This window comes from Alphaproteobacteria bacterium (assembly GCA_002869105.1).
GTDB lineage: Bacteria > Pseudomonadota > Alphaproteobacteria > UBA7879 > UBA7879 > UBA7879.
Genome location: PKTP01000004.1, coordinates 1 through 96538 on the forward strand (window position 1 = coordinate 1; position 96538 = coordinate 96538).

Annotated in this window: 96 protein-coding genes; 77 read left to right on the top strand and 19 right to left on the bottom strand. The window is 43.4% G+C overall.

Going from position 1 to position 96538, the window contains the following annotated elements; genetic code table 11:
• From C0582_01880 to C0582_01895, 4 genes are all read left to right on the top strand, one after another.
• Positions 1-299: hypothetical protein (locus C0582_01880; protein ID PLX29964.1), on the top strand; the 299-nt coding region annotated here is incomplete at its 5' end.
• A gap of 162 nt (positions 300-461) precedes the next feature.
• Complete coding sequence (locus tag C0582_01885; protein ID PLX29965.1) at positions 462-1694, top strand: MFS transporter; 1233 nt, start codon at positions 462-464, stop codon at positions 1692-1694.
• On the top strand, positions 1691-2791 hold the full coding sequence (locus C0582_01890) for a hypothetical protein (GenBank protein PLX29966.1): 1101 nt from the start codon (positions 1691-1693) through the stop codon (positions 2789-2791). The genes C0582_01885 and C0582_01890 overlap by 4 nt, the downstream gene beginning before the upstream one ends.
• A gap of 107 nt (positions 2792-2898) precedes the next feature.
• Positions 2899-3429 (top strand): hypothetical protein, encoded by a 531-nt coding sequence (locus tag C0582_01895; protein PLX29967.1) that lies wholly within the window; start codon positions 2899-2901, stop codon positions 3427-3429.
• A 20-nt stretch (positions 3430-3449) separates the two neighbouring features.
• Here the strand turns inward: C0582_01895 and C0582_01900 are convergent, their stop codons facing one another.
• Positions 3450-5216 (bottom strand): arginine--tRNA ligase, encoded by a 1767-nt coding sequence (locus tag C0582_01900; protein PLX29968.1) that lies wholly within the window; start codon positions 5214-5216, stop codon positions 3450-3452.
• Between the two features lie 236 nt (positions 5217-5452).
• Here C0582_01900 and C0582_01905 point away from each other — a divergent pair, with 236 nt between their 5' ends.
• From C0582_01905 to lpxB, 15 genes are all read left to right on the top strand, one after another.
• The gene (locus tag C0582_01905; GenBank protein PLX29969.1) at positions 5453-6379 is read left to right on the top strand and encodes a hypothetical protein; all 927 of its coding nucleotides are present in this window, start codon (positions 5453-5455) and stop codon (positions 6377-6379) included.
• 192 nt (positions 6380-6571) lie between these two features.
• Positions 6572-7420 (top strand): 30S ribosomal protein S2, encoded by an 849-nt coding sequence (rpsB, locus tag C0582_01910; protein PLX29970.1) that lies wholly within the window; start codon positions 6572-6574, stop codon positions 7418-7420.
• A gap of 40 nt (positions 7421-7460) precedes the next feature.
• Positions 7461-8375 (top strand): elongation factor Ts, encoded by a 915-nt coding sequence (locus C0582_01915; protein ID PLX29971.1) that lies wholly within the window; start codon positions 7461-7463, stop codon positions 8373-8375.
• A gap of 18 nt (positions 8376-8393) precedes the next feature.
• Positions 8394-9125, top strand: a complete 732-nt coding sequence (locus C0582_01920) for a UMP kinase (protein ID PLX29972.1) — start codon at positions 8394-8396, stop codon at positions 9123-9125.
• 9 nt (positions 9126-9134) lie between these two features.
• The gene (locus C0582_01925; GenBank protein ID PLX29973.1) at positions 9135-9689 is read left to right on the top strand and encodes a ribosome recycling factor; all 555 of its coding nucleotides are present in this window, start codon (positions 9135-9137) and stop codon (positions 9687-9689) included.
• A 7-nt stretch (positions 9690-9696) separates the two neighbouring features.
• Positions 9697-10431: a di-trans,poly-cis-decaprenylcistransferase gene (uppS, locus tag C0582_01930; GenBank protein PLX29974.1), complete on the top strand. Its 735-nt coding sequence runs from the start codon at positions 9697-9699 to the stop codon at positions 10429-10431.
• On the top strand, positions 10358-11296 hold the full coding sequence (locus tag C0582_01935) for a hypothetical protein (protein ID PLX29975.1): 939 nt from the start codon (positions 10358-10360) through the stop codon (positions 11294-11296). The genes uppS and C0582_01935 overlap by 74 nt, the downstream gene beginning before the upstream one ends.
• Positions 11297-11325: 29 nt before the next feature.
• Positions 11326-12474 (top strand): RIP metalloprotease RseP, encoded by a 1149-nt coding sequence (gene rseP / locus C0582_01940; GenBank protein PLX29976.1) that lies wholly within the window; start codon positions 11326-11328, stop codon positions 12472-12474.
• A gap of 10 nt (positions 12475-12484) precedes the next feature.
• On the top strand, positions 12485-14830 hold the full coding sequence (gene bamA / locus C0582_01945) for an outer membrane protein assembly factor BamA (GenBank protein PLX29977.1): 2346 nt from the start codon (positions 12485-12487) through the stop codon (positions 14828-14830).
• Between the two features lie 11 nt (positions 14831-14841).
• Entirely contained in the window at positions 14842-15414 is a 573-nt protein-coding gene (locus tag C0582_01950; GenBank protein ID PLX29978.1) for a hypothetical protein, read from the top strand.
• Positions 15407-16423 (top strand): UDP-3-O-(3-hydroxymyristoyl)glucosamine N-acyltransferase, encoded by a 1017-nt coding sequence (gene lpxD, locus C0582_01955; protein PLX29979.1) that lies wholly within the window; start codon positions 15407-15409, stop codon positions 16421-16423. The genes C0582_01950 and lpxD overlap by 8 nt, the downstream gene beginning before the upstream one ends.
• Entirely contained in the window at positions 16416-16886 is a 471-nt protein-coding gene (gene fabZ, locus C0582_01960; protein PLX29980.1) for a 3-hydroxyacyl-[acyl-carrier-protein] dehydratase FabZ, read from the top strand. Before lpxD ends, fabZ begins: the two co-directional genes overlap by 8 nt.
• Entirely contained in the window at positions 16887-17684 is a 798-nt protein-coding gene (locus C0582_01965) for an acyl-[acyl-carrier-protein]--UDP-N-acetylglucosamine O-acyltransferase (GenBank protein PLX29981.1), read from the top strand.
• Positions 17663-18490, top strand: coding sequence for a DUF1009 domain-containing protein (locus C0582_01970; GenBank protein ID PLX29982.1), 828 nt, complete (start codon positions 17663-17665; stop codon positions 18488-18490). The genes C0582_01965 and C0582_01970 overlap by 22 nt, the downstream gene beginning before the upstream one ends.
• A complete protein-coding gene (lpxB, locus tag C0582_01975) occupies positions 18450-19652 on the top strand; it encodes a lipid-A-disaccharide synthase (GenBank protein ID PLX29983.1) in 1203 nt (400 codons plus the stop codon). Before C0582_01970 ends, lpxB begins: the two co-directional genes overlap by 41 nt.
• 32 nt (positions 19653-19684) lie before the next feature.
• Here lpxB and C0582_01980 read toward each other — a convergent pair whose 3' ends face one another.
• Entirely contained in the window at positions 19685-20566 is an 882-nt protein-coding gene (locus C0582_01980) for a hypothetical protein (protein ID PLX29984.1), read from the bottom strand.
• A gap of 220 nt (positions 20567-20786) precedes the next feature.
• Between C0582_01980 and C0582_01985 the strand changes: the two genes are divergently transcribed.
• The 17 genes from C0582_01985 to accC all read left to right on the top strand — a co-directional run bounded on the left by C0582_01985 (position 20787) and on the right by accC (position 37750).
• The gene (locus tag C0582_01985) at positions 20787-21779 is read left to right on the top strand and encodes a tRNA dihydrouridine synthase DusB (GenBank protein PLX29985.1); all 993 of its coding nucleotides are present in this window, start codon (positions 20787-20789) and stop codon (positions 21777-21779) included.
• 80 nt (positions 21780-21859) lie between these two features.
• On the top strand, positions 21860-22072 hold the full coding sequence (locus C0582_01990; GenBank protein ID PLX30053.1) for a Fis family transcriptional regulator: 213 nt from the start codon (positions 21860-21862) through the stop codon (positions 22070-22072).
• Between the two features lie 11 nt (positions 22073-22083).
• Positions 22084-24249 carry a hypothetical protein gene (locus C0582_01995; GenBank protein ID PLX29986.1) on the top strand — a complete coding sequence of 722 codons (2166 nt, stop codon included), beginning with the start codon at positions 22084-22086 and terminating at the stop codon, positions 24247-24249.
• Between the two features lie 11 nt (positions 24250-24260).
• Positions 24261-25652, top strand: coding sequence for a sigma-54-dependent Fis family transcriptional regulator (locus C0582_02000; protein PLX29987.1), 1392 nt, complete (start codon positions 24261-24263; stop codon positions 25650-25652).
• 32 nt (positions 25653-25684) lie between these two features.
• Positions 25685-27040: a hypothetical protein gene (locus tag C0582_02005; GenBank protein ID PLX29988.1), complete on the top strand. Its 1356-nt coding sequence runs from the start codon at positions 25685-25687 to the stop codon at positions 27038-27040.
• A gap of 6 nt (positions 27041-27046) precedes the next feature.
• Entirely contained in the window at positions 27047-27886 is an 840-nt protein-coding gene (locus tag C0582_02010; protein PLX29989.1) for a hypothetical protein, read from the top strand.
• 64 nt (positions 27887-27950) lie between these two features.
• Entirely contained in the window at positions 27951-28352 is a 402-nt protein-coding gene (gene sdhC, locus C0582_02015; protein ID PLX29990.1) for a succinate dehydrogenase, cytochrome b556 subunit, read from the top strand.
• Positions 28334-28738, top strand: a complete 405-nt coding sequence (gene sdhD / locus C0582_02020; GenBank protein PLX29991.1) for a succinate dehydrogenase, hydrophobic membrane anchor protein — start codon at positions 28334-28336, stop codon at positions 28736-28738. Before sdhC ends, sdhD begins: the two co-directional genes overlap by 19 nt.
• A gap of 4 nt (positions 28739-28742) precedes the next feature.
• Positions 28743-30542: a succinate dehydrogenase flavoprotein subunit gene (locus tag C0582_02025; GenBank protein ID PLX29992.1), complete on the top strand. Its 1800-nt coding sequence runs from the start codon at positions 28743-28745 to the stop codon at positions 30540-30542.
• Positions 30543-30552: 10 nt separating this feature from the next.
• Complete coding sequence (locus tag C0582_02030; protein PLX29993.1) at positions 30553-31338, top strand: succinate dehydrogenase iron-sulfur subunit; 786 nt, start codon at positions 30553-30555, stop codon at positions 31336-31338.
• A 57-nt stretch (positions 31339-31395) separates the two neighbouring features.
• Complete coding sequence (locus C0582_02035) at positions 31396-32085, top strand: DNA-binding response regulator (protein ID PLX30054.1); 690 nt, start codon at positions 31396-31398, stop codon at positions 32083-32085.
• Positions 32076-33404: a hypothetical protein gene (locus tag C0582_02040; GenBank protein ID PLX29994.1), complete on the top strand. Its 1329-nt coding sequence runs from the start codon at positions 32076-32078 to the stop codon at positions 33402-33404. The genes C0582_02035 and C0582_02040 overlap by 10 nt, the downstream gene beginning before the upstream one ends.
• A 62-nt stretch (positions 33405-33466) precedes the next feature.
• On the top strand, positions 33467-34186 hold the full coding sequence (locus C0582_02045) for a cell division ATP-binding protein FtsE (GenBank protein ID PLX29995.1): 720 nt from the start codon (positions 33467-33469) through the stop codon (positions 34184-34186).
• On the top strand, positions 34143-35093 hold the full coding sequence (locus C0582_02050) for a hypothetical protein (protein ID PLX29996.1): 951 nt from the start codon (positions 34143-34145) through the stop codon (positions 35091-35093). The genes C0582_02045 and C0582_02050 overlap by 44 nt, the downstream gene beginning before the upstream one ends.
• Entirely contained in the window at positions 35093-35794 is a 702-nt protein-coding gene (locus C0582_02055) for a hypothetical protein (GenBank protein PLX29997.1), read from the top strand. Before C0582_02050 ends, C0582_02055 begins: the two co-directional genes overlap by 1 nt.
• Positions 35795-35930: 136 nt before the next feature.
• Entirely contained in the window at positions 35931-36392 is a 462-nt protein-coding gene (locus tag C0582_02060) for an acetyl-CoA carboxylase, biotin carboxyl carrier protein (GenBank protein ID PLX30055.1), read from the top strand.
• A gap of 17 nt (positions 36393-36409) precedes the next feature.
• Entirely contained in the window at positions 36410-37750 is a 1341-nt protein-coding gene (gene accC / locus C0582_02065; protein ID PLX29998.1) for an acetyl-CoA carboxylase biotin carboxylase subunit, read from the top strand.
• Between the two features lie 2 nt (positions 37751-37752).
• Here accC and C0582_02070 read toward each other — a convergent pair whose 3' ends face one another.
• Together C0582_02070 and C0582_02075 are read right to left on the bottom strand one after the other, a co-directional pair.
• Entirely contained in the window at positions 37753-38142 is a 390-nt protein-coding gene (locus C0582_02070; GenBank protein ID PLX29999.1) for a hypothetical protein, read from the bottom strand.
• A gap of 51 nt (positions 38143-38193) precedes the next feature.
• Positions 38194-38604: a hypothetical protein gene (locus tag C0582_02075; GenBank protein ID PLX30000.1), complete on the bottom strand. Its 411-nt coding sequence runs from the start codon at positions 38602-38604 to the stop codon at positions 38194-38196.
• Positions 38605-38731: 127 nt separating this feature from the next.
• On the opposite strand from C0582_02075, the gene C0582_02080 reads away from it, so the two are divergent.
• The 24 genes from C0582_02080 to C0582_02195 all read left to right on the top strand — a co-directional run bounded on the left by C0582_02080 (position 38732) and on the right by C0582_02195 (position 63195).
• On the top strand, positions 38732-39337 hold the full coding sequence (locus tag C0582_02080; protein ID PLX30001.1) for a hypothetical protein: 606 nt from the start codon (positions 38732-38734) through the stop codon (positions 39335-39337).
• A gap of 1 nt (position 39338) precedes the next feature.
• Positions 39339-39608 carry a hypothetical protein gene (locus C0582_02085; GenBank protein ID PLX30002.1) on the top strand — a complete coding sequence of 90 codons (270 nt, stop codon included), beginning with the start codon at positions 39339-39341 and terminating at the stop codon, positions 39606-39608.
• A gap of 122 nt (positions 39609-39730) precedes the next feature.
• Positions 39731-40501: a hypothetical protein gene (locus C0582_02090; GenBank protein PLX30003.1), complete on the top strand. Its 771-nt coding sequence runs from the start codon at positions 39731-39733 to the stop codon at positions 40499-40501.
• Between the two features lie 69 nt (positions 40502-40570).
• Positions 40571-41209, top strand: a complete 639-nt coding sequence (locus C0582_02095) for a hypothetical protein (protein PLX30004.1) — start codon at positions 40571-40573, stop codon at positions 41207-41209.
• 93 nt (positions 41210-41302) lie between these two features.
• Entirely contained in the window at positions 41303-42400 is a 1098-nt protein-coding gene (locus tag C0582_02100; GenBank protein ID PLX30005.1) for a hypothetical protein, read from the top strand.
• A gap of 91 nt (positions 42401-42491) precedes the next feature.
• Entirely contained in the window at positions 42492-42938 is a 447-nt protein-coding gene (locus C0582_02105; protein ID PLX30006.1) for a hypothetical protein, read from the top strand.
• 681 nt (positions 42939-43619) lie between these two features.
• A complete protein-coding gene (locus C0582_02110) occupies positions 43620-44078 on the top strand; it encodes a transcriptional regulator MraZ (protein ID PLX30056.1) in 459 nt (152 codons plus the stop codon).
• Positions 44079-44125: 47 nt separating this feature from the next.
• A complete protein-coding gene (locus C0582_02115; GenBank protein ID PLX30057.1) occupies positions 44126-45079 on the top strand; it encodes a 16S rRNA (cytosine(1402)-N(4))-methyltransferase in 954 nt (317 codons plus the stop codon).
• On the top strand, positions 45076-45426 hold the full coding sequence (locus tag C0582_02120) for a hypothetical protein (protein ID PLX30007.1): 351 nt from the start codon (positions 45076-45078) through the stop codon (positions 45424-45426). Before C0582_02115 ends, C0582_02120 begins: the two co-directional genes overlap by 4 nt.
• The gene (locus C0582_02125) at positions 45427-47121 is read left to right on the top strand and encodes a penicillin-binding protein (GenBank protein PLX30008.1); all 1695 of its coding nucleotides are present in this window, start codon (positions 45427-45429) and stop codon (positions 47119-47121) included.
• Positions 47093-48604, top strand: a complete 1512-nt coding sequence (locus C0582_02130) for a UDP-N-acetylmuramoyl-L-alanyl-D-glutamate--2,6-diaminopimelate ligase (protein ID PLX30009.1) — start codon at positions 47093-47095, stop codon at positions 48602-48604. Before C0582_02125 ends, C0582_02130 begins: the two co-directional genes overlap by 29 nt.
• Positions 48601-49980 (top strand): hypothetical protein, encoded by a 1380-nt coding sequence (locus tag C0582_02135; protein PLX30010.1) that lies wholly within the window; start codon positions 48601-48603, stop codon positions 49978-49980. Before C0582_02130 ends, C0582_02135 begins: the two co-directional genes overlap by 4 nt.
• A gap of 3 nt (positions 49981-49983) precedes the next feature.
• Positions 49984-51078, top strand: coding sequence for a phospho-N-acetylmuramoyl-pentapeptide-transferase (locus tag C0582_02140; protein PLX30011.1), 1095 nt, complete (start codon positions 49984-49986; stop codon positions 51076-51078).
• The gene (gene murD / locus C0582_02145; GenBank protein PLX30012.1) at positions 51075-52397 is read left to right on the top strand and encodes a UDP-N-acetylmuramoyl-L-alanine--D-glutamate ligase; all 1323 of its coding nucleotides are present in this window, start codon (positions 51075-51077) and stop codon (positions 52395-52397) included. Before C0582_02140 ends, murD begins: the two co-directional genes overlap by 4 nt.
• Complete coding sequence (locus tag C0582_02150; GenBank protein ID PLX30013.1) at positions 52394-53515, top strand: cell division protein FtsW; 1122 nt, start codon at positions 52394-52396, stop codon at positions 53513-53515. Before murD ends, C0582_02150 begins: the two co-directional genes overlap by 4 nt.
• Entirely contained in the window at positions 53512-54648 is a 1137-nt protein-coding gene (locus C0582_02155; GenBank protein PLX30014.1) for a UDP-N-acetylglucosamine--N-acetylmuramyl-(pentapeptide) pyrophosphoryl-undecaprenol N-acetylglucosamine transferase, read from the top strand. The genes C0582_02150 and C0582_02155 overlap by 4 nt, the downstream gene beginning before the upstream one ends.
• Positions 54641-56047 carry a UDP-N-acetylmuramate--L-alanine ligase gene (locus C0582_02160; protein ID PLX30015.1) on the top strand — a complete coding sequence of 469 codons (1407 nt, stop codon included), beginning with the start codon at positions 54641-54643 and terminating at the stop codon, positions 56045-56047. Before C0582_02155 ends, C0582_02160 begins: the two co-directional genes overlap by 8 nt.
• Complete coding sequence (locus tag C0582_02165; GenBank protein ID PLX30016.1) at positions 56044-56964, top strand: UDP-N-acetylenolpyruvoylglucosamine reductase; 921 nt, start codon at positions 56044-56046, stop codon at positions 56962-56964. The genes C0582_02160 and C0582_02165 overlap by 4 nt, the downstream gene beginning before the upstream one ends.
• A complete protein-coding gene (locus C0582_02170) occupies positions 56951-57745 on the top strand; it encodes a hypothetical protein (protein ID PLX30017.1) in 795 nt (264 codons plus the stop codon). The genes C0582_02165 and C0582_02170 overlap by 14 nt, the downstream gene beginning before the upstream one ends.
• A gap of 1 nt (position 57746) precedes the next feature.
• Positions 57747-58970: a cell division protein FtsA gene (gene ftsA / locus C0582_02175; protein PLX30018.1), complete on the top strand. Its 1224-nt coding sequence runs from the start codon at positions 57747-57749 to the stop codon at positions 58968-58970.
• A 28-nt stretch (positions 58971-58998) separates the two neighbouring features.
• Positions 58999-60477, top strand: coding sequence for a cell division protein FtsZ (locus tag C0582_02180; protein PLX30019.1), 1479 nt, complete (start codon positions 58999-59001; stop codon positions 60475-60477).
• A gap of 124 nt (positions 60478-60601) precedes the next feature.
• Entirely contained in the window at positions 60602-61378 is a 777-nt protein-coding gene (locus tag C0582_02185; GenBank protein PLX30020.1) for a hypothetical protein, read from the top strand.
• Between the two features lie 147 nt (positions 61379-61525).
• Entirely contained in the window at positions 61526-62476 is a 951-nt protein-coding gene (locus tag C0582_02190; GenBank protein PLX30021.1) for a hypothetical protein, read from the top strand.
• A gap of 89 nt (positions 62477-62565) precedes the next feature.
• Entirely contained in the window at positions 62566-63195 is a 630-nt protein-coding gene (locus C0582_02195; protein PLX30022.1) for a hypothetical protein, read from the top strand.
• A gap of 38 nt (positions 63196-63233) precedes the next feature.
• Here the strand turns inward: C0582_02195 and priA are convergent, their stop codons facing one another.
• Positions 63234-65210, bottom strand: coding sequence for a primosomal protein N' (gene priA / locus C0582_02200; protein ID PLX30023.1), 1977 nt, complete (start codon positions 65208-65210; stop codon positions 63234-63236).
• Positions 65211-65277: 67 nt separating this feature from the next.
• Between priA and fsa the strand changes: the two genes are divergently transcribed.
• The 13 genes from fsa (at position 65278) to C0582_02265 (ending at position 80621) form a co-directional block, all read left to right on the top strand.
• Positions 65278-65931, top strand: a complete 654-nt coding sequence (gene fsa / locus C0582_02205; protein ID PLX30024.1) for a fructose-6-phosphate aldolase — start codon at positions 65278-65280, stop codon at positions 65929-65931.
• 3 nt (positions 65932-65934) lie between these two features.
• A complete protein-coding gene (locus tag C0582_02210) occupies positions 65935-66876 on the top strand; it encodes a recombinase XerC (GenBank protein PLX30025.1) in 942 nt (313 codons plus the stop codon).
• 83 nt (positions 66877-66959) lie between these two features.
• Positions 66960-67364: a hypothetical protein gene (locus C0582_02215; GenBank protein PLX30026.1), complete on the top strand. Its 405-nt coding sequence runs from the start codon at positions 66960-66962 to the stop codon at positions 67362-67364.
• A 155-nt stretch (positions 67365-67519) separates the two neighbouring features.
• Complete coding sequence (locus C0582_02220; GenBank protein PLX30027.1) at positions 67520-67972, top strand: hypothetical protein; 453 nt, start codon at positions 67520-67522, stop codon at positions 67970-67972.
• A gap of 15 nt (positions 67973-67987) precedes the next feature.
• The gene (locus C0582_02225) at positions 67988-70780 is read left to right on the top strand and encodes an isoleucine--tRNA ligase (GenBank protein ID PLX30028.1); all 2793 of its coding nucleotides are present in this window, start codon (positions 67988-67990) and stop codon (positions 70778-70780) included.
• Entirely contained in the window at positions 70764-71234 is a 471-nt protein-coding gene (gene lspA, locus C0582_02230) for a signal peptidase II (GenBank protein PLX30029.1), read from the top strand. Before C0582_02225 ends, lspA begins: the two co-directional genes overlap by 17 nt.
• A 3-nt stretch (positions 71235-71237) precedes the next feature.
• Positions 71238-71717, top strand: a complete 480-nt coding sequence (locus C0582_02235; GenBank protein ID PLX30030.1) for a hypothetical protein — start codon at positions 71238-71240, stop codon at positions 71715-71717.
• Between the two features lie 9 nt (positions 71718-71726).
• Positions 71727-73010, top strand: a complete 1284-nt coding sequence (locus C0582_02240; protein ID PLX30031.1) for a glucose-6-phosphate isomerase — start codon at positions 71727-71729, stop codon at positions 73008-73010.
• Positions 73007-74845, top strand: a complete 1839-nt coding sequence (locus tag C0582_02245) for a DNA mismatch repair endonuclease MutL (GenBank protein ID PLX30032.1) — start codon at positions 73007-73009, stop codon at positions 74843-74845. The genes C0582_02240 and C0582_02245 overlap by 4 nt, the downstream gene beginning before the upstream one ends.
• A gap of 78 nt (positions 74846-74923) precedes the next feature.
• On the top strand, positions 74924-75403 hold the full coding sequence (locus tag C0582_02250) for a single-stranded DNA-binding protein (GenBank protein ID PLX30033.1): 480 nt from the start codon (positions 74924-74926) through the stop codon (positions 75401-75403).
• Positions 75404-75460: 57 nt separating this feature from the next.
• Positions 75461-78202, top strand: coding sequence for a DNA gyrase subunit A (locus C0582_02255; GenBank protein ID PLX30034.1), 2742 nt, complete (start codon positions 75461-75463; stop codon positions 78200-78202).
• A gap of 9 nt (positions 78203-78211) precedes the next feature.
• Positions 78212-78727, top strand: a complete 516-nt coding sequence (locus C0582_02260) for a pantetheine-phosphate adenylyltransferase (GenBank protein PLX30035.1) — start codon at positions 78212-78214, stop codon at positions 78725-78727.
• Positions 78728-78800: 73 nt separating this feature from the next.
• On the top strand, positions 78801-80621 hold the full coding sequence (locus C0582_02265) for a hypothetical protein (GenBank protein PLX30036.1): 1821 nt from the start codon (positions 78801-78803) through the stop codon (positions 80619-80621).
• 661 nt (positions 80622-81282) lie between these two features.
• Here the strand turns inward: C0582_02265 and C0582_02270 are convergent.
• The 9 genes from C0582_02270 to C0582_02310 form a co-directional block, all read right to left on the bottom strand.
• Complete coding sequence (locus tag C0582_02270; GenBank protein ID PLX30037.1) at positions 81283-81450, bottom strand: hypothetical protein; 168 nt, start codon at positions 81448-81450, stop codon at positions 81283-81285.
• Positions 81396-82064, bottom strand: coding sequence for a hypothetical protein (locus tag C0582_02275; GenBank protein PLX30038.1), 669 nt, complete (start codon positions 82062-82064; stop codon positions 81396-81398). The genes C0582_02270 and C0582_02275 overlap by 55 nt, the downstream gene beginning before the upstream one ends.
• 93 nt (positions 82065-82157) lie before the next feature.
• Positions 82158-83258: a rod shape-determining protein RodA gene (locus tag C0582_02280; GenBank protein ID PLX30039.1), complete on the bottom strand. Its 1101-nt coding sequence runs from the start codon at positions 83256-83258 to the stop codon at positions 82158-82160.
• Positions 83245-85059 carry a penicillin-binding protein 2 gene (mrdA, locus tag C0582_02285; protein PLX30040.1) on the bottom strand — a complete coding sequence of 605 codons (1815 nt, stop codon included), beginning with the start codon at positions 85057-85059 and terminating at the stop codon, positions 83245-83247. The genes C0582_02280 and mrdA overlap by 14 nt, the downstream gene beginning before the upstream one ends.
• On the bottom strand, positions 85052-85543 hold the full coding sequence (locus C0582_02290; GenBank protein ID PLX30041.1) for a hypothetical protein: 492 nt from the start codon (positions 85541-85543) through the stop codon (positions 85052-85054). The genes mrdA and C0582_02290 overlap by 8 nt, the downstream gene beginning before the upstream one ends.
• A complete protein-coding gene (locus tag C0582_02295; GenBank protein PLX30042.1) occupies positions 85527-86447 on the bottom strand; it encodes a hypothetical protein in 921 nt (306 codons plus the stop codon). The genes C0582_02290 and C0582_02295 overlap by 17 nt, the downstream gene beginning before the upstream one ends.
• Positions 86448-86469: 22 nt before the next feature.
• A complete protein-coding gene (locus C0582_02300) occupies positions 86470-87510 on the bottom strand; it encodes a rod shape-determining protein (protein ID PLX30043.1) in 1041 nt (346 codons plus the stop codon).
• A gap of 79 nt (positions 87511-87589) precedes the next feature.
• Entirely contained in the window at positions 87590-88435 is an 846-nt protein-coding gene (locus C0582_02305) for a hypothetical protein (protein ID PLX30044.1), read from the bottom strand.
• Positions 88416-89369: a glycerol-3-phosphate dehydrogenase gene (locus C0582_02310; protein PLX30045.1), complete on the bottom strand. Its 954-nt coding sequence runs from the start codon at positions 89367-89369 to the stop codon at positions 88416-88418. The genes C0582_02305 and C0582_02310 overlap by 20 nt, the downstream gene beginning before the upstream one ends.
• Before the next feature lie 293 nt (positions 89370-89662).
• On the opposite strand from C0582_02310, the gene C0582_02315 reads away from it, so the two are divergent.
• Complete coding sequence (locus C0582_02315; protein ID PLX30046.1) at positions 89663-90493, top strand: hypothetical protein; 831 nt, start codon at positions 89663-89665, stop codon at positions 90491-90493.
• Between the two features lie 220 nt (positions 90494-90713).
• On the opposite strand, the gene C0582_02320 is transcribed toward C0582_02315, so the two are convergent.
• The gene (locus tag C0582_02320; GenBank protein ID PLX30047.1) at positions 90714-90983 is read right to left on the bottom strand and encodes a hypothetical protein; all 270 of its coding nucleotides are present in this window, start codon (positions 90981-90983) and stop codon (positions 90714-90716) included.
• A gap of 132 nt (positions 90984-91115) precedes the next feature.
• Here C0582_02320 and C0582_02325 point away from each other — a divergent pair, with 132 nt between their 5' ends.
• The 3 genes from C0582_02325 to C0582_02335 are packed head-to-tail and all read left to right on the top strand — an operon-like array spanning position 91116 to position 93156.
• Complete coding sequence (locus C0582_02325) at positions 91116-91481, top strand: hypothetical protein (GenBank protein ID PLX30048.1); 366 nt, start codon at positions 91116-91118, stop codon at positions 91479-91481.
• Positions 91482-91514: 33 nt separating this feature from the next.
• Entirely contained in the window at positions 91515-91817 is a 303-nt protein-coding gene (locus C0582_02330) for a hypothetical protein (GenBank protein ID PLX30049.1), read from the top strand.
• Positions 91818-91833: 16 nt separating this feature from the next.
• Complete coding sequence (locus C0582_02335) at positions 91834-93156, top strand: hypothetical protein (protein ID PLX30050.1); 1323 nt, start codon at positions 91834-91836, stop codon at positions 93154-93156.
• Between the two features lie 496 nt (positions 93157-93652).
• Here C0582_02335 and C0582_02340 read toward each other — a convergent pair whose 3' ends face one another.
• From C0582_02340 to C0582_02355, 4 genes are all read right to left on the bottom strand, one after another.
• Positions 93653-94714 carry a tRNA 2-thiouridine(34) synthase MnmA gene (locus C0582_02340; protein ID PLX30058.1) on the bottom strand — a complete coding sequence of 354 codons (1062 nt, stop codon included), beginning with the start codon at positions 94712-94714 and terminating at the stop codon, positions 93653-93655.
• 254 nt (positions 94715-94968) lie between these two features.
• Entirely contained in the window at positions 94969-95169 is a 201-nt protein-coding gene (iscX, locus tag C0582_02345; GenBank protein PLX30059.1) for a Fe-S assembly protein IscX, read from the bottom strand.
• Between the two features lie 12 nt (positions 95170-95181).
• Positions 95182-95514, bottom strand: coding sequence for a 2Fe-2S ferredoxin (locus C0582_02350; protein ID PLX30051.1), 333 nt, complete (start codon positions 95512-95514; stop codon positions 95182-95184).
• Between the two features lie 22 nt (positions 95515-95536).
• Positions 95537-96151, bottom strand: coding sequence for a ribonuclease D (locus tag C0582_02355; GenBank protein ID PLX30052.1), 615 nt, complete (start codon positions 96149-96151; stop codon positions 95537-95539).
• Between the last annotated feature and the right edge of the window lie 387 nt (positions 96152-96538).

The following is a 96538-nucleotide window of genomic DNA, read 5'->3' on the forward strand; positions in this document are numbered from 1 at the left end:
GCCTGCCCCAGCTTAAGAAGATTGAAAAGGGTTTCTTATATAAAAATCAAAGTTTAAAGACCCTGACGCTGAGCCTGCCCCAGCTTAATCAGGTTGGAGGTGGTTTTTTATTTAAGTGTCATCAATTAAAATCCGTTGACTTGAGACCTTTATTAAAGTTGGAAAACGTAGAGGTTGATCGCTTCATGGAAGGTATGCCCAACTTAGAAAACGTTTTGATCGACCTGCGTCAGGAAGAACTCTTTAACAAATTACTTAAGGACAAGCCTAATTTGAGGTCCGAGTTCATGATTGCTTAGTTTTTCTTATAGAAGTGAGATTGCCACGTCGGCCTAAAGGCCTCCTCGCAATGACGGAGAAGTTGGGTCAAACATCGTTCTGATGGGAGGATCTCATCCGATAAAAGGCATGATTGATATACAGCCTTGTGGAGTTGAACAATATTACGTATTCTAGCCGCCATGATAAAAGAAAATAAAACTCAGATAACGATGCCATGGCTGGCGTGGAGTAGTGTGGCGCTGTTTTATGCCTATCAATATATCTTAAGGGTTTTCCCTAGTATTGTGATGCCAGAAATCATGGCTTCCTATCAAATGAATGCCTCTCTATTTGGCCAATACTCAGGTATTTACTATATTGGATATGGGTTGGCTCATCTGCCTCTAGGCTTCTGGATTGACCGCATAGGTCCAAGAAAAATTATGCCTCTTTGTTGTCTGTTGTGCATCGTTGGCCTTGCTCCCCTGATGGTTGAAAGCATCGCCCTCTATCCTATTTTAGGGCGGCTATTAATGGGAATTGGGTCATCGGGGGCCATTTTGGGTGTTTTTAAGATCATCCGGATGGCTTTTTCCTCTTCAAAATTCAGTCGTATTCTGGGAGTGACAGTAACCATTGGATTGGTGGGAGCGCTTTATGGAAGTCAGCCCTTTTATCATTTAATTCAACAGTATAATTGGCAGTTATGTGTTTTTATTTTGATGATTGCAGGATTCATTTTGGCAATCGGCATGTACTGGACCCTTCCAGACATCCCCCAACCACAACAAGAAAAAACCCCCCTTCGATTGCAAATCCGCGAAATTCTTGGCAATAGAAATGTCATCCTCATCTGTATTTTTGCGGGTCTCATGGTAGCGCCGTTAGAGGGATTTGCTGATATCTGGGGTACCGAATTTTTAATGCGTCTTTATGATCAGAGTAAAGCACAGATGGCTTTTTATCCAAGTCTCATTTTTATTGGAATGGGAATAGGGGCGCCTTTGATTGGGGCATTGAGTGATCAAACGGGGCGTTACTTTACGGTTATTATTTTTTCTGGGCTTGTCATGACGATTTCTTTCCTGATTTTGCTTTATGCGCCGCCATCCTTATTCTGGTTGCCGATGATACTGGTGCTCATTGGTATTTTTTGTGCCTATCAAATTCCAGCGATCACCAAAGCAACATTTTTTGTCTCGGAGAGATTGGTTGGATTTACAACAGCTTTTGTCAATATGGTGATTATGATGTTTGGGTATTTTTACCATGGAGCTATTGGGGCTATGCTGAACCTAGGCCCCGATTCCGTCAAAACGATGTACACATTGGCTGATTTCAAGATGGGTCTGTCGGTTGTTCCCTTGGGCCTTTTGATAGGGTCTCTTGGATTTATCTGGTTGCACTTTTCAGCACAGCAGCGGTCGGGATGAGTTTTCAATACCTCACCCGTCATTATCATTCTTTAAATACCTTTCCTGTCGAACAGTTTGAGTTAGAAAGCGCTGTGGCTGTCGATACTGAATTCATCAGACGGTCAACTTATTATACGCGTTTAGGGCTGGTCCAATTGGCGACACGAGAAAACAGTGTCACGCTAGACCCCATCCATTCAGATGTTGAGTGCCTACGCTCTTTTTTGACGAATCTACATGTTTCAAAAATTATGCATGCCAGCCGTCAAGATGTTGATATTTTTTTACACCGATTGGGCGTTGTGCCCAAGCCGCTGATTGATACCCAAATTTTAGCCGAATTTTGTGGGTTTGAGGCCAATATTAGTTTGAGGGCTCTGTGCCACCATTTTTTTAATGTGACTTTGGATAAGAGTTGTCAGCGGTTGGATTGGTTGAAACGCCCCTTACCATCCAAAGCTCTGCGCTATGCTCATGACGATGTGCAATATACTTATCATTGTTATGAAAAATTAAGAGAGCTTTCGGGCAATAAGTATGCGTGGTTTTTAGAGGATATGGCCGCTGTTCAAGAGGGCGCTTTTTATCAGGAAACACCTGAAACGCTGTTGAAAAAGTTTAAAAAACCTGTGCGGTACTTATCTAAAGATCAGGTTGTTATTTTAATGAAAATTTTAATGGCACGCGATCAAGCAGCTTCCTGGTTTAATATGGCTGTGCGTCACGTTTTGTCGGATGAGCTGTGTTTGGAAATGAGTATGGATGGGGCTCCCCAGAAAAGACTCTGCAAGGAAATTTTAGAAAAGTATTATAAAGAGAATAAGCCAATGGGATGGCCATCACCAGATCCAACAATAGATATCAAAGCGCATCTTTTAGAGATCATTTCAAAGGCCTTGAATCAAGATGTTCAGCTTCCGGAAAATGTGCAAGAGGGCGTTAAAAAATCTGAGGTTCTCAACCTACAAGAGAAGATTATTAAAATTGCGGAAGCACATCAAATGAATCCATCGTTGTTGGCGCGCAAACGTGATATTCATGCTGCACTTAAAGATCCATCTTCAAGTAGTTTGGGTAAGGGATGGCGTACGTCTCTGGTTAGCCATTTGTTTTAACGGATATTTTTGACAAAATATTATATCGGAGAATTTGAACTTTGATCAAGAGTTGCTCTCAGACTAATTTTGTGCCAGGATGTAAAAGTGATTTAAAGGTTGTAAACATGAAAACGTTAAACTCAAAAGAAGAAGCGCAAAAATACGCCCGCTTACTCAAAAACTTTTATGGTGAGCTTTACAGCTACATTATGGCCAACGCCGCCATTATCTTTTTGTGGGTCTTGTTCGATGGCGGACATTTCTGGCCCATTTGGATCATCTTAATTTGGGGAGCAACGCTTGTGGTAAAAGCTTCTAAGTTACATGTTCTTGATCATCGAGTTTATGCTGAGTGTGATAAGCTCCGCGATAAATTTTTGTTTATGAAAAAAGATTGGGAAGCGCGCAAGGTTGAGCAATTGGTCAAACGCGCTGAGAAAAAGGGGCTTTTTGATGAAAAGAAAGCCGCAGAAGCCTCTTCAGCTACTAAAAATGTTGTTGATAAGGTTAAATCGGCTGCGACGGCGGCTACCAAAAAGCCGGCTACAACAAAATCAACGGCGACAAAACCAGCTGCAAAAAAAACGCCTGCCAAGAAGCCTGCAGTGAAAAACCCCGCGACAAAAAAAACAGTTACAAAGCCCAAAAATCCCTAGAGATTAAACCTTTTTAGAATCTACATTCTTTGAGGTATTTCGATGCCAAGTATGTCGAGATATCTTTGCAGGGTAGCAAAGGTCTGTTGGCAAAGATTTATTTTCAATATCCGAACACTCTGATTGGACTCCGTCAAGATGGGGGCGGCGTTGTAAAATCGGCTAAAGCTCTGTGCGAGTTGAAAAGCAGCTTCACATAGAATGTTGGGTGATTTATGTGCCAGGGATTCTTGAATGATTTCTGGGAAGCGGGTTAGATGGATGCAGACATCTCTCGCAGATTCTGGGAGATCGGCCGGCGATTGAATGGCGCTTTTCCCGGATGAGTCAAGGTTGGCTTTTTCAAGCAGGCTTTGAATCCGGACAGCAGCATATTGCAGATAAGGACCTGTTTTGCCTTCAAAGCGCATGAACTTATCGATGTCAAACTGGTAGTTTTGTTTCGGATCATGTTGCAAATCAGCAAATTTCAAAGCAGCCAGTCCAATTTGATGGGCTGTTTTATCAAGAGCTTCAGGTGTAAACTGATGCTCCCTATTGGAAGAAAGAAGACGTTCTTTTGCTTGTTCCGTGAGAGTATCAATAAGATCTTTTAACCTCATGACGCCCCCTTTTCTTGTTTTAAAGGGTTTGCCATCTGGGCCATTCATGGTGCCAAAACCGACGAATGACCAATCAACATGCCATCCGTAAAGGGCTGCCGCGCGAAAAACCTGCTCAAAATGTAACGCTTGACGATTATCAACAACGTAAATGATTTGATCGGCCTGGAAGTGGTGAATACGTTCGTCAATGGTTGCCAGGTCAGTGGTGGCATAGAGAAATCCCCCGTCTTTTTTTTGCAAGATTACTGGCGGCATCGGCTTTTTATCATCGGGTTTTTCAATGGCCACAATAACTGCGCCCTCACAGACTTCCGCAACACCTTTGTCTTGAAAGGACTGAACCAAAGGTTGCAGGTGCGCCTGGTAGCGGCTTTCGCCAAACCAATGCTCAAAAGATACACCCAGGCGATGGAATTCCTGTTTCATGGCGCTGAGTGAGACGTCAACGAAATGCTGCCATAACGCTACATAGCCTGAGCGACCTTGTTGGAGTTCGTGGGTGGCTTGTCGGCAAGCTTCGGCCAGGTCGGTATTCTCTTTGCAAGCGGCTGAGATTTTGGGATAAATCTCTTCCAGATTCTCAAGGGTTATCGGGCTTTCTTCAGGATAGGGCCCGGTGTGATTTTTATGGAAGTAAACCCAGTCGGGATGCCTTTGTTTGAGACCAACAATCAGCATCCCCATTTGAGTGCCCCAATCCCCTAAATGAATGTCAGAAATGACCTGGGCGCCAGCAAATCGATAAAGCCTTTTGAGGCATTCACCAATAATGCTTGAACGTAAGTGACCGACATGCATGGGTTTGGCAACGTTAGGCCCGCCATAATCCATAACAATTTTCTTTTGGTGGAGGGACGGATCATGACATTTTGTCAGAGATGTTTCGTTCAAAGAATCAACAAGCTGTTGATCAGTCAGTCTAAAGTTGATGAACCCGGGGCCAGCAATGCTTACTTGCGTTGGATCCGCTTTCGGCCAGTTTTGAACAATGGTTTCTGCAATAGAGCGCGGTGATTTCTTAAGTTGTTTGGTCAGCATCAGGGCAATATTGCTTTGATAATCTGCAAGATCTGGCCGGTCAGATGCTTGAACCAATGAGGGGCGCAAAGGGATATTAAAGTGTGATGATAACACCTGATTAAGAATATCAGAAAGGGCAGTGCGGATGGTTTTCATAATCATTAATTTTTTCGATAAGGTAGCATATCATGCTTAGAAGGAGAACAGACTTTCCTTAAGAGATCTCTTAGGAGAGTTTAAGAGTGCGGTATAAAGGTGCCTCTCTTAATTTTTAGATGACGCTTTCTAAATTTAGGTGGTGCAGGTTAAGGGAGCATTAATGGATTGTATTGATTGTGAAATCCCCCTAAAGTTCTTTTGATTATTGCTATTCAAACATTAAACGAAAAGGGGTAGAGATGGCCAACAAACAAGACTGTCATTCAGAAGAAACAAAAACAGATTTCAGCGTTCATTTGTCTGCCGACATTCGCAACTTTTGGTGGTCGGATGGGTACAAGAAATTTTTTGCTGAAAATTTCGATCTCAAATCCAAGAAAATGGCGCTAGATGTTGGTTGTGGTGCTGGCCATTCAACCCAATTTTTGGCGGGCTTGTGTGGTTCAGAGACAGAAATTTTGGGTGTTGACGCCAATCTTAAAATTCTTGAAACAGCCAAAGAGCGAAGCCAGTCTTATCCGAACATCTCCTATCAACCAGGAGAGGTGTGTGAGCTTCCATTCGATAGCAATACTTTTGATCTTGTTTTTTGCCAAACGCTTTTAATTCATGTCCATGATGTGACAAAGGCTCTTGATGAAATTAAAAGAGTTTTGAAGCCCGGAGGCCTGGCTATTTTGGCGGAGACAAATAATACAAGTATTCTTGCCAACGCAAACTCTGCTCTGCGGTCGCTTAGTCACGAGGAAGGCATAACATTGATCGATTTTTTTAATCATGTTGTAGCGGGTAAAAAATATCAGGAGGGGGGTGATATTACAATTGCCTACATGCTTGAATCTATGGCGCGTGATGTCGGGTTTTGTAAAGTGACGGTATGTCGGAATGATAAAGTTCTGAGCCTCTATCCCCCTTACTCAACGCCCGAGGAGCAAGCCAATTTAAATTTTATCAAAGCAATGGCCTCTCAAAACTATCTTTTGTTTTCACCCGAAGACTGTCAAAAGTTCTACCCAATTTCAAATCCAAATACAGATCAATACAAGCAAGGGATGGAAATTGTGAAAAAATTGAATCAGATATATCTAGAGCAGATTTCCAATCAAACGTTCGTGGGTAGCTTTGGAGCAGAAATGATTATTACCATTGGCCAAAAGGCGTCGTAAATATAGAAGCCCTCATAATTGCACGACTGTTTTTAATTGAGCAGCTCATTACCAGAGGTGACAATTAACTTGAAAATTTAGGAATAACCCTGTAAGTAACAGTTTAATAAAACACGCTGAGATTGGTCTTAAACTGACCCCCGGTCCAGAAATGGTTGGCTCAGCGGATGGATAACCGGAAAGGAAATAATTATGGCAATCCCTCAATTTACGATTAAGCAACTGCTTGAAGCAGGTATCCACTTTGGCCACACAACGCGCCGCTGGAATCCAAAAATGCACACTTACATTTTTGGTGAAAAAAACAAAATTCACATTATTGATTTGCAGAAAACCGCACCTTTGTTGCGCGTGGCTTTGCAAGCAGTACATGATGTGGCGGCCACAGGTGGTAAGATTTTGTTCGTGTCGACCAAGCGCCAAGGAGCTCAGTTGGTGAAAGAAGCTGCTGAAAAAGCGGGGCAATATTATGTCAACCACCGTTGGTTGGGTGGCATGATGACCAACTGGAAAACCGTTTCTAACTCTATCAGTCGCTTAAAACAGTTCGAACAAGACCTGGGTGATGAAAACAGTAACCTGGTTAAAAAAGAGAAATTGAAACTTGAGCGTGAAGTTGAAAAGCTCAGAAGCGTTCTCGGCGGAATTATTGACATGAATGGCGTGCCAGACATGGCTGTTGTTTTGGATGTGAACCGTGACCATATCGCTGTTGCGGAGTGTAATAAGCTTAATATCCCCGTTGTTGGTATCTTGGACACCAACTCTAATCCAGCTGGTGTGGCATTCCCTGTGCCGGGGAACGATGACGCGATTCGCTCGATTGAGATGTACTGTGCGCTCTTTTCAGCGGCGGCTTCTGCTGGACGTCAAAGCCGTTCTACAACAAAGGGCCGAGACATTGGTGAAAGTACAACCCTTGTAGAAGCGAATCTTGCAGGTGTGACAACAGAAGAAACATCTGTTGAGCAAGCCGAAGAGGTTGTTGCTGCTAAAGTTGAACAAGAGGTTGAACAAGCTATTGAAGAGCCTAAAGCGTAAGCGCTGGTTTTTTTTGAGAACTATTTAAGGAGTAAGAAATATGTCAAGTGCTGCACAAATTAAGGACCTGCGCGAAAGAACGGGCGCAGGAATGATGGACTGTAAGAAAGCGTTGCTTGAATCAGCGGGCGACATGGAAAAAGCCATCGAATGGCTTCGTGTAAAAGGGTTGTCAAAAGCCGCTAAAAAATCAAGCCGCGCAGCTGCGGAAGGTTTGGTCGCATGTAAAAGCGATGGAAAATCTGGTGTGATGCTTGAAGTGAACGCAGAAACAGATTTTGTTGCCAAAAATGAAAGCTTTCAAGCTTTTGTTAAAAAAGCGCTATCCCTGGTTCCAGCGGGCACAACCGATATTGAAGCGCTTAAAAACAGTGCCTACAGCTCTGAGCGCTCCGTTGCTGAAGAGTTGACAAACCTAATCAGCGTGATTGGCGAAAACATGGTTTTGCGCCGGGTTGCTGCGTTGTCTGTTGAGCAAGGTGTTGTTGCGTCCTATGTTCATGGTGCTGTTTCTCCTGAAATGGGGCGGATTGGTGTTTTGGTGGCATTGGAATCAGAAGCTGATTCAGAGAAATTGCGCGAACTGGGGGAGATGATTGCTATGCATATTGCGGCCGCCCGCCCGATTGCGTTGATGCGTGAAGATGTTAGCCAAGTTTTGCTTGATAAGGAAAGAACAGTTTATCGTCAAAATGCTCTTGAATCAGGAAAAAAAGAGGAATTTGTTGATAAAATGGTGGATGGCCGGATCAATAAATACCTTCAGGAAATTGTACTGCTCGATCAAACATACATGATCGATGGGAAAACCATTGTGCGTGATGTGATTGCTCAGGCTGAAAAAGATTTGGGTGCCAGCATTAAACTTGTAGCTTTTGACCGCTTTGAATTGGGAGAAGGCATCGAAGTTGAAACAGGTGATTTTGCTGCAGAAGTTTCAAGTATCGTTTCCTAAAAAGATGCACCAGAATTGATGATGTCCAGCCAAGGAAAGAAGCCTTTCAAACGAATATTACTTAAGATATCAGGAGAGGCTCTTTGCGGCCAAGGTAGCCATGGATTTGATAAACAGGGTTTATCTGATCTGGCGTACAGCTTGAAAAGACTCCATGACTTGAACCTTGAGATTTGTCTGGTTGTGGGCGGTGGCAACTTTTTTCGCGGCGCGCAAAATTGCGATGAACTAATTTCTCGGGTTGGGGCTGATACCATTGGCATGATGGCAACGGTGATGAATGGTGTTGCGTTGCAGGATGCTCTTAAATCCATTGGTTTGCCATCAGTTTTAGTTTCTAACAAAAGCTATGGGGATGCTGTCCAGGGATTTAATGCCCATCAGCACGAGGAAGATGTTAGCTCTGGGAAAATTGTTATTTTTGTCGGCGGACTTGGCATTCCGTTTCTGACAACAGATACGTGCGGTGTGATTCGCGCGCTTGAAATGACCTGTGACTGTCTTTTTAAGGCAACAAAATATCCTGGTATTTATGATGCAGATCCCGCACAAAACCCAGAGGCCAAGCACTTTGCTGCGTTAAGTTATGATGATGCCATCAAATACCAATTAAAAGCCATGGATCAAACAGCTTTTGTTTTGGCAAAAGAAAACAACCTTGAGTTAATTGTGTTTTCTTTATTTCCCATTGAGAATATTGTTAAAATTATTCAGGATGATCCAACCGTACAATACACCCACATGAATTAGGAGACCCACATGTCATACGACTACAGTGATTTAATCGCCCGCATGGATAAAACAATTGAAACCTTTCGTAAAGAACTGGGTTCTTTGAGGACAGGGCGGGCCTCTGCCGGTTTGCTGGATCAAATTCGCATAGATTTTTATGGGACGCTGTCACCCATTAATCAAGTGGCGACCATTTCTATTCCGGAATCTCGGACGTTGTCTGTGCAAGTTTGGGATAAATCGATGGTGAAAAAGGTTGAGAAAGCGATTCTTGATTCTGATCTTGGTTTAAACCCAACCGTTGATGGCGACAGCATGCGGATCCATTTGCCAGAGCTTAACGAAGAGCGTCGACGGGAGCTTACCAAGATTGCAGCCAAGTATGCCGAGGCAGCGCGAATCGCTATTCGTAATGTTAGACGGGATGAGATTGATGAAATCAAGAAGCTTGAAAAAGACAGTGAAATTTCTAAAGACGAAGTGCATACCTTCACCCAAGGCGTTCAGAAACACACGGATGAGCACATTAAAAAAATTGATGAGCTTTTAAGCGCTAAAGAAAAAGACATCATGACGCTCTAGGATTTTGATGAATAAACCGAAAGCTTCATTTTCGCGGCTCCCTCGCCACCTTGGACTCATTATGGATGGCAATGGCCGATGGGCAAAAGGCTTTGGCCTCTCTCGTTTGCAAGGGCATAAACGTGGACGCAAAACCCTACAGCTGATTGGTGAAGAGGCTCAACGTCTTGGCATTGACTATTTAACCGTGTATGCGTTTTCGTCTGAAAACTGGCTGCGGCCCAAAGATGAAGTATCTGGGCTGATGGCGTTGCTTGAGCAAAGCCTCAGGCGTGAGATTGATAAATTTGCCGAGCGCCAAGTTCGGGTGCGCTTCATTGGTGATTTCTCCAAAGTACCGGATCAAACCCGCACCATCATGGAAGAGGCTGAGGCGAAAACAAAGATGTATGATCGATTTAATTTGACGTTAGCCATTGGTTATGGCGGCCGACAGGAAATTACCCGAGCGGTTCAGCAGCTTGCTGAAAAGGTAAAGACGGGGGATTTTCAACCAAAAGACATTACCATGGAAGATGTCCAGGCACATCTGTACACCCATGATCTGCCAGACATGGATCTGATTATTCGGACAAGTGGTGAGCAGCGTTTAAGCAATTTCATGCCTTGGCAAAGTGTGTATAGTGAAATTGCTTTTGTGTCTAAAACATGGCCAGAATTTCGGGCTGATGATTTACACAAAGTTTTGCAAGATTTTCAGCAAACAGAGAGAAGGTATGGCAAAGTATCCGAGCAACTATAACCAACTTCTCACTAAGATGACTCAGCGTCTCATTTCAGGTCTTGTGTTGATTTTTATCATCATGGCTGCTTTTTTGACGGGCGCTGTTGGCACGCAAATTTTACTGGGGCTTATTGCCGTTCTGGCCTGCAGTGAGTGGTGCGCACTGACACGTATCACCCAAAAAAAACGAGCGCGCCGATTTATGCTGGTTATGCTGTTCTTTGGGTTTTTGCAAATTCATTTTCACTATGTTTATGCTGGATTCGGCTGGTTGTTTTTGGTTTGTTCTGGTGCGATGTTTATGAGTTGGCTCACCTGGCGGCGGGGTTTTTTCTGGATGGGTGCTGGGTTTTTATATGTGGGGTTACCCATTTTTACGTGTCTATCCCTGATCGCTGTTTTCCCCAAATACATGTATGTTCTGGTTTGGGCAGCAATTATTGCCATTGCCAATGATACGGGTGGCTTGGTATTTGGAAAGCTGTTTGCTGGCCCTAAATTAGCGCCGCGCATCAGCCCGAAAAAAACTTGGGCCGGTCTTGTGGGAGGCGCTGGTTTTGCCTTGCTCGTAGGCTGGTACTTGCATCGGCGTTTGTCGATTGAAATGCCGCTGTCCCTGTTTTTGCTGACCAATGGACTTTTGGCTTTGGTTTCATCATTGGGAGACTTGTTCGAATCGGCGCTCAAGAGATATCATGGATTTAAAGACAGTGGAGATATTATTCCAGGCCATGGTGGTATACTTGATCGACTGGATGGTTTTTTTGCAACCATATTGCTTCTTGCGACCATGATTTATTTTTACCCGGAGGTGTTCAGTCAGCAGCTCCCAGATCATGATTTTCCTACAGTTTTTCTTGAGAATGTTCCAAATATAGATTAGAGTCATCTGAAGCTCTAGGAGACTTAATAATGGACATACTCTACTCAATTTTTCATGGTATCGGTTATATACTTCCCTTTCTACTTGTTTTGTCAGTCGTTGTGGTCTTGCACGAACTGGGGCATTACTGGGCTGCGCGATGGAACGGCGTTGGAATTACCGACTTTTCGGTTGGGTTTGGTCCAGAGCTTTTTGGCATAACCGATAAAAAGGGGACCCGTTGGAAGCTATGTCTGATTCCGCTGGGTGGCTTTGTTAAGATGCTTGGTGATTCTGATGCTGCCAGTCGACCTGATCAAAAGTCGATGAAAAAGGCCAGCAAAGCTGAAAAAGAAAAAATGATTCACCTGAAAAAACCCTGGCAAAAAATTTTGGTTTCGGTTGCAGGCCCCATTGCAAACTTTATAACCGCGATGGTTTTTTTCACCCTGGTGTTTACAACCATCGGTAAGAAAGAGCTTGATCCTGTTGTAGGGCAGGTTATTCAAGGGGGCGCAGCTGATGTGACAGGCATGAAAACGGGTGATCGTATTTTAAGTATTTTACCCTTGGAAGAGGGAAAAACCATTCAGCCAGTTTCCATTCATACCTTCCGCGATATCATGAAGGTTGTTCGTGCAAATTTAGATCACAAGTTAATCGTTAAGGTGGATCGTCAGGGGGTTGAGTATGACCTTATTGTTCAGCCGCGCCGATCAACAGATGTGGGCACAACAGTTCCAGGCATTGGGATTATGCCGACCCAAAAGATTTATACCGTTGGGGCGGGTTTGGTTGAAGCTGTGGGTTTTACTTTCAAGTTGATTGGCCGAATCTTTCAGGGACTTTATGGCATGATTGCGGGCAGTGAAGATGCCTCAAGTTTAGGCGGGATGTTCTCTATTGCGAAAGGTGCTAAAGATTTTTCAGATCAAGGTCTGTTTGCGTTGTTTGAGTTTATCGCGGTTTTGTCTGTGAGTTTGGGTGTCTTGAACTTGCTCCCTGTGCCCATGTTGGATGGCGGACATGTTTTGTTTTGTGCTATTGAATGGATTCGAGGGCGCCCTGTTCCTGAAAAGATTCAGGAAATCTCTTTTAAGATTGGCCTTTACCTTTTGCTGGCTTTGATGATTTTTGCCCATTGGAATGATGTGAAACGATTTGGCTTCATCGAAAAGATTGTGAAGCTTTTTAGCTAAAAAATTTATAATGAATGAGGATTTTGTGATTTCTATAATCAGACGTTTTATCTTTGTATCGCTTGTTATTTTGCCGTCTTTGGTTTTAGCGAATGGGACCATTGAGCGCATTGAAATTAAAGGCAATGTCAGAGTTGATCCAAGTCATGTTCAAAGCGTTGCTAATTTGCGTGTAGGTCAGTTTGTCTCGGATGAAACACTAAACGCCGCGATTAAAAAACTCTATAACACAGGTCTGTTTCGTGACCTGTTCTTGAATGTTGACAAAGGCGTTCTCCTTATTTCTGTGGCTGAACATCCCACCATCAACGATGTGGCGTTTGAAGGGAATTCGGGGGTTAAAGAAAAACTGCTAAAAACAAAAATGAAGATCGCGGCGCGTGCGACATACACGGAAGAAAAGATTAAGTATGAAGTGCAGCGTTTGCTGGCGATCTATCGCTCAAAAGGATTTTTTAGCGCGCGGGTTTTCCCCAAAATTATCAAACGTGACTACAACCGTGTTGATGTTGTGTTTGAAATTGAAGAGGGCGATCCGGCCAAAATCCATGCGATTAATTTTGTTGGCAACAAGGAAATCAGTGATTGGGATTTGTCTGCAGCCATTTCGACAAAAGAAAGTGCATGGTGGAAGTTTTTCTCGTCAGATGATTTTTTTGATCCAGATAGGCTTGAAATTGATCGTGAACAGCTTAAGAAATATTACCTGAATCGTGGATATGTTGACTTTCGGGTGCAGTCAGTTACGGCGCAACTGATGCGAGATTACCGGGGTTTTATTATCACATTCAACTTGCACGAAGGACATCGCTACAAATTTGGAACCATCAATCTTGAAAATCAGATCAAGGGTGTGGATGTATCTAAGCTTGAGCGCATCATTAAGCCTAAAGATGGGGATTGGTATTCAGCGCAAGAAGTTGAAACATTGATTGATGCTTTAACCGACGAAATTACCAAGCAAGGATACTCGTTTGTGGATGTATCGCCAACCAGTGATGTTGACGAGAAAAATCATAAAATGAACATCACTCTCATTATCAAACCAGCCCCACGGATTTTCATTAACCAAATTAATGTGGTGGGGAATGAGCGAACCGTTGATGCCGTTATTCGTCGAGAGTTGAGCTTTGCCGAGGGGGACCCCCTTAATCAAAGTAAGTTGCGTAATTCTGAAAAGCGCTTGAATTATCTTGGTTTCTTTAAGGAGGTTAAAGTTGATACCGATAAAGTGAAATTTGGCGAATCTGCATTGGTGGATGCAAAAGTCACAGTTCAAGAACAGTCAACTGGAGATATCAATTTTAGTATTGGGTTTGCAACGTTGGATGGGCCATTAGGTATGATTCGCCTTGCCGAGCGAAACTTGTTTGGCCGGGCATATGAGCTTTCAAGTTCTCTTGAGGTTGCTAAGAAAAGAAAATCTCTTTCAGCTGACTTCATTAACCCCAATCTATTTGGACGGGATTTGGCCTGGGGAATTGGTGTATTTGTCATGAAAGTGAACCGTGATTCTGATTCGTCTTATAGTGAAAAAAGTATTGGGATTCGAAATTGGATTAGTTACTTCTTAACCGAACACTTGATTCAGCGCTGGAGTTATCAAATTTCCCAAGATGAAATTGGTACGCCTGGAAGTGGTGTTTATCCACTGATCGCTCAAGATAAAGGAAGATTCATGACGTCATCTGTGGGCCATGATTTGTCATTGGACTATCGTGACAACAGGCTTAAACCCACCGACGGATATCTGTTGAGCATGGGAAATGAGTTTGCTGGTGTGGGCGGTAAAGTAAAATACCTTAAGAACACTCTTTCAGCTGCGTGCTATCAGAAGCTTACTGAAAAAGTGATTCTTGAGTTACATGCCCAAGCAGGCATGATGAGCGAAGTCGGCGGGCGACGCATCCGGGTGAGTGATAAATTTATGATGGGGGGTAATACGCTGAGAGGTTTTGATTACAGTGGTGTGGGTCCTCATGGTTTTGCATCGCCAGGAAACCGAACCCAATATAATGAATCTTCGCTGGGAGGGGATCGAAGCGTTCTTGTGTCGGCGCAAGTAAACTTCCCCCTAGGGTTGCCAGAAGATATGGCGATTAGTGGCCATGCTTTTATGGATGCTGGTACACTTTGGGATAGTAAAATTAAACAACGGGTGCAAAAATATAATCAAAACCAGGCCCAGAAAATTTCTGTTCACAATAGTAAAAAAATCAGATCTTCTGCAGGGTTGGGGATTAGTTGGGCCTCACCAATGGGTGTGATAACCATTGATTATGGTCATGCTTTGACCTCTGCGAAGGGGGATGAAAAGCGGGCCATTATCTTTACGATGGGTTCGAGCCGATTTTAGGAGACTTTGAAATGATGAAATATGTATTCGTTTATTTTTCTGTGATGGTGTCTGCATGTTCGGTCTTGGCGCAAGAAAAAGCCGAGGTTCAGGCACTACGGGTGTGTGTGGCAAACTTGGACGGGATTCAAAAACCGTATCGAGAAAAAATTGAAGACCAGCTTGCGCACATTGCTGAAGGCTTTAAGGGAGAATTTTCTACTCTTGAAGCCAGCTTGAAAAAGGAAAAATCTGAATTGGATGCGATCAAGCAAAAACTACAAGAAAATCCCAAAACGCCAGAGCCTGAGGGCTTTCAGCAACGCCTAAAAACCTTTGAGAAAAACGTTCAAGAGGCATTGAAAAAAGAAGAAAATAAACGTCAGGTTCTTCAGCAGATGGTAGCAGATGTGGAAATGAAATTCTCTGAGGCCTTGAAAGAGGCTTTGAAAGAAGTTTCCAATCAAGAGGGCTATCATCTCATTTTACCCCGTGGTGGCGTTTTAGAGGCGAAGCAATCTCTTGATTGCACCGCGCAGGTTGAATCGAGGCTGTCTCTGAAAAATGATATGATATTTGATGCTCTAAAGGTTAAGAATGGTTGATCAGCGCTTTTTTCCTCTTGTCAAAAAAATGCGTTTAAGCACCATTGGCGAGACGTTTAATCTGCGTGTTTCTGGCGATGAATCTCTTGAGATTGAGGATGTTGCTGGCTTTGAAACAGCGACAGCAGGATCGATCACCTTTTATGATGCCAAAAGACTTAAGAATAAAACGGGTCATACAAAAGCGTCTGCCTGTTTTGCCCGGCCAGATCAAGCGGATATGCTGGCAGGTTACCCGGGTGCCATTGTTTGGACGGATTATCCTTACAAACACTTTGCCCAGCTAGCTAATATATTATTTTCTGGATGGGACGTGCCCTTTGATGGCGCCACTCAGTTGAAACAAACCGATTTGGATCCCAGTATCAAAATTGGCCAAAATTGTGTGATTGCTGCGGATGTGAGCATTGGACCTAATACCTGTATTGGCAATCATGTTACCATAGGCCCCGGCGTTCGCATCGGTTCCAGCTGCCGTCTTCATGATCATGTTAGCATTCAAGCTAGCACGCTTGGGGATGACGTTGTGATCTGGAATGGAACAGCGATTGGTCAAGCTGGCTTCGGGTTTGTGATGGATCAAAACGTTCCGGTGGATATGCCACAACTGGGCCGCGTGATTATTGAAAGCAATATCTCTATTGGTGCCAATACAACCGTTGATCGGGGCGCTTTGACGGATACAGTTATCGGACAAGGGACCCGCATTGATAACTTGGTGCAAATTGCCCATGGCGTTAAAATTGGAAAAGGGTGCGTGATTGTTTCACAAGTTGGCATTTCTGGGGGCGTTCATATTGGGAATTATGTTGTGATGGGCGGACAAGTTGGTGTTACAGATAATGTAACCATTGGTGATGGGGTGAAAATTGCAGCCCAGAGTGGTGTTCATCGATCCATTGAGGCAAATCAGATTATGGGTGGATCTCCTATCATGCCTATTCTGCAATGGCACCGTCAATCAGCTTTTTTAACACGATTATCATCCAAACGAGGAAACAATGTCTGAGCCTAAAATTCTTGAGTATAACGATATCATTAATTTGATCCCTCATCGCTACCCGATGTTATTGGTGGATCAAGTTAAAGTTACAGAAATTCATGAAGAGGCAATTGGCTATAAAAATGTGACCATTAACGAATCTTTTTTCCAAGGGCATTTTCCAGAAAAACCCATTATGCCGGGGGTGCTCATTATTGAGGCGTTGGCCCAAACTTCCGGGACTTTGGTGATGTATGGATTGGTGATGGAAAAAAACAAACTTCAACCCGAAAACGCGGTGGTTTATTTAATGTCCATTGCGAGTGCTCGGTTTATCAAACCTGTTTTGCCAGGCCATCGCGTGGAATTGCGGGTAAAAAATATGCAAAGACGTGGCATGGTTTGGAAGTTTAAAGGCCAAGCTTATGTTGATGATGAGCTTTGCGCAGAGGCTGAATATAAGGCCATGATTGCTGAGAAAAAAGCGTAAATGACAACATCCATCCATCCGACCGCTATTATTGAACCCGGCGCTGAAATTGGGAAGGGTGTTTCCATTGGGCCATATTGCCATGTTGGGCCCAAAGTGGTTTTGCATGATCATGTTCACATCCAAAGTCATGTTGTTTTGTCGGGCCGCGTGACGATTCATCAAAATACCCGCATCTTTCCGTTTGTTTCTTTAGGAGCCTCTCCACAGTTTAATAAGGAAAAAGTGGAGGACTCTGGCGAGCTGATTATTGGTGAAAGCGTCATTTTACGCGAGCATGGCACCATTAATATTGGCACGCCTAAATGGGGCAATAAAACCACGATTGGGGACAAGTGCTTTTTTATGACCGGGGCACATGTGGGGCATGATTGTCATGTGGGAGATAATGTGATTTTAACCAATCATGTTTCTCTTGGCGGGCATTGTATTTTGGGTGACTATGTGATTGTTGGTGGACTGTCTGGCATTCATCAGTTCGTGCGGATCGGAGACCATGCTTTTGTGGGCGGGATGTCTGGCGTTGAAAATGATGTGATTCCTTATGGTTCTGTTTACGGTAACCGAGCCTCGCTGCGCGGGCTTAATCTGGTCGGTTTAAAAAGGCGTGGCTTTAACCGGGAAACCATTGACGAGTTACGATTTGCCTATCGGCTGTTATTTGCTGATGAAGGAAGCTTTGCTGAACGGGTTCAATTTGTTTCGGAAAAATATGCCGACAACGTGTTGATTCATAACATGGTCCGATTCATCCAAAAAGATTCAACGAGAACTGTATGCATGCCAACGGTAAAGTAGGTATTATCTGTGGGGGCGGGGTGTTGCCCCGACTGATTGCAGAAACGTTGCAACGTCAAGACCGTGATTTTTTTCTGATAATTGTTGAGGGACAGAGCCAAGAAGATTGGTACAAACGCTATCCGCATTGTGTTGCGCCCATGGGATCTGTGGGGTTGATTTTAGAGACGCTTCGAGGCGAAGGCGTTAAGATATTAACATTAGCCGGATCCATCAAAAGACCCAGTTTAGACAAGCTGAAACCCGATTGGCAGGGTATTAAATGGATTGCGCGGTTGAAGATGTTTTCTTCAGGTGATGACCAAACCTTAACGTGGATTGTTTCTACTCTTGAAAAAGAAGGGTTTAAGGTGGCGGCGCCCCACTCTTTCTTACCCAACACGCTTATAAAAAAAGGCTGCTTAACCCAAGTGACGCCCAATCCTCTGGCGCTGCGCGACATTGAACGTGGGTTTGAGGTGGCTAAAACGCTTGGATCACTGGATATAGGACAGGCTGTGATTGTGGAGCGGGAACTGGTTTTATCTGTAGAAGGCATTGAGGGCACGACTGAACTGTTAAAGCGAACAGTTGGTTTGAAACGAGAGGGAAAAAAAGTTGGAGTTTTGATCAAGGCGGCAAAACCGCAACAAACAACGGTGGTGGATTTACCAACCATTGGACCAGATACAATCGATCAACTGGCGGCATGTGGATTGGCGGGGGTTGCGGTAGAGGCAGGCAGTGCACTGATTTTAGACCAAGATCAAACAGTTGCCAAAGCCGATGAGAAGGGGCTTTTTATCTATGGCTACATTAAAGAGTGAGACAATTACCACGCCCCGCCCGCTGAAAATAGTTCTGATCGCGGGCGAGGATTCAGGAGATTTGTTGGGTGCCTCCTTGATGCAGGCAATTCAAAAGCAAAGCAACAGACCGGTTGAGTTTCATGGTTTAGGGGGGGCTAAAATGGTGGCTAAAGGCCTTCAGCCTTTCTTTCCCATTGACGGCTTAAATTTACTGGGATTGGTTGAGATTGTTGGATCCTTGTGGATGGTTAAAAAAAAACTAAACCAAGCGGTTGATGCAATTTTTCAGGCTGATCCAGATGTGGTCGTAACCATTGATTTGCCGGGATTTAATAAGAGGTTGGCTAAAAAATTGCAAGCGGCCCAGATCAAGGCGCCTTTGATTCACTATGTGGCGCCAACGGTGTGGGCCTGGCGTCCCTCGCGGGCTCAGAAATTCAAAAAACTGTTTGATAAGATTTTGTGTCTTTACCCTTTTGAAGAGCCTTACTTTAATGACGAGAATACCCAACAGGCAGTTTTTACTGGGCATCCCCTGGTTTTTAGTGCTGAGATAGGCGTGGCTGAAAGGTTTCACAAAAAACATAAAACTGATTCATCTCATGATTTGGTTGCGCTGTTGCCGGGAAGTCGGAAGAATGAGGTGGAGCGTTTGCTGCCTGTCTACAAAGAAGTTGTTCTTTATCTTCAGCAAAAGAAGCCTAACATCTCCGTTGTGATTCCTGTGGTAGCGCACTTAAAAGACAAAATTCAAAAAGAAGTATGTGCTTGGCCTGTGCCTGTATACATCGTGGCAGAAGAGGGGCGCAGTGATGCTTATGCTGCTTGCGCGGTAGCCTTAGCTGCCTCGGGTACGGTGGCTTTGGAATTGGCCCGGGCTAAACTGCCGATGATTATTGCCTATAAGGTTTCGTGGCTAACGGCGGTAATTGCCCGCCGGCTGTTGAAAATAAAATTTGCATGTTTGCTGAATATTCTTGCAGGAAAAGAAATTGTGCCCGAGTTTTTGCAAGAACGGTGTGTGCCTGAGACCATCGCCCTGAAACTGCTAGGCTTGATCGAAAGTCAAAAACAGCGTGATGGGCAAATTAAAAACACTCAAGAGAGTTTGACGCTGCTGAAGGGGGATAATCACTACGCCAGTGAGCGTGCCGCTCAAGAAGTTTTGAAATTATGTTAGCTGTTGACAGCATGGTGAGAATAGAGAGCTTATCAAAAATCCATTTCAACTGTTTCTATTTGTTGACCATATTTTTGTTTTGATTTTTTAGTTTTGCTGATGACAATGCAATGCTGACAAAATTCGCCACAGCGTGATGCTAACAAAAAGGCCGCAACTTGATAGTATCCAGGATCAACTTTAAGCTTTAGACAGTTGTTCATGTCTTTGGTGAAACCGTCTAGTAGATAAAGATAACCTGTCGGCGCGGAAAGCGTATACGGCATCATCGTGCCGCCAGCTACCTTCTTAAATTCTTTTTTAGTAACAATTGGGATCGGTGTATCAACAAGGCGAAGGAGAACGTCATAGTCCCCATCAGATCCGGTGTTATACATGAAAGATTGACCATCATCGTATCTTTTAAGTTCATCTTTATAGCTGAATGGATGTTCCACAGACGACATAAGAGCTGATTCATCTATCAGTCCAATGGTTGCAGAGTGAAGCGTTATTTCCCCTTTGACTTGGGATAGAGTATTTGGTTCCCCAATGCCCATGAGCTCGAACTTTTTGGCTAAAATTTTTGCCCGGTGCAAGATGTATTTTCCCGGGCTTGAGTGAGACTTTAATGTGACTTGTAGGATTTTTAAGTATGTATCCAAATCTTGAACGGTATGTTTATCGGTGGCATTGAAGGAAATTGCAACGTCATGAACGAGTGTTCGATAAGCTTTGAGCATGGCACGCGTATCAAGTTGAGAGGCGTTTTTAAACTTAGCTTCAAGTTCTTGGGATGATAGGGCGTTGTGCTTAAATTGTTTTTTTATTTTAATTGAGCCACGGCCTGTGTTTTTTTGAGTTGTAAGGGTATTGTGGTTCGGATTTTTATTTTCTTCTATTGGGTTGTGATTAGTATTTTTAAATAAAGACATTATAAAATCTTTGATATATTTTATAGGCACGATAATTTTCCACCATTTATTTAACTTATCTATAGAAATAGTTCTTAATATTATTATGGATCTAGTCATTTTTATACAAGTTTTATATTACATTCGATGAATTTAAATGTTTGATCGAATTCCCCACCTTTCAGTTGCAATTAACGTGAGAATTCGATAAAACTGCTTATTATTTAAGCAGTTTTTTTTGATGAAACCTATACACATTGGATCTGTTACAATTGATCATCCCGTTATATTAGCGCCGATGTCGGGCGTGACGGACCTACCTTTTCGTCGATTGGTTAAGGAAAGTGGCGTTGGATTGGTTGTATCAGAAATGATTGCCAGTGCTGCCATGGTGCGCGAGACCCGTCAATCTCTAATGATGGCTCAATCAGAACCTGAGCAATATCCCATGGCGGTTCAGCTTGCTGGGTGTGACCCAAAAATTATGGCGGAAGCGGCGAAACTGAATGTAGATCGCGGTGCGCATATTATCGATATTAATATGGGGTGTCCGGCTAAAAAGGTTGTGAACGGGTTTGCTGGCTCGGCCTTAATGAAGGATGAAGATCATGCCAAGCGAATTATTGAAGCCACTGTGAATGCTGTGAATGTGCCGGTGACGTTGAAAATGAGAACAGGGTGGAATGATCAAAACCGCAATGCCCCAAGCCTGGCCAAGGCTGCTGAAGATCTGGGCATTCAAATGATCACTGTCCATGGACGTACACGCACTCAGCTTTACAACGGCCATGCCGATTGGGCGTTTATTCGTAAAGTCAAAGACGCGGTTGATATTCCGGTGATAGTCAATGGTGATATTAAAACATGTGATGATGTAGATCGTGCGCTGGAGCTTTCAGGAGCGGATGGTGTGATGATTGGCCGTGCTACCTATGGTAAGCCTTGGTTGATCTCTCAGATGATTAACTATTTGAAGACTGGGCAAAAAAAACCAGAGCCTGAAATGGCTTACAAGGTTGCTGTTTTTGAACGACACGTAAGAGATATGATGGATCATTATGGAGAGCGTACAGCCGTGAAATTGGTGCGCAAGCATTTAAGTTGGTACAGCAAGGGGTTTGAGCGCTCTGCAGAATTTAGAGTGGCAGTTAATACTTCGGGTTCTTACCAGGAAATCAAAGAGTTAATCCATAGATTTTTCTATCCATGTTTAGATAAGGAAACAGCGGCATGAGCGCTTCTTCATCAATCAAAAAAATGCCTGTGGCCTCTGTAGGCAGAAATCCAGACTTGGTGAGTAAAGATCTTGGATCGATGGTTCAAGATTATTTTGATACCTTCATTGAATCACACCCTAATTTTTATGAAATCAATGACTTGCATTCAGTGGTGTGCCAAGAAGTTGAAAAAGCTTTGATTCAAAAAGTGATGGATAAAACAAATAACAACCAGTCTAAGGCAGCTAAAATATTGGGCCTCAATCGGAATACTTTGCGCAACAAACTGATTCTCTATAAGATTGGGTAACAACATTTTCTTTGCCCTTGGCGGTGTGGGCAGAAAGTCTGAATATGAACTTTTTAAAGCAAAGAACCCTTCTTTTTTTTGTGAGCTTGACAATTGTTAGTGCGGGCGCTTGTTATTATTTCCTTTTTTTTAAGGGGTTCGGATCGGGCTTGAGTGACCAGCACTTGTTTTTGACCTTGTTTGGTTTTGTCCTCACGTTAACGGCCCTTGTTCTCGTTGCGATGATTGTCCAACTATGGCGTCGGTTTTTTCAAAAAGTTGAAGGATCAAAGCTACACTTCAGGATTGTGACCCTGTTTGGGGGTGTTGTCATTATCCCTGCTGTTATTATGATCGCTTTTTCAACACTGTTTTTTCATTACGGGATGCAGTCTTGGTTTAACGATAAAGTGCAAGGTGTTCTTCGGGAATCCATTAGCGTTGCCCGATCCTACTTGAAAGAAAATCAACAATTGATGCAACGGGATGCCCTTTTATTGGCACGTGATTTGAGCCGTAACCAGGAAATTCTCTCGCTACCCGCAGCTGAGCTGAATGCGCATTTTGGTTTGATGTCGAATCTGAGAGGTATGAAAGAGGCTTTGGTTTACAATGGCAAGAGACAAATTGTGGCACGTGCTGCCTTAACATTTGCCATGGGGTTTGAGCATATTCCAACGAAAGTAATTCGGGAAATTAGCGCCAGTGCCCCAGAATCGAAAGCAATTTTAATTGATAGCGGCCATGATGATCGCTTGCGGGCGATTGTGCGCATCAATAGTAAAGAGCCATTATATCTTTATGTTGGGCGTCTGGTGGATTCAGATGTTTTGAACTATCTGAAAAAAGCAGAACTAAACGTCAACGATTATAACAAGCTACTCGATTCAAGACGGCAAATTGAGTTGATTTTTATTTTAATTTTTATTGTCGTGTCTTTGTTGGTGTTGATTGCCGCCCTGGTTTTTGGGCTGCGTTTTGCCAATCGCTTGATCCATCCTTTGGAGGAACTTTCAGAGGCATCTTTGAAAATGGCCAAGGGCGACCTTTCTGTACGGGTCATGGAAAACAGTAAAAAAGACGAAATCAATACCTTGCGACGCACATTTAATAAAATGGCCACCCAACTTGAAACGCAGAGAACCGATCTTTTGAAAGTTAACAAAGAGCTTATTAATCGGCGCCATTTTGTTGAATCTATTTTAACCAATATTTCTTCGATTGTGATTAATGTGAATCATGAGGGAAAAATTATTTTTGCTAATGACCCTTCTAAGAAAATATTTCAGAAAAACCTATCAAAGTTTTTGGGACAAAAAATTGAAAAGGTGGTGCCTTTGTTTAGAGATGTCTTTGACAAAGGACGGGATGTGCCGCAATCGATTCAACGAAAAATATTGATTGATGGTATTGAGCATACGCTTTCCATTAAAATTTTAACCGAGCATGATGAAAATGGACACGCAACCTACTTTGTCACCATTGAAGATGTCTCTGATCTTTTGATGGTGCAAAAAAAAGCTGCATGGGCAGATGTTGCCCGGCAAATTGCCCATGAAATTAAAAACCCCCTGACTCCAATTCAGCTGGCAACCGAGCGCTTGAAGAAGAAATTCATTGATCAAATCGAAACAGGGAAACCTCAGTTCTCTGACTATATTGATACAATCTTGCGATATGTGCAGCAAATTCAAAGCTTGATTAATGCGTTTAGTGATTTTTCCCGGATGCCTGCGCCCAAATTTGAAAAAGTTGATCTTGTGTCTCTGATTTCTAAAGCAGTAGGTCTTCAAAAAGCGGCTTACCCACACATTGACTTTTCCATTCATAGCTCTAGTTCATCGGATTTAATTTTTTCTGTGGATGGTAACTTGATACTGCAGGCGCTCACCAATGTTTTGAAAAATGCCATTGAGTCGATGACAGGTCAAAAAAAACAAAAGATTGATATTTGGACAAAAATTGTCGATGATGATTGTTTAATTCAAATCGAAGATAATGGAAAAGGACTCCCTAAAAATGTGGATACGGAGCAACTTTTTGATCCGTATGTGACCTATAGTCAAGGTGGGACAGGACTTGGTTTAGGGATTGTAAAAAACATCATTGAAAACCATGAGGGATCAGTGACACTCAAACCTGGTAAAACTCGTGGTGTCATTATTGAAATTGCTATACCATTAACCCGTAGAATTTGAGTATTAAAAAGATGGCTATTCGTGTTTTGGTCGTTGATGATCAGGCAGATATCAGGACCTTGCTCAGCGAGTTCCTTGAAGATGAGGGATATATTGTTTACACAGCAGGCGACAGCGAAGAGGCGCTGAAGCTGATAGAACTGCACCGTACCCGGATTGTTTTGTTGGATATCTGGCTGAACGATAAGCGATTTGATGGCATTGCGATTTTGGATATCATTCAGCGCAAATACCCTGGCATTGTCACCATTATGATGAGTGGTCATGGTACCATTGAAACGGCGGTCTCATCTTTGAAAAAAGGCGCTTTTGACTTCATTGAAAAACCGTTTCAAAGTGAAAAACTTTCCAACCTACTCGATAAGGCAAGTCAAATTGTGCAGCTCTCTGAGGAGCTAGATTCTCTGCGGGATAAGGTCATCAAGAAAGCCGAGCTGATCGGTTCTTCCAAAGTTATGGAAAGCATTCAAAAAGAAATTGAGAGTGTGGTCCGAGGACAATCCCGGGTTATGATTGTGGGGGAGTCTGGTGTTGGTAAAACGCATGTAGCTGAGTATATTCATTTTCATTCTAATCGGGCAACAAAGCCTTTGATTTCTGTTGATTGCTCAGCCCTTGATGAAACGACGTTTCAAGAAGATTTCTTTGGTTCTGAGTCCAAAGATGCCAATCAATATCCGGTTGTTAAGATTGGTGTTTTGGAACGGGTGAATGGCGGAACGCTTTTGCTGGAAAATGTGGGCGATCTTCCCAAGTCAGTCCATGCTCAGATGGCACACCTGCTTCAGACCAAAAAATTTTCTAGGGTTGGTAGTGATAAGTCCATCGACCTGGATGTCCGTATACTTTCAACCTTATTGACGCCGAGCAGCACACCAAACGCATCCGCGTATCATGGGGGATTGAGAGAGGATTTATATCATCGATTGGCCATCACTAAAATCGAATTGCCAGTTTTAAAGGACCGTCTTGAAGATATTGATGCGTTGTTGGCGCATTTCTTGTCAAAATTGAAATCGAGAAAAAATCCTATAAAGCTCTCTGTTGAGGCTAAATACCAGTTGCTGAAATGTGCGTGGCCTGGAAATATTCGCCAACTAAATAACGCGCTGGAATCTGCCTTGATCAAAATGTCTGAAAATGATCGGAACATAAAAACCATTCATCTTCCTCAAGACTTAAATAACCAAGAGAATGTTGCAGAGAAGACACCCACAGATGATCTTTTTGTAGGTAACTTAAGAGAGGCGCGCGAGCGTTTCGAACGGGCTTACATTGACTTTCAAATTAAGTGCTGTCAGGGCAATATTAAAAAAACAGCTGATGCCATTGGAATGGAGCGAACAGCTCTTCACAGAAAAATGAAATCATTGGGATTATTTGAAGAAAATGAAGATAGCTGAGAGCCGGGGCGAATGAATAGGAACAAACAAAGATGAGAATCGTTGTTTATGGTTTGACGCATGCCGGTATAACCATTGCTACTTTCTTTTCGGAAGCGGGTCAGGATGTGATCGTGATTGACGAAAACGAAGAGGCGATTGCTGAGCTGAATGCCAAAATTGATGCCCACTGTGTGTGCAGTAATGCGGCCTCTATTTCTGAGTTACAAAAGCTTAACTTATCCAATATCGATCTGTTTGTTGCCTCTTCAAATAAAGATGAAAATAATTTGCTGGCCGCCCATTTCGCAAAATCTATTTTTCAAGCACGTTTTAGTGTTTGTTATCTGATGCAGACTGTTTTTGCGCCGCGTCATCGCCAAAAAACGTTACAGCAAAGCCAATTGGCCATTGATAAAATCATCTCCCCAGAAAAAGCCATTGCTCAGCATATTGTTAACAATATTGCGCATGATGCGTTTATTAACGTATATCCTATTCCTGATCTTAGCCTTTATTTCTGCGTTTATGAATTTGAGCCAGAAAACCCTTTTATTGGCGACGCTTTGAAAGAATGGCTGGACCACCAAGATCTTAAGATAACGCCGTTGATTTTAAAAACATCTCATGCCTATGACGTGGCGCATCCCAAAGACCAAATTAGAGCAGGCCACGTTTTATTCTTTTGCTGTGATAACCAGGGTATTGAAGCCTTTAACCGACAAAACATGACTGATGCTGAATCGATCTCAAATTATGTCGTTTTAGGTGGTGGGCGGTTTGGCGCAGAGCTTGCTAGACGTCTTGAAAAACAGGAAAGTGTTAAGAATTTAAAGGTTATTGAGAAAGACTTAGAAAAGGCAAAAACTCTTAGTCAAACCCTGGAACAAGCCATTGTTTTGAATGGAGATGCTTTGGACCCCTCTCTTTTAGAGGAGGCTGGCGTTGATAAAAATACCCTAGTCTTATGCCTGATGGATCATGATGAAAATAATATTTTATCAGCCTTGCTTGTGCGAAAAATGCAGGCTAATACGATGGTTTTAATCCACACACCTTCCTATTTTGATGTTTTATCAAGCTTAGGATTGACTAGTTTGGTGCGGACCAGAGAGATTATTGTTTCTGAGATGTTGAGTTTTATTCCCTTTAAAGCCGTTAAAATTTTAAGAGTTTTTGGTGCATATAACTGGTTGCTATGCCGGATCCATATTCATGCCGATAGCTCCTTTTTGAGCCAGAATTATGAAAAAATTGAGCGAAAAGGCCATATTAAAATTGCTGGTGTTATTCGTGATGAGATATGGATGCCTGCCGTAACACTCGAAGATAAAATGCTGCGAGAAAAGGATAAGGTTATATTCATTGCCCATAAATCCATGATAAGAGAGCTAGATAGGATTTTTTAAAAAAACATGAAGCTTGTATACATTAACGGACGTTATTCTCGGCACGATGCTGCAGAAATTTCAATCAATGACCGCGCTGTTGTTTTTGGGGATGCTTTGTATGAATCAATTGCAGTTCATGAAGGCTGTTTGTTTGATTATCAAAGACATCTTGATCGCTTGTACGCGGGTATGACCTCTTTGAAAATGCAACCTTATATGGCCCAATCATCTGTTAAAGTTCCAGTGGCAAATCTGCTACAAAAAGAGGGAATTAAACAGGGCTTGCTCTATATCCAAGTATCGCGCGGGGTTTATCCACGCGCTCACGCAATTCCAAAGCATGGCAAGGGATCGCTGTTTATGTATTTTAAAAAGATGCCAACTTTTGTTGAAAATAGAGAGATCGGCGTGTGGCTTGCCTCTGATCCGCGATCTGCCTATTGCCAACATAAAGCAACGGCGTTACTTCCCAACATTTTGTCCAAACAAGATGTCATCGATAAGGGGGGGGATGAAGTTGTTTTTATTCGTGACGATCGTATCATTGAAGCTGCGTCTGCCAATGTATTTTTGGTTAAGGCGGGAACGCTTTATACCTGTCCTGAAAATCAAGCTATCGTTCCGGGAGTGACGCGAGAACGGCTCTTGAATAGGGCAAGGCATCTTGGCATGGACGTTGTGCTGCAGGCTCCTAAAATGGATTGGATTGAGCAAGCTGATGAGATGTTTACATCGCATGCTTCTAATGCCATTAGCCATATCACCCATGTGAATGGTCAAAAAATTCCTACTAAAAGAGCGGTTTCTGAAAAGTTGTTTGGGGACTATTTCAGAACATGTCCACGACATTGTCTTATAAGATAAGGAGGTGCTTTTTCATAGATTGCTATGAATTGAGCTACAGTCATGATAATTTATCTCAGATAGTATGGAGTTTTTAATGAACAATAAACAGCGGCCTCTATCGCCCCATCTACAAATTTATAAACCACAATTAACATCATCTTTGTCTATCTTTCACAGATTTTCAGCCTTGATTATGTTGGGAGGTGTCTTTGCTTTAATCGGTTTTTTCTACAGCATTGTTATGAAGAGTGAACTGTATGCCTGTTTCAGTTCGGCCATAGCCATGCTTTGGGGCAAGGCTTTGCTAAGGGTTTTTATTTTATTTTTCTGGTTTTTTGTTGGGACCAGTCTGCGATATCTGGTTTGGGATACAGGACGAGGGTTTGAATTGAAAAATGTGTATGCCTCGGGTTTTTTTGTTTTGGTAATGTCTGTGGTTTTAACAGCATTCAGTGTTTTAGCGCTATGGGGAAGGTTGGCATGATGTCTGATCATTGTAAGACGGGTGTTCAGAACCCAGGGGGAAGCGTCCAAAAAAGAGGGGCCAGCACATGGATTGCCCACAGAGTTTCGCTTGTCTTATTTCTTGGGTTGAGTCTTTGGTTTTTGAGTGTGACTGTTTCTGACTTAACATCTATGGATCGAGAGACTTTGAGAGCATGGTTTGGTGTGCCCAAAAATGCTTTTCTTTTTACGATGTTAATATGTATAGGCCTTTACCATTTTTGGTTAGAACTTAAGGAGATCGTTGAGGATTACATTCATTGTCAGCACCTCAAGAGGGGGAGTTTGATTGCAGTTCGGATGATGCTTTGCGGTGCAGGAATAGTCTTCATCTATACGTATGTTCATTTGTTCATAAACCCTTAGAGGCATGATGGAAGCATCCAAAAGCTATCAAATTGAAACCCATGTACATGATGTTGTGGTTGTGGGGGCAGGAGGCGCAGGTCTTCGAGCGACGTTAGGCATGAGCGACGCTGGGTTTTCAACTGCTTGCGTCACCAAGGTTTTTCCAACACGCAGTCATACTGTTTCTGCGCAAGGGGGGATCAGTGCGGCCCTTGGCAATATGAGCCATGATGATTGGCGGTTCCATTTTTACGATACGGTCAAAGGGTCTGATTGGTTGGGTGATCAAGATGCCATCGAATATATGTGTAAGAATGCCGCGCAAGCTGTGATTGAATTAGAGCACATGGGCGTTCCGTTTTCTCGAACCGAAAATGGAAAAATATATCAACGTTATTTTGGCGGTCATACGGTGGATTATGGCGGTCAGCCAGCACAACGGGCGTGTGCAGCAGCTGATAGAACAGGTCATGCGATTTTACATACGTTATATCAACAATGCCTCAAGCGCCGTGCAGAATTCTTTGTTGAATACTTTGCCCTTGACTTGATTATGGATGATAACGGTGTTTGTAAAGGGGTGGTCACCTGGAATTTAGAGGATGGAAAAATCCATGTATTTCAGGCTCAGTTGGTTGTGCTTGCAACAGGGGGGTATGGCCGCGCCTATTATTCTTGTACGGGTGCGCATACCTGCACAGGGGACGGCAATGCAATGGTGCTTCGAGCTGGATTACCACTACAAGATATGGAATTTGTTCAGTTTCATCCTACAGGGATATATGGTGCTGGCTGTTTGATTTCTGAAGGTGCGCGGGGTGAGGGCGGATATCTAACTAATGCGCATGGTGAGCGCTTTATGGAGAGGTATGCGCCCCACACAAAAGATCTTGCTTCTCGAGATGTCGTGAGCCGAGCAATTACTATTGAAATTCAGGAAGGGCGAGGCGTTGGCCCTGAGAAAGATCATGTCCATTTACATCTTAAGCATTTGGATCCTGATCTGCTGGCTGAGAGATTGCCCGGGATTTCAGAAACAGCCAAAATGTTTGGGGGGGTGGATGTGACGAATGCCCCTATTCCGGTGCTTCCAACAGTCCATTATAATATGGGGGGCATCCCCACAAATTATCATGGGGAGGTTTTAAGGCCGACAGCCTCCAATCCAGATGCAACAGTTTCAGGATTAATGGCTATTGGAGAAACAGCTTGTGCTTCTGTTCATGGGGCGAATCGATTGGGGACAAATTCATTGGTAGATCTGGTGGTTTTTGGTCGGGCAGCAGCGCTGCGTGCCAAAGAAATTTTAAAACCGGGTTCACCTCAAGAAAAACTCAATTCTGCGTGGATCCAAAAAGGGGTGGATCGTATTGATCAACTCAGAACAAAGCACGGCAAGAAGAATGTTGCTGAGGTGCGCCTTAAAATGCAAAAGATTATGCAGAAATATTGTGCTGTCTTTAGAACCGCGGATACTTTGCAGCAAGGCATCAATGAAATGAAAGTTGTGATTGCTGATCTAAAAGACCTCAAGCTTCATGACCAATCTATGTTTTGGAATACCGACTTGGTTGAGGCGCTTGAATTGGAGAATTTAGCCCAACAAGCGATGGTGACAATTGCGAGTGCTTTTGCCCGAACGGAGAGTCGAGGGGCGCATTCTCGGGATGATTATCCTGAGCGAGATGACACTGACTGGCTTAAACATACCCTTGGATCTTTTGAGAGGGATGAAGAGGTGGCATTAGCCTATCGACCGGTTCATATGACTCCCTTAACCGATGATGTGGAATCTGTGAAGCTAGCCAAACGGGTTTACTAGAGAGGGAATAATGGTTGCGTTTTCTTTGCCGAAAAATTCAAAAGTCATCCGGGGTAAGGTTTATCCTAAACCGGCTGATGCAAGCCATGTGAAAGAAATTACTGTTTATCGATTTGATCCAGACACGGATCAACAACCTCGGCTTGATACATTTTACATTGATCTAGAGCGCTGTGGGCCGATGGTTCTGGATTTAATTATTTATATTAAAAATCATATCGATCCAAAATTGACGTTTCGCCGGTCTTGTCGAGAAGGGGTCTGTGGTAGTTGTTCAATGAATGTGAATGGCGTTAATACGCTTGCTTGTATTAAGCCTATTGAAGACATCCCGGGAGATATTAAAATTTTCCCCTTGCCACATATGCCGATTTTGAAAGATCTCGTGCCAGATTTATCGATGATGTATGCCCAATATACATCTATTGAACCTTGGATTCAGGCACCTGACCCAAAGTCGGAAAAGAGTGAGCGAAAACAAACACCTGAAGAACGACAAAAGCTAGATGGTTTGTGGGAGTGCGTGCTTTGTTTTTGCTGCACCACCAGTTGCCCCAGTTATTGGTGGAATGGAGATCGTTATCTTGGGCCGGCAGTTCTATTGCAAGCCCAGAGATGGATTGAAGATTCCAGAGATGCAGCAACAGAAAAGCGCTTAGATACCCTTGATGATAATGACAAATTATATCGGTGTCATACCATTATGAACTGTACCAATGCCTGTCCTAAGCATTTAAATCCCGGTAAGGCCATTGCAGAAATTAAAAAGAAACATGCAAGCCGCTTGTTGAAATGAGACTGTGTTTTACTAAACCAATAGCCTTGGTCTTTCCTTTAAAGTATAGTAATGGCTATGAATTTTGAAGATTATCATATCCTTGTTGTTGACGATGACCAACGGTTGAGAGACTTGCTGGCGAGATATTTGTCTGAAAATGGATATCTTGTGACCGCGGTTGCGTCTGCAGAAGAAGCAGATGAGCATTTGAGTATGGTCTCTTTTGACTTGATGATTTTGGATGTTATGATGCCGGGTGAGTCTGGACTTGAGTATGCGAAACGCTTGATTCAAAGCGGTAGTACTTTGCCTATTCTTTTTCTAACAGCGATGAGTGATACGGAAGATCGTATCCGCGGGCTGGAGATTGGTGTAGATGAATACTTGCCAAAGCCCTTTGAACCCAAAGAGCTTTTGTTGCGGATGCGAGCGATTTTAAGGCGACAAAAAACCATCCCTGTTGATAAAAAAAACCAAAATTTTTACATCGGAAAGTGGCTCTTTAATATCCAAAAAAATACGCTGAAAGATAATGAAAAAACGGTGTCTTTGACATCATCTGAAGCAGAGATTTTAAAGTTTTTGTTGGGCCGAACGGGAGATGTTGTAAGTCGAGATCAGGTCTTGAAACATGTTGGTGGTGCCAGTTCAACGCGTGCCATTGATATTCAAATCACCCGCCTTCGGCAAAAACTTGAAGATGATGCCCGTCAACCAAAGCATATTCAAACCATTCGCAATCAGGGATATATTCTATGGGTTTAAGTTGGCCCAAGCTTCCCTCTCAATTCACTTTAAAATCGTTAAAGCCACATGGGTTGATGAGTCGCTTTCTGCTGATTTTCTTTACGCCCTTGGTCTTGGTTCAGCTGGTGGCTGCTTTTGTTTTTGTGGATCGTCATTTGGACTCTGTCACAAAACTATTAGCACAAAATATCGTTGGTGCATCACGGAGTTTGATTAATTTATATGAAAAGAAAATTTTTACCGAAGATGAGCTGAACCGCATTTCCACAAATCATTACCATTTTGCCTATAAATTTTATCCTGATCGAAGTTTGACCGAAGAAAAAAGCGCTTCAGGCTGGATTACTGGTTATTTAAAGCGTGAGCTTGAGCGGTCTATTAAATATAAATATCAAGTCTTTTCAAAAAAGACTCTGTTGTTTTTGTTGATTCAATTGCCAGATGGGGTGATGCAGTTAGATTTTCCAAGAAAGCGTTTATTTAGTAATACCGCAGAACTTGTTTTGTATTGGGCGCTGGGAACAACCATTATTTCTATCCTGATTGCGGGGTTGTTTCTACGAAATCAGATTCGCCCCTTAATTCTTTTGGAACGAAAAACAAAACAATTTGGTAGAGGAGAGACGATTGATGATGTGCCGGTTCATGGTGCCAAAGAAATTCGAAATCTTATTGAATCTTTTAACATTATGAAAAATCGAATTAAGAGACAGGTCATGCAAAGAACGCAGGTTTTAGCAGGGATCTCTCATGATTTGAGAACGCCCCTGACTCGATTGAAACTGGAGCTTTCGATGGCGCCCAAGAATGATTTGACGCAATCTTTAAATCACGATGTTGAAGAGATGCAGTCGATGGTTTCAGCTTACCTTGATTTTGCCAAAGGCGATCATAGAGAAAGTTTTGAAGAAATACATCTCCGCCCCTTTCTTGAGAGGTTGATTAAAAAGTTTAAGAATGTTGACATTGATTTTAAATATTCTGACATTTTGCCTGATGTTGTTTTCAATGGTCGGCCAGATAGTTTGGAGCGTGCTTTTGAAAATTTAGTTAACAACGCATCCAGGCATGCAAGTACCGTTTCAATTTATCATGAGGAAAGCCGGGACCATGTTCATATTACCCTGGATGATGATGGAAAAGGAATTCCTAAAGATAAAAGGCAAGAGGTTTTTCAAGCATTTTATCGTCTTGATGCTTCCCGAAATACAGAAACCGGCGGGGTGGGCCTTGGTTTGAGTATTGTGCAAGATATCATCCATTCCCATGGGGGCAGGATTGACTTGGATGAAGCACCTGGCGGCGGATTGAGAATTCAGATCAAGTTACCCAAATGAATGATAGCCCTTCGGTAAAATATCATTCCCCTTTGATAATAAAGTAATTATAGTAATGAGTTATGACGAATAAAATTAATCAGCAAGTTTCTTCACAGTCAACCGATTTAATTGAGACGCAGAAGCTGACCTTGTCTTTCGGTCAAAAAAAGCCTCTCTTTGATGAAATGAATTTGAATATTCAAGAAGGAAGCTTTCAATTCTTGATGGGACCTAGTGGTGCTGGAAAGTCTACACTGTTAAAGATGCTGTATCTTGATCAGTTGCCGGACAAAGGAACATTGCGCGCCTTTGGTATGAATGTGAGCAATCTTTCTATGGACCAACGGGCGCTCTTAAGAAGAAAAATTGGGGTTGTTTTTCAGGATTTTCGATTAATTGAAAATTTGACTGTTTTAGAAAATGTGTCTTTGCCCCTTAAAGTACAAGGCGTTCATAACAAACAGCGTGAAGAAGAAGCGATGGAATTGCTTGAATGGGTGAGGCTTAAAGATAAATTTCATTCCTACCCCGCTCAAATGTCTGGTGGTCAGCAACAGCGCGTGGCCATTGCCCGAGCTGTTATTGCAAGGCCAAAACTTCTCCTTGCTGATGAGCCTACGGGAAATGTTGATGATGATGTGGCGATGCGCCTGATTTATCTTTTTGAGCAGCTGCATAAGTCGGGTGCAACTATTGTTGTGGCGACGCATAATCATGCGCTTTCAACCGCTTTCCCTTATGATGAGATGATGATTCATGAAGGTAAAATTAAAGTGCTTCAAAAAAATGAAGGTGGGTGAATATATGGCACATTCAAGCTTAGATTTGCCTTTATGGCAAGACCCAGCATCAAGATCGGCGCCGTGGCTTATTTCTCTTTTGATTTACGTTGCAACCATCGTTTTTTTGATTGCGCTCACCATTCATTCCCTTATTGATCGGTGGGACCGCGATACATCTCATAAGCTTACCATTGAAATCCCCCCTGCAACCCAGTCTTTTGATCATTTGGCCGCGCCCTTTACAGAGGATGTGACAGAAAAAATATCAGCCCAATTAAAAAATGTTCCAGGTATTAAAAGTTTTCGAACAGCAAATCAGGCAGAAATTATCAAAACACTTGAACCATGGTTTGGGGACGCTGAACAAATTAGAGATTTACCTTTGTCCAAGTTGATATATGTGCAACTTGAGCCAGGCCGATCTTTTGATGTCATTCAGCTTCGAAAACAACTCAATAAAATTTATCCAGAAATTAACGTTGAAGATCACTTTAATTGGAAGACGGGTATTTTTAACATGGCTTATGCGATCCAGATTATTAGTTTTCTCATCGTCGTTTTGATTTTTATAGCTGTCATTGCTATGATTTCGTACATGACACGGGCGAGTTTAATTATTCATCGTGACATTATCGACATCCTTCATCTAATCGGGGCAAAAAATAACTACATTGCTTGGCAGTATCAAAGTCACTCTTTTAAACTTGCCTTACAAGGAACGTTCGTTGGTGTGATTTTGGTAGCGCTGACGCTCTTGGTTTTTGATAATATAATGAATCAGTTTGACTTTCCTTTGATCACTAAAGCATTATCTTCTTGGGATATTTGGGCCATCGCCTTCATTATTCCAGCTTTAATTGTGGTTCTGATGGCTTATTCGGCTAAGATTACGGCTCTTAAAATGTTGCGTAAATACGACTTCTAATGCGCTTATTAAGGTCAGCCCTCCAAAATATTTTCTTTTTTGTGACGATTATAGTGGTTGGGGTGTTATGTTTGCCAGGAGCATATATTAGCCGGTCTTTTGCCCGGGATCGTGTAAGATTTGCTGCCCACACTTTACTTTGGTCGCTGCGTGTTTTTTCTAGCTTAGACTATAAGGTGATTGGTGGAAGGCATATCTCTAAAAATCCAGCTCTATATGTTTCTCAACACCAATCTATGTGGGAAACGGCCGCTCTTTATTTGTTGGTGCCAAACGGTGTTTTTATTGTAAAGCAAAGCCTGATTAATCTTCCTGTTGCTGGTGTTTACCTGAGGCGTTCAGGGTTTATTGGTGTTGATCGGAGCAATAAATCTATTTTAAGAGGGCTCATTAAGAAATGCATGGCTCAGAAAAAAGAAGGGTTTAATATCATCCTTTTTCCAGAAGGGCACCGGATACCCTATGGAGAGCAAGCCCATTTGAACCCAAGCTTTGCGATTATTGCCCAAGAAGCAGGCTTACCTGTTATTCCGATCACGCACAACTCGGGTCTTTTTTTTCCAAGACGCTCTTTTTTTAAGAAAAGGGGTGTCATAGAGATGGAGGTTCACAGGCCTTTATCAATGCAAATCCGGCCGATTGAAATGGTTGCAGAGCTTAAAACGATCTATTATGGAAAGCAAGCTGTAGGCGAAGAATAAAGTGGGTTAAAGAGGTCAAACTTGACGGCATTCTACATGTCAAGTATACAGAGTGTAACGTTTATAAACGAGGAATAAAGTGGCCCCAAAAAATACTAAAAGTGATGTCAGCTCATCTAAAAAAAATCAAAAGCTCATTGAAGTTAATGCCTCTTCGGTTCGTGAGCTTGCTGAAATTTTAAGAGATACGGATCTGACAGAGATTGAATATGAAACTGAGTTCGGTCGAATCCGTGTTGCTAAGGAAGTCACCGTTGCTCCTCATCAAGTATCACAGCAAGTTCCTGGCATGCCTGTGGCTATGCCAGGTCCTGTTGCCACGCCTTCCGAGGGAGAGACAGGGGCCCCTGATTGGTCTGTGCATCCAGGCCTTGTTAAAGCGCCTATGGTTGGTACGGCTTATTTAGCACTCCAGCCAGGATCTCCCACATTTGTTAAAGAAGGAAAAACAGTTTCTGAGGGAGATGTTTTGATGATCATCGAGGCAATGAAGGTTATGAACCCTATTAAAGCGACCAAAAGTGGTGTTGTAAAAATGGTGATTATTGGCGATGCTGAGCCCGTTGAATTTGACCAGCCTTTGATCGTCATTGAGTAATAACTTAGGATCCTGACATGTTTAAAAAAATATTGATCGCAAATCGTGGCGAAATCGCTTTGCGCATTTATCGTGCGTGCCGTGAAATGAATATCCGCACTGTTGCGATACACTCAACCGCAGATGAAGATGCCATGCATGCACGCCTTGCAGATGAATGTATTTGTATTGGTCCAGCAGCATCGAAAGACAGCTATTTGAACAAAGCCGCTATTTTGGCAGCCGTTGAAATCAGCGGTGCTGAAGCCGTTCACCCTGGCGTTGGATTTTTATCAGAGAATGCAGACTTTGCAGAAATGGTTGAAGAACATGGACAAGTATTCATTGGCCCTAAACCTGAACACATACGGCTGATGGGTGACAAAATTACAGCCAAAGAAGCGATGGTCAAACTTGGTATTCCGGTGGTGCCTGGATCGGATGGCGTTGTCGGTTCATTAGAGCAAGCACGTGAAATTGCCAACGAGATGGGCTATCCAGTATTGATTAAAGCTGCTGCCGGAGGCGGCGGGCGTGGAATGAAAGTCGCTTACTCCGCAAATGATATTGAAGACGCTTTTAACTTTGCTCGTTCTGAGGCGTTGGCTGGTTTTGGAGATGACACGGTTTTTATTGAGAAATATCTTGAAAAACCCCGCCACATTGAGTTTCAAATTTTGGGTGATAAGCATGGGAATGCGGTTCACCTTGGAGAGAGAGATTGTTCTGTTCAGCGCCGTCATCAGAAAGTATGGGAAGAGGCGCCATCTCCGGTCGTGACGCCTGAAATGCGCGCTGAAATGGGTGAGAAAGTGGTTCGGGCTGTGAAGAGTATGGGCTATATTGGTGCGGGAACATTTGAATTTTTGTTTGAAAATGGACAGTTTTACTTCATCGAAATGAATACCCGTATTCAGGTAGAGCATCCAATCTCAGAAATGATTACAGGGATCGACTTGGTCCAAGAGCAAATTAAAATTGCTTACGGTGAAAAACTATCCTTCACTCAGGATGATATTAAGTTTTCCGGACACGCAATTGAATGTCGAATCAATGCAGAAAACCCTAAAACGTTTATGCCATCTCCGGGAGTAATTAAAGATTATCACCCACCAGGTGGCCTACATGTTCGCGTTGATAGCCCCATCTATATGGGATATAAAATACCATCGCATTACGATAGTTTGGTTGCCAAGCTTATTGTGTATGGAAAAAACCGTCCAGAATGCATACGTCGCCTTCATAGAGCGATTGAGGAATTTGTTATAGGTGGCATTGATACGTTGCTGCCTCTGCATAAAGCGCTATCAGAAGATCCTGATATGCAAGCAGGGAATTATGATATTCACTGGCTTGAGAGAGAATTTCTAAAAAAGTAAGCTTATAAATCTATCCCATTAATAACAAGCTGAATGACTTTTAAGCTGGCGTTGTTAAAGGGAAAATGTAGGTGAAGTGATTGTGTGAGCGCGTGGCGAGCTTCCGGCGATGATTTGAGAAGAAATTCTTTAGCCCATGCGAGGATGAGTTGATTTGAATTAAGTTCGTCTAAGATGTGTTCAAGCTTCATTTTATTGTCAGAGAGCTTGAGTTGTGCAAGGGATTCTGCAAGAGTTTGTGCTGTGTTCGTCAACAGGTCTTCTTCGGAGAGAACAAGCGTTAATAAAAACCGTTGTATAGGCGTATACGTATGAGGGGTCATTGTATCTTCTGATGCAATGTTACTGTATTTTTCCGCTAAATATTGATGCGCGCGCGATGGCTTTGTCATTATAATTACTTACTATACCTCTAATACCACATTCTTTATATTGATATACATTTAATTATTCAACCTCTGTTCTCTCTTATTTAATAATTTGTTGAGAGATATGACGGAAATAAACGATATAATTGTTGGATCTATGATGCTGTTTTTTTCAAAAAATTTGACAAGGTCTCCCAGTTCCTCTGAAGTTCTGTGACTCAGGTAATTGCTATACCACTTAAGTAAAATAGGTGTTTCCAGCAGGCATGTGATGATGTTAGCTGCACTTAAACCAACAAAGACTTGAGAAGTTTTATCTTTGAATATATCGTTTATATTGGGGCTGTTGCTCAGGCTAATAAATGAAAGAAGCGCACGTTGCGCGTTGGTATAAGAAAAGGGAGTCATTTCATCAATGTGAGCGAGCTCTGGGAAGGCTGTGTATAAAAGTTGGTGGCCTCTTGCCGCACAAGTATCAAGAGTCATGTGTATCTTCACTAATTTTAACCTTATTTAGGAACTTGTTAAAATTTTTCAAGATACATTCTTCAAAAAATTAAAAAAAATTATACAAGTCTTTTCAAAAAAACGGGGATGCCGGAGGTTTTTATTTATGGATGACAAGCTTTTGTGCTTTTTATATTCGTGCATCAAGTATCGAAAATTATCAATTATATCAATTAAATACGGCTTGAAGGAGCACGCCATTAGACGCCGCCTTTCAAAATTAGAGAGCGTGGCAGGCGTTAAGATTTATACGATTAGGAAACAGGAAATATTTTTAACAAAAAATGGAAAAGAATTACTAAATTCGTCAAATAATCTTGATAGGTTTCAGGAATTCTTTCGTGATTATGATGAGGGACACCATCGAAAATACTTAAATATATTGACGTGTCCTAATATTCCCTGCGCTATTATTGATAGACTTCTAAGTATTGTTCGTAGGCGCTATCCGCATACTAAAATCACGCTTGAGACAGACGTAAAAATCGGACCCACTTGCTTTGATGATTTTCTACCACACCTATGCCTTTTTTATCAGGATAATAAATTGGAAAAGATTTTTCCCCAGTGTGCAGAGTTGAGCTGTGATCAGTTGAGTTTAGTTGCAAGCGAGAAATATCTAAAGAAGATGGGTCAGCCTGTATCATTGGGGAATTTAGGAAGGCATACACTAAATCTATACCAAACAGCAGTTAGGGCATTATGGCAGTAGCATGCAGGATTTATTGAATAGGCACATACATGCGATTGAAATAAATGTAGATAAATCCGTTTTATGTCTTGTTGAAAAAAGTTTCGGGATTGGTTTTTTATCTCGGTCTATGATGCAGGCGTCTACTAAACCCATAAAGAAAGTTTTGAATAACCATGAATATATACAGCGGCTATTTATGGGATCGCATCCGGATTGGTTTCTAGAAAGAGAGTTTAGGATGGTTGTCGATGATTTGGTTCAGGGTCTGACATATGAGAGTGGCTCATGAAACAGTCTATCTTTGAAAAAAAAGAAGCTGTGCTTTTGAGATTTTATCCTGCATTTCTCTCTCTTGAGAAATTTTGAAGTTTTGATAAGGCTGCCAGAGAGCTTGGGCTCTCCGAATCTGGATTGCGGGCACAAATTGATCTTTTGGAAAAGGAAATCAACACACCTCTTTTTGTGAGATTGCACAACAATTTGTTGATAACAGAGATGGGTAGGCGGCTTGCGCAGGAATGCAAGGACTATGTTTATGAAAAAAATCTTTCATTAAAAAAGGTGTCATTTTTACCAAAAAAAATAACAGTACAACAAACGCTGACAACAGAAAGGCTCTATAGAGCTGATATTGTTGAAATTCTTCTACAGGCTTTCCCAGATTATTCTATCTGCATTAAGCTTTCTGAGGGGCTGCCAGACTTTTCCAATGGTGAAATTGACATGGCGCTTAACTATTTTCATGCTGGACATAATCTAGACATTGAAAGTTTTGTATTAACGCGATTTAAGCTTTTTATGTATGCATCAGAGGATTACCTAAAAAAGGCGCCGCCCCTGGAGCAAGCTTCTGATTTGGGAAGGCATGTACTGGTCGGTTATCAAGGGCATCAAAATTCTGTTCTTGATTTAAATTGGTTTACACGCCTCAATCAACCACAAATTATACCGCTTAATATCATAACAAATTCAACGTTTTCAGTGATATCTATGATTGAGCAAGGAGCTGGTGTTGGCTCTTTTGCAAGTCATGTTTTAAGGTTTTCGAAAAGCAAACTGACGCATGTTTTGCCACAACATGAAGGAAATGGCCATACCTTGTATTGGATGTATAATCGGGCATTAATTGATCCAGAAAAAATGAATTCAATTATTGGCCCACTAAGAAAACTATTCAATTAATTAATTATTAATTAAATATTGATTTTTTAAAAAGCGATCCATATATTTGCAAAAACTATAGAATTACTTATGATGGGCTTCAAAAAAATTATTGCAAATGAGGGTGCTATCCTTATAGGGCCAGACGACCATTTCTTCTCGTATGAAGCGTTAGAAAAAATCCAATTGCTGTTTGATTTTGAAGAGCCAAAATACAAACGCGTTAACAACAGCACAATTGATACCAAGGTTTCGGTATACAATTACAAGCCCAAAACTCCTGTTAGCTCTGACTATACTTGCGCTGCTACAAAAGAGTTGTTTGGAGACGGTTTCTTAGCTTTCATGGGCCAGGTAACGGGTATGGACAGTCCTTATATCGAGCGCCTTCAGGCGCACTATTATATTGGGGGGGATTATATTGCTGCCCACGTTGACCAGGATGCGCAACCCTATGTTAAATATACTTTTATATTGGGGCTAGAAAGTGACTATGACGGCGGTGAACTTGTTGTGCATCATCCAGAAAAAGGATTGATGCCCTACAAAATTGAAAAAAACCACCTTTTGGTATTGGATGCCCGCTACAGGCATGAAGTGGCTGAAATATCCCGAGGAACACGCCACATGATTATTGGATTTATGATGGAGCAATCAAGCATTGGTGTCCCTTATAAGATGAAACTCAATCATGGTCAAAGTGGCTTTAAAGAAGGTGTTTCTTATTAAGGTAAATTCAAAGATGAAATGCAACGCACAATTCAATTGACTAATGTAGCTAGAACACTATAAAAAATTAATATAAATTTAATAAGGTTATTCATGAATAAACAATGGATTACTCTTTTCCTAATAACATTTTCGCTTTCTATCATTGCAATGAATCCAGATGTTGTCCCTGAAAGCAGAGTGCCCCATTGGGTCAACGCCGGGGAAAAATTATTTGAAAAAGCGGAAGATTTTTTGTCTCAAACACAAGAAGAGCGATCCCAAACCTTGGTTGAATACACAAAAATCATCAAATCAACCCTTCCCCCAACACAAGAACAAGAGGAGCACCCGCAATTTCCGACTGGGTGTGCAAAATCAGTCAAATCGATATCCTCTCCAACCCCACATCAATTAATTGATCAGGCTCTTGAACATATAAATTCTCTTTCCCAAGAGGGCCTTCTCAGTAACACTATCGTGTGGTCATATTTTGGCTATTTAGCTGAATTAGGGTCTGAAAAGCCTTTGAGATTATCGGTTTGGTCCCAGCAAACAACACTATACTGTCTACCTTGGGCGGCTGAGTCTGCACAAAGGCTGGAAAAATCTTTTCTCAACAATTTAACACTGAACTTTTCATACAGTGAAGAGGAAGACAAGAGCGCAGAAGTAGAACAACTTCATGCTGCTTTTGATGAAGGCACCTATAAGCCTTTGCTTCTTTTTTCCCCCGATCCAAAAAAAGCAAAACTGGGAATTTTGCCTTTATTAAGGGCGTACGCAAAAGGAGGGGCGCCTGTTGTCCTAACGCCCTATGATCCCTCAATACAAGTACATGCAGGTCGATTTGTTGGTGTTTCTGAGATTATGAATCACGATATCAGTCATTTTTATGCTTTTGAATTGATCTTTGGTAAAGGGCGCTCTCTTGCAAAAGGCGCAGAAGCCTTGTCAGGCTGGGTAGAAACACTGACACCCGCTGCACTCAGCCAAAAAAATATACAACAAGCTCTTATCGGCGCTTTTTTCTTTACTCATGAAGGCTTTTTAGATGACTTTTCACATTTCCCTAGCCAATACTTGCCCGAGAAAATCATAGATGATTTTTTAGGTAAAAATGGCCCGAAAAAGTGTCTTGAGGCACACTGTGAAGGGCTGTGCTTAATGTATTGGGCAGCCCACGACACTACCTTCCAAAGAGTATCATAAACACCAAGTCCAAACGAATTTTTTAAATAGAAATATTGTATTAGAAATTTTCTCTGAAGCCCTTCTGCTAGGTAAAGAAATCGTTTACGATGTGCTAGAAAAAGAGAGCAAAAAAATACAGGAAATAAGAGAACAAAAAAAGAATGGTTACTTTTACTTTACCAGCGAAAGCTCAGATGAAATTGAACTTTCTGCCTTTGTGGCAGCCTCGCTTTCAGAAGCAGAAAAGTTTGTTCAAGAAAGGGGAAAAACAGCTTTTTACATTGAGCAGGACGTTGAGGGGGACTATGATATGAAAAAATTAACATTAGAATCATCCCAAGTGACGGCTAGCCTATTTTTCTCGACGCGTCCCCATTTCAAGCAGGAGGATTTCAAAAAATATGTCTTAGACCATGTAACTCTTTTGCATCTCTGTAACGCTTTGGATCGGTCAGTCAAAGAGCCTTCTGCAAACACGTTTAGAAGCGCAATGGAAAAGGTTTTCGACACTTTTCAGAGAGAGTCTTGTTGGCTTGAGAGAATGCAAGAAATTTAGATATACAGCTAGCTAAGAAAGCTTGAAAAGCTGGGCAGTCGCGCATCAAAGAAGGGTATAACATCTGTGTATTATATATAGCCAGGCAGATGTGGCCATCAAAATCTCACCACCAACGCAATAGAATGCTTGCAGAACGCCGCTCAAAGCTGTTGTAAGTTTCAGGTAGGCGTTAAATACCTTACCTACCGGCCATTGAAAAATGGAATGTATCTCGCTGCCACTTGAATCTTATCATCAGGGCGTGAGTCGCATCCAACACGGTGGGATGATGTTTATTACAAAAGGCCCCGAATCCAAGCGATTTCACATGTCCATTTTCTTCAAGAGCTTTCATAATGGTATAAAAACCTTACGATCTGAGTATAGCTAAAGGATTATTTGATGGTAATTTTAAAAAAAATTTATGGGGCTGGCCTAGATAAATATAGGATATTTATCTAGGCCAGCCTCTCTTATGCAGAGGGTTCAGTTTAATTTTTTCTGATTCTGTTTAAGGCTTTAACCTTGACCAAAGATTTTTTCCTAAAATTTATTTAGTTAGTAAATAGCTCTTTTTTCTTAATTTTTAAGAAATGAATACTTGTTTTGTGCTTTTTTCAGGTAAATATCCCATTGTTTCCCATATAGAACCATGATATACCATGAATTGTGCTAATAAATTAAATACAGAGGTCTATGGTGTCGCTATTTATATCGACTTTTATCAATAAGGTTGATCGTAAAGGACGCGTCTCTGTGCCCGCCTCTTTCCGTGCATCGCTTACTGAGCAAAGCTTTCATGGAATTGTTGTGTTTAAGTCGTATCGCCAAGCGGCTCTTGAAGGAGGTGGTATCAATCGCATGCATCTCTTGAGTGAGCAGGTGGATGATCAACTGGATCTGTTTTCTGAGGCCCAGGATGATATGACGGCCACACTTTTTGCTGACGCGCAACAGCTCGGCTTTGATACCGATGGTCGGGTTATGCTGCCAGAGGATTTTAGAGAGTTTGCGACCATCACCGATTACGCAGCTTTCGTTGGACGGGGGGCGACTTTTCAAATTTGGCAACCAGAGGCATTTAAGGCGCATCAAGACCAAGCCAGAAAAAGACTGCATCAGCGTGGGGCGACATTGAAAATAAAAAATAAAGACTAGAGCATAAAGACATGGTCGAGTTTAAGGGGAGAACACACATGACAGAGATGGAGCAACAGCCTTCTTTGCACAGCCCTGTCATGATAAAAGAAGTTCTTTATGCCATGTCGCCCCGCGCAGATGCAGTTTACGTGGATGGTACATTTGGGAGAGGTGGGTATAGCCGGGCTCTTCTAGAGCAAGAAAAATGCCAAGTGATAGCCATTGATCGCGACCCGGAGGCGCAACCAGCGGCGGATGCGTTGAAAAAGGAGTATGGCGCTCGCTTTCAATTCGTGCGTGGATGTTTTAGCCAGATCCGAGATATCTTAAGAGGGATTGACAAAGAGAGGGTCGATGGCATTGTTCTGGATCTTGGAGTGTCTTCCCCACAACTTGATCAAAGAGACCGTGGTTTTTCCTTTCAAAAAGATGGTCCCCTTGATATGCGCATGAGCCTTGTTGGGCTGACTGCTGCTGAGGTGGTCAATACTTATTCTCAAGAAAAAATCGCTGACATTCTCTATCGTTATGGGGAAGAGAAAAAATCACGTGTTATTGCACGAAAAATCGTTGAAAAGCGGGCACAAAAGCCATTTGAGACAACTATGGAATTAGCTGATTTAATCAGGACGGTTATTCCAGATCATATTGCAGGGCGCATTCACCCAGCAACAAGAACGTTTCAAGCGCTGCGTATCTACGTTAATGAAGAGCTTGAAGAGCTTGAGCAGATTTTAAAGCAAGTTCCGCATTGCCTCAATTCTGGGGGGAGGCTAGTTGTTGTCAGTTTTCATTCTTTGGAAGATCGACTTGTTAAGCGTTTTTTTGCTGAGCACCCACAACATCAATCGCAGCCGAATAGAAACCAACCTTACGTCAATACAAAGAAGCCAGAGTGGTTTTTCACAACCCCAGATCGAAAGGGATTGATAGCGGACGATGCCGAAATCTCTGTTAATCCGCGGGCTCGTTCAGCGCGATTGAGATGGGGTGTGTTTGAGAGAGAGGTGGCCACATGATTTTGAAATACCGCCACCTTAGAATAATTAATTATGTCTCCCTGACGACTATTTTTTTTATCGGCGTGTTTCTTTACAAAACGAGTTATGACGTCCGTTTTTTAAAAGCAGATCACACGCAGATGCAAACAGAAGTGGCTGAAATAATGCAAGCCATGCACGTGCTCAAGGCAGAGTGGTCTTATTTGGATTCACCTGACCACCTTAAGAAATTAAGTCACAAAGTTTTGCCACACAAGCCTGTTCGTGTGATGCAATTAGCTTCATGGAAAAGTTTAGATTCGCGTAGCATGGGCCCTCACACGGTCATTGCATACAAAGGTAAGAAAAAAGGAAGGCCTGTTTAATTGACAACAGCTCATGTAAAATCCACTGCATATCATCGCTTCATGGCACAGAATGATATTCTTTTGAATGATGCGAGCCGTATTTATGTCATTGCTGGCTTTGTTCTTGCTTTGATTTTATTGATTTGTGGCCGATTGTTTTTATTGGTGCAGACAGATCAAGGGTCAAAGTATGCGGCTGTGCGTGACGCGGAGACGGTTTCTTCTCGAAGAAATATTGTTGACCGTAATGGATCTATCCTTGCAACAAATTTGATGACAGGATCTTTATATGCAAACCCCAAAGAGGTGACATCCCCTGTTGATGCGGCCCGAAAAATTAAAACGGTGTTTCCAGATTTAGATAAAAAAAAAATTATAGAAAAGCTTAAGTCCAATAAAAGCTTTGTTTGGATAAAAAGAAACATCACACCGGCCCAACAGCAGAAATTTCTGCAGCTTGGCATTGTTGGGGTTTATATCGAAAAGTCTGAAAAACGCGCCTATATCCACGGGAATACAACAAGCCACCTCCTTGGATTCACATCGATTGATATGCAGGGGCGCTCGGGTGTTGAGCGGTTCTTTGATGATCAACTTGTTGGATCAGGTGATCCGTTGAGGCTTTCGGTAGATATTCGCGTGCAAAATATTGTTCACAATGCATTAAAGGAGGCTGTTGATAAATTCTCAGCTCAGGGTGGGACAGCGGTTATGGTTGACGTTGAGACAGGTGAAGTGATTGCGATGGTTTCGCTGCCAGACTTTGATCCGCATCGGGTAACCAAAGAGTCTCAGAAATTAATGTTCAACATGGCAACACAGGGAATTTATGAACTTGGATCCATCTTTAAGGTTTTTACTGCGGTTGCTGCTTTTGAATCTGGTGCTGTTAAGCTCTCTGATCATTTTGATGCAACAAAAGCTATTAAGATTGGTAAATTTCGTGTGGGCGATTATCGAGGGAAAAATCGATGGTTGTCGGTTCCTGAAATTTTTATTTACTCCTCCAACATTGGTGCCATGAAGATACTTTTGGAAATGGGCAAGGAAAAGCTCTCTGAAGCCTATCATAAGCTCGGTCTATTTGAGCCACTTGTTGGATTTGAATATGGTGAAGTGGCAATGCCTGTTCTGACAGGCCAATGGTCGGAGTCCCGCGCGCTTACAGCGTCTTATGGCTATGGAGTCGCCACAACGCCGCTCCATTTTCTGCGAGCACTCGCTGCTGTTGTCAATGGGGGACGTCTGATTAACTTAAGCTTGATTAAAGGAAATCCAAATAGGATTGAGCAGAATGTGCTCTCTGAAAAAACATCTAAAACTATTAGAAAGTTGATGTATAAAGCAGCACTGCAAGGAACCAGCAGACGCTCCAGGGTCAATGGTTATATGGTGGGTGGCAAGACAGGCTCTGCAAATAAAATCATCAACGGTGCCTATGATAAGAAAAAACACTTAGCAAGTGTTACTGCTATTTTCCCAATGAATAAGCCCAAATATGCCATGTTAATTACCCTGGATGCACCACAAGGAACAAAAGAAACCCATGGATTTTCCGCAGGAGGGTGGACGGCTGCACCTGTGGCAGCACAGATTATTGAAAGGGCTGGGCCGATTTTAGGCGTGCTGCCGGTGGATGAAGAGGATGAGGTGATTCAAAAAGCAATGTATGTAAAGGTGGAATATGATCAACAGAACCGTGCGCTTGGATGATTTACAGAGCGTTCTTGGTTCAGATCATGAGTGCTTTTTATCATCGGCCTCTTCTAAAACTGCAGCGGTTCTTACAGATGTTTTTTTAGACTCAAGAGAGGTTTCCGCTGGATCGGTTTTTATGGCTCTTCCGGGCGCTGAGCTTAATGGGGAAGATTTTGTTGAGGATGCCATTCAAAGAGGGGCCGTTGTTATAATTGCTGACAAGGGTGTGTGTCAGCGACTCTCGGCTTCTCATAAAAATGTGACGTTCATTAGCGTTAAAAATCCGCGTGCATTAGTGGGCACCATTGCTGATCTTTTTTATCCAGAAAAACCCAAGACTTTGGTGGCAGTTACAGGGACCAATGGAAAAAGTTCTGTTGTGGATTTTATCAGACAGTTATGGACATTGTTGGGGATTAAAGCTGCTTCACTTGGGACAATTGGAACGCTGTTTGAGGGAGAGAGGCTTTCTTATGGTTTAACAACCATGGATGCACTTGCGCTGCGGAAAGAGTTTGCGCTGCTAGTTGAAAAAGGTGTTACTCATGTTGCGATGGAGGCGTCCAGTCATGGGCTTGATCAGCAGAGGCTTTGTGGGATTGAAGTAGATATTTCTGCTTTTACAAATATCAGTCATGAGCATTTGGACTATCACAAAAATTTTAAAAACTACCTCGATGCCAAGCTCATGCTTTTTAAAAAGCATACTAAAAAACAGGGATATGCTGTGCTGAATGCAGATTGTGCCCAAATTAAAGCCATCAAAGCAGCATGTGGGCAGCAGCGAATTGTTCTTTTTGGGAGAAATGGTCAAGATCTTTGTATCGAAAAAATTGAGTTTGTGGATAATCTGCAACGCCTCTTTGTTCGATTTTTTGGAAGACAGTATCAAATAGAGTTGCCGTTGATGGGATGGTTCCAGGGCTACAATGTTGTTTGTGCAATAGGAGTCATCATTGCAGGATTTTCGCCAGATGAGCGGCATGAGAAACTTGAAGCATTGATTAAATTGGCGAAACATCTTAAGCCTGTTCCTGGTCGATTGGAGAAAGCAGGATCCTACAATGGCGCAAATATCTACGTTGACTTTGCACATACCCCAGATTCATTGGAGGCGGTGCTGAAAGCTGTTCGGCATCAAACCGATCAACGTATATGCGTTGTCTTTGGGTGTGGAGGCAACCGTGATTCAACAAAAAGAAAATTGATGGGAGAAATTGCAGAAAACGCTGCAGATTATGTTATAATTACAGATGATAATCCAAGGTTTGAAGATCCTGAAAAGATTCGAAAAGCGATCAAAAGGTATTGCCCAAAGGCGCATGAAATAGGGGATCGTCATTTAGCGATTCGTCAAGCGATCATGGATCTCAACCCTGGAGACGTGTTGGTTATTGCAGGTAAAGGGCACGAAACAGGCCAAATTCGGGGGAATCAGGTTTTGCCCTTTAGCGATGTTATAGCTGTTCAAAGTGTGTTGGAGGAAGTTAACAAATGAAATGGGATCAGGCTGATATCTTAAGTGCAACACATGGACGATTACGTGGGCATGACTTTGTTGCGCATGATGTTGCAATTCACACCGATCATGTTCAAAAAGGCAGCATTTATATTGCTCTAAAAGGGGAAAAGTCTGATGGACACTCTTTTATTTCAACGGCCTTTGAGCGGGGGGCTGCTGCAGTTATTGTTGAAGAATTCCAAGAAAACCTGGCGTCACATCATCCTCAAATTATTGTAAAAGACAGCTTGAAAGCGCTGATCGACATGGCGAAATGGCGTCGCGCTGAACTTAAAAACACACGTTTTATTGCCTTGACTGGTAGTGTGGGTAAAACCACAATCCGAATGATGATTGCCAAAGCACTCGAAGCTTATGGATCGGTTTTTACCAGCCAGCAAAATTATAATACACTGATTGGTGTTTCGATTGATCTTTGTCGTTGTCCTCTGGGCGCAAACTTTGCTGTTCTTGAAGTGGGTATGAATAAGCCTGGGGAGATTGATTCGATTGTTCAATTAATACGGCCAAACGTTGCGCTATTAGTAACAGTTGCTGAAAACCATATTGAAGCTTTTGAATCTATCGAAGGTATTGCCTATGAAAAGGCCCAGATTTTTCAAGGGCTTTCGGCAAAAGGCGTTGCTGTTTACAATTTTGATATGCCTTGCTTGCGTCTCATTGCGCCCCTGATTCAAAGGCTTAATCATCGGGTAGGCTTTTCCCGTCAAAATTCTAGAGCAGATGTCTATTTGCAGGAAAGAGAAGATGGCTCTAAATGGATTCGAGTCGGGGGTCAAGAAGTCCAGATAGAATTGAAGGAAATCGGCGATCATCTATATAGCAATGCTTTGGCAGCAGTGAGTGTTGTGCATGCTTTAGGCCTGAAGATAAACGCGGGTGTTCAAAACTTACGAGCGTTTCATTTACCGCAAGGACGCGGGGATGTGAAAGAAGTAAAAATCACAAAAAAAGAAATAATAGCCATTGATCTTATTGATGACAGCTATAATGCCAGTTTCACTTCTACCCAAGCAGCGCTGCGCCGATTAAAGAGTTTGAAAAGCAGGGGGCGCAAACTTTTTGTTTTTGGAGATATGCTTGAGTTAGGCAAAGATGCTCAAGAGTGGCATATGAAGTTAGTCCCAGAAATTATCAACTCAGACATTGAGGGGGTGTTTTGTTGCGGCGTGATGTCCGAAAAATTATTTAGAAATTTGCCTCAAGAAAAACAAGGTCATTGGTGCCCGACAAGTGTTGAACTCCATGAGCCACTTTTATCGTTTCTCAAAGAGGGCGATATGGTTCTTGTTAAAGCATCCAATGGCACTAATATGCGTGCTTTACTGTCTCTGTTAACAATGGAAAAATAATCTATGTTTTATAATCTTTTCTACCAACATTCTGCGGATGTTGTTTCTGGATTTAATATCTTTAAATATATCACGTTTAGAGCAGGTGGCGCCTTTATTACATCTTTATTCTTTGCCCTGATTTTTGGATCTCGATTTATTTCTTTTTTAAAGAAAAAACAAAAAAAAGGCCAACCGATCCGGGATGATGGCCCCCTATCCCACATTGTTGCAAAACAGGGAACTCCCACCATGGGGGGTATTCTTATTTTGATAAGCTTGGTTGTTGGCAGTGTTTTATGGGTTGATTTAACAAACTTCTATTTTTGGACAGTGCTTTTTGTGACGGTTGCATATGGGTTGCTTGGCTTTTGGGATGACTATCTGAAAGTGACGCGACAAAATACGAAGGGGGTATCATTTCGGATGAAAATGAGTATTCAAATTTTGGTGGCCTTAACAGCGCTGCTCCTTTTGCACCTCTATTCCACGAGTCACACTGAGACGAAAATATACTTACCCTATCTGAAGAATCTTGTGATTGATCTAGGGGTATTTTTCTATCTATTTGCGTTTGTGGTGATCATTGGAAGTTCTAATGCGGTGAACTTGACGGACGGATTAGATGGTCTTGCCATCGGACCGGTTATATTTGTGGGGCTGGTTTTTGCTATCTTTTCCTATGTTGCTGGAAACGCTGTTTTTTCCTCTTATCTGTACTTGCCTAATATCGAAGGTGCGGGGGAACTGGCCGTCTTTTTTGGGGCGCTTGTTGGCGCAGGTTTAGGTTTTCTTTGGTTTAATGCTCCGCCAGCTCAGGTGTTCATGGGCGATACAGGCTCTCTGGCTTTGGGGGGTGCTTTTGGGGTGACGAGTGTGATTGTCAAACAAGAATTTATTTTAGCAATAGCAGGCGGGCTGTTTGTCGCAGAGGCTTTGTCTGTGATGATTCAAGTTGCCTACTATAAGGTGACTGGTGGAAAAAGGATTTTTTTGATGGCGCCACTTCACCATCATTTTGAGAAAAAAGGGTGGGCTGAGCCAACAATTGTGATTCGGTTTTGGATTATTTCCATCATCTTGGCTGTTATTGCGCTTTCCTCTCTTAAAATCAGATGATTGCTTCTTTTGAGTCAGATTGTTTTTTTCTCTATGGTCTTGGTAAATCTAACCGAGCTTGCGCAGCTTATTTTGAAAAAAATAACATCGCCTATGTTGCTTGGGATGATCATTTGGCAGCGCGAGAGCAATTTATGGCATCGTTTCCAAACGCGCAACTTAGGGACCTGCACCACCATACTTTTAAGCCAAGTGATGGATTGTTGATTTCACCAGGAATACGCACCACTTTCCCAGTTGAAAATACGGTCTATCATAATGCTCGGCAAGCAGGAGCCTATATTGGGTGTGATGTTGATTTGTTTTTGCGCTTAAATAGCCACAAAATCATTATGGGTGTGACAGGAACCAATGGTAAATCAACAGTCGTTTCTCTTTTGGAGCATGTCTTAAAAGAGCAAGGTTTCTCTGTTGCAGCAGGTGGAAATATTGGCCGGCCGGCCTTTGACCTGCCTGAAAGCGATGTGTACGTGATGGAGCTTTCCTCCTTTCAGCTGGCGTTGATGCATGAAAAATCTTTGGACGCCGCCTTGATTATTAATATTAAACCAGATCATTTAGATCATCATGGGTCATTTGAGGCCTATGCGTTGGCCAAGTTAAAAATATATGATTTGGGTAAGCCAGGCTGTTTTTCTTTATATGGTGAGGATTCTTTGCCGAGGGATCTGCCGCTCAACAACTCAGTTCAGCATCGATGTGATTTTGAGGAACAGCAAAAGGAATTAGCAGCAGAGCTAATAGCTGCAAACCTAGGCCAGTATCAAGCACCGAAAAGATTTGAAAATGCTCTTTGCGCCTATTTGGCATTGAATGCTTTGTTTCAAATGTCCGTTAAAGATTTTGGAGCCGCGCTGAAAACGTTTTCTGATTTACCCCATCGACAACAGGTGGTGAAACAGCATCAAAACGTTGTGTTTATCAACGATAGCAAGGCAACCAATTGCGCCTCTGCTTTAGCAGCTGTATCGTCTTTTGAGGCCATCTATTGGATTGTAGGGGGTATTTTTAAGGAAAGTGTTGCTGACTTAGAGATTTTTAAGCCGTATAAAGATCGTATCGTTAAGATGTACTGTTATGGCCAAAACGCGGATATTTTTTATAAATTTGGTCAACAGCTCAATCAGTCGGTTGAGCGCTACCCAGATCTACTTGCAGCTGTGTCATCTGCTGCTTTTGATGCGATGCAAGCCGGGGTGGGTGTTGTGCTTTTATCTCCGTGTTGCAGTTCATTTGATCAATTTAAAAACTTTGAAGAGCGCGGAAATATGTTTGCCCAAATCGTTCAAGCGCTTGATATAAATAGAGATAAAAAATGAGTGTGGTTTTTTCAAGAACAGATAAAAGTATGGTCAGCCAATGGTGGTGGACTGTGGATCGAAGCCTCTTAGCTTCGGCTTTAGCCTTGATGGCGATTGGTATTTTTTTAGGCTTTTCTGCCAGCCCTGTGGTCGCCAAACGAATTGGGGCGGACCCATACTTTTTTGTTTATCGGCACTTGGCTTATGTTTTGCCGTCTATACTCTTGATGATATTTTTTTCGATGCTGTCGGTGCGCGCCATGCGCTTGATGTGTTGGGTTGGATTCTTGGCTGCGTTTGTTTTATTGGTCATGACCCCTTTTATCGGTAAAGAAATTAAAGGAGCCGTTAGATGGATCCATGTTTCCTTTTTTTCCTTGCAGGTGACCGAAATTTTAAAGCCTTTTTATGGCATCGTGACTGCTTGGATTTTGTCAAAAAACTGGTTTCAAGATCAATTTCGAACGTGGGCTTTTTCAGCGCTGCTCACGATTTTAATTGTTTTTTTCATTATGCTCCAGCCTGACTTTGGTATGAGCTTTGTGATTGCGGCCGTTTGGTGTGTGCAAATTTTTATTTCAGGTCTGCCTTTAATCTGGGTTGCCGTTATTGCTGTGGGGGCTTTGACTTCTGTTGTAATCATCTATACCATTTTTGACCATGTTGCTAGCCGGATAGATCGTTTTCTTGGGCTTTCACAGCAAGCAGATCTCTATCAAATTCAACAGTCACTGCAGTGTATTAAGAATGGAGGCTTTTTTGGCACCGGTCCTGGCGAGGGGCATTTTAAAATGTTCTTACCAGATGCACATGCTGACTTTATTTTTGCCGTTGCCATTGAAGAATTTGGTGTGATTATTGGAATAGTTATCCTTCTTTTATTTATTTTTATTTTTACTAAGGCATTTTTTTGTTATCTAAAAGACGACAGCAAATTCCGTCAACTGGCCTTGGTCGGCATTATTATGCAATATGCAATACAGATGATTGTAAATATCTCTTCAACATTAAGTTTGATCCCAACAAAAGGGATGACGCTGCCGTTCATTAGTTATGGTGGCTCTTCGTTGTTAGGGGTTTCAATTGGGATGGGGATTTTGTTATGCTTGACTCGGCAGAGGCGCGCTGATCAATGACAAATAACTCACTATCACCTGTGAATAAACGGATACTGCTGGCAACAGGGGGATCGGGCGGTCATGTGTCGCCGAGTCTTGCTTTGGCTAAGGCGTTGATTAATCAAGGTTATCAAGTTGGGTTGATTCATGACACAAGAACAGCCCATTTGATTGAGGGTGTCTTAGATGTTCAAACCTATGAAATGGCCATCAAAAGACGCAAGCCTGGATTTGTCGGAAAGCTTATGTTTGCCTGGCAACTTTTAAAAGGAACTTATAGCGCTCATCAAGCCTTGAGAAAATTTAAGCCTGATTTAATCATTGGCTTTGGCGGATATGCATCCTTTCCAGCGGTATTGTTGGCAATGATTAGAGGAATGCCTTTGGTTGTTCATGAACAGAACGCTGTGTTGGGGCAGGTGAATCGATTTGCAGCACGTTCATCTCTTTTTGTGGCGGTTTCATTTCCTGGGACAGGGCGGATTCCACCCAAGGATCAGCATAAAGAATTGTTTGTTGGCAATCCGGTGCGAAAAGATTTTGATGATCTGATCTCAGTGCCTTATAAAACGCCCAAAGATGGTGAAAAAATATCTCTATTTATTACAGCGGGGAGTCAAGGATCTGCCTTTTTTGATCAGGTGATTTCTATGGGGCTGACGCTTCTTCCTGCTGAAATTCGTCGATGCCTAAGTGTTACGCAACAAGTGCGTGCGGAAAACCTGAAGGCTGTTGAGGCGCTATATAAAGATCACGATATCCAAGCAGACCTGGCGCCTTATTTTCAAGACATCCCTCAATGTCTTTCTCAAGCACATTTGGTTGTCGCGCGCAGTGGTTCAAGTACCCTTTTTGAATTGCTCACTCTTGGACGCCCTGCAGTTGTCATTCCTTTAAAATCATCTAAAGACAATCATCAATATGAAAATGCCCAAGCTTATCAAAAAATGGGTGCGGGCCTATTATTGGAGCAACACGAGCTATCTGGAGAGAAGGTGGCAAAAGCTATGGTTTCATTGCTTTTATACCCACACTTACTTGAGCGTATGCATCAAAATGCCACGAGAAAGAGACAGGTGAATGCCGCTGAGAAATTGACTGCCGCTATTTCTGAGGTTTTGAGAAAAAAGGATATCATCGGAAATGCTTAATATTTCACCCCTGACCATTGGAAAAATTCATATCATTGGGATTGGTGGTATTGGCATGAGCGGTATTGCAAAGGTGCTCTCTCATATGGGGTATCAGGTTCAAGGGAGTGATCAACACCAAAGTACGAATATTGATCGGCTTGAAGAAAAAGGCATTCACGTTTTTATTGGCCATGATCAAAGAAACATTACTTCGGATATAGAAGTGATTGTTTACTCGAGTGCCGTGAATCAAAACAATCCTGAACTCATTGCTGGAAAAGAACGGGGTATCCCCCTTTTAAAGCGTGCGGAGATGCTCTCGGAGCTGATGCGGTTTTACCATACTGTTGCGATTTCAGGTAGTCACGGTAAGACAACAACAACATCTTTAATTGGACACGTTCTGAAAGATATTCACCCAACGGTGATTAATGGCGGTGTTGCGAATACCGATGGCTCCAACGTCCAAATTGGCTCGGGTTCTTGGATGGTTGTTGAGGCTGATGAGTCGGATGGAACCTTTGTCAGGGTGCCAGCAACTGTAGGTGTGGTGACAAATATTGATGCTGAACATCTGGAATTTTATGGAAGTTTTGACGCTGTTATTGAGCATTTTCGACACTTTATTGAAGGGGTGGCTTTTTATGGTTTTGCCGTTTTGTGCTTTGACCATCCTGTGGTTCGACGGTTGGCCGAAGAAACGGTTGATACGCGTGTCGTGACTTATGGGTTTGACGAGGGAGCTGATTATCAGGTTTACAACCTACGTTCGTCTGCTGAGGGAACTGTGTTTAATGTGAGAGCCACAAAGTCTAATTCAGAAATGATGGATGTTTTTGTTCCTCTTCACGGCCGCCATAATGCTTTGAATGCTTTGGCAGCCATTGTTGTGGCGCTTAAGTTGCGCATTTCACCCGAGAGCATTAGGGGCCAACTGAGTCACTTTAAAGGCGTGCGCCGCCGATTTAGTTTGGCGGGAGAGGTAAATGGTATTCAGTTTATTGATGATTATGCTCATCACCCGGTTGAGATCCAGGCGGTGTTGGAAACAGCACGACCTTTGGTCTCGGGAAAATTGATCGTCGTTTTTCAGCCTCATCGATATAGCCGACTCAATGCCTTTTTCGAGGATTTTATCCACTCCACGCGTGGGTGTGATTTTTTGTTTGTTTTACCTGTCTATGCAGCGGGTGAAGAGAAAGGGTCGCAAAAAGATCATCATGACTTTCTAGAATCATATCGATCAAAGGGTCAGGCTTCTTGTCGCTTGGTTGAGTCAAGGGCTGGCTTGACAGCTGACTTGGGTCGACTCTCTTTAGAAGAAGGATCGATGGTTTTATTTTTAGGGGCTGGCGACGTGACCAAGTGGGCGTATGAAGTCCCCCCTCTTTTTCAAGAGTATTTGGAGAGAAAATGATCTTGAATCCATTTTTTGATGCTTTTAAATCGGGATGTCGCTTTAACACCCCCCTGGCATCTATGGTTTGGTTTCAGGTGGGTGGACAAGCGCAAGTAATCTTCAAGGCTCAAGATCGAGAGTCTCTTCAAGCATTTGTCTCTGCCTGTCCCAGAGATATCCCCTTATTCCCACTGGGCGGTGGATCAAATTTATTGATTCGGGATGGGGGGCTTAGTGGTGTTGTTATTCGACTGGGCCGTGCCTTTACAGCGGTTGAGTTTGAGGGATGTACTGTCCGCGTAGGAGCTGGTGCGTTAGACCGGACAGTTGCTTTGATGGCGGCAGAACGAGGCTTAACGGGGCTTGAATTCTTATCAGGCATTCCTGGAACAATAGGCGGCGCTGTTAAGATGAATGCAGGTGCTTACGGGCATGAGGTTAAGGATATATTGGTGAGCTGTGTGACCCTGAACCGCCAAGGTATCATTCAAGAAAAAAAAGGCCTGGACTTAGGTTTTGAATATCGCAAGAGTACGATTGAGCCCGATGAAATTGTTTTGGAAGCCACATTTAAAGCACGTCAGGGATCTAAGGAAACGTCCCTAGAAGAGATCGCCCATATTCAAAAGATGCGTGTCTCATCACAGCCTGTTAAAGGGCAAACGGGGGGCAGCACCTTTAAAAACCCCCCTGGACAGAGTGCTTGGAAACTGATTGATGAAGCGGGATGTCGCGGCCTTCGTTTTGGCAAAGCGCAAGTTTCAGAGAAGCATTGTAATTTCCTGCTGAATACAGGGGGAGCAACAGCCTATGAAATTGAAACCCTAGCGGAAGAGGTGCGGCGTCAGGTTTTTGATCGAACACAAATTTTGTTAGAATGGGAAATCAAGCGAATCGGCATGATGGCACCAAAACAGGAGAATGGTTCAAGGTAATATGCGCATTCATCACCAAAATAACACACGGCCTAAACGATCTTTGCCCAAAAGGCTGTCAAAAAAGTTTTGGCTTTATCTTGTTATAGGCTGCTTGGTTTTGGCAACGCTGGCATTTATTTGGCGTAAGTTGGATGCTTGGGGACATCAGCTTGACGTTTTTATGAACAAGCTACAAAGACAGACAGGGTTTGTGGTGGAAGAGGTGTTGGTGGACGGCCGGCAAAAGACGGATAAAAACCATCTGCTAAAAACGGCAAAAATTCATCTTAAAAGACCAATTTTATCTTTGCCCTTGTCCGAGGTGCATGATCGCATTCAGTCACTTCCTTGGGTTCATGAAGCAGGGGTTGAGCGCCATTTGCCTGATACCATTTTGATTCGACTCAAAGAACATGTACCGTTTGCTTTATGGCAGGCAGGTCAAAAAGTCTCCCTTATCTCAAGCGACGGAAAAGAAATACGAATCGAAAATCCAGATCATTATGCGGGGCTACCTAAGGTCGTTGGCGTGGGCGCTTTAGCACAAGCCAAGCCTTTTTTAGTCACGTTAGAAAAATACCCTAAAGTGTGGAAAAACTTCCACTATGCACAATTTGTTGGCAAGAGAAGATGGACTATCTTTTTGAAAAACAACCTGAAAACACGGATAGACCTCCCTGAAAAAAATTATGTCAGTGCGCTGGAGAGGCTACAAAAGTATGAAAAAAAGCATAAGGCGACTGAACGTTTTAAGCACATCGACCTACGCTTAAAAGATAAAGTCATTGTGAAAAAATAACATGAGTAATACAGAGCATTTCACCCGACACATCCAAGCAATCATTGACATAGGCGCCAGCAAGATTACCTGTGCCATTGGTTCCTATGATCCGATGCATAAAAAACTGGTAATCCGGGGCGCTCAGCAAACGGCAAGCCGGGGTTTGCATAAAGGTCAGGTGGTTGATGCCGATGCTTTGGAGAGCGCTCTTTTAAGATGTGTGAGCCAGGCTGAACAAGAGTATGGCGAGCCGATTAAATCTGTTGCGATTAACGTGGCTAACGTTGAGCTGATATCAGAATGGGTTCAAGTTCAGCAAGTGCTCTCGGGACGGGTGGTTGATGAAACCCATCTCGTTAGACTTTATGACATTGAATTAACTCTCCCAGCAGAGCGAGATTTTGATCTTCTTTACGCACAAGAACTTGCCTTATCCATCGATATGCAAAAGATCAACGGCTCCCCGATTGGACTCTCAGGACAGATGCTTGCTGGTGTGTTTCATGTTATGACGGCTAAACGTGACTTGTTGAAATCACTGAGGACGGTTGTTCGGCGTTGTCACTTGAAGGTTGAAGGGCTTTATTTCACTGGCATGGCCTCTGGGTTAGCTACGGCTTCTTATGATGAGCGTATGCAAGGGGTGACAACCATTGATATTGGCGCTGACCAAACCTGTGTTGCCATGTTCCACAAAGGAAAATTTGTGTTTGGAAGCGTGATTCCCATCGGGGGTAACCATATTACGCGGGATATTGCCCAGGCGTTTGGGATGCGCTTTGAATCAGCTGAGCGGATTAAAAACTTATATGGCAGTTTGGTTGTTTCCCCTGCAGATCGCACAGAAAAAATTTATCCCACCGGGGGAGAAGTGGGAGCAAAATCAATTACCAAAGCTGACTTGATTGAAGTGATCTATTATCGCGCGCAAGAAATTTTTATGATGGTGCGACAAAAAGTACAAGGCCAACGGCTAGAGAGTACGGCCGGATGTCGATATGTGATTACGGGGGGGAGCTGTCAACTTCCGGGTATGCGCGAACTGGGGAATCGATTGCTTGAAAAGCCTGTGCGTGTGGGCCGGCCTTTGGCCGTTTCTGGCGCCGTATCTCTGAGTCAAAGCCCTGCGTCAGCAACGGCGGTTGGATTGCTCTATGCTGCTTTATTAGATTCAAAAAAAGGCGCTCATCAAGAGAAAAAGTGGCACAAGCGAATCGGGGCTTGGATCAAAGAAAATTTATAGTAAACTACAAAAATGATAAGGATTAAAAATGGCTGATTTAAATCACATAGATAATACAAAACCAAGAATTACGGTCATTGGTATTGGCGGAGCCGGCGGGAATGCCGTTAACAACATGATCCGTGCAAACTTGGAAGGCGTTGACTTTTTAGTTTGTAATACAGATGCACAAGCTTTGCGGGAGTCCTTGGCAGAGAAAAAAATCCAAATTGGGAATGACACAACTCAAGGATTAGGCGCAGGATCAAAACCTGATATGGGCCGGGTTTCTGCTGAAGAAGATATCGAAGAGGTTATGAAGCATATTAAAGGGTCTCATATGCTTTTTGTGACAGCTGGTATGGGAGGCGGTACCGGAACAGGCGCTGCTCCTGTGATTGCTAAAGCAGCGAGAGAAATGGGCGTTCTCACCATTGGTGTGGTAACAAAGCCTTTCAATTTTGAAGGCATCCACCGTATGAAAACAGCGGAACGGGGCATTGAAGAAATTCAAAATTGCGTGGATACCTTGATTGTGATTCCTAACCAAAACTTATTTCGCTTGGCAACGGATACCACAACCTTTGCCGATGCTTTTAATATGGCTGATAATGTCCTGCATTCCGGTGTTCGGGGTGTGACGGATTTAATGATCATGCCGGGATTAATCAACTTGGATTTTGCCGACGTTAAAACGGTGATGAGCGAAATGGGTAAAGCCATGATGGGTACGGGAGAAGCGGAAAATGAAAATCGTGCCATTGAAGCAGCAGAAGCAGCGATAGCGAATCCTCTTTTGGATGAAGTATCCATGCGCGGTGCTAAAGGTGTTTTGATTAACATCACGGGTGGATTAGACATGACGTTATTTGAGGTGGACGAAGCCGCAAATCGGATTCGGGAAGAAGTAGATGAGGCAGCAAATATTATTTTTGGTTCTACTTTTGATGAGAAAATGAGTGGCCGGATGCGTGTGTCAGTTGTGGCAACGGGGATCAACGCTAAGCCAAGTGTTAAAAAAGCTTTTGGTGAACAAATGAGCTTTTTGAAGCAGACAAAAGAATCTCATGAAGAGGAGGCGGGGCAAAGACAGTCTGTTGCTTCAGCGGCGCCCGAAATGGCACCCTATGAATTTGGGGAGTCGAATGCGCCTACAACAGATGGATCTTCATCTCTAGATCGCTTTCCTGGCAATGAATCTGGAGACAACGGTGCGTATGAACCGTTGAAGACAGCACCGTTTTCAGAAGAGCCTGCCCCATTGACGCGTAAGAAAAAATCATTTTTTGAGCGCTGGGGATTCGGTAAAAAGCGTAGCGAAGATAGGCAGGACCCACAACCAGCGCCCCGGCCTTCTCCCAAGGCGGCCAGACCTTCTGATGATGAAAGGCTTGAAGAGCGTCCAGAGGATCAATTAGGGCAGGCCCCGTATGAAACCATGTTTGATCAGGGACGTGGTCAAGAAGGCGGTAAGCCAGAGGATGATTTGGATATCCCCGCATTCTTGCGTGCTAAGAAAAAGAAGTGATTAGGTGTAGCGGTATGAGATTCTCACGCTTGCGTTGCAAAGCCGCGGAAGCTGAGAGTCCCCTAGGGTATTTGATATCCTGAAAAAATGTAGTACCATAAAACCAATATTTTGAGCTTGCACTATGATTATCAGCTGCCCGTGTTGTGAAAAAAAGTTTCAAGTCCCTGACGATCAGGTGGCAGATAAAAAAGCGGTGAGGCTGCGGTGCTCTTCTTGCCAACATCTATGGATACATCAATTTAATAATCAAAATGAGCGAGCTTCATCTGCGCGGCCCGACGGTGATCCAAAAGAATGTACCACGCTTGACTCTCACTCCTTTGAGGAGCCGCTTAGAGTTGCTCAGCCCGGCCCCACGCCAGTTGCTTATAAAGTATCTTCAACACAAAAACGCTTGGTTTGGAGCCTTTATCTTGCCATTTCCCTGTTAATTATGATGCCGATTTTGGTGTTGATGCGATACCATATTGTTCATGCCATCCCCCAAGCTGAGGTTGCTTATGAAGCTTTAGGACTTGAAGTGAATACGCGCAATGAGTTTTTTAGTTTTCACGATGTCACCTTTAGAAAACTGGGAACCGACGCGGGTGATAAATTGGTTATTCGGGGTAAAATCAAGTACCAGCCCCCTGAGCAAGAAGCGCGTATGGTGCCGCGGGTGCGGGTAACTGTTTATGGCAAAGCAGATTGCGGCAAACAAGCCTGGTGGGATAAAAAAAATTTCGGCGCTAATCATTTCTTAGAGCGTGGATTATGCGTTTTAGATTCTTGGACATTCTCTACAAAAGATAATCTGGCTTTGCCGGGTGAGGTGATTCCTTTTGAAAAAGAAAAGCTCTATGCCTCGGAAGCAATCATGCCGTCTGAGATTAACCTGCAATTTGAGCGACAGTCTTAAGACGCTCCTAAACAGATTGTGACTTTTAAGGAAGTGATCTTTACTTCAGTATTTTTAAATACATAAATATTACATCTTCTTTATTGATGCATCTTCCTTTTACTTTTGGCGACTATTTTATAAAATAAGTAAAAAAGGGAGGTAAGGATGTTGCGTTTGAAAAGTACAATGATCATGGTGGTGCTATTAGGGACGCCCCAGCAAGAAGTGAAAGCAGCCTGGCCAGAGATAGGGGACGGTGAAAATGAAGGTGGGAGACGATATGCTTCAGCACACTGGCAAGCAGGCTTGCAACGGTTTCAGACAACAGCCAAAAGGTTTGTTCAAAATTTCCCGGTTTTAGAGATTATTAAGAGTACACACCAATTTTCACGGCAGATGCTGCCAGTTCTTAAACGTTTTCCTATAGCTGTTTCAGCTGAACTTTTTGGGGCTTATTTAAGAGCGAAATATATCGATGATCATACGCACTTTCGTGCGGGCGCCGTCCAATACTTTCACCCACCAGCTCGGGTTCGTCGATGGTCTCAAGAATATTTTGATCATACTACAGGGCTTTTTGGATTGAGCACTCAAGAGCTGATCACCCATTTTTCTTTTGAGCCGTTCCAATATCCTGAATCTGAGCATAGAGATAAAGATATTCAAAAGGCCTATGGATATTTACCCTATGACTTGATGAGAGATTTGCATCAACAAGAAATCAATAAAGCGATCAATGAGTTGGGTGCTCATCAAAGAGTCGATGTTGACTCAATGCGGTTGAAGGTGCGGCAAAATAGCCGTGAACAGTTAGGCATTATTTTTGAGGAGGTCTCTAGGGAAAATTTGACCGATGCCGTGTGTGATGTTTGGGCAGAACTTCATTTTTCTGCCATAGAGACACACCAGGAAATGGCCTGTAAGTTAACACGGTTTTTTTTGAAAATTAAGGATGAAGATTCCATTGCCCCTTTGCAGAGAGCTGTTGCCTTACAAGCGGCAGGGTATTATGGCTTAGCGCATCAAAAAACCAGAGATTTAGAAGCAAAGAGAGATTTTCAGGCCTCACAAAAGAGATTGATGGCGTGGGGGCAAGCATTATCAAACAAATCCTGAATTGAGTAAGGTTCATATTGCCTGAGATGTTTACTTAATATAAAAAAATTTTATTCGATTATTAAAAACAAGATGTAGGAGAAGTAAAAATGAGAATTGTATTTTCTTTCTTGGTGTTGACTAAGTTTCTAACCATGTCAGTGGTGGCGATGCCCGATATGAATGACGAGAGAACTGAAGAAGGACAGCCTGTCAGGAAGGTGCTACACCCACCTAAAATTTTAGAAATTAAAAGTTATATGGGCCGGCAAGCGGCGATTTTTTTTCAATCTGAACCTCAACACGTTGTGATTAATGAATCTGTTCTTTCCCAAGGAATTTTTCCGGTAATTGAGAGGTGTATTCAAAGGGTTCGAGCCTCTCCAGAAGTACAGCGGGGCTATCAACAGGAATTGATGGCAGGTCGTAATCCCTTTGATCAGGAAAGTATTTATCAAAGGGTGCGGGCAGCAGTGTTGCAAAAAAGAGGGGTTGGTGTAGGGCTTGGACAGGGCAAAAATGCGGGAAAATTGTGTTTTATTTGCCCCTATAATGTTGATAAATCACCGCTTTTCTTTGAAGAAGCAACGGAGCAAGAAGTGGAGGCAATGAAACAGTCGCGCCTGGATGATTTAGATCCAGAGCTTTTTACGATTGCTCAATTTGTAGTTTCTAAAAACCAGCCACCCTTGGCTTTTAAGCTTTCCGTTTCTGGTCTCAGAGAGCACTCAAGGCATTGAACATAGCGCTTCTTTCATAAACACTCGCTCTCATATCATTACATAAAAGACTGCGGATCGATGTCGATGGTAAGTTTTAAAGGGGCTGGTAGGGTGATGCCAGCCAGCCATTGCTGCAAGTACGAGGTGTGCAAAATGGTTTTGTCTGATTTGAGCAATAAGCGCCATCGATATGATTTTTTGACCCGAGTCAAGGGGGCGGGCGTGGGTCCCAGAACTTGAATCCCTGGTTTTTGGGGATGGGATCTTAGAAGAGAGAGGGCTGCTTCTTTGACCTGTGCCTCTCTGGGTCCTTCAAGGATGAGGGCGGTGAGGCGGCCGTAGGGGGGAAGCCCGAGACGCTGACGTTGTGCTAATTCTGTCTGATAAAATTTTTGGCTATCGTTTTGACAGAGTGCTTGGAAAGCTGGGTGCTGCGGTGCAAAGGTTTGAAGATAAACATGACCCGGCTTATCGGCCCGGCCCGAGCGACCAGCCACTTGGTGTAGCAGTTGAAAGCTGCGCTCAGTTGACCGCAAATCATAGTCAATGGGACCCAGGGTTGCATCGACGACACCAACCAACGTTAGGTTAGGAAAATGATGGCCCTTAGCCATTGTTTGGGTGGCAACAATGACTTGGGCGGATCCAGACTCAATTTGATCAAAAGCCTGCTGCATTTTCTTTGGGGTTGAGAGGGTGTCACTGGTCATCAGTAACAAGGACCAATCGGGATGCTTTTCCCGGAGTTCTTCCATCAGCTTTTCAACACCCACACCAAAAAACAAAAATTCATCTGTGTGATTGCAGGTGTTGCAGGCGCTTCTGGCCTTGCGTTGATAGCCACAGTGATGACACAGCAATGCCTGTTTATGCTGGTGATAAACCAAATTAACATCACAGCGCTTACAGGTTTGATTGCAGCGACAACTTGAACAAAAGGCGATGGGGGCATAGCCACGGCGATTGAGAAAAAGAAGGGATTGCTCCCCTTGGGCGTGATTCTCTTCTAGGGCGCGCCAAAGTGTTGGGGAAAGAGAGGTCCCTTTGGTGAGAGGTTCTTGGCGAAGATCAATCGGGTGAATTTTGGGCATGGAGGCAGCGCCATATCGCTGGGTGAGATGAAAGCTTTGATACTTGTTGGTACGTACATTGAGCAAGGTTTCAATGCTGGGCGTGGCTGATGTCAGGATGATGGGACACGTGGCTAGTTGAGCGCGGCGTACGGCCATATCACGGGCATGATAGCGGACCAGTGATTCTTGTTTATAACTGGTATCATGCTCTTCATCGACAACGATTAAGCCGAGATCATGATGAGGAAGACAGAGTGCAGACCGGGTGCCGACAACGACAGGTGTGCCTGTGGCAATGGTGTGCCAAGATTTTTGACGTTGTTTGGGCGTCATATGGGAGTGCCAAAAAACAGGTTTGAAACCAAAGCACGCTTCAAATCTCAGCAGCCAAGCAGCGGTTAAGTTGATTTCAGGGAGCAATACCAAGGCTCTTTTACCAAGGGTTAAACAGGTTTGAACTGCTTGAAAATAGACTTCTGTTTTTCCAGAGCCCGTCACACCCTCTAGTAGGAGAGGGGTGAAAATATGTTGTTGAACCAAAGATTCAAGGTGGCTGGCAACTGTTCTTTGTTCCTGATTGAGTGCCAGGGATTGAAAGGAAAAAGTCAGAGATGGCGTGGGGTTTTGATCTGTCAAACTTTGGATATTTTTAGGATTGAGTCCCCCTAAAAACATTTTTAAAACCAGGCCGAGGGGCGCCATGGTGTAGCGTGCCATCCAGGATATAAAATCACTGTTTTGGAGCGAAACAGTGATGGGATGGACAGATTCAATCGCCCGCAGTTTTGTGGAAGGCAAAGTGGAAGAATCGATGATTTCTGTGATCCATCCTATATGTTGGGTGTTGCGGAATGGCACGCTGACAAGGGAATTGGGCTGAATGGTGAGGGAGGCTGGAATAAGATAATCGAGCGGCTCCAGGCTGATGGGCAGGCAAACTTTTGCGATTTTATCATTCATTGTCAGTGACTTCAATTTTGATATTGTATAAAGTGACTATACTGAGCATAAACCGTTGAGGCAACGTATGAAGTTTTTTATTGATGGAGCCGACCTCCAAGAAATTGAATCCCTGGCAGCCATGGGTCTGGTGGATGGTGTGACAACCAATCCCAGTATTATTGCGAAAAGTAATCAAAATATTCACGCTGTCATTGAAGCGATTTGTGATGTGGTGTCAGGACCTGTGAGTGCTGAGGTTGTTTCCGATGATGCGGAGAGCATGTTGCGAGAGGCGGGCTCTTTGGCAAAGATTGCCCCGAATGTAACAATTAAAGTCCCTCTGACAGAGGAGGGGTTGAAAGCTTGCTATCGCCTGCGAGAGCGGGATGTGATGGTCAATGTGACGCTTTGTTTTTCAGCAGCACAAGCTTTACTCGCTGCGAAAGCAGGGGCAACCTTTATTTCTCCGTTCGTGGGGCGATTGGATGACATTGGGCATGATGGATTGAGATTGATTGAGGAAATCGTCACGATCTATAACAACGATCCTTTGATCACAACGGAGGTATTGGTGGCCTCTGTTCGAACGCCTATGCACATTGTCACTGCGGCACAAATCGGCGCGCATGTGGCAACAGCCCCGGCTTCTGTTTTTCGGCAGATGCTTAAACATCCTCTAACGGATGCGGGACTGGAGACATTCAAAAAAGACTGGCTGGCCTCTGGGCAAAAGATTTAAAAAATGACATCGTCTAAAGAAGGCGTTCTTACCCCAGGACTGCAGCAAGACTGGGCTGCTTGGCAAGGCTGGTTAAAGTATGAAAAGCGGTATTCTGCGCATACCCAGCTGGCCTATGTTACTGACACAGATCATTTTTTTCTTTTTTATCGATCACATCTTGGATTAGACGGGGCTTTGGATCTTGAGGCGTTGAAAGCCCTGGATACAACAACGATACGATCTTGGCTGAGTCAACGGCGCTTGCGAGAGAAAAAAGCCCCGGCAACCCTTGCTCGGGCGCTGTCTTCCTTACGGAGTTTTTTTGGATTTGTGACGCAAAAATATGGCATTAAAAACAGCGTTTTTGACCATATTCAGGCCCCAAAACTGGCAAAATTGATGCCAAAAGGCATTAGTTTCGACGATTTTCTCCACTTAATTGAGCCGCTACAAGACCAGGCTTCTTGGCAGGGGATGCGTGATCTGGCTTTGATTACGTTGTTGTATGGAACGGGGCTGCGCATCAGTGAAGCGCTGGGGCTGAAGCAAGGCGACATCACGGACCAGACAATGGAAATTGTGATCAAAGGAAAAGGGAACAAAAGCCGGATGGTGCCGATTTTGCCAGAGATTGTAGTGTTGATTGACCGTTATAGAAAGGCCTGTCTATATGAGGGTGAGACTACGTCTCCCTTGTTTTTAGGAAATCGCGGGGGCGCGCTGAGCCCCAGCGCTTCACAAAAAATGCTGCTGAAAATGCGGCGTGAACTTTCTTTGCCGGAAACGCTCACACCCCATGCGTTGCGCCATAGTTATGCAACACACTTGTTGCAAGGTGGTGCTGATTTACGGGTGATTCAAGAATTGTTGGGCCATGCCAGCCTCTCAACCACCCAACGCTATGCCCATGCGGATATGAAGCACATTCAAAGTGTGTATCATAGTAAGCATCCGCGTCGGTGAAAGTAAGTTCTTGAAAAATTTTTGTCAATGAGTCACTATTAATTTAAGACAATTTTTTAGATCTTATTAGGGAGGATTAAGTTATGGGCAAAACAAGGTATTTTATTTTTCTAGTATTATTGTTTTTTGGTGCGGAGTCAAAAGGGGAAAACTATAGCCTATGCAAAGATGGAAACTTTAACAAAGCGGCTCTTTTTAATGGAAATGCTTCATATTCAGATAACAGGTATGACCAAGTTAATAATTCGAAAGCAAAAAAACAATTATGTGGCTTAAATCTTCAAGTTCCTCAAAGTGTGGATTGCTCAAACAAGAAATGTAAACCAGGGTTTCAAACTATCTCGCAATGGGTGATTGACTTTGTTAAGGAATACAAAAACGGAAACTATACGACTTTTGACTTTAAAAAGGCAGTCAATGGGACTGCCAATGATCTGTATAAAATACATGTGAATGTGGGCCGTGAATGTGGGCCTACCTACCCCTAGTTACCCCCTCCTCCGACGAATGATTCTGATTAATAGACCCGTTTGCTTGTTAGGGAGTGGATAAAAACTAAGGCATAATCACTCATTGGTTTTAACCCCTTTACGAGGACGCTCATCCAACGTATAAATGCTGTAGCTTCTATGGTGTTTGAAACATGCAAACTATGATCTGGATGGTTTTTCTATTGGTTGGTTTTTCAACGGGCGTTCTGGCCGATGTTGAGGTGAGCAAGCCCTTTGCCCGGGCAACCAACGGGAAGAACGGCGCTGTTTTTTTAACGCTGATGAATCATTCAAACTCTTCAGAAAAACTGATTGCCGCACGTGTTGCGCCAGAGATTGCCCAGCGATGTGAACTGCATACGCATATTCAAGAAGGCAACACCTATCGGATGCGTGAAGTGAAAGCCATTGATGTGCCCGCTCAAAGTGAAGTTGAGATGAAACCGGGCGGGTTGCATGTGATGATCATGGGATTAAAAAAGCCTTTAGTCAAAGGCGCCACGTTTGATCTTTCTTTGACGTTTGATTCAGGAAACGCGACTCAGATTAAGGTGCCGATTAAATCTGCAGGTGCCATGCACGCATCTTGTGGCTGTGATAAATAAATAATTAGAGAAATTATGACTGATGTAAAAAAATCTGTTCGTTTGCCGCAAACGCCCTTTGGAATGAAGGCGCGCTTGGCTGAGACGGAACCTCAAACGCTTAGCTGGTGGCAGACACAAAACATTTATCAAAAAATCCAAGATAAAAATAAGAATAACCAGACCTATGCCTTGCATGATGGCCCCCCTTATGCCAATGGGCATTTGCACATGGGCCATGCCTTGAATAAAATTTTGAAGGATGTTTTCCTGAAATATAAAGCCATGCAAGGATTTAAAACACCATTCACGCCTGGGTGGGATTGCCATGGACTCCCGATTGAATGGAAAGTTGAAGAAGAATATAAGCAAAAAGGCCAAGATAAAGAAGAGGTGGGCGCTACTGGCTTTCGCCAAGCGTGCCGTGATTTTGCCCAAAAGTGGGTTGCAGTTCAATCTGAAGAATTTCAGCGCCTGGGGGTTTTTGCTGATTGGCAGCAGCCGTACTTGACAATGACACATCAAAACGAAGCACTGATTACCGAAAAGCTGTATCAGTTTTTGATGAAGGGGGATCTCTATAAAAGTGTGAAGCCTGTTTACTGGTCGGTGGTTGAGCAAACCGCGCTTGCTGAAGCCGAGGTTGAGTATAAAGATAAAAAATCACCATCTATTTATGTGGCGTTTAAGATTGTTGACAGCCCTGTAGCTCGCTTAAAAGGCGCCGAGGCATTGATTTGGACGACAACGCCCTGGACGCTGCCAGCCAATCGGGCCATCGCCTACCATCCAGATGTGGCATATGTTTTGACAGAAGTGCGCTTGGAAAATGGCCAAAGACACTCCCTTTTGATGGCAACTGAGTTGGTTGATAAGGTGCAAAGCGCCCTTGGGATAAATGTGGAGGTGATAGAGCACTTTCAAGGCCAGGACCTTGCAGGTACGAAGGCGCAGCATCCCTGGTATGAAACAGGCTATGATTTTGAAGTACCACTGTTGCCAGGTGAGCATGTGACAACAGACCAAGGAACGGGGTTGGTTCATACAGCTCCGGGACATGGGGTGGAAGATTTCCAGTTGGGCAAACAGTTTGGTATCGACGTTGCCCAACCAGTGGCGGATGATGGCACGTATTATGACCATGTGCCGATGTGGGCTGGGCATCATGTGTATAAGGTGAATGAAGCGATTATTGAGGCGCTTGATAAAGTCGGTGCGCTGTGCGGGCGTAGTGACATTGTTCATAGTTATCCCCACTCTTGGCGGTCCAAAGCCCCTTTAATCTATCGGACAACACCGCAATGGTTTGTGTCTATGGAAGCCAATCAGCTGCGTCAAAAAGCATTGGCGGCGATTGATCAGGTGAAATGGATTCCGACCCAAGGGCGCAATCGCATTCAGGCGATGGTTGCAGGCCGGCCAGATTGGTGTGTGTCGCGTCAACGTTTATGGGGTATTCCGCTGCCTTTGTTTATTCATAAGGAAACCCAAGAAATTTTAAAAGATAACAAGCTGAATCAGAGAATTGTGACAAAAATTGCCAAAGAAGGCACAGACTTTTGGTTTGATGACGACGCTGTACGCGCCCTTCTAGAGCCTGAATATGATTTGGCTGACTACATTAAGATTGATGATATTTTAGATGTTTGGTTTGAAAGCGGGTGTTCTTACCAATTTATTCGTGAGAATCCGGATATTTCGATGCTAGTTGATCTTTATCTTGAAGGGTCTGATCAGCACCGAGGATGGTTCCAATCAAGCTTGCTGGTGGGGATGGCAGCCGATGGTAAGGCGCCGTTTAAATCAGTTCTAACCCATGGATTTATTGTTGATGAGCAGGGATACAAATTATCCAAATCCAAGGGAAACGCGGTTAACCTGGCAGACATCGTTAAGCAAGATGGGGTTGATATTCTGCGCCTGTGGGTAGCTGGATCGGATTATCAAAACGATATGCGCTTGGGTAAGCAAGTGATTAAAGTCCAGCAGGAAAATTATCGTAAAATCCGGAATGTCCTCAGGTTTATGTTGGGCAATATGCCAGAGCAAGGATGCGAGATTTCTGTGCCCTATCAAGATTTGCCCGTTTTGGAAAAATATGCGTTGGCCCATCTTTATTCGGTCATAAAAACGTGCGAGAAGCATTTAGAAGATGTGAACATTCATGGGATTTATCGCGAGCTGTTTCAGTTTTGCGTCGATTTATCTTCTTTCTATTTTGATGTTCGAAAAGACGTTTTGTATTGTGAGGGAGAGCGGTCAACAACCTATCAGGGATCTGTTTATGTGTTGGCTCAGATTTTTCAAGCTGTGTGCACGTGGTTGGCGCCTATTCTTAGTTTTACAGCCGAAGAAGCATGGCAAGTATTCAAACCAGGTGACAGTGTTTTTCTAAGTGATTTGGCCCAGCCAGATGAGCAGTGGTGTGATGAGAATCTTTCCAAAAAAGTAAAAGTGCTGCGGTTGTTGCGCGATCAGGTGAATTGGGCTCTTGAACAAGCAAGGGTGACGAAAAAAATCCGCTCAAGCTTAGAGGCAGTGGTCGAGATTTATGTGCTCGACATGCTTGAAGGGATGGCGCGAGACGCGTTGCTGGATACTTTTACAGCCAGTGAGTGGTGTGATTTTTTTATCGTTTCCCAGGTGGCGTTTGTTTCTGACCCATTGGCAGATTTGTTGACGCAAGAGGGTCAAGATATTGCTGTTGCTGTGCGGGCGCATCCCGGTCAAAAGTGTCAACGTTGCTGGAAATATGGAGACGGTTATACCTTGGTTGGGCCGGAAGAACTTGCTGTTTGTGGAAGGTGTCATGATGTGCTCGTGTCTTAGGCGGTTTTGGCCTTTTGCTCTTATGCTGGCTGTTTTTACACTGGATTTACTGTCTAAAGAATGGATTTTGGCTTTTTTTAGAGCGGGTCGCCTTCCAGTTGAAATGACGTCGTTTTTTCATTTGGCGCTCGTTTTCAACCGCGGGGCAACTTTTGGGTTGTTGAATAATGGCTCTGTTACTGTTTTTTGGGGTTTGACAGCGATCGTGGCTGTGGTGATTGGTTTTTTGGTGCGCTGGCTGTTGCGCGAACAATCTCCTTTCACCCGGACAGCTTTAGCCCTTATTATTGGGGGTGCCCTTGGAAACTTATATGATCGATTGTTCCGTGGAGCGGTTGTTGATTTTTTAGATTTTTTTTGGCATGACTATCATTGGCCTGCTTTTAATGTGGCAGATACGTCTATTGTCATTGGAGTAATCCTGTTAACCTTAAAAACTGTTAAAGAAAGATAATTCATGATTAAACCTTTTTCCCTCTGTTTGAGCTGCTTGGCTTTATTGTTATTAGCTAGCTGCGATTCGACAAAAAAATTTTTAGGTCTGGAAAATAAACAACCCGATGCTTTTGAAGTGCTGAACAGAGCGCCTCTTGAGTTGCCCACAGATTTTGATTTGCGCCCTCCAGAGCCGGGTAAGAAACGCCCGCAAGAAACGGGCAAACGCCAACAAGCTAAAGACGCCTTGCTAAAAAAAGACTCCAGGAACCAACCTTCTGCTAAGGTGGGATCAACACATCGTAGTCATTATAAATCGACGGCAGGAGATCAAGGCTTTTTGAATCGTGCTGGCGTAGGTAAGGCTCCTAAAAATATTAAAAATAAGATGCGACACCAAGAAACAACTGAAACAGAAGATTCTTTCTTGCAGCAATTGGCGCAAGACAAAAAAGAACCGGTGATCAATCCTTATACGGAACGTTCAACAAACCAGTCATAAGGGATTGAAATGATCTATCAGCAAAATTTGGTCGGCTTATTTGCAGAAAAGATTGGTGAGAATGGTTTTAAGCCAACGCAACTTGATTTGTATCGACAAAAATTTTTGAATGCTCAAGAGCGCTTCAATCAGATTTTTGCCGATGGCTCCTTGCCTTTGTTTAAGCTTCCTTACTTGCGGAAAGATTTGTTAACGCTAACACCACATGTTGAGCGCTTCCAAGACGACTTTACCGATGTTGTTATCATTGGAACGGGTGGCTCTAGTTTGGGCGGCCAAACGTTGCGTGTTTTATCCGAGGCGAGAGAGCCAAGGTTGCATTTTTTAGATAACGTTGATCCAGCAACATTTGAAGCTCTTTTTAAAACCATTAATTCCCAGCAGACGGGTTTCGTTGTTATTTCAAAATCAGGGGGGACTGCGGAGACACTGGCAGGCTTTTTAAGCTGCTTGAATTTCTGGCGTCAAAGCGCAAGCGATAATGCCATCTCGGATCACTTTCTGGTTATTACAGAGAAAAAACCTTCACCGCTGATGAGACTTGCAAAGAAATGGAGCATGCCTGTTATTGAGCATGACCCTGATCTGGGAGGGCGTTTTTCTGTATTATCTGTCGTGGGAATGTTGCCAGCGATGTTGGTGGGGATTGATCCGCTTGCTGTTCGCAAAGGCGCCCAAGATGTTTTAGAACATGCTTTGAAAGAGAGAACTCTTGAAGAAAACCTGCCAGCGATGGGCGCTGTTGCCGCTGTTATTTTAGGAAAAAGATATCCCAACAGCGTTTTGATGCCGTATGTTGATCGATTGGCTTATTTTGCTAAATGGTACCGCCAACTATGGGCGGAGAGTTTGGGAAAACAGGGGAAAGGAACCACGCCCCTTGATGCTTTGGGAACGGTTGATCAACATAGCCAGCTTCAACTTTATCTGGATGGTCCCCTTGATAAAGTGATTACCCTGATTGGTTCAGAAAAAAACACCGACAATCAAGCCCCGAATATGGAGGGGTTGCCTGATGATGAGCTGTTATCCCTACTGAATCGAACCTCTCTTTCTGATTTGTTGAGAGCTGAATTTGAGGCCACGCGAGATACTTTGATACAAAACCGCAAGCCGGTGCGCGTGATTACTTATGAAACATTAAATGCGGAAACACTTGGTGCGCTATTGATGCACTTTATGATTGAAACCCTCTATGCAGCTGAGCTCTTGAATGTGAACCCTTTTGATCAACCTGCCGTTGAACAAGGCAAGGTTTTGGCGAGAGAGTATTTGGCGAAAAGTATCGAATGATGTCACAGATTCGCCTGCTCCCCTCTGTTTTGATCAATCAGATTGCAGCAGGTGAAGTGGTAGATCGCCCCGCCTCTGTGGTGAAAGAGCTGGTGGAAAATGCGCTGGATGCCGGCGCTGATCAGATTGATGTTTACGTTGAAGATGCCGGAAAGAATTTGATTCGTGTGCGGGATAATGGCTCGGGGATGACGCCTGAAAACCTGGAGCGGTCGATTCAACGCCATGCAACCTCAAAGATTCCGGACGACAATCTGATGGCTATTGCGACCATGGGATTTCGGGGAGAGGCTTTGCCCTCCATTGGATCTATCAGCCGATTAACCATCGATAGTTCAACCGGTGAGGGGGATACAGGCTGGCGCTTAACCGTTGAAGGGGGCGCAGTAATGCCCTTGAAACCGAAGGCGATGCCCCGCGGAACAACTGTTGAAGTTCGGGATTTGTTTTATGCAACACCGGCGCGTTTGAACTTTATGCGCTCTGATGCAACAGAAATGAGCCATATTACAACGGTGCTGCAAAACATAGCTCTGGCCCATTTGGATAGAGGCTTTACGCTGAAAACCGATAAGAAAACGATCATTCAGTTTGATCGCACCCAATCGTTGCAGGACCGATTAGATCAAGTGTTTGCCCCGGGTTATCATCAGAATGCGTTGGACGTTGAAACGGTTTATGAAGATATGGCGTTGCGCGGATTGATGAGTTTGCCGACGTATAATAAGGGAACAGCTCATAACCAATTACTGTTTGTGAATGGGCGTTTCATTAAAGATAAGCTGTTGATTCCAGCTTTGAGAGCGGCGTATCACGATGTTTTGGCCCGTGATCGTTATGCGCAAGTCTGTTTGTTTTTGACCCTGGATCCAAGTGCCTTTGATGTTAATGTCCACCCAGCAAAGCTCGAAGTGCGTTTTTCACAGCCCGATCGGATTCGAAAATTTATCATCACTTCCCTGAAAGATACTTTGCGTGCTCACGCACAGGTTGCCGCGCCCTCTGTGGCTGAAGATGTAATGAACTCTTTTCAATCGACGCCTCGAACATGGACAGATAGACTCCAGGCCCCAATCTCTGCCCAGCGCCTGGCGGATCCAGGAAGGCCAATGACGAAATATACATCGTCTTATGCGTCACGGCCCACGCTGATGGAAAAGAGAGCTTTGGATACCCTTTTTCAGCCTGGCGAGATTCAGCCCACCAAAAAGCACGCAGGTGATCATCAGCAGTCTCTTGATGAAGCGCAACACTATCCCTTGGGCGTTGCGTGCGCCCAAATCCATGGCACGTATATTATCAGTCAAACATCAGATGGGTTGGTCATCGTTGATCAGCATGCGGCCCATGAGCGGTTGGTTTATGAAGAGCTAAAGCAGACGGCCTTAAATCCTGTTGGGGTTGAGCGGCAGCTTCTGTTGGTGCCGGAGGTAGTCCATTTTAAAAAGGGGGTTGTTGAGGCTGTTGCTGATCAACTCGCGCAATTTGAGCAAGTTGGTTTGGTGCTTGAGGCCTTTGGGGATAACACGATTTTGATTCGAGAAATGCCTGCCTTGCTGCGACAAGATAAAATCCATGACCTGGTTGAAACATTGGTTAATGAGATTTATCAGCATGGAGAAGGGTTTGCCATCAAAGAAAAATTACATGATCTGTGTGCCACCATTGCCTGCCATGGCAGCATTCGTGCCGGTCGGCAGCTGAACTTGTCGGAAATGAATGATATGTTGCGGAGTATGGAAAAGACACTTTTCTCTGGCCAATGTAACCACGGTAGGCCCACATACGTGCGCTTGGCTTTGAAGGATATCGAAAAGCTATTTGGTCGTCGCTAGATTGGGTTTTAATAATCAAGATTGTTGTTTTTTTTACCAAAATTAGGTACATTAGAGGCTCATATTTGTGAGTTTTGAATGTCTGGAAGTGTCAATAAAGTTATTTTGGTGGGTAACCTGGGAAGAGATCCCGAAATCCGCAACGCCCAAGACGGTAGTAAAATCGTTCAACTTTCGATTGCGACCTCGGAAAACTGGCGTGATAAAACCACCGGAGAGCGCAAAGACAGAACTGAATGGCACCGCGTTGTTGTCTTTAATGATCGGATTGCGGATGTAGCTGAACGGTTTTTGACCAAAGGGTCTAAGGTTTATCTGGAAGGTCAATTACAAACACGAAAATGGACAGATAACGAAGGCCAAGAAAAATATACAACTGAAGTTGTTTTGGGCAAGTACCGCGGCGAACTCACCATGCTGGACAGTCGCGCAGAAGGAGGGAGATCTGCAGGCACTGGCCAGGTTGGCTATGCCAGTGGGGGGCAGCAGGGACAGTCTTTTAATCAACAATCAGCCATACCTGCGCCGTCTGATTTTGACGATGAGCCGCCTTTTTAGACACACGGCCTATTTACATAACCCTTTAAAAAACATTTTTAGCATCAAGGATCTAGCGTGACGAACGACAAGCATCAAAACATTATCGAGGTTAATTTAGCCGACGAAATTAAGAATTCTTACCTTGATTATGCGATGAGCATCATCGTCTCTAGAGCGATTCCAGACGTCTGTGATGGCTTTAAACCCGTCCATCGTCGTATTCTTTATGCAATGTATGATGGGGGCTATCACTACAACAAGCAGCACCGAAAATCCATGGCAATTGTTGGGGAAGTTTTGAAGCACTACCACCCTCACGGAAACGTGGCTGTTTATGATGCCATGGTTCGTTTAGCTCAAGATTTTTCTATGCGGCTGCCCCTTGTGGATGGTCAAGGTAACTTTGGCTCTGTTGATGGTGATCCGCCCGCAGCCGAGCGTTATACCGAAGCTCGTTTGAAGCAGGTCGCTCATTCCTTGATGCTGGATATCGATAAAGATACGGTTACCTTTGTTCCCAACTATGACAATACCACAACCGAGCCAACCGTGTTGCCCGCGCGCTTTCCCAACCTACTGGTCAATGGGGCCGGGGGGATTGCCGTTGGGATGGCAACCAATATTCCGCCACATAACTTAGGCGAAGTTCTCGATGCTTGCTTGCATTTGCTAGATCATCCAGGGGCGACGCTTGAAGAAATCATGCAGTTTGTCAAAGCGCCAGACTTTCCAACGGGTGGATATATTATTGGCCAACGTGGGGCGCAAGAAGCCTATGTAACGGGTAAAGGCGCGGTTGTGATGCGTGCGAAGACCCATGTTGAAGAGGTCAATAATCGTCAAGCGATTATTGTGACTGAAATCCCCTATCAAGTGAACAAAGCACGCTTGGTTGAACGCATTGCTGAGTTGGTGAATACCAAAGTGATTGAAGGCATTGCTGACTTGCGGGATGAGTCTGATCGTCGCGGTATGCGGGTTGTCATTGAATTGAAAAAAGATATCGATCCAGATGTAATTTTGAACCAGCTCTTCCGCCAGACACAGCTTCAATGTGCATTTAACTGTAATATGTTGGCCTTGAATGAAGGCCGGCCCGAGACCATGGGTCTTTTGGTGATGCTGCGGGCTTTCTTAGCTTTTCGAGAAAAGGTCATCACGCGCCGAACCAATTACTTGTTGAATAAAGCCCGTGAAAAGGCCCAGATCTATCTGGGACTCGTGGTGGCTGTTGCTAATATTGATGCTGTGATTGCTTTGATTCGTGCAGCCAAATCTCCGGGCGAGGCAAAAGAGAAGTTGATGGCCCATGCCTGGGCGGCTGATTCTGTTGCTTCTTTGATTGAAATGGTGGAGGCCTTGACGCCGAAACAAAACATCTATCACTTATCTGAAGCGCAGGCTAAAGCAATCTTGGATTTGCGTTTGCACCGACTTACAGGGCTGGAGCAAGATAAGATTACTGAAGACTTGAATCAGGTTCTTGAGGAAATTAAAGCGTGCTTGGACATTTTGCAAAACCGGGAAAAACTGATCACGGTGATTCGAGATGAGTTTGAAGAGATTCGTGAAAAATATGCCAATGAACGCCGGACAGAAATCATTGAAGCTGAGCTGACCGATGATATTGAATCATTGATCCAAAAAGAAGATATGGTGATCACTGTCACTCATAAGGGGTACATCAAGCGGGTGCCGGTCAAGAGCTACCGCTCGCAAAAGCGAGGTGGCAAAGGCCGCTCAGGCATGAGTACCCGTGATGAAGATTTCGTTGACCGTGTTTTTGTTGAAAATACCCATACGCCTTTGTTGTTCTTTACGTCAAAAGGGCAAGTATACAACTTGAAAGTTTATAAACTGCCCATTTCATCGGCCACGGCTTTGGGCAAACCAATCATCAATTTATTGCCTATTGATAAAGGTGAAAAAATTACAACCATCATGCCCATGCCCGAAGATGAGGCGAGTTGGGCCGATCTGCAAATTATCTTTGCAACTGATAAAGGAAATATTCGACGGAATAATCTTTCTGACTTTACCAACATTCGCGCTAATGGAAAAATTGCGATGAAGCTTGAGGATGATGAAAACTTAATTGGCGTTGCTGCGTGCTCTGATGACAATGATGTGTTGATGACTGCAACCAATGGCCGAAGCGTGCGGTGTAATGTGACTCAAGTTCGCATATTTGCGAGCCGATCTTCCAATGGTGTTCGGGGGATTAAGCTGACGGGTGATGATCGCTTAGTATCGATGGCCATTTTGAAAAAAACAGATTACACGCCAGAAACCCGAGAAGCTTATCTGAAGCTTTCACGGAAAGACCGCCAAGGCGTTTTGACGGATGCTGATTTTTCTGAGGAAAACTTTGAACGGGATCAATATGATCAAATGACTGAGCAAGAACAGTTTATTTTGAGCATCACAGACAGAGGATACGGCAAACGAACATCTTCCTATGAATTCCGCCAAACCAACCGTGGAACGCAGGGTATCATGAACATGGAAGTGACAGCTAAAACAGGATCGATTGTTGCTTCTTTCCCCGTTGAGCAAGAGGATGAGTTGATGATCATCACAGACTTGGGGCAACTTATTCGTAGCAAAATCGATGAGATTCGTATTGCAGGCCGTCGGACCCAAGGGGTGCGCCTCTTTAACATTGATCAAAAAACCAAAGTCGTTGCTGCTGACTGGATTCGGGAGGCTAAAGACGAAGATGATGAGGATTATGATACTGAAGATCAAGATCTCTTAGAAGCTGACGTGGACAATGCAGAAACAAAAGATCTTGAAGCAGAAGTCTCTGAATCGTAAAGAGAGAGGATGAGAGAAGCTTTGGCTTATTCTCCACATATCGCAGTATATCCAGGTTCTTTCGATCCCATCACGTATGGCCACCTTGATATCATCCACCGGGCGGCCACGCTGGTTGATCAGCTGATCATCGCTGTGGGCACCAATCCAAGAAAAGACGCCCTCTTTAGCCTTGCTGAAAGGCAAGAAATGGTTGAAAAATCTATTGAATCTCTAGAGGGTATTGATCAATCCAAAATTACGGTTATCCCGTTTGAGGGGCTATTGGTTGAATTTGCTAAAAGCCAATCAGCCCGCAGTATTATCCGGGGCCTCCGGGCTGTTTCTGACTTTGACTACGAGTTTCAGATGGCGTCCATGAATCGAAAGATTTGTGATCACCTTGAAACCGTTTTTCTGATGTCTTCCGACCACATGCAGTTTGTGGCTTCAAGTTTGGTTAAAGAAATTGCTCACATGGGGGGCGATATCAGCCGGTTTGTACCCAAATGGGTAGAGCAAGCCATTCATAGGAAAATAGATTAATTCGTTTTCAAATCTATTGAATTTATTATTACCAATAACCATATGTTAACTAACTTTTATTTTGGTTATTTGTATGATTAAAAATATTTTACTTGTTGTTTTTACATTCGCTTCTTCTGTAAGTTTTCATTTAAAAGCCAAATCGCCCCGTGATCGGATGGCGCATCTTGTCTTTGAGATGATGGAAGAAAATGCCAATTTTCAACGATACACAGGATCTGAAGAATTTGCTAAAGACAATGCTTCAGCAGAAGAGAGTGGAAGAAGAGTGCGAGAGCTAACAGAGCTTAAGACTAAACTAGAAGCTGGAATTTCATCTTCAAATCAACATCTTGAATCTGTGCTACCGTTAATAGAAAATCCAGAAATAACAATACAAGACATTTTCATTCAGTGTATGAATTACAGAAATCGGATCATTAACTCCAGGAATGCTAATATTTATGATTTTATGTACAGAGGATCATTGACTCAAGATATCAATCTTATTTCCTCTCATAGCGAGCCATCCCGTTATTTTTATTCAGGTTCAGATATCTATAATACACTTGGCGATTATGACCTATCAATGTTTCAGCAGTTGGATCAATTACTTTTTTTGACATGGTCCCAAATGTCACATGAAGAAAGACTTGATGACAACATTCAGAAAATAGTGAAAACGATGCCAAGCTTATGGGAGACGCTTTATGGTGAAAAGCCTTGGAATGCCGAAATGCGCCCTGATAATTTTTGTGGATTCAAACTTTTTAATATTGCATACCAGCCTCTTAAAAAATTATGTAAAGATTTAATGACAACCATTAAAGAGAAGCATCATTATAAAGAGTCAAACGATGTAGAGAGTGATGATCTTACAACGATGATACGTGAAAATATAGAGGTGGTTGTGGCTGATCTTGAAGCTCATTTAAAAGACCCAAGATATTCATTCACCGGCGTATTTCAATCTAAGACAGACAATACAGAAAAGATCCGAATATCCCTCTCTGTCCAAGATTGGATAGAATCAGTGAAGGCTATAGATTGTTTGGAAGATCTAGCAGGAGGACGCTTTTATTATGATCGGCTTTCTAAAACGATGAATGTGGATTGGAAAGCTACGATAGCTAAATATAAGCAAACCATAGAAAAGAAAAAACGCGAAGAGGAAGCAGCATCCAAACCAAGTAAGCCCAAGCATAAGGGCAAAAAAGGCAAAGGGAATAAGAATCGTTTTGGACATAAAAACCGCACTCAGCCAAATCCAGAACATTTCTCAACACACTTTTCTATGGAACAGGTAACAGAAGGTGTTGCAGCTGGGATGCCTGAGGAAGAAAATGATGAAAAACTTCTTGAGGCAGTCATGGAAGTTTTAGATATGGATGAAGAAGGAGAAGAGCAGTTTGAAGAAGCTGCAGCTGCAGGCGGTGAGGGCCATGAGGAAGAAGCAGGTGAAGCTATTGAAGATAGACAGGAAAAAGAGTTTGTTTATCCTGATATGGTGAGGAAATGGGCCAGCTCAACGATTACCCTTGCGCAGCTGAGAAAAGAACTAGCAGAAACACCCTCTCAATTCCAACGATTTTTGATAGATTTATTTGATCCCACAAAAGTTAGTCAAATAACTTTTAAGAAATTCCATAAAAATTGGGCGGCTATTGGTGGTAAAATTGCAGGATTTAAAAATGGTGGCTCCCATCGTTTAATACAATTCCCAAAGGCGCTTATGAACCAACAGAAAGACGCAGCGGCATCTTCTACCAGCCATATGCAAACCGGAAATGTTAGTTTATGGGGAACTTTTGATCATAAGAAAAGAGGATTTTCCTGCACGGCTGATAATATTGGCCCATTGCGTTCAGCCTTTGTCTGGGCTGGGTACTATCCTGAAGGTATTACGGTTAAGTGAGTGTGATTAAGTTTCCATTTATCCGCAATTTTAATGAGATAAATGTGTGCATGAATTGAGCCTTGTCTTGAATGAGCTCTGTTCAACTTCTTTCATTTTTCTCTTAATAAAACATAAACATTCAGTTTTTACATTATTAACTTTTCGTTTTTTAAGTTAAAATAAAATTAATAAAAAGTTAATGGCAGAAATCAGGGCTTACATTAGGGATGATTTCTCTGAATTTTAGATTTTAAATCAATTTTTACAATTTCTTTTTTGTTTAAATGTATTAAGATAAATGTATCAAAAGCATATAAGGTTTTATGCTTTTTGAGGTAAAGTAAGAAACAAAAAAAAGAGGCAAAAAATGAAAAAAATTATGTTCTACGCTACTGGCATATCTATGGTACTTGTTGCTACAGCTCTTATGACTGGCTGTCCATAAGTCCAAGATAATTAATTAAACAATTAAAGCTCACATCGGTGAGCTTTTTTTTGTCTTTAATTTATAATGTGCACACCCAAACGAGGTAGCCAGTCTTTTGGAGGGATCTCTCTTTGCTTGTAGAATAAAGCAAGCTTTGGTTTATCCTCGACCAACTGCAACCAAGGCTGATATCATGGGCATCAGCCTGTGGTGTGTTCACTAGCTCCATCATCTTTACTTTGCCAAATACCATCAGCAGTCCAAATGCCCCCCTTGAAGCATAATGATGATGTGGATGTTTTTTTGAACACCAAGCTTGCGCCTCACGTTGCTGAGATACTCTTCAACAGTTTTGGGTTGAAGACTCAAGTTGGAAGCGATTTGTTTTGCTGCCAGTCCCTTTTTAGCTCCAGCACACACTTGGTTTCTTGAATGCTAAGATCGACACATCCCCTTAACCCGATGCACGTCAAGGTTGGCTGTGTTTCAATCCAGATGGGCTGGCTGGGATGATAATTTTCCAAATGAGACGTATTGCTTGCTTTGATTGGTGTGATGTTTTTGGGATAAATAAGCGTTTCAATGCGTGGTTTGAGATAGGCAATAAATTGCTTCAAAAGGTGCTGTTTCGTCAGATAAAAATTAGAGAGCGATAAATCTTCTTTTGATCCAGCAAATTCCCAGGTTTCAACGCCTTCATAAAATTTTTGATAAAGACTGACACCGTTCCAGATGTCGTATTGGTGGAGGGCATTGATAACATTGTCTTTTAAGTCTGTTGGCCAAAGTCGAAGATTCAACGTTGTGGGGTCTAATCCTGTGGCATTTTCAATAAAAGCAATGCTATTTTCATTGAGTGATTCAAGATAAAAATCACTCCACTCCAAATTATTAAATAAACTAAGGTGTCTGCCATCATCGTAAAACCGCTGATAGGAAAAATGATGTAAGTTATATTTTTTTAAAAACCAGTCGACTTCTTCTCTTAACTTCGTTGAAATGATAGCATTGTATGTTTTTAAATTGAGGTGCATAAATCATATGGATGAAACACAAATATCCCCACAACATAGCAAGATGTAATCAATTAGAAAAATAATAACAATTCTTATATAGTGAGAATTATTTCAATAGTAGCGCTGTAGCCTTTGATCCTTGTTTATATCAGCATTGATAATAAACCCGAGGGAAATGAGAAGTGTCCACATGGCTGTCCCCCCATAAGATATAAAAGGAAGAGGAACGCCAACAACGGGTAATAACCCAATAACCATGGCAATGTTAATAAAAACATATAAGAAAATAGTTCCACTCAGGCCCACCGCCATTAGTCGACAAAATGAGCTCTGACAGCGAAGGCCAACATAAATACCTGTAATAATCAGCATGAAATACCCAGAAAGGAGCACCAAACTCCCAACAAATCCAAACTCTTCAGCAAAGAGCGTGAAAATAAAGTCGGTTTGTTTTTCTGGCAAGAAATTGAGATGACTTTGTGTGCCAGCCATAAACCCTTTGCCAAAAATTCCCCCTGACCCCAGAGCTATTTTTGATTGCATAATATGATAGCCGGCTCCAAAGGGATCTCGTTCAGGGTTTAAAAATGTGAGAACGCGCTTTTTTTGATAGGTATGTAAAAAATTCCAAGCAACCGGGATGAGGGCCAGAATAGCACCGCCAGAAATGATAAAGACTCGCTTTGGCACCCCGGCAATAAAAAGCATCAGAACACCACTGGCAACAATCATGATGGCAGTCCCCAAATCAGGTTGTTTAGCGACAAGGGCTGCGGGTATTAAAATCATTAACAGGGGAACGAAGAGTGTTGATAGTTTTTGAATTTCTTCATGGGTCCGACGATGAAAATAGCACGCCAAAGATAAAATGAGAGAAACCCGCATGATCTCTGAAGGTTGAATATTAATGGGGCCTATTCTTAGCCATCGTTGCGCCCCCATCCCTATATGTCCCATCACGAGGACTGATAACAGCAATAAAATCGCGATGCAGTAGAGGCTATAGGCATATTTGATCCAGAACTGAATCGGGCTATAAACGATTATTAAAAAAATCCCGATGCCAATTAAAAATCGGATCAATTGATTTTGTGCCCAAGGTGATACATCGCCGCCGGCTGCATCGTATAATAAGGCAAGGCCAAGACCAACAAAGGCCAACATTAAAACAAGAAGGGTTTTATTCATTTTTTTTAAGTTATGAAATAACATGACTCTTCTTATATAGGTTGTGATAGATGTATTGAAAAATATTTTTGACCACAGGTCCAGTGGTGCGCCCCCCCCAACCGCCATGTTCAATGATGAGAGCAAGGGCATATTTGGGGTTGTGAGCGGGGGCGTAGCCAGTGAAAATTGCATTATCTCTAAGGTGCCAAGGTGTATCATTGACAGAGCGAATCCCCTGCTGACGCTCTTTTAACGTGATTCGCTTGACTTGGCTGGTTGATGTTTTGCCGGCGATACGAAAATCTGCGATATTAAGTCGAGCACGTCGACCCGTTCCGCTTGAGCTATTGACGGTTTGATCGAGTGCTTTTTGTAAAAATTGAGTGTTATCTTCTGTGATTTTTGTGTGCTGTGGCGCAATAGTATCACTTTTTCTGAGATGAGGTTGAATATCATGACCACCATTGGCAATCATTGAGATAGCATAAACCCATTGAAGTGGGGTTGCAAGAAGCGCTCCTTGACCAATGGATAAGTTGATGGTATCCCCGAGCCACCACGGCTGTTGATACAGTTTTCTTTTCCACTCAGGAGAGGGCAGTAGACCAGATTTTTCGGGATCTAGATCAATGCCTATTAAGTGCCCAAATTTAAAATCAGAGAGGGTTTGAATAAGTTTGTCGATCCCTAAAAGTTGAGTTGCTTTATAAAAAAAGATATCACAAGACTGGACAATGGCTTTGAGTAAATTTGTTGATCCGTGGCCACCTTTGTTCCAGCAGTGAAAAGTGTGTGATCCTACAGGGTATTTACCATCACACCCTACTTTATACGTGGATCCAATATGTGGGTTTTTCAGGAGAGCATACGCAATGAAGACTTTAATGAGAGACCCTGGACTATATAAGCCTGAAATAACTTTATTAACGAGAGGATGACTTTCTTCTCTCAGAAGTTCTTGCCAGTCTTTTGATGAAATCCCTTTTGTAAACACATTGGGATCAAAGCCAGGGATTGAAACAAGGGCAAGAATCTCTCCGGTATGAACATCCATGACGATGGCAGCGGCACTTTTATAGTCTTTGAGCACATCATAAATATGATTTTGTAAAGGAAGGTCTATTGTAAGAGAGATATCCTCTCCAGGAAGAGATGGCTCTTTGGAGAGAGTGCGAATTTTTTGACCAAGGGCATTGTTTTCTGTTTCTAATTGGCCAAAATCTCCGCGCAGATCTTCGTCATAGGAGCGTTCAATACCACTTTTTCCAATGACCACCCCGGGAACAGAAAGAAGAATATTTTTAGAAACTTCCTCTTGATTGGGCTTGCTCACATATCCGAGAACATGGCTGAGAGATTTATTATGGGGGTAAAACCGCTCATCACTTTTGATAACCTCGAGCCCAGGGATCGTAAAACTATTGATTTCAAGAATGGATAGTTCTTCCCATGACAAGTTTCTTTTGATTTCAAGGGGAATATATTTTGGAATTTTATCGGCTTTTTCTATGAGGGCTTCACTCTCTTCTTCTGAGAGCGTAATCAGTTGACTGATTTTTTCTAGAGTTTCGGAGAGGTTTTTATTTTTGCGCCGATCAAGAACAGCGTGATATTTAGGTTTGTTTAAAGCAAGAACGGCGCCATGACGATCCAGTATTTTACCCCTTTGGGGCTTGATTGGCGTTGTCTGAATGCGATTCTTATCCGAAAGCATTGTATAGTGATCCCTTTTGTACACCTGCAGATAATAAAGCCGGACAGCTAAAACCATAAAACAGAGAGACATTAAACCGATTAAAACAACAACGCGTGTTGAAAAAGACTCAATCGACCCTTTAGCCATGTGTTGTCCCCTTTTGAAAAATATGCATCTGAAGGGGAAAGATGGTCCAAGTTAAAATATATTTCAGGATGAAATGCGTGGGCATCACAGTTTTGAGAAAGAAAAGTCCTCCTAAAAACTGGAAGAGATAGATGGCGCTAACGATCAGGGCGTAGGCAATCCATACTTTTTGAAACCGCGTTTTTTTCATCCATACACTGACGATATGAGAAAGGCCACAGCATACCAATATACTTGTTAAATAATAGCCCAGAGGCAAATTTTGAGAGAGGCCAAGGCTAATACCAAATACAAGGCTGTAGAGAACCCATTCATATTTAAGGTCCGACAAAACAAGATAAAACACAAACCCATAACTAAAAAAAGGCATTAAAAAGAAGCCATTGAATAGAATGTCTAAAAATATCGAGGTGAGCGCAAACAAGAGGATCTCTAGGCGCAAATAAAGATGATTGCTTTGTTTTGTTTTAGGTTGAAGAGGCATCTTCATCCTTAAAAAGACGCTTGTGGATTTCTGCTGTCCGCACAATGGATATAAAAAGGATGTTGCGTGGATTGATTCTAAGCCTGGCGATGACGTAATCTGGCTTGATGCTTTCAATACGGCCAATGTTTAGGCGTGGAGGATAGACACCCCCTTTACCGCTTGTGCTGAGGGTCATGCCCGGCTCTAAATCATCTTGGGATTGGATATAGCGTATTTTGATCCGATTATTCCCCATACCCGAAGCGATTCCTTTTTGTTTTGATTCATCCATGATAATGGGCAGTTTGGAGCTAGGGTCTGATAATAACAGTCCATAGCTAAAGTGGGGGGATGTTTTAATGATGCGGCCAATAACCGTGCCATGATAAACCAGAGGATCGTTGATATTGATATTGTCCTCTGTGCCTTTATCGAGAAGAATGCTTTGCTTAAAAGGCTGGCCAGGAAATCCAATGATTTTAGCTGTGATGGCATCCTTGCTGAGTGCCGCGTTGTCTTGATACCCTTTGAGATGATTGAGTTCCTCTATGTCTATCTCGAGTTGTTGAATCTTGGATTGTAAGGCCTCTATTTTATTCACATGTTCTTTGATATCGTTTTGTGTTTCTATAGGAAGCCGGAAGGAAAAGGTATGCTCAGCTTTACGCATGACGGATAGAGCAGGGGCGATCAGCCTCTGCAAGCGTTCCTGGGTGTAATCTTTAAGATGGATCCACATCTTTGGCTTAATCAGATCTAATAGCAAGCATGAAAACACCAACAGAGTTAGGACAATGAAAGACTTTTTCAAAGCCTTACGATAGGAAAAGAGAAAAAGAATAGAAGAAGACTCTTTTAACTGTTTATCAAAGGTGCCTGAGGAAGATGAGGCAGGTTTTGAGAAAAGTCTTTTTTTAGACATCCACTGCTCATGGGGTTTTCATTTACAGCTGTTTAATCAATACGTTATTAAGAACGCTCATTTGTTCTAGAGCTTGCCCTGTTCCCAGAGCGACGCATAATAAAGGATCTTCAGCAATTGAAACCGGTAGGCCTGTTGCATCCCGGAGGACTTGATCTAAATCACGTAGGAGCGCGCCCCCACCGGTTAGCATAATTCCTTTATCAACAATATCGGCAGAGAGCTCTGGTGCTGTTTCTTCAAGAGCTACTTTGACCGAATCTATGATGGCAGAAACGGTTTCACTCAGGCTTTCAGCAATATTGTGTGTTGTGATGGTAATTTCTTTGGGAACCCCAGCGACCAAGTCACGGCCCTTAACAGACATTTTTTTATTTTCTTTTGACTTCATTGAGGCAGAGCCGATTTCTTTTTTGATTTTTTCAGCCGTTGCCTCACCGATGAGCAAGTTGTATTTGCGCCGAATATAGTTGATGATCGCATCATCCATTTTGTCTCCTCCAATACGGGCAGAGCGCGAGTGCACAATGCCGCCAAGGGAGATAACAGCGATTTCTGTGGTACCACCGCCAATATCAACGATCATCGATCCGGTGGGCTCAGTGACAGGCAAGCCCGCACCAATGGCAGCAGCCATGGACTCTTCAATCAAGAAAACCCGACGACCCCCGGCACTTTCAGCTGATTCCTGAATCGCACGACGTTCAACCGTTGTTGACCCTGAAGGCACACAGATGACAATTTGAGGACGGGCAAATAAGCTATTGCGATGCACCTTTTGAATAAAGTGCTTAATCATGGCTTCCGTGACATCAAAGTCAGCGATCACCCCATCTTTCAACGGGCGAATGGCCCGAATGTTTCCAGGCGTCCGGCCAACCATTTGCTTGGCTTCATTTCCAACAGCAAGCACTTTGTTTTTGCCATCAATGGTGGCCATGGCAACAACAGAGGATTCATTAAGAACGATTCCTTTACCCCGGACATATACAAGCGTGAAGGCTGTTCCAAGGTCGATGGCCATGTCGGCTGAAAAAATTTTAGTGATTTTGTTGAAGAACATACTTAAGATCCGAAAAGATTTATTTAACTGTCCTTTTATACCCAATTTCATCGGCGTTGGGAACTATATTCTTCCCCGGTCATTTGAAAAAATGACTGAGGGGTGAAGGGATCAATTGCAGACCGTTGCCTTTGTCATCCTGGACATGGAACTGATTTGCCCGCAAAAGGTCTTTATATTCATGACGCACCAGGCCAAGGCCATGGGTTTGCGTATGGCAGAGGAGAGCCCCAATTTTGGTTTCAATGATGTATAGAGCCGTTCCTATTTCCTGCGGTGGGGCGTTAAAGGTAAAGCCCATGCACTCTTTGTGAATGCCACCCCGATGTTTGGTGCGGGCCATCAGCTCTTGACCCATGTAGCACCCTTTTGTCCAACTCAGAGCGGTCATTGCATCAAAATGATATTCAATAATGACGCTTTTTTGAACGCTCAGTTCTTGACTACCCTCTGCAATGCCGAGGACATATCGATGGTTTTGAAAATGAATTTCATCGTGCAGGTTTTGAACAGAGACCTTTTCTGGTACCACAATAATCGTTCCAAGACTGGGATAACGGGGATCGTGCGCTTTAAAAAAAGTGTCCAAAGGGCAGTCTGGTGAATAGGGAACGGTATCAATCAAAACAGAGAATGAGGATGAGAGATCTTGAATATCAACATGATTCCGAAGTTTATACAGGCTCAGCATTTTGATGAATTCGGCGGATCGACCCGATTCGATGACGGCATAATAGGTATTCCCAATCAGAAATAAGAAAAAATCAAAAAGATATCGTCCTTGAGCATTAAGCCATGCCGTGTAAAGCAGAGGGCTTTTTTCGAGCGCGTGAACATCCTGGGTGATGAGGCCCTGTAGAACATGAGCAGCATCGGCGCCAGATAAGGCAATGAGGGATCGCGAGTTATAGCGGCAAAGTGTCATGATCGGTTTCTTTTTTAAGAGGGCGTGCCAATAGCATTTGAATCAGATCGGCTGGTTTTTTTTGGTTTTGAATTAATTGAATCACCGCTTGGCAAATGGGCAAATCAACAGGGTGCTGATTTAATAGTTTTGTCAAGGATGAGGCGGTTGAAACACCTTCAACGGTGCCAATTTGATGCAAGGCCTCTGAGACAGTACTGCCTTCAGAAAGCATCATACCAAAGCGAAAGTTGCGGGATTGAAGGCTTGAGCAGGTCAAAATAGTATCCCCCATACCAGATAAACCTGAAAACGTGGAAACCTGGGCCCCCAGGCGCGCACCCAGGCGAACCATTTCATGCAGGCCGCGGGTCATGACCAACGCTTCCATGTTTTTGCCAAGCTTGGCGCCGTGACAATATCCCGTTGCAATGGCGATGATGTTTTTAAGGGCCCCGCCAATTTGGATGCCGATTTCATCGGTACAGTGATAAAGGCGCAAAGAGAGGGGATTGAAAAGCGTTTTGAGTTTGGGCCAAAAGGCGGTTGGGCAATAAAGAGAAGACGCCGCACTGAGACCTGCAGAAATTTCATGGGCAAGGTTTGGACCCGATAAAACACCCCGCGCAGCCTGCGGAAAAGCTTCTTGATACAGCGTTGACAACAAATGTCCCGTGCTTTGCTCCAGCCCTTTGGTGGCATTAATCAGAAGAGGAGGCGCAAGAGCGGCTGCCTGCATGTCTGACAAAACGTCTTTAAGGGCAGCTGAGGGGATGGCAACAATCAAAATATCGCACGGGGCCAGATCCGTGAGGCTTTGGGTGAGCTGATAATCTGAGGCGGTTGTGTGTTGACGAGACCAAGCAGTAACCAAATGTCCCGCTTCGTGGGCGCATTTTGCAAGAGCGCGGCCCCAGGCCCCATGGCCAACAATACCAATGTGATATTTTTCCATGAGGCAACTGTATTTTTTATCAAGAAATAAATCAAGAGGGCTCTCGTGTAAGGGTGAAAAATCACCGGGTCATCCTGAGGAACGAAGTGACGTGAGGGCAAAATCTGAATTAAAAAACACCACCCCTCATCTTGAAAAGATCCATCTAAATTCCTACATCACCTCATAGGTAGTGTAGGAATTTTAGTATGTATGCATATCGCAATGGCGGTCTGCCAAGCTCTCCAAAATAAACTATATTATCGTTTTGTTAATAAAAAGATCATGATAACATTTAAGTGTAGGAGAATATTATGGCACCTCATCAAAGAAAAATTACAGCGCTATCGATCATTCGTGATGCAGTGCAGGTTTTTTATCAAAATATCGGTTTTTTTCTGATACTGGGTATTCCTTATGCTTTGCTGTCAGCTGGCTATGAGCTTCTCTATAACTCAGAAATTTTAAACTCAGAAATTTTAGACCCAGAGTGGAGGGAGTTACTTCTGCCTATTGCCTTGAGTGTGCCGGTTCTTTTATATTCGTTTCTTTATATGCCCAAAAAATTGGTTGAGCGCTTTTTGCCAGAGATCTACACACAACAGTCTTTAGGCCGATGCTTCAGACGTGCGGGCGCTTGGTTTTTGAAAATATTTGGGTGTGGTGAAGTTATTTTTTTTATTTTTCATTGGTTGTCCTATGACTTTAATACACTCTCCTTAATTTCTCCTGATGGTTTTGGTGAAGATCTCCTTGAACAGGGGGTAGATTATTTTAAGAGCTGGCACCAGATTCAGCTTCAATGGGGTATTGTATTTAAAGTCTTTCTGGCCATGGCCTCTGGTGTGTTTTTATTAAGGGTTATTTTTGGGAACTTTTTGGCATTTACAAGCAAACCTTCGACATTAAAATATGCTTGGTCCATTACTAAGGAGCACGCGGTTTTGCTTGGGAAATTATATTTGTCGACTGTGGTTCTTTTTGCGGCTGCAGGAATGGTAGGCTACCTTATTCATAATACTCTGTTGCACATTGATAATCGAATTGCTCTGGCTCTTATCAAAAGTTCGTTTGGTGCGATGCCTGAATTACTGATGTCTGCGATGCTTCTGATTTTTTATCGCCGCTGTATTCTTAAAAACTGAAATAATCCTGAGGAACGGTAAATAGCAGGAGATTGCCGCCGTCGTTTCACTCCTTCGCAATGACGAAGAGTAGGGTCATCCTGAGGAGGAACATCGTTCCGACGTGAGGATATCTAATGAATCAGGAAGGGGATTCTCACGCTCCATTCTGTCGCTCAGAATGACGCGTAAAAAAATAAACGTCCTCGCGCAAGGGCGATAAAGAGGAGTGCCCCCCTAATCAAGCCTGACGGATATTTACCGGCGCTGGATCAGCGGGTTTACGCTTCTTGAGCTGCTTCTTCACTGTTTGCGTTTTGGCAATCGCAGGAATTATTGGGTTGATCCGTGTTGTTTTCAGCTTTTTTTCAGCCTCTGTGTTGACAGCAGGGGTTGGAGTTCTTTGCTTTTGCTTTGACGCAAAGGAAGAATGATCAGGACTGGTTTGATTTGAGTTGTCAGCATGTACAGTTGTTATAAACATAGTTAAAATAAAAATAAAATACTTCATGTTATTTAGCCTCCATTTTCTTCAAATTAACATGTTTCGGACATTTTTTCTATCCCTAAGAGAATTTAAGCTATCGTTAAACCTGAGATCTGATAAGAAAGAAGTTAACATAACATAACTTTGGATTTAATAATGAATATACAAAAAACCATTTTATTTACTTTTTTAGGCCTGTTTATATGCCTGAACGTTTTTGCACAACATCCTGAAAGCGACGGTGAAGCCCCAGAGGTTCAGGGGTCTAGAGGGCCTGAGACCCTGGGGTTGACTGAGGCTGAGCAAGAAAATTACTTAAAGTTAATGGCTGATATGGAGATCAGCCAGCCTCAGCCAATGGGTTTTGGCCGGGCAACGTTTCAGGAAGAAACAAAATTATCGATTGTAAAAAAAATTGTATCATTGGGTCTTGGTGTTTCATCGTCTATGGCTTTGGGCAAAAATCTTTGGTGCCAGTCCCAACGTAAGCTTTTTTGTTCTTCAAGGAGAAACTGGCGATAGTGCTGATCCATTTTCTGCCCCTATGGCAGTACTGTGTTTGCCCCGGCAACGGCAGTGGTGCATGAGCTATTTGAAGATTTAACCGCGGGTGGTTTTGAAAAACCCCGATCGAAAAAAGAAATACTACGGGCGCTTGCCTATCTGGGCAATGCTGGATTTTCAGTCCAAGATGGGTATAGCAATTTGGTGGTTTATGGCCGGGTTTCTTGGAATTCCAGTATTCCAAAAGTGCGTAATTCGGTAGATGGTGGGATATATTACTTGGCTGGGTGTTACGTATTCACCAATTTTCTGGATAAGTTAAGCAGTGGGCAGGGTATTATCAACCGATTATAATGGCATCCAGCAACGGATGAACCGGAATTTCGAAGAAAACCTGCTGAAGAAAAACATTGCCGGCACCCTTCAAAACCAATTAATGCACAGTTACCAAGCGTTGTTGGAGATGGATGATGCGCGGATCATGCAGCTGCGACAGCAGATTGGTCAATTGTTCCGGGCGCCGCAAACCGATGAAGAAAAACAAAACGCTAAACTGTTAAGTTTGTTGAGGGTGATCGGCCTGTCCAGCACAGATCCAGAAGCACCTTGGGCACCGCAAAAGAAACCGATGTCCCTTAAGGTCTGTGAAGCCATTGGCGGCAGCCTGGGCTTTACGATTTTGCCTTGGGCGATATTTAGTTCTTATTTTGCTTATGATGAAGATAATCGTTTTGATTCTTCAGCTAATCAATATATTTATTCTCCAGGATTGAATGATCCCAATGCCTGGGCCTATTCATCGGCCTTGGGGTTGTATTTGGCCGGCACTGGCTTGATGAGTGGCCGGGAATTGGGCCGCAAGGTTTGGTCCGATTGGAGTGGGCGCGACCTGAATCAGTTTCGGTCATCACCAGAATTCTATAACAAAAACCTGCAAGGCGTGCGGGCGCTGACACGGATTTTGACCTATGGGGTCAGTAACCTGATGGTGATTCCGGTTGCGGGCATGGCAGGAGAATTGCTTTATACTTCCTATAATATTTACGAAAGAAACAAACAACAACTCATCATGCTGAGTGTGATGAATTGGGCGGTTGGATTTCATGGGGAGTTTGACCGGCATTATCAAAATGTTATTACCAACTTGGCGAGATGGCGCGGGACAGACCCCCTAACCACCGCCCGGGATGACCTGCGGAAAATGATTATCCAGTTCCATGATGGTGTTGGAGAGTTGGATCCGGGCCAAACCAAACAACTCAGTGAGCTGTTAGAAAAAGCCCAAGGCCAGGAACAGGAAGCGCAAGTCGCCGATATAGCCGAGAGTTCATTTAGCAGCAATGGAAGTGAGCCAAGCAATGTGGCAGTTGCTGAAAAGGGTGATGTGGCCATGGATCTGGGTTCAGGGCTGAGTGAGGGTACCGACGTTGATGAGAGCGCCGGAGAAACCGGATTGCGAGCTGGATTGTTGACAGAAGCGCAGCGGGCTGTGGTGGCAGAGAGTCCAAGCAGTGGCTCTGATAGTGGATCCGGTGGGCAAGAGTTTGACGGCTTGTTGGATTCTGAAGAAGGCGCGCAGCTGTTAGGCGATCAATCGAAAAAAGGCTGGCTTGGCCGTGTGCGCACTTGGCTGTTCGGCCCTGATGTTCCGGCGGATTTGAAACACTTGGTTGATTCACTCCCAGTGAGTTGAGAGGGGTGCGTGAAGGAGATTGCCACGTCGGCCTAAAGGCCTCCTCGCAATGACGAAGAAAAATAAAAACCCCCGCCTCTGTAAGGGAAAAAAATATACGTCATCCTGAGGAGGAACATCGTTTCGACGTGAGGATCTCAATTATAAGGATGAGATTGCCACGTTGGGGCTGCGCTCCGCCTCGCAATGACAAGTGGGGGCGGCGCTCCGCCTCTGCAAGGGAAAAAAACACACGTCATCCTGAGGAACGCAGTGACGTGAGGATCTAATGAATTAAAAAGGAGATTCTTACGCGCCATTCTGTCGCTCAGAATGACGAGTAAAAAATAAAGAACACTGCCTCACAATGACAACTATCTAGGGAAAGGAGATTGCCGCAGTCGTTTCACTCCTTCGCAATGACAAAAACCAAGTAAGGGATCAGGAGGGCGGCAATGATGGGTATCTCCTGAACAGTCGTTCAGAAAGGCGGCAAAAAGCGCTTTGCAAGGATTGATTAACCTGTAATCCAGCCGCCGCCCAGAACGCGAGAGCCATCATAACACACCGCTGCTTGACCTGAGGCCACGCCGTATTCGGGTGTCTCAAAATAAATGCAGGCTTCCTGGTCCGAGATCAATTCAATCTTGGCGGGAACGGGTTTATGCGTTGATCTGATTTTAACCGTGCACGAGAGAGGTTGGTTGCCCTGCTTTAATGAGGGCGCTAACCAATTGAGTTCCTTGATTGGAAGAGACTTTTTGGCGAGCGCTTCTTGAGGGCCAACGACCACTTCATGGGTTTCAGGGCGAATATCAATCACATAAAGCGGCGACGTACCTTCTTTACGGCCGCCAATGCCCAGACCTTTACGCTGACCAATGGTAAAGCCAATGATGCCCGGATGAGTGCCCATAACGGTGCCATCCAGATGGACAATGTTGCCGGGAACAATGGATTCTGGGCGTAGCTTGCGGACCAAACTGGCATAGTTGCCATTGGGCACAAAGCAGATATCTTGGCTGTCTGGCTTATCCGCCACTTCTAAACCGAAGCGTTCAGCAAGTTGACGGGTTTCAACTTTTTCCTGACCGCCTAAGGGAAAGCGCAAATAATCCAGTTGATCTTGGGTGGTGCTGAAAAGGAAGTAGCTCTGATCTTTGGTGGGGTCAACGGCTTGATGAAGCTCGGCGCCCTCAACGCCTTCAAGGCGGCGGACATAATGACCCGTGATCAGGGCATCGGCGTTTAAATCTTTGGCTGTTTTGTAGAGATCCCGAAACTTAACCGTTTGATTGCACCGGATACAGGGGATGGGCGTTTCCCCCTTGAGATAGGAATCGGCAAACTCATCAATGACATCTTGCTTAAAGCGGGATTCATAATCCAAAACATAGTGTGGAAAACCCATCTTATCCGCCACTATTGAGGCATCGTAGATGTCTTGGCCAGCACAGCAGGTCCCTTTTTTTTGTAAGGCCAGACCATGGTCATATAACTGCATGGTGACGCCAACAACATCATAGCCTGCTTCAACCATGAGAGCGGCAGCAACGGAGCTATCAACCCCCCCTGACATGGCAACCACCACACGGGTTTCGTGCGGTTTTTTGGTAAAGCCAAGATCTTTTGGGTTGGATGCGGGCATTTCAGTGTTTATATTATTGGTTTCCATGGATCTATATGTGGCGTTCTTTGTGGTTTTTTTCAAGAAAAATTCGTTAAAAACAGGTTAAATTCGAGCCCAAACAGGCGGGTTTTTGATCAAAATGACCCCTTTTTTGACACAAATCGACCTGTTTTGAACCCAAATTGATAGGGGGGTAAAAGGGGTTAGGGTTCGTCGCGCTCTTCAATCCAAGCGGCTTGGATGCTTTCGAGAATTTTCTCATTGGACTTTTGCGGATCATCCTTGAAGTCGGGAAGGTCTTGGACCCATTGCCATAGATCTGTAAACCTCAGGTAAACGATGTCTGCATCGGGATGCGCTTCTTCTAGTTGAATGGCCATCTCTGTAACATCGGTCCATTTCAAGGGCATGGATTATTAATCCAATTGCATGTTGCGGGTGCCTTCAGGCAAGCGGACGGTAATACCATCAAGTTCATCGGTGATGATAATCTGACAGCCCAGACGAGAGGTGTGGGTCAGGCCAAAAGCAAGATCCAGCATGTCTTCTTCATCTTCGCTGGCTTCATCAAGTTTCTTGTACCATTCAGGGTCAACCACCACATGGCAAGTGGAGCACGCCAGGCTGCCTTCACAGGCTCCTTCAAGATCGACGTTGTTGGCATGGGCCACTTCTAGCAATGACAGGCCAGCTGGTGTATCAACTTCAATTTTTTTATCATCTGGGGTTACAAAAATAACACGGGGCATAACAACTCCTCAAAAAAAAATATTATTCATGTGATAATACGAATTCGGATGAGAATCCAGCTAATTCTGTATCGGTCAGGGCATCAACGGAGTGAAATAGCTTTTTAGCCAGAGAGAGCCGATTGAGCTCTGTCAGGCGGTTGACCAGGGTTTCTCTGAGCTGATGGAGGTATAAAACATCTTGAGCGGCATAAGCTTTTTGACTGTCGCTGAGAGTTGGCGCTGACCAATTACTGGTTTGACAGGCTTTATCCAACTGGATATTGAGCAGTTCTTGACACAAATCTTTGAGCCCGTGCCGCGACGTATATGTGCGGGCGAGTTTGGAGGCAATCTTGGTGCAAAAAACAGTGGGCATCTCGCACTTAAACGTGTTTTTTAGATGAGCAACATCAAACCGCGCATAATGAAAAATTTTTTCACAGCCTGGGTTGGTGAGTATTTTTGTGAGATGCGGCGCTGGTTTCGGATCAGCAGCAACTTTAACCAGATGCGCTGTCCCATCCCCTGTTGACACTTGCACCAAACACAAACGATCCCGTTTGATGTTAAGGCCCATGGCTTCTGTATCGATGGCAACGGCAGGGCCAGCATTAAAAGATGACGGAAGATCGTGCTCGTGTAGATAAATGGTCATATCAATCCGTTTTTCTATTGTTTATCAAACGTGACGGCCTCAGGCAAGTGTGTTGCAGATGGTGTTCAGAAAGGAGACTGCCACGTTGGCATGATATGCCGCTTCGCAAGGACAAAAAATACACGTCATCCTGAGGAACGCAGTGACGTGAGGATCTGCTGAATAAAGAAGGAGATTGCCACGTCGGCCTAAAGACCTCCTCGCAATGACGAAGAAAAATAAAAACCACCGCCTCGCGGTCGTGCGGAAGGGCAATTCAAAATAAATACACCTTGAAAAAAAAACTTGTTCTTATATGAAGTGAAAATATCGTTACTTAAAATACAGATTAAAGAGGAAAAATGAATCACTTATTAGCCAGTTTTATTCTAGCTCTTGTCGTCTCTA

Excerpts from the sequence above, each read along its gene's own strand:
- C0582_01885 (PLX29965.1), top strand. The coding sequence starts at position 462 with ATGATAAAAGAAAATAAAACTCAGATAACGATGCCATGGCTGGCGTGG.
- C0582_01890 (PLX29966.1), top strand. The coding sequence starts at position 1,691 with ATGAGTTTTCAATACCTCACCCGTCATTATCATTCTTTAAATACCTTT.
- C0582_01895 (PLX29967.1), top strand. The coding sequence starts at position 2,899 with ATGAAAACGTTAAACTCAAAAGAAGAAGCGCAAAAATACGCCCGCTTA.
- C0582_01900 (PLX29968.1), bottom strand. The coding sequence starts at position 5,216 with ATGATTATGAAAACCATCCGCACTGCCCTTTCTGATATTCTTAATCAG.
- C0582_01905 (PLX29969.1), top strand. The coding sequence starts at position 5,453 with ATGGCCAACAAACAAGACTGTCATTCAGAAGAAACAAAAACAGATTTC.
- rpsB (PLX29970.1), top strand. The coding sequence starts at position 6,572 with ATGGCAATCCCTCAATTTACGATTAAGCAACTGCTTGAAGCAGGTATC.
- C0582_01915 (PLX29971.1), top strand. The coding sequence starts at position 7,461 with ATGTCAAGTGCTGCACAAATTAAGGACCTGCGCGAAAGAACGGGCGCA.
- C0582_01920 (PLX29972.1), top strand. The coding sequence starts at position 8,394 with ATGATGTCCAGCCAAGGAAAGAAGCCTTTCAAACGAATATTACTTAAG.
- C0582_01925 (PLX29973.1), top strand. The coding sequence starts at position 9,135 with ATGTCATACGACTACAGTGATTTAATCGCCCGCATGGATAAAACAATT.
- uppS (PLX29974.1), top strand. The coding sequence starts at position 9,697 with ATGAATAAACCGAAAGCTTCATTTTCGCGGCTCCCTCGCCACCTTGGA.
- C0582_01935 (PLX29975.1), top strand. The coding sequence starts at position 10,358 with ATGATTTACACAAAGTTTTGCAAGATTTTCAGCAAACAGAGAGAAGGT.
- rseP (PLX29976.1), top strand. The coding sequence starts at position 11,326 with ATGGACATACTCTACTCAATTTTTCATGGTATCGGTTATATACTTCCC.
- bamA (PLX29977.1), top strand. The coding sequence starts at position 12,485 with ATGAATGAGGATTTTGTGATTTCTATAATCAGACGTTTTATCTTTGTA.
- C0582_01950 (PLX29978.1), top strand. The coding sequence starts at position 14,842 with ATGATGAAATATGTATTCGTTTATTTTTCTGTGATGGTGTCTGCATGT.
- lpxD (PLX29979.1), top strand. The coding sequence starts at position 15,407 with ATGGTTGATCAGCGCTTTTTTCCTCTTGTCAAAAAAATGCGTTTAAGC.
- fabZ (PLX29980.1), top strand. The coding sequence starts at position 16,416 with ATGTCTGAGCCTAAAATTCTTGAGTATAACGATATCATTAATTTGATC.
- C0582_01965 (PLX29981.1), top strand. The coding sequence starts at position 16,887 with ATGACAACATCCATCCATCCGACCGCTATTATTGAACCCGGCGCTGAA.
- C0582_01970 (PLX29982.1), top strand. The coding sequence starts at position 17,663 with ATGCATGCCAACGGTAAAGTAGGTATTATCTGTGGGGGCGGGGTGTTG.
- lpxB (PLX29983.1), top strand. The coding sequence starts at position 18,450 with ATGAGAAGGGGCTTTTTATCTATGGCTACATTAAAGAGTGAGACAATT.
- C0582_01980 (PLX29984.1), bottom strand. The coding sequence starts at position 20,566 with ATGTCTTTATTTAAAAATACTAATCACAACCCAATAGAAGAAAATAAA.
- C0582_01985 (PLX29985.1), top strand. The coding sequence starts at position 20,787 with ATGAAACCTATACACATTGGATCTGTTACAATTGATCATCCCGTTATA.
- C0582_01990 (PLX30053.1), top strand. The coding sequence starts at position 21,860 with ATGGTTCAAGATTATTTTGATACCTTCATTGAATCACACCCTAATTTT.
- C0582_02000 (PLX29987.1), top strand. The coding sequence starts at position 24,261 with ATGGCTATTCGTGTTTTGGTCGTTGATGATCAGGCAGATATCAGGACC.
- C0582_02005 (PLX29988.1), top strand. The coding sequence starts at position 25,685 with ATGAGAATCGTTGTTTATGGTTTGACGCATGCCGGTATAACCATTGCT.
- C0582_02010 (PLX29989.1), top strand. The coding sequence starts at position 27,047 with ATGAAGCTTGTATACATTAACGGACGTTATTCTCGGCACGATGCTGCA.
- sdhC (PLX29990.1), top strand. The coding sequence starts at position 27,951 with ATGGAGTTTTTAATGAACAATAAACAGCGGCCTCTATCGCCCCATCTA.
- sdhD (PLX29991.1), top strand. The coding sequence starts at position 28,334 with ATGGGGAAGGTTGGCATGATGTCTGATCATTGTAAGACGGGTGTTCAG.
- C0582_02025 (PLX29992.1), top strand. The coding sequence starts at position 28,743 with ATGATGGAAGCATCCAAAAGCTATCAAATTGAAACCCATGTACATGAT.
- C0582_02030 (PLX29993.1), top strand. The coding sequence starts at position 30,553 with ATGGTTGCGTTTTCTTTGCCGAAAAATTCAAAAGTCATCCGGGGTAAG.
- C0582_02035 (PLX30054.1), top strand. The coding sequence starts at position 31,396 with ATGAATTTTGAAGATTATCATATCCTTGTTGTTGACGATGACCAACGG.
- C0582_02040 (PLX29994.1), top strand. The coding sequence starts at position 32,076 with ATGGGTTTAAGTTGGCCCAAGCTTCCCTCTCAATTCACTTTAAAATCG.
- C0582_02045 (PLX29995.1), top strand. The coding sequence starts at position 33,467 with ATGACGAATAAAATTAATCAGCAAGTTTCTTCACAGTCAACCGATTTA.
- C0582_02050 (PLX29996.1), top strand. The coding sequence starts at position 34,143 with ATGAAGGTAAAATTAAAGTGCTTCAAAAAAATGAAGGTGGGTGAATAT.
- C0582_02055 (PLX29997.1), top strand. The coding sequence starts at position 35,093 with ATGCGCTTATTAAGGTCAGCCCTCCAAAATATTTTCTTTTTTGTGACG.
- accC (PLX29998.1), top strand. The coding sequence starts at position 36,410 with ATGTTTAAAAAAATATTGATCGCAAATCGTGGCGAAATCGCTTTGCGC.
- C0582_02070 (PLX29999.1), bottom strand. The coding sequence starts at position 38,142 with ATGACAAAGCCATCGCGCGCGCATCAATATTTAGCGGAAAAATACAGT.
- C0582_02075 (PLX30000.1), bottom strand. The coding sequence starts at position 38,604 with ATGACTCTTGATACTTGTGCGGCAAGAGGCCACCAACTTTTATACACA.
- C0582_02080 (PLX30001.1), top strand. The coding sequence starts at position 38,732 with ATGGATGACAAGCTTTTGTGCTTTTTATATTCGTGCATCAAGTATCGA.
- C0582_02085 (PLX30002.1), top strand. The coding sequence starts at position 39,339 with ATGCAGGATTTATTGAATAGGCACATACATGCGATTGAAATAAATGTA.
- C0582_02095 (PLX30004.1), top strand. The coding sequence starts at position 40,571 with ATGATGGGCTTCAAAAAAATTATTGCAAATGAGGGTGCTATCCTTATA.
- C0582_02100 (PLX30005.1), top strand. The coding sequence starts at position 41,303 with ATGAATAAACAATGGATTACTCTTTTCCTAATAACATTTTCGCTTTCT.
- C0582_02115 (PLX30057.1), top strand. The coding sequence starts at position 44,126 with ATGGAGCAACAGCCTTCTTTGCACAGCCCTGTCATGATAAAAGAAGTT.
- C0582_02120 (PLX30007.1), top strand. The coding sequence starts at position 45,076 with ATGATTTTGAAATACCGCCACCTTAGAATAATTAATTATGTCTCCCTG.
- C0582_02130 (PLX30009.1), top strand. The coding sequence starts at position 47,093 with ATGATCAACAGAACCGTGCGCTTGGATGATTTACAGAGCGTTCTTGGT.
- C0582_02135 (PLX30010.1), top strand. The coding sequence starts at position 48,601 with ATGAAATGGGATCAGGCTGATATCTTAAGTGCAACACATGGACGATTA.
- C0582_02140 (PLX30011.1), top strand. The coding sequence starts at position 49,984 with ATGTTTTATAATCTTTTCTACCAACATTCTGCGGATGTTGTTTCTGGA.
- murD (PLX30012.1), top strand. The coding sequence starts at position 51,075 with ATGATTGCTTCTTTTGAGTCAGATTGTTTTTTTCTCTATGGTCTTGGT.
- C0582_02150 (PLX30013.1), top strand. The coding sequence starts at position 52,394 with ATGAGTGTGGTTTTTTCAAGAACAGATAAAAGTATGGTCAGCCAATGG.
- C0582_02155 (PLX30014.1), top strand. The coding sequence starts at position 53,512 with ATGACAAATAACTCACTATCACCTGTGAATAAACGGATACTGCTGGCA.
- C0582_02160 (PLX30015.1), top strand. The coding sequence starts at position 54,641 with ATGCTTAATATTTCACCCCTGACCATTGGAAAAATTCATATCATTGGG.
- C0582_02165 (PLX30016.1), top strand. The coding sequence starts at position 56,044 with ATGATCTTGAATCCATTTTTTGATGCTTTTAAATCGGGATGTCGCTTT.
- C0582_02170 (PLX30017.1), top strand. The coding sequence starts at position 56,951 with ATGGTTCAAGGTAATATGCGCATTCATCACCAAAATAACACACGGCCT.
- ftsA (PLX30018.1), top strand. The coding sequence starts at position 57,747 with ATGAGTAATACAGAGCATTTCACCCGACACATCCAAGCAATCATTGAC.
- C0582_02180 (PLX30019.1), top strand. The coding sequence starts at position 58,999 with ATGGCTGATTTAAATCACATAGATAATACAAAACCAAGAATTACGGTC.
- C0582_02185 (PLX30020.1), top strand. The coding sequence starts at position 60,602 with ATGATTATCAGCTGCCCGTGTTGTGAAAAAAAGTTTCAAGTCCCTGAC.
- C0582_02190 (PLX30021.1), top strand. The coding sequence starts at position 61,526 with ATGTTGCGTTTGAAAAGTACAATGATCATGGTGGTGCTATTAGGGACG.
- C0582_02195 (PLX30022.1), top strand. The coding sequence starts at position 62,566 with ATGAGAATTGTATTTTCTTTCTTGGTGTTGACTAAGTTTCTAACCATG.
- priA (PLX30023.1), bottom strand. The coding sequence starts at position 65,210 with ATGAATGATAAAATCGCAAAAGTTTGCCTGCCCATCAGCCTGGAGCCG.
- fsa (PLX30024.1), top strand. The coding sequence starts at position 65,278 with ATGAAGTTTTTTATTGATGGAGCCGACCTCCAAGAAATTGAATCCCTG.
- C0582_02210 (PLX30025.1), top strand. The coding sequence starts at position 65,935 with ATGACATCGTCTAAAGAAGGCGTTCTTACCCCAGGACTGCAGCAAGAC.
- C0582_02215 (PLX30026.1), top strand. The coding sequence starts at position 66,960 with ATGGGCAAAACAAGGTATTTTATTTTTCTAGTATTATTGTTTTTTGGT.
- C0582_02220 (PLX30027.1), top strand. The coding sequence starts at position 67,520 with ATGCAAACTATGATCTGGATGGTTTTTCTATTGGTTGGTTTTTCAACG.
- C0582_02225 (PLX30028.1), top strand. The coding sequence starts at position 67,988 with ATGACTGATGTAAAAAAATCTGTTCGTTTGCCGCAAACGCCCTTTGGA.
- lspA (PLX30029.1), top strand. The coding sequence starts at position 70,764 with ATGTGCTCGTGTCTTAGGCGGTTTTGGCCTTTTGCTCTTATGCTGGCT.
- C0582_02235 (PLX30030.1), top strand. The coding sequence starts at position 71,238 with ATGATTAAACCTTTTTCCCTCTGTTTGAGCTGCTTGGCTTTATTGTTA.
- C0582_02240 (PLX30031.1), top strand. The coding sequence starts at position 71,727 with ATGATCTATCAGCAAAATTTGGTCGGCTTATTTGCAGAAAAGATTGGT.
- C0582_02245 (PLX30032.1), top strand. The coding sequence starts at position 73,007 with ATGATGTCACAGATTCGCCTGCTCCCCTCTGTTTTGATCAATCAGATT.
- C0582_02250 (PLX30033.1), top strand. The coding sequence starts at position 74,924 with ATGTCTGGAAGTGTCAATAAAGTTATTTTGGTGGGTAACCTGGGAAGA.
- C0582_02260 (PLX30035.1), top strand. The coding sequence starts at position 78,212 with ATGAGAGAAGCTTTGGCTTATTCTCCACATATCGCAGTATATCCAGGT.
- C0582_02265 (PLX30036.1), top strand. The coding sequence starts at position 78,801 with ATGATTAAAAATATTTTACTTGTTGTTTTTACATTCGCTTCTTCTGTA.
- C0582_02275 (PLX30038.1), bottom strand. The coding sequence starts at position 82,064 with ATGCACCTCAATTTAAAAACATACAATGCTATCATTTCAACGAAGTTA.
- C0582_02280 (PLX30039.1), bottom strand. The coding sequence starts at position 83,258 with ATGTTATTTCATAACTTAAAAAAAATGAATAAAACCCTTCTTGTTTTA.
- mrdA (PLX30040.1), bottom strand. The coding sequence starts at position 85,059 with ATGGCTAAAGGGTCGATTGAGTCTTTTTCAACACGCGTTGTTGTTTTA.
- C0582_02290 (PLX30041.1), bottom strand. The coding sequence starts at position 85,543 with ATGCCTCTTCAACCTAAAACAAAACAAAGCAATCATCTTTATTTGCGC.
- C0582_02295 (PLX30042.1), bottom strand. The coding sequence starts at position 86,447 with ATGTCTAAAAAAAGACTTTTCTCAAAACCTGCCTCATCTTCCTCAGGC.
- C0582_02300 (PLX30043.1), bottom strand. The coding sequence starts at position 87,510 with ATGTTCTTCAACAAAATCACTAAAATTTTTTCAGCCGACATGGCCATC.
- C0582_02305 (PLX30044.1), bottom strand. The coding sequence starts at position 88,435 with ATGACACTTTGCCGCTATAACTCGCGATCCCTCATTGCCTTATCTGGC.
- C0582_02310 (PLX30045.1), bottom strand. The coding sequence starts at position 89,369 with ATGGAAAAATATCACATTGGTATTGTTGGCCATGGGGCCTGGGGCCGC.
- C0582_02315 (PLX30046.1), top strand. The coding sequence starts at position 89,663 with ATGGCACCTCATCAAAGAAAAATTACAGCGCTATCGATCATTCGTGAT.
- C0582_02320 (PLX30047.1), bottom strand. The coding sequence starts at position 90,983 with ATGAAGTATTTTATTTTTATTTTAACTATGTTTATAACAACTGTACAT.
- C0582_02325 (PLX30048.1), top strand. The coding sequence starts at position 91,116 with ATGAATATACAAAAAACCATTTTATTTACTTTTTTAGGCCTGTTTATA.
- C0582_02335 (PLX30050.1), top strand. The coding sequence starts at position 91,834 with ATGAACCGGAATTTCGAAGAAAACCTGCTGAAGAAAAACATTGCCGGC.
- C0582_02340 (PLX30058.1), bottom strand. The coding sequence starts at position 94,714 with ATGTCAGGGGGGGTTGATAGCTCCGTTGCTGCCGCTCTCATGGTTGAA.
- C0582_02350 (PLX30051.1), bottom strand. The coding sequence starts at position 95,514 with ATGCCCCGTGTTATTTTTGTAACCCCAGATGATAAAAAAATTGAAGTT.
- C0582_02355 (PLX30052.1), bottom strand. The coding sequence starts at position 96,151 with ATGACCATTTATCTACACGAGCACGATCTTCCGTCATCTTTTAATGCT.